96 protein-coding genes and 3 pseudogenes (1 of these 99 cut by a window edge) are annotated in these 114421 nt (G+C 72.9%); 52 read left to right on the top strand and 47 right to left on the bottom strand.

Features of this window, described 5'->3' with window-relative positions; translation table 11 throughout:
* The coding region (locus ACZ7EG_RS12055) for a hypothetical protein (RefSeq protein ID WP_471075926.1) at window positions 1-196 on the bottom strand (196 nt) is incomplete at its 3' end.
* 158 nt (window positions 197-354) lie between these two features.
* On the opposite strand from ACZ7EG_RS12055, the gene ACZ7EG_RS12060 reads away from it, so the two are divergent.
* The 4 genes from ACZ7EG_RS12060 (at window position 355) to ACZ7EG_RS12075 (ending at window position 5908) form a co-directional block, all read left to right on the top strand.
* Window positions 355-1416 carry a serine/threonine-protein kinase gene (locus ACZ7EG_RS12060; protein WP_471075929.1) on the top strand — a complete coding sequence of 354 codons (1062 nt, stop codon included), beginning with the start codon at window positions 355-357 and terminating at the stop codon, window positions 1414-1416.
* A gap of 106 nt (window positions 1417-1522) precedes the next feature.
* Window positions 1523-1876: an effector-associated constant component EACC1 gene (locus ACZ7EG_RS12065; protein WP_471075932.1), complete on the top strand. Its 354-nt coding sequence runs from the start codon at window positions 1523-1525 to the stop codon at window positions 1874-1876.
* Window positions 1877-1880: 4 nt separating this feature from the next.
* Window positions 1881-4409 carry a vWA domain-containing protein gene (locus tag ACZ7EG_RS12070; RefSeq protein ID WP_471075935.1) on the top strand — a complete coding sequence of 843 codons (2529 nt, stop codon included), beginning with the start codon at window positions 1881-1883 and terminating at the stop codon, window positions 4407-4409.
* A 68-nt stretch (window positions 4410-4477) separates the two neighbouring features.
* On the top strand, window positions 4478-5908 hold the full coding sequence (locus tag ACZ7EG_RS12075; RefSeq protein WP_471075940.1) for an extracellular solute-binding protein: 1431 nt from the start codon (window positions 4478-4480) through the stop codon (window positions 5906-5908).
* A gap of 31 nt (window positions 5909-5939) precedes the next feature.
* Here ACZ7EG_RS12075 and ACZ7EG_RS12080 read toward each other — a convergent pair whose 3' ends face one another.
* Window positions 5940-6131, bottom strand: coding sequence for a hypothetical protein (locus ACZ7EG_RS12080; protein ID WP_471075943.1), 192 nt, complete (start codon window positions 6129-6131; stop codon window positions 5940-5942).
* A gap of 128 nt (window positions 6132-6259) precedes the next feature.
* On the opposite strand from ACZ7EG_RS12080, the gene ACZ7EG_RS12085 reads away from it, so the two are divergent.
* From ACZ7EG_RS12085 to ACZ7EG_RS12095, 3 genes are all read left to right on the top strand, one after another.
* Entirely contained in the window at window positions 6260-7603 is a 1344-nt protein-coding gene (locus tag ACZ7EG_RS12085; RefSeq protein WP_471075946.1) for a helix-turn-helix domain-containing protein, read from the top strand.
* A gap of 73 nt (window positions 7604-7676) precedes the next feature.
* The gene (locus ACZ7EG_RS12090) at window positions 7677-7988 is read left to right on the top strand and encodes a hypothetical protein (RefSeq protein ID WP_471075949.1); all 312 of its coding nucleotides are present in this window, start codon (window positions 7677-7679) and stop codon (window positions 7986-7988) included.
* A 343-nt stretch (window positions 7989-8331) separates the two neighbouring features.
* Window positions 8332-9123, top strand: a complete 792-nt coding sequence (locus ACZ7EG_RS12095) for a GAF and ANTAR domain-containing protein (RefSeq protein WP_471075952.1) — start codon at window positions 8332-8334, stop codon at window positions 9121-9123.
* 18 nt (window positions 9124-9141) lie between these two features.
* Here the strand turns inward: ACZ7EG_RS12095 and ACZ7EG_RS12100 are convergent, their stop codons facing one another.
* A complete protein-coding gene (locus ACZ7EG_RS12100; RefSeq protein WP_471075955.1) occupies window positions 9142-9948 on the bottom strand; it encodes a hypothetical protein in 807 nt (268 codons plus the stop codon).
* A gap of 497 nt (window positions 9949-10445) precedes the next feature.
* On the opposite strand from ACZ7EG_RS12100, the pseudogene thrS reads away from it, so the two are divergent.
* Window positions 10446-11732 (top strand): annotated as a pseudogene (gene thrS, locus ACZ7EG_RS12105) (threonine--tRNA ligase); the annotation flags it as partial.
* 7 nt (window positions 11733-11739) lie between these two features.
* On the opposite strand, the gene ACZ7EG_RS12110 reads toward thrS, so the two are convergent.
* The gene (locus tag ACZ7EG_RS12110) at window positions 11740-12285 is read right to left on the bottom strand and encodes a pyridoxamine 5'-phosphate oxidase family protein (protein WP_471075958.1); all 546 of its coding nucleotides are present in this window, start codon (window positions 12283-12285) and stop codon (window positions 11740-11742) included.
* Window positions 12286-12706: 421 nt separating this feature from the next.
* On the opposite strand from ACZ7EG_RS12110, the gene ACZ7EG_RS12115 reads away from it, so the two are divergent.
* Window positions 12707-13681 (top strand): nucleoside hydrolase, encoded by a 975-nt coding sequence (locus tag ACZ7EG_RS12115; protein WP_471075961.1) that lies wholly within the window; start codon window positions 12707-12709, stop codon window positions 13679-13681.
* A 63-nt stretch (window positions 13682-13744) separates the two neighbouring features.
* On the opposite strand, the gene ACZ7EG_RS12120 is transcribed toward ACZ7EG_RS12115, so the two are convergent.
* Window positions 13745-14680, bottom strand: a complete 936-nt coding sequence (locus ACZ7EG_RS12120; protein ID WP_471075964.1) for an LAETG motif-containing sortase-dependent surface protein — start codon at window positions 14678-14680, stop codon at window positions 13745-13747.
* A gap of 295 nt (window positions 14681-14975) precedes the next feature.
* Between ACZ7EG_RS12120 and ACZ7EG_RS12125 the strand changes: the two genes are divergently transcribed.
* Entirely contained in the window at window positions 14976-16658 is a 1683-nt protein-coding gene (locus ACZ7EG_RS12125; RefSeq protein WP_471075967.1) for a glycoside hydrolase family 13 protein, read from the top strand.
* Window positions 16659-17199: 541 nt separating this feature from the next.
* Here ACZ7EG_RS12125 and ACZ7EG_RS12130 read toward each other — a convergent pair.
* Window positions 17200-17643: a hypothetical protein gene (locus tag ACZ7EG_RS12130; protein WP_471075970.1), complete on the bottom strand. Its 444-nt coding sequence runs from the start codon at window positions 17641-17643 to the stop codon at window positions 17200-17202.
* Window positions 17644-17729: 86 nt separating this feature from the next.
* On the bottom strand, window positions 17730-18104 hold the full coding sequence (locus ACZ7EG_RS12135) for a DUF6479 family protein (RefSeq protein ID WP_471075972.1): 375 nt from the start codon (window positions 18102-18104) through the stop codon (window positions 17730-17732).
* A 277-nt stretch (window positions 18105-18381) separates the two neighbouring features.
* Here ACZ7EG_RS12135 and ACZ7EG_RS12140 point away from each other — a divergent pair, with 277 nt between their 5' ends.
* The gene (locus ACZ7EG_RS12140; RefSeq protein WP_471075975.1) at window positions 18382-18813 is read left to right on the top strand and encodes a DUF5994 family protein; all 432 of its coding nucleotides are present in this window, start codon (window positions 18382-18384) and stop codon (window positions 18811-18813) included.
* Between the two features lie 16 nt (window positions 18814-18829).
* Here ACZ7EG_RS12140 and ACZ7EG_RS12145 read toward each other — a convergent pair whose 3' ends face one another.
* Window positions 18830-19192 carry a DUF1304 domain-containing protein gene (locus tag ACZ7EG_RS12145; RefSeq protein ID WP_471075977.1) on the bottom strand — a complete coding sequence of 121 codons (363 nt, stop codon included), beginning with the start codon at window positions 19190-19192 and terminating at the stop codon, window positions 18830-18832.
* A 317-nt stretch (window positions 19193-19509) separates the two neighbouring features.
* On the opposite strand from ACZ7EG_RS12145, the gene ACZ7EG_RS12150 reads away from it, so the two are divergent.
* The 5 genes and pseudogenes from ACZ7EG_RS12150 (at window position 19510) to ACZ7EG_RS12170 (ending at window position 23701) form a co-directional block, all read left to right on the top strand.
* A complete protein-coding gene (locus tag ACZ7EG_RS12150; RefSeq protein ID WP_471075980.1) occupies window positions 19510-21441 on the top strand; it encodes a glycine-rich domain-containing protein in 1932 nt (643 codons plus the stop codon).
* Between the two features lie 152 nt (window positions 21442-21593).
* A complete protein-coding gene (locus ACZ7EG_RS12155) occupies window positions 21594-22145 on the top strand; it encodes a tellurite resistance TerB family protein (protein WP_471075982.1) in 552 nt (183 codons plus the stop codon).
* A gap of 254 nt (window positions 22146-22399) precedes the next feature.
* Window positions 22400-22657 (top strand): annotated as a pseudogene (locus ACZ7EG_RS12160) (hypothetical protein); the annotation flags it as partial.
* Window positions 22654-23016 carry a DUF952 domain-containing protein gene (locus ACZ7EG_RS12165; RefSeq protein ID WP_471075985.1) on the top strand — a complete coding sequence of 121 codons (363 nt, stop codon included), beginning with the start codon at window positions 22654-22656 and terminating at the stop codon, window positions 23014-23016. The pseudogene ACZ7EG_RS12160 and the gene ACZ7EG_RS12165, both read left to right, overlap by 4 nt.
* 4 nt (window positions 23017-23020) lie before the next feature.
* A complete protein-coding gene (locus ACZ7EG_RS12170) occupies window positions 23021-23701 on the top strand; it encodes a DUF4328 domain-containing protein (protein WP_471075988.1) in 681 nt (226 codons plus the stop codon).
* Window positions 23702-23752: 51 nt separating this feature from the next.
* Here the strand turns inward: ACZ7EG_RS12170 and ACZ7EG_RS12175 are convergent, their stop codons facing one another.
* Window positions 23753-24604, bottom strand: a complete 852-nt coding sequence (locus tag ACZ7EG_RS12175; RefSeq protein WP_471075991.1) for a putative RNA methyltransferase — start codon at window positions 24602-24604, stop codon at window positions 23753-23755.
* A gap of 427 nt (window positions 24605-25031) precedes the next feature.
* Here ACZ7EG_RS12175 and ACZ7EG_RS12180 point away from each other — a divergent pair, with 427 nt between their 5' ends.
* Entirely contained in the window at window positions 25032-26012 is a 981-nt protein-coding gene (locus ACZ7EG_RS12180; RefSeq protein WP_471077056.1) for a cytochrome c oxidase assembly protein, read from the top strand.
* Window positions 26013-26067: 55 nt separating this feature from the next.
* Here ACZ7EG_RS12180 and ACZ7EG_RS12185 read toward each other — a convergent pair whose 3' ends face one another.
* Genes ACZ7EG_RS12185 through ACZ7EG_RS12200 form a run of 4 tightly spaced genes read right to left on the bottom strand, consistent with a single transcriptional unit; the run spans window position 26068 to window position 28055 of the window.
* Window positions 26068-26595, bottom strand: a complete 528-nt coding sequence (locus ACZ7EG_RS12185) for a hypothetical protein (RefSeq protein ID WP_471075994.1) — start codon at window positions 26593-26595, stop codon at window positions 26068-26070.
* Window positions 26579-27070: an RNA polymerase sigma factor gene (locus ACZ7EG_RS12190; protein WP_031113208.1), complete on the bottom strand. Its 492-nt coding sequence runs from the start codon at window positions 27068-27070 to the stop codon at window positions 26579-26581. Before ACZ7EG_RS12190 ends, ACZ7EG_RS12185 begins: the two co-directional genes overlap by 17 nt.
* On the bottom strand, window positions 27067-27681 hold the full coding sequence (locus ACZ7EG_RS12195) for a class F sortase (protein WP_471075998.1): 615 nt from the start codon (window positions 27679-27681) through the stop codon (window positions 27067-27069). Before ACZ7EG_RS12195 ends, ACZ7EG_RS12190 begins: the two co-directional genes overlap by 4 nt.
* Entirely contained in the window at window positions 27678-28055 is a 378-nt protein-coding gene (locus ACZ7EG_RS12200) for a sortase-dependent protein (RefSeq protein ID WP_471076001.1), read from the bottom strand. The genes ACZ7EG_RS12195 and ACZ7EG_RS12200 overlap by 4 nt, the downstream gene beginning before the upstream one ends.
* A gap of 205 nt (window positions 28056-28260) precedes the next feature.
* Here ACZ7EG_RS12200 and ACZ7EG_RS12205 point away from each other — a divergent pair, with 205 nt between their 5' ends.
* The 4 genes from ACZ7EG_RS12205 to ACZ7EG_RS12220 all read left to right on the top strand — a co-directional run bounded on the left by ACZ7EG_RS12205 (window position 28261) and on the right by ACZ7EG_RS12220 (window position 33496).
* Window positions 28261-29436, top strand: a complete 1176-nt coding sequence (locus ACZ7EG_RS12205; protein WP_471076004.1) for an NAD(P)/FAD-dependent oxidoreductase — start codon at window positions 28261-28263, stop codon at window positions 29434-29436.
* Between the two features lie 109 nt (window positions 29437-29545).
* Window positions 29546-30883: a hypothetical protein gene (locus tag ACZ7EG_RS12210; RefSeq protein WP_471076007.1), complete on the top strand. Its 1338-nt coding sequence runs from the start codon at window positions 29546-29548 to the stop codon at window positions 30881-30883.
* 97 nt (window positions 30884-30980) lie between these two features.
* Window positions 30981-32228: an AAA family ATPase gene (locus ACZ7EG_RS12215; protein ID WP_471076010.1), complete on the top strand. Its 1248-nt coding sequence runs from the start codon at window positions 30981-30983 to the stop codon at window positions 32226-32228.
* Window positions 32225-33496, top strand: coding sequence for a vWA domain-containing protein (locus tag ACZ7EG_RS12220; protein WP_471076013.1), 1272 nt, complete (start codon window positions 32225-32227; stop codon window positions 33494-33496). Before ACZ7EG_RS12215 ends, ACZ7EG_RS12220 begins: the two co-directional genes overlap by 4 nt.
* 8 nt (window positions 33497-33504) lie before the next feature.
* Here the strand turns inward: ACZ7EG_RS12220 and ACZ7EG_RS12225 are convergent, their stop codons facing one another.
* Window positions 33505-33708, bottom strand: a complete 204-nt coding sequence (locus ACZ7EG_RS12225) for a glycoside hydrolase family 97 C-terminal domain-containing protein (protein WP_471077060.1) — start codon at window positions 33706-33708, stop codon at window positions 33505-33507.
* Between the two features lie 72 nt (window positions 33709-33780).
* Window positions 33781-34362: a hypothetical protein gene (locus tag ACZ7EG_RS12230; RefSeq protein ID WP_471076016.1), complete on the bottom strand. Its 582-nt coding sequence runs from the start codon at window positions 34360-34362 to the stop codon at window positions 33781-33783.
* 119 nt (window positions 34363-34481) lie between these two features.
* Between ACZ7EG_RS12230 and ACZ7EG_RS12235 the strand changes: the two genes are divergently transcribed.
* On the top strand, window positions 34482-35825 hold the full coding sequence (locus tag ACZ7EG_RS12235) for a BTAD domain-containing putative transcriptional regulator (protein ID WP_471076019.1): 1344 nt from the start codon (window positions 34482-34484) through the stop codon (window positions 35823-35825).
* Window positions 35826-35882: 57 nt separating this feature from the next.
* Here the strand turns inward: ACZ7EG_RS12235 and pip are convergent, their stop codons facing one another.
* Genes pip through ACZ7EG_RS12250 form a run of 3 tightly spaced genes read right to left on the bottom strand, consistent with a single transcriptional unit; the run spans window position 35883 to window position 38468 of the window.
* The gene (gene pip, locus ACZ7EG_RS12240; protein ID WP_471076022.1) at window positions 35883-36845 is read right to left on the bottom strand and encodes a prolyl aminopeptidase; all 963 of its coding nucleotides are present in this window, start codon (window positions 36843-36845) and stop codon (window positions 35883-35885) included.
* Window positions 36846-36888: 43 nt separating this feature from the next.
* Window positions 36889-37521, bottom strand: coding sequence for an ankyrin repeat domain-containing protein (locus ACZ7EG_RS12245; RefSeq protein WP_471076025.1), 633 nt, complete (start codon window positions 37519-37521; stop codon window positions 36889-36891).
* 2 nt (window positions 37522-37523) lie between these two features.
* On the bottom strand, window positions 37524-38468 hold the full coding sequence (locus tag ACZ7EG_RS12250; RefSeq protein WP_467053595.1) for a LysR family transcriptional regulator: 945 nt from the start codon (window positions 38466-38468) through the stop codon (window positions 37524-37526).
* A gap of 105 nt (window positions 38469-38573) precedes the next feature.
* Between ACZ7EG_RS12250 and ACZ7EG_RS12255 the strand changes: the two genes are divergently transcribed.
* The gene (locus tag ACZ7EG_RS12255; protein WP_471076028.1) at window positions 38574-38936 is read left to right on the top strand and encodes a YybH family protein; all 363 of its coding nucleotides are present in this window, start codon (window positions 38574-38576) and stop codon (window positions 38934-38936) included.
* 6 nt (window positions 38937-38942) lie between these two features.
* On the opposite strand, the gene ACZ7EG_RS12260 is transcribed toward ACZ7EG_RS12255, so the two are convergent.
* On the bottom strand, window positions 38943-39329 hold the full coding sequence (locus ACZ7EG_RS12260) for a DUF6896 domain-containing protein (RefSeq protein ID WP_471076031.1): 387 nt from the start codon (window positions 39327-39329) through the stop codon (window positions 38943-38945).
* Window positions 39330-39388: 59 nt separating this feature from the next.
* Window positions 39389-40375 carry a LacI family DNA-binding transcriptional regulator gene (locus ACZ7EG_RS12265; protein ID WP_471077063.1) on the bottom strand — a complete coding sequence of 329 codons (987 nt, stop codon included), beginning with the start codon at window positions 40373-40375 and terminating at the stop codon, window positions 39389-39391.
* A 311-nt stretch (window positions 40376-40686) separates the two neighbouring features.
* On the opposite strand from ACZ7EG_RS12265, the gene ACZ7EG_RS12270 reads away from it, so the two are divergent.
* The 12 genes from ACZ7EG_RS12270 (at window position 40687) to ACZ7EG_RS12325 (ending at window position 63414) form a co-directional block, all read left to right on the top strand.
* Complete coding sequence (locus ACZ7EG_RS12270) at window positions 40687-42741, top strand: RICIN domain-containing protein (protein WP_471076034.1); 2055 nt, start codon at window positions 40687-40689, stop codon at window positions 42739-42741.
* A 185-nt stretch (window positions 42742-42926) separates the two neighbouring features.
* On the top strand, window positions 42927-43751 hold the full coding sequence (locus ACZ7EG_RS12275; protein ID WP_471076037.1) for an IclR family transcriptional regulator: 825 nt from the start codon (window positions 42927-42929) through the stop codon (window positions 43749-43751).
* 450 nt (window positions 43752-44201) lie between these two features.
* Window positions 44202-45746, top strand: coding sequence for an acyl-CoA carboxylase subunit beta (locus tag ACZ7EG_RS12280; RefSeq protein WP_471076040.1), 1545 nt, complete (start codon window positions 44202-44204; stop codon window positions 45744-45746).
* A gap of 50 nt (window positions 45747-45796) precedes the next feature.
* Window positions 45797-47065 (top strand): wax ester/triacylglycerol synthase domain-containing protein, encoded by a 1269-nt coding sequence (locus ACZ7EG_RS12285; protein WP_471076043.1) that lies wholly within the window; start codon window positions 45797-45799, stop codon window positions 47063-47065.
* A gap of 53 nt (window positions 47066-47118) precedes the next feature.
* Window positions 47119-48585, top strand: coding sequence for an MFS transporter (locus ACZ7EG_RS12290; RefSeq protein ID WP_471076046.1), 1467 nt, complete (start codon window positions 47119-47121; stop codon window positions 48583-48585).
* Between the two features lie 63 nt (window positions 48586-48648).
* On the top strand, window positions 48649-50040 hold the full coding sequence (locus tag ACZ7EG_RS12295; protein ID WP_471076049.1) for an NAD(P)/FAD-dependent oxidoreductase: 1392 nt from the start codon (window positions 48649-48651) through the stop codon (window positions 50038-50040).
* A 56-nt stretch (window positions 50041-50096) separates the two neighbouring features.
* Window positions 50097-51638 (top strand): acyltransferase domain-containing protein, encoded by a 1542-nt coding sequence (locus tag ACZ7EG_RS12300; protein WP_471076052.1) that lies wholly within the window; start codon window positions 50097-50099, stop codon window positions 51636-51638.
* Between the two features lie 50 nt (window positions 51639-51688).
* Window positions 51689-57883: an SDR family oxidoreductase gene (locus ACZ7EG_RS12305; protein ID WP_471076055.1), complete on the top strand. Its 6195-nt coding sequence runs from the start codon at window positions 51689-51691 to the stop codon at window positions 57881-57883.
* 27 nt (window positions 57884-57910) lie between these two features.
* Window positions 57911-60352: a KR domain-containing protein gene (locus ACZ7EG_RS12310; RefSeq protein ID WP_471076058.1), complete on the top strand. Its 2442-nt coding sequence runs from the start codon at window positions 57911-57913 to the stop codon at window positions 60350-60352.
* Between the two features lie 47 nt (window positions 60353-60399).
* On the top strand, window positions 60400-60819 hold the full coding sequence (locus tag ACZ7EG_RS12315) for an ester cyclase (RefSeq protein WP_361878880.1): 420 nt from the start codon (window positions 60400-60402) through the stop codon (window positions 60817-60819).
* Window positions 60820-60961: 142 nt separating this feature from the next.
* Window positions 60962-61924 carry an SDR family NAD(P)-dependent oxidoreductase gene (locus ACZ7EG_RS12320; protein WP_471076062.1) on the top strand — a complete coding sequence of 321 codons (963 nt, stop codon included), beginning with the start codon at window positions 60962-60964 and terminating at the stop codon, window positions 61922-61924.
* Window positions 61924-63414 (top strand): cytochrome P450, encoded by a 1491-nt coding sequence (locus ACZ7EG_RS12325; RefSeq protein ID WP_471076065.1) that lies wholly within the window; start codon window positions 61924-61926, stop codon window positions 63412-63414. Before ACZ7EG_RS12320 ends, ACZ7EG_RS12325 begins: the two co-directional genes overlap by 1 nt.
* 45 nt (window positions 63415-63459) lie before the next feature.
* Here the strand turns inward: ACZ7EG_RS12325 and ACZ7EG_RS12330 are convergent, their stop codons facing one another.
* Together ACZ7EG_RS12330 and ACZ7EG_RS12335 are read right to left on the bottom strand one after the other, a co-directional pair.
* Entirely contained in the window at window positions 63460-64908 is a 1449-nt protein-coding gene (locus tag ACZ7EG_RS12330) for a DEAD/DEAH box helicase (RefSeq protein ID WP_471076068.1), read from the bottom strand.
* A 152-nt stretch (window positions 64909-65060) separates the two neighbouring features.
* Complete coding sequence (locus ACZ7EG_RS12335) at window positions 65061-65264, bottom strand: cold-shock protein (RefSeq protein WP_003991681.1); 204 nt, start codon at window positions 65262-65264, stop codon at window positions 65061-65063.
* 346 nt (window positions 65265-65610) lie between these two features.
* Here ACZ7EG_RS12335 and ACZ7EG_RS12340 point away from each other — a divergent pair, with 346 nt between their 5' ends.
* The 3 genes from ACZ7EG_RS12340 (at window position 65611) to ACZ7EG_RS12350 (ending at window position 69834) form a co-directional block, all read left to right on the top strand.
* Complete coding sequence (locus ACZ7EG_RS12340) at window positions 65611-67818, top strand: MMPL family transporter (RefSeq protein ID WP_471076071.1); 2208 nt, start codon at window positions 65611-65613, stop codon at window positions 67816-67818.
* Window positions 67819-67924: 106 nt separating this feature from the next.
* A complete protein-coding gene (locus tag ACZ7EG_RS12345; protein ID WP_471076074.1) occupies window positions 67925-69160 on the top strand; it encodes a sensor histidine kinase in 1236 nt (411 codons plus the stop codon).
* Entirely contained in the window at window positions 69157-69834 is a 678-nt protein-coding gene (locus tag ACZ7EG_RS12350; RefSeq protein ID WP_471076077.1) for a response regulator transcription factor, read from the top strand. Before ACZ7EG_RS12345 ends, ACZ7EG_RS12350 begins: the two co-directional genes overlap by 4 nt.
* A gap of 18 nt (window positions 69835-69852) precedes the next feature.
* On the opposite strand, the gene ACZ7EG_RS12355 is transcribed toward ACZ7EG_RS12350, so the two are convergent.
* The 6 genes and pseudogenes from ACZ7EG_RS12355 to fxsT form a co-directional block, all read right to left on the bottom strand.
* Window positions 69853-71037 carry a serine hydrolase domain-containing protein gene (locus ACZ7EG_RS12355; protein ID WP_471076080.1) on the bottom strand — a complete coding sequence of 395 codons (1185 nt, stop codon included), beginning with the start codon at window positions 71035-71037 and terminating at the stop codon, window positions 69853-69855.
* Between the two features lie 96 nt (window positions 71038-71133).
* Window positions 71134-71844: a response regulator gene (locus ACZ7EG_RS12360; protein WP_471076083.1), complete on the bottom strand. Its 711-nt coding sequence runs from the start codon at window positions 71842-71844 to the stop codon at window positions 71134-71136.
* On the bottom strand, window positions 71841-73016 hold the full coding sequence (locus ACZ7EG_RS12365; RefSeq protein ID WP_471076086.1) for a sensor histidine kinase: 1176 nt from the start codon (window positions 73014-73016) through the stop codon (window positions 71841-71843). The genes ACZ7EG_RS12360 and ACZ7EG_RS12365 overlap by 4 nt, the downstream gene beginning before the upstream one ends.
* A 55-nt stretch (window positions 73017-73071) precedes the next feature.
* On the bottom strand, window positions 73072-73392 hold the full coding sequence (locus ACZ7EG_RS12370; RefSeq protein WP_471076089.1) for a GYD domain-containing protein: 321 nt from the start codon (window positions 73390-73392) through the stop codon (window positions 73072-73074).
* Between the two features lie 83 nt (window positions 73393-73475).
* Window positions 73476-73622 (bottom strand): annotated as a pseudogene (locus ACZ7EG_RS12375) (DNA-binding response regulator); the annotation flags it as partial.
* Window positions 73623-76691, bottom strand: coding sequence for an FxSxx-COOH system tetratricopeptide repeat protein (gene fxsT, locus ACZ7EG_RS12380; protein WP_471076092.1), 3069 nt, complete (start codon window positions 76689-76691; stop codon window positions 73623-73625). It abuts the pseudogene before it with no gap.
* Window positions 76692-76822: 131 nt separating this feature from the next.
* Here fxsT and ACZ7EG_RS12385 point away from each other — a divergent pair, with 131 nt between their 5' ends.
* The 8 genes from ACZ7EG_RS12385 (at window position 76823) to ACZ7EG_RS12420 (ending at window position 83393) form a co-directional block, all read left to right on the top strand.
* On the top strand, window positions 76823-77101 hold the full coding sequence (locus tag ACZ7EG_RS12385; RefSeq protein WP_471076095.1) for a hypothetical protein: 279 nt from the start codon (window positions 76823-76825) through the stop codon (window positions 77099-77101).
* A gap of 10 nt (window positions 77102-77111) precedes the next feature.
* Complete coding sequence (locus tag ACZ7EG_RS12390) at window positions 77112-78023, top strand: LysR family transcriptional regulator (protein ID WP_471076098.1); 912 nt, start codon at window positions 77112-77114, stop codon at window positions 78021-78023.
* Window positions 78024-78187: 164 nt separating this feature from the next.
* Window positions 78188-79357, top strand: coding sequence for a CaiB/BaiF CoA transferase family protein (locus ACZ7EG_RS12395; protein ID WP_471076101.1), 1170 nt, complete (start codon window positions 78188-78190; stop codon window positions 79355-79357).
* A gap of 19 nt (window positions 79358-79376) precedes the next feature.
* The gene (locus ACZ7EG_RS12400) at window positions 79377-80153 is read left to right on the top strand and encodes a crotonase/enoyl-CoA hydratase family protein (RefSeq protein WP_471076104.1); all 777 of its coding nucleotides are present in this window, start codon (window positions 79377-79379) and stop codon (window positions 80151-80153) included.
* 7 nt (window positions 80154-80160) lie between these two features.
* The gene (locus tag ACZ7EG_RS12405; RefSeq protein ID WP_471076107.1) at window positions 80161-80907 is read left to right on the top strand and encodes an acetoacetate decarboxylase; all 747 of its coding nucleotides are present in this window, start codon (window positions 80161-80163) and stop codon (window positions 80905-80907) included.
* Complete coding sequence (locus tag ACZ7EG_RS12410) at window positions 80904-81890, top strand: 3-hydroxyacyl-CoA dehydrogenase NAD-binding domain-containing protein (protein ID WP_471076110.1); 987 nt, start codon at window positions 80904-80906, stop codon at window positions 81888-81890. The genes ACZ7EG_RS12405 and ACZ7EG_RS12410 overlap by 4 nt, the downstream gene beginning before the upstream one ends.
* A gap of 1 nt (window position 81891) precedes the next feature.
* Complete coding sequence (locus ACZ7EG_RS12415) at window positions 81892-83094, top strand: acyl-CoA dehydrogenase family protein (RefSeq protein ID WP_471076113.1); 1203 nt, start codon at window positions 81892-81894, stop codon at window positions 83092-83094.
* Window positions 83095-83204: 110 nt separating this feature from the next.
* A complete protein-coding gene (locus ACZ7EG_RS12420; RefSeq protein WP_391204070.1) occupies window positions 83205-83393 on the top strand; it encodes a hypothetical protein in 189 nt (62 codons plus the stop codon).
* Between the two features lie 174 nt (window positions 83394-83567).
* Here the strand turns inward: ACZ7EG_RS12420 and ACZ7EG_RS12425 are convergent, their stop codons facing one another.
* Entirely contained in the window at window positions 83568-83843 is a 276-nt protein-coding gene (locus ACZ7EG_RS12425) for a hypothetical protein (RefSeq protein ID WP_471076116.1), read from the bottom strand.
* A complete protein-coding gene (locus ACZ7EG_RS12430) occupies window positions 83840-84727 on the bottom strand; it encodes a phytanoyl-CoA dioxygenase family protein (RefSeq protein WP_471076119.1) in 888 nt (295 codons plus the stop codon). The genes ACZ7EG_RS12425 and ACZ7EG_RS12430 overlap by 4 nt, the downstream gene beginning before the upstream one ends.
* A gap of 70 nt (window positions 84728-84797) precedes the next feature.
* Between ACZ7EG_RS12430 and ACZ7EG_RS12435 the strand changes: the two genes are divergently transcribed.
* A complete protein-coding gene (locus ACZ7EG_RS12435; RefSeq protein WP_471076122.1) occupies window positions 84798-85583 on the top strand; it encodes a helix-turn-helix domain-containing protein in 786 nt (261 codons plus the stop codon).
* Between the two features lie 440 nt (window positions 85584-86023).
* Window positions 86024-86578 (top strand): CGNR zinc finger domain-containing protein, encoded by a 555-nt coding sequence (locus ACZ7EG_RS12440; protein WP_471076125.1) that lies wholly within the window; start codon window positions 86024-86026, stop codon window positions 86576-86578.
* Window positions 86579-86635: 57 nt separating this feature from the next.
* Here the strand turns inward: ACZ7EG_RS12440 and ACZ7EG_RS12445 are convergent, their stop codons facing one another.
* From ACZ7EG_RS12445 to ACZ7EG_RS12475, 7 genes are all read right to left on the bottom strand, one after another.
* On the bottom strand, window positions 86636-86923 hold the full coding sequence (locus tag ACZ7EG_RS12445; protein ID WP_471076128.1) for a DUF4190 domain-containing protein: 288 nt from the start codon (window positions 86921-86923) through the stop codon (window positions 86636-86638).
* A 122-nt stretch (window positions 86924-87045) separates the two neighbouring features.
* On the bottom strand, window positions 87046-87642 hold the full coding sequence (locus ACZ7EG_RS12450) for a TetR/AcrR family transcriptional regulator (protein WP_471076131.1): 597 nt from the start codon (window positions 87640-87642) through the stop codon (window positions 87046-87048).
* A 19-nt stretch (window positions 87643-87661) separates the two neighbouring features.
* Entirely contained in the window at window positions 87662-89722 is a 2061-nt protein-coding gene (locus tag ACZ7EG_RS12455; protein ID WP_471076134.1) for a discoidin domain-containing protein, read from the bottom strand.
* 249 nt (window positions 89723-89971) lie between these two features.
* Entirely contained in the window at window positions 89972-90322 is a 351-nt protein-coding gene (locus tag ACZ7EG_RS12460) for a helix-turn-helix domain-containing protein (protein WP_471076137.1), read from the bottom strand.
* 477 nt (window positions 90323-90799) lie between these two features.
* Window positions 90800-91033 (bottom strand): CBS domain-containing protein, encoded by a 234-nt coding sequence (locus ACZ7EG_RS12465; protein ID WP_471076140.1) that lies wholly within the window; start codon window positions 91031-91033, stop codon window positions 90800-90802.
* A 77-nt stretch (window positions 91034-91110) separates the two neighbouring features.
* A complete protein-coding gene (locus ACZ7EG_RS12470) occupies window positions 91111-92601 on the bottom strand; it encodes a DEAD/DEAH box helicase (RefSeq protein WP_471076143.1) in 1491 nt (496 codons plus the stop codon).
* Between the two features lie 185 nt (window positions 92602-92786).
* Window positions 92787-92990, bottom strand: a complete 204-nt coding sequence (locus tag ACZ7EG_RS12475) for a cold-shock protein (protein WP_070024256.1) — start codon at window positions 92988-92990, stop codon at window positions 92787-92789.
* A gap of 590 nt (window positions 92991-93580) precedes the next feature.
* Here ACZ7EG_RS12475 and ACZ7EG_RS12480 point away from each other — a divergent pair.
* Together ACZ7EG_RS12480 and ACZ7EG_RS12485 are read left to right on the top strand one after the other, a co-directional pair.
* Window positions 93581-94273 (top strand): DUF4232 domain-containing protein, encoded by a 693-nt coding sequence (locus ACZ7EG_RS12480; protein WP_471076146.1) that lies wholly within the window; start codon window positions 93581-93583, stop codon window positions 94271-94273.
* A gap of 314 nt (window positions 94274-94587) precedes the next feature.
* Entirely contained in the window at window positions 94588-95970 is a 1383-nt protein-coding gene (locus ACZ7EG_RS12485; RefSeq protein ID WP_471076149.1) for a phosphatase PAP2 family protein, read from the top strand.
* 39 nt (window positions 95971-96009) lie between these two features.
* Here ACZ7EG_RS12485 and ACZ7EG_RS12490 read toward each other — a convergent pair whose 3' ends face one another.
* Complete coding sequence (locus tag ACZ7EG_RS12490; protein ID WP_471076152.1) at window positions 96010-98073, bottom strand: alpha-L-fucosidase; 2064 nt, start codon at window positions 98071-98073, stop codon at window positions 96010-96012.
* Window positions 98074-98635: 562 nt separating this feature from the next.
* Here ACZ7EG_RS12490 and ACZ7EG_RS12495 point away from each other — a divergent pair.
* Window positions 98636-98896 (top strand): hypothetical protein, encoded by a 261-nt coding sequence (locus tag ACZ7EG_RS12495; RefSeq protein ID WP_471076155.1) that lies wholly within the window; start codon window positions 98636-98638, stop codon window positions 98894-98896.
* A gap of 79 nt (window positions 98897-98975) precedes the next feature.
* Here the strand turns inward: ACZ7EG_RS12495 and ACZ7EG_RS12500 are convergent, their stop codons facing one another.
* Window positions 98976-99977: a DMT family transporter gene (locus tag ACZ7EG_RS12500; protein ID WP_471076158.1), complete on the bottom strand. Its 1002-nt coding sequence runs from the start codon at window positions 99975-99977 to the stop codon at window positions 98976-98978.
* Between the two features lie 140 nt (window positions 99978-100117).
* Here ACZ7EG_RS12500 and ACZ7EG_RS12505 point away from each other — a divergent pair, with 140 nt between their 5' ends.
* Entirely contained in the window at window positions 100118-101038 is a 921-nt protein-coding gene (locus ACZ7EG_RS12505; RefSeq protein ID WP_471076161.1) for a LysR family transcriptional regulator, read from the top strand.
* A gap of 156 nt (window positions 101039-101194) precedes the next feature.
* On the opposite strand, the gene ACZ7EG_RS12510 is transcribed toward ACZ7EG_RS12505, so the two are convergent.
* The 8 genes in view from ACZ7EG_RS12510 to ACZ7EG_RS12545 are tightly spaced (at most 57 nt apart) and all read right to left on the bottom strand, a layout consistent with a single transcriptional unit that may run on beyond the window.
* Window positions 101195-103891 carry a non-ribosomal peptide synthetase gene (locus ACZ7EG_RS12510; RefSeq protein ID WP_471076164.1) on the bottom strand — a complete coding sequence of 899 codons (2697 nt, stop codon included), beginning with the start codon at window positions 103889-103891 and terminating at the stop codon, window positions 101195-101197.
* A gap of 57 nt (window positions 103892-103948) precedes the next feature.
* Entirely contained in the window at window positions 103949-104773 is an 825-nt protein-coding gene (locus tag ACZ7EG_RS12515; RefSeq protein WP_471076167.1) for an SDR family oxidoreductase, read from the bottom strand.
* A complete protein-coding gene (locus tag ACZ7EG_RS12520) occupies window positions 104764-105501 on the bottom strand; it encodes a thioesterase II family protein (protein WP_471076170.1) in 738 nt (245 codons plus the stop codon). Before ACZ7EG_RS12520 ends, ACZ7EG_RS12515 begins: the two co-directional genes overlap by 10 nt.
* 1 nt (window position 105502) lies before the next feature.
* Complete coding sequence (locus ACZ7EG_RS12525) at window positions 105503-106786, bottom strand: cytochrome P450 family protein (RefSeq protein ID WP_471076173.1); 1284 nt, start codon at window positions 106784-106786, stop codon at window positions 105503-105505.
* Window positions 106786-108171, bottom strand: a complete 1386-nt coding sequence (locus ACZ7EG_RS12530) for an MFS transporter (RefSeq protein ID WP_471076176.1) — start codon at window positions 108169-108171, stop codon at window positions 106786-106788. Before ACZ7EG_RS12530 ends, ACZ7EG_RS12525 begins: the two co-directional genes overlap by 1 nt.
* Complete coding sequence (locus ACZ7EG_RS12535) at window positions 108168-111941, bottom strand: type I polyketide synthase (protein WP_471076179.1); 3774 nt, start codon at window positions 111939-111941, stop codon at window positions 108168-108170. The genes ACZ7EG_RS12530 and ACZ7EG_RS12535 overlap by 4 nt, the downstream gene beginning before the upstream one ends.
* Before the next feature lies 1 nt (window position 111942).
* Entirely contained in the window at window positions 111943-113121 is a 1179-nt protein-coding gene (locus tag ACZ7EG_RS12540; protein WP_471076182.1) for a cytochrome P450, read from the bottom strand.
* A protein-coding gene (locus tag ACZ7EG_RS12545) for an amino acid adenylation domain-containing protein (RefSeq protein ID WP_471076185.1) crosses the window boundary here: on the bottom strand, window positions 113121-114421 show its 3' portion. Its footprint extends 2263 nt past the window's final position; the window shows 1301 of its 3564 coding nt (coding positions 2264-3564); the start codon falls outside the window, past its right edge; it ends in the stop codon at window positions 113121-113123. Before ACZ7EG_RS12545 ends, ACZ7EG_RS12540 begins: the two co-directional genes overlap by 1 nt.

Consider the following 114421-nt stretch of genomic DNA (forward strand, 5'->3'; position numbering starts at 1 on the left):
GTGTGGCCGGTGTTTCGCCGGGGTCGTGGGTCGCCGCCATCGCCGGGGGCACGACCCGCTCGTGACGGCCGGGCCGGGACGGCACCGGGGCGTTCTGCCCGCTCGCCGCGAGGTGGCCCGGGCCGTCGTCGCCGCCCCGGACACCGTCGGACCGGCCCGCCTGGCCGCCTTCGTGCGGGACGGCACCCTGCGGCACGGCGGTGGGCGCCTCGCCGACGACGCGACCGTGTTCGCCGTCCGCAGGAGAGCCGGGGCAGAAGCCCCCGAAGGCGGACGTTTGCGGTCCTGGGACCCACCTTTGCAGCCGCAGCGGCTACCGTGCTGACGTACGTGATCGACACAGGGGGTGGGGCGATGCCCGGAACCGTGCTGCTGCTGGCGGCCTCGCCGGTGGGCAAGGGGCGCCTGGTGGACGCCGCCTCCGTGCTCCCCGTCCTCGCCGCCGTGGCGCCCGCCGTGCTGTCCGGCACCGACACCGCGAACGTCGTCGAACTCGCCGACCCGCTGGAGCCGCAGGCCGTCCTCACCCGGCTGCGCGCCGCGGCCGCGGCCCCCGGCCCGCTCACCGTGTACGTGACCGGCCAGCTCCAGCTCGACCGCCGCCAGCGCCTGCCGCACCTCGCGCTGGCCCGCACCACCGCCTCCACCGCCCGCTACACGGCCTTCCCCTGGCACTGGTTCCGGGAGGAACTGCGGCTCAGGCCCGCCGGCGCCACGACCCTCCTGCTCGACCTGCACGCGGACGCCGAGACCTGGGAGCTGCTGCGGAGCACCCCGCTGGACTCGGGGCGGGGCAACGCCGTCCACGGTCGTATCGCGCCGCCGCCGTCCAGACGGAGCGTCGCCCAGCCGTCGTACATGAAGGCCGTCGCGACGATCCTGCGCAGCGGGTTCCGGCCGCCGGTCGAGCAGTTGCACCAGCAGGCCCTGACCCGGATCGCGCCGGAGAGCGCGGGCACGGACCTGGTGCTGAGCACGCCCGGCCCGGCGGGCGGGGACCCGCACGCCGCCATCACCGCCGCCGTCCAGTCCGGCCGGCACGTCGACGCCGACGCGCTCGCCGCCCGGCACGAACAGGCCGCCGTCATCGCGCACGGACCCGCGTCCGAGGAGGCCCTTCACTGGGCCGAAGTACGGGCCGATCTCGCGATGTTCGCCGGGGACGCGGCCCGCAGCTGCCGCACCTGGCTGATGATCGCCACCGCCCGCCTGAACGCCGGGCAGGCGCCGGACGCCCCCGCCGTCGAGGCCGCCGTGGACCGGGCGCACCACCAGTGGGGCCAGGTCCGCGACCCCGCCCCCGCCCGCGAACTGGGCGCCGCACTCGCCGCCTTGCGCGGACGGGTGCCCGGGCGGCGCGAGGGGGCGCTGGACCATGTGCAGCGGCAGCTGAGGCAGTTGCAGACCCAGGGCTGAGCGGTGTGCGCCGTGTGCGCCTGGCGTGAAGGGGGCGTGCAATCGCTTGCACCGGTCACGTCACGGGTCTGCCGCCGGGGCCTGACCAGATGTCATGATGTCGGGCATGACAGAGGGGGACGAAGTGGCTGTCTTAGGCGTGCGCGTCCGGCTGGGCGCCGGCGCGACGGTGGATGACGTCAGAGCTCTGAAGACGTGGCTGGAGCGCGACGAACCGCTGGAGGAACTGGTCTCCGGCCGGCACCTGCGGATCGAGGCGCAGCCCGCCGCGGACGGCACCCCGGGGCGGCTCGGGCCCGATCTCGAACTCGTGCTGAAACTCCTCGGTGACGTCGTCACGCTCGCGGCACTCACCGATTACACCGCACGCGCGGTCAAGACCTGGACGAACAACCGCCGCAGGCTGCAGGGCGGCGATCCCGATCCGCAGATCCGCTCACTGGACCCCGACGGGGAGTAGGGCGGTGAGCCGCTTCGACCCGCGCCGCAAGGTGAACCGGGCGCTGCTGGCGGGTGTGTCCGAGTACGACCACACGGCACCGGACCCCCAGGGCGTGAACGGTCAGCTGCCGGCCGTGCGGCACAACCGGAGGGCACTGGAGGACGCGCTGCGCCGGGGCGGGGTGTTCGGCGCGGGCGAGGTGCGGACCCTGGCCTCGCCGGCCCCGGACGACTTCACGATGGAGCTGCGCCGCGCCTGCCGTGAGGCCAAAGGGCTGCTGCTGCTCTACTTCGCCGGGCACGCCGTCACCTCCACCTCCGGCAACGAACTGCACCTCCAGATGCGCACCGCGCGGGTGCTCACGGGCCACGGGCTGCCCGGCTCGGTGAGTTTCAGCGAGGTGCTGGGCGAGCTCGCCGAGAGCCATGCCGAGCAGGTGGTGGTGATCCTCGACTGCTGCTACGCGGGCAACGCCGCGGGGATCTGGCACCGCTTCGACGATCCGAAACGCAAGAAGCACAAGATCCTGCTGCTGATGAGCGTGCAGCCCAACCGCTGCATCCTGGGCGGGGACGCCGACGCGGCGACCCCGTTCACCCGCGAACTCGCCCGCGTCCTCGACGAGGGCGGCGAAGTGTGGCTCTCCCGGCTGTACGCGGCGGTGAAGGACCGGATGGCCGCGGCGAAGTACAAGGCGGAGGACGACGACCCGCAGCGGCCGCAGGCGCTGGCTCCCCCCTGGGACCCGGAAGCGGACGTGCTGCTGGCGGCCGGCCCCGTGGTGCGCCCGCCCGTACCTCCCGACGACGACCGGGGCCTTTGGCTCCGTCATCTGCTCGCCCGCGTCCGCAAGGCCGTCGCCCGGTCCGGCCGCACCGCGCTCGCGGCTCTGCTCGCCCTGCTCGCCACCGGCGCCGGCGGCTACGGCATCCTGGCCCTGACCGGCGAATCCGGCCCCTGCGGACCGGCCCTGGAGCTGCGTGTCCTGACGGACCCCGATCTGGAACCGGCGATGCGGGCGGCCGCCGACGCCTACGTCACCTCGGACGCCAACACCACCGGCGAGGGGTGCCGGCGCACCGGCGTCACCGTCAACAGCGCGGGTGCCGCCGCCGTCGTGACCGCGCTGGGCGAGCGCACCGACGCCTGGCAGCAGCCCCGCGAGGACGACAACCCGCAGCGCGACATCGGCCCGCAGCCGGACGTGTGGATCCCCGCCACCCGTGCCGACGTCGACCGGGTCAACAAGGCCGCGGCGCAGGAGGACCGCGTCTTCGCCCGGCTGGAGCCGGAGTCCGAGCCGATCGCGTACTCGCCCGTCGTGCTGGCCGTACCGAAGGCACGCGCCGCCGGCCTCGCACCCACCGGGCAGTCGCTGTCCGAGCTGCTCGACGCCCTCGAGAAGACCGACGCGACGAACGAACTGCACCGTGCGGACCCGGAGTTCACCGACTCGGCGCTGCTGGCGACCATGGGCCTGTACGGCGACGACACCGACGCCGACGCACGCGGTGCCGAGCTGGACCTCGCCCGGGCCGGGCGGCCGGAACCCTCGGCCGGGCGGTTGCTGTGCGCGCTGCCCGGGGACGACGCCGTGGACCGCCGCGGCACGGCGCTGGTCCCGGAGTTCCTGCTGAAGAGCGGCATCGGCTGCCACCCGGTCACCCGCGCCCTGCGCGTCCCCGTCTACCCCGACGACGTGCCCGGTCTGGAACCCGCGTTCGTGCGGGTGCGCTGGGAGGACGGCGACCGGGACGCCGAGGCGCGGGACGACGCGGTGGACCGCTTCCGCACCTGGCTGACCGGCAAGGACGGCCGGACGGTGCTCGGCGAGTACGGTTTCAGGTCGGCGACCGGCGAGCGCGGCCTGCTCGACGCGAAGGAGCCCCCCGAGGGCTTCACCGAGTCGGTCCGTCCGGCCGAGGCCGCCGACCCCTCGGAGATGGCGCAGGCCCTGGAGCGCTACGGCAACGCGCACGGACCGGGCCGGGTGCTGTTCCTCCTCGACAGCTCCGGCTCGATGGCGGGCCGGTGGGACGGCTCCAGCGGCGGACCGGGCATCCTGAAGCAGACGCTGCCCGGGCTCGGCGGGGAGGACGAGTACGGGGTGTGGGCGGTGCACGGCACCGGCGAGCGGACGCACACCGAGCTGCTGGAGTTCGGCACGCACGAGCGCCCCGACGCCGAACAGGCCCTGGACGCCGCCGAGGTGCGGGACGCGGAGGCCGATCCACGCGGCGCCCTGCTGGACGCCCTGGCGTTCCTGCGGGGGCGCGGCAGCGGGGACGAGCGGCCGCAGCTGATCGTGTATCTCACCGACGGCGAGGACGACGGCCGCCTGAGCGGCAAGGCCCTCAAGGCCGTCCTCGACCGGGCCCGCGGCGCGGGCGTCCCGGTGGACATGGTGTCGCTGAGCAGCTCCGGCTGCGACCGGGACCGCCCCGCCACGCGCATCGCCGAGGCAGGCCGGGGCCGCTGCCTGGACGCCGGGGACGACCTCGTGCCGGCCCTGCACGACGAGGTCGCCCGCATCGGAACGGGGGAGGAATGATGGCCCGCCGCCTGACTGCCGCCGGACGTCTGACGGCCGCCGCACCGCTGACGGCCACTGCACGTCTGATGGCTTCTGCGCGTCTGATGGCCACCGCACGTCTGGCGGCTGCCGCACTGTCGCTGTTGTCTTTGCTCGCACTCACCGCCTGCACCGGCAAGGAGACGGGGGAGCAGCCGCAGGGTGCCGCCGACCCGCCCCGGATCGTGGTGGCCAGCGGCCAGGACGTCACCGGCAAGAACGGCATCCGACAGCAGCTCATCGACGCCTGGAACGCCAAGGAGGGCGAACACGGCTACCGGGCCCGCCTGGTGGAACTCCCCGGCTCCGCCGACCAGCAGCGCAGCCAGCTGCTCGGCGCGCTGCAGTCCGGCGGTGCCGAGTACGACGTGGTGAACCTGGACGTGACCTGGATCCCGGAGTTCGCCGCCGCCGGACTGATCCGCACGCTGAGCGGCGCGGCCGTGAAGGCGCCGGGCGACATCATCCCGTCCGTGGACAGCACGTCGTTCTGGGACGGCGAGCGGTACGCGGTGCCCTTCAACAGCGACGTGGGTCTGCTGTACTACCGCAAGGACCACCTGCGCAGCCTCGGCGCCTCCCGGGCCCGACTGGGCGGCGGCGTCACCTGGGACGACCTGCGGGATCTCATCGACACCGTCAACGACCGGCCGAAGCCGAAGGGGTACAAGGACGGCTGGACCACACAGCTGGCCGCCTACGAGGGCCGTACGGTCAACGCGATCGAGGCGTTCGCCTCGGCCGTCACGGACTTCGCGCTGACCGACGAGGACGGCCGGTACGCCGCCGACGAGGCCCAGTTGACGGCCGGAGTGACCGAACTGCGGGAGCGCACGGCGTCGCCGTACCTGCTCGGGGAGGCCTCCACGTCCCGCGAGGCCGAGTCGCTGAGCGCGTTCGCGGAGGGCCGCACTACCTTCCTGCGGCACTGGCCGTACGTCTACCCGACGCTGTACGAGACGTTCAAGGGCGACCTCGGTGTGACCCGGCTGCCCGGCAAGGCCGTGCTCGGGGGCCAGAACCTGGCCGTCACCTCGTCCACGTCCGAGCAGCGGGCCGCCAAGGCCGCCGAGCTGATCGCGTTCCTGACCGACCCCGACAGTGAACGCTGCCTGCTGCGTGCCGGGTTCGCCGCGACCCGTACCTCCGCCTACCAGGACCCCGGCAGCACCCCGGAGTGCCGGCACGCCGCCGCGTACTCCGGGAGCGCCTCCGCGTCCCCCACCGGCGAGAGTGCCGAACTCAAGGCACCCGACCGGCTCGTCGACGGTGTCAGCTACTCCCGGGACATCCTGCTGCCCGCCCTGAGCGAGGCCGTGCAGCGCCCGCGCACGCCCCTGTACGGCGCCGTGACGCAGACCCTCATCACCGAGCTGGACGCCCTCTACGGCCCCCGGCCGGCGGGTGCGGCACGGCCGGGTGACGCGCAGATCGCGAAAAGTCTCGACGAGGCGTTGAGCAAGGTCTTACCCGGTTGAATTCCTGTGCGTCGCCTCGGACTTCGGGCCGTCACCCAGTCAGGTGGCTGCTCAGGCCGTGCCCCGGCGCGTCAGCGGGAGCCGACGACGGCCTGGGCGCCGGCTGGGGTGTCTCCGCCCGGGCCGGGCCCGCGTTCGCCGCGAGCAGGAGGGTCGCCACCGCGACGAGGGCGGCGGTGAAGCCTCGGGCGTACCGCTCGGCGGTGCGTGTGCGTTCGAGCACGGCGACCTCGCAACAGGGGCGGCGACTACGGCGGCAACGTGTTAAGCAGGTTCGACAATCCGGCTTAACACTCCGTTTAACCTAGGGGCAGTTCCGGTCGAACGGCAAGAGTCCTAGGGGGAGTTGGCGTGGGGGAGCGTGACGATCCGGGGACCATCGGGCGGCGGGTGCAGCGGTTGCGTGTGGAACGCGGACTGACGCAACGGCAGTTGGCGGAGCCCGTGTACACACCGGCCTACATCTCCACCCTCGAGTCGGGCCGGGTGCGGCCCTCCGACGACGCGCTGCGGCATCTCGCGGAGCGGCTCGGCGTCGCCTTCGACGAGCTCGCCGGCGGGCGCTCGGCCCGGCTCGTCACCGGGCTGCGGCTGCGGCTGACCGAGGCCCAGCGCACCGTGGCCGACGGCGAGGCCGAGGCGGCCGCCGAGCAGTACGCCGAGCTGCTCGCCGAGGCGGAGACGCACGGCCTGACGGCCGAGCGGTCCGCCGCCCTGCTCGGACTCGGCGAGTGCGCTCTGGAGACCGGCGAACTCGTCGCCGGCCGGCAGTACTTCGAGCGGGCCGAGGAGTGCCTGGCCGGCGCACCCCTGCCCGCCCGGGTCCCGGCCCTGCGCGGCCGGGCCGTGGCGCACTACCTCGCCGGTGAACTCCGGTACGCCGTCCACCTGCTGGAGACCACGCTCGACGAACTCAACCGCGGCGGCCTGCACGACCCGGACGCCCTGCTGCTGCTCTACGCCAGCGCCATCGGCCCGTACATGGACATGGGTGCGCACGCCCGCGCCGCCCAGGCCGCCGAGCTGGCCCTCGCCCTCGCCCCGCAGTCCGGCGACCCCGCCCTGGTCGCCCGCATGCACCGCTCCGTCGCCCGCACCCTGGTCGCCGAGGGCCGCCTCGCCGAGGCCGACGCCTCGCTGGCCAAGGCCGCCGAGCTGTACCGGGCCCTGCAGATCCGCACCGAACTCGCCAACTGCCACTGGATGCGCGGCTACGTCTACGCCCAGGACGGCCGACTGGAACGCGCCGAGGAGGAGCTGCGGCAGGCCCTCGGCATGCTGTCGGCCCAGCGCGCCGCCCTCTACAGCAGCCAGGTCACCGTCGAGCTGGCCGACGTGCTCCACCGGCGCGGCCGGTCCGACGAGGCGGCGGCCCTGCTCTACGACGTCCTCGGGCACCTGTCCCCCGAGCGCGGCGCCGTCCACTCCGCCGCCGCCCACCGGCTGCTCGGCATCATCGCCGAGGACGCCCGCCGCACCGAGGACGCCGAGGAGCACTACGTCCGCGCCCTGAGCCTGCTGGAGCGGGCAGGCGCCGCCGGTGACCTGGCCGACCTGTGCCGGCTGCTGGGCGACCTGCTGCGCAGGACCGGGCGCGTGGAGGCCGCCCTGGACGCCTACCGGACGGGCCTCGGCCACCGCACCGCGCCCGGCACCACCACCCTCGGGCCCGCGCCCGCACAGCCTCCTCTATGAGGGCACCGTGTCCATCGCACAGCCGTGCGGGTTAGCTTCCCTCCCCGGATGTGAACGACCGGGGTGGGCGCGTGTGGAGAACCGACGGACGGTGGCCGACGGCATACGGCTGGGCCTGCGGGCCCTGGTGTACGCCGTCCTCGGAGGTGCCGCGCTGCTCACTGTCGTGACGGTGGCCTCGGTGCTCTCCTGCTGCGCCGCCGGCGCCACCGCCGCCAAGGCCGAGGTGCGCGGCGCGCCGGCCCCGCCGGTCGACACCTGGGTGACGGTCACCGGCACGTGGCACCCCGAGGGCGAGCTCGGATCGGCCGCCTGGCCGCCGGTCGTCGACGCCGGCTCCGTACGGCGGGTGCCGTGGCGGGACGGCCCGTACGAGAAGCGCTGAGGGGCCACGCCGGCTCCGTACGGCGGGTGCCGCGGCGGGACGGCCCGTACGAGAAGCGCTGAGGGGCCACGCCGGCTCCGTACGGCGGGTGCCGCGGCGGGACGGCCCGTACGAGAAGCGCCGAGGGGCCACGCCGGCGTCTTCGCGCGGGTGTTTTGCCCCACCCGCAACGGGTAGTCGGGGCACGGTTCCGAGGGGTCACGGGCCCGGTGCGCGGCGGGCACCGGGCGGAGTCGGCCGACCGGTCGCACGGCGGCCTCGCGGGCGGTCGCGCGGCAGGGCCCCTGCCGTGGCCCGCTCTGGAAACCGTCGACGGTGCAAGCCGCGGTGAGCGAAGGAGGCGGTGGCCGTGCGGCCCAGGGACGATCCCCAAGACGGTCGCGACGGCCGGCGGGGGCCCGGCCGCTCCGGGGGCGGTGGCCCGGACCCGGACGGAGTCCGGACCGCCGACGCGATCGCCAGGGGCGTGCGGGGCGCCGAGCCCGGAGAGGTGCCGGGGCGGCTGTGCGAGGTGGCGGTGGAACTGTTGCCGGTGATCGGCGCGAGCGTGTCACTGCGCAGCGAGGGCATGCCCGTACAGCTGAGCGCGAGCAGCGCGCAGGCCGCGCACCTGGCGCAGATCCAGGCGACGCTGGGCGACGGCCCCTGTCAGAGCGCGGTGGCGGACGGCGTGCCCGTCCTCGCCTGCGATCTGACCACGGGCCGGGACGCCGGACGCTGGCCGGTCTTCGCCCAGCAGGCGACGGAGGCCGGGGTACGGGCGGTGTACGCGGTGCCGCTGGGCAGCGGCGCGGTGTGCGTGGGCACGCTCGACCTGTACCGCGAGCGCCCGGGCGGGCTCACCGACCGCCAGCTGCACATCGCCCGGGTCGTGGCCGGTGTCATGACCGTGGCCCTGATGGCACTGCCGCACGGCGACGAGCCCGGGACGCCGGACGGGGAGGACTGGCTGAGCGGACTGGCCACCGACCACGACGAGGTCTACCAGGCCGTCGGCATGATCATGGCGCAGCTCGGCGTGGGTGCGGACGACGCACTCGCACGGCTGCGGGCGGACGCCTTCGCGCACGGGCGTACGGCCCTGGACGTGGCGCGAGAGGTGATCGCCCACCGCACGCGATTCGACCGGCACTGAACGCGAGGGAGCGCGGCGTCAGATCTGTGCCCTGCCCTGCTTCCTGATCTCGGTCAGGCGCTGCGTCCCGAGCTGCGCGGTCTGCTGGGTGACCTCCGCGTACACCTCGTCCAGGCCGGCGTTGGTGAGGGTGATCGCCTCCTCGCCGACGCGGACGGCGGCGAGGTCCATGGTGAGGTACGTGAGCTCCCCCTCCTCCGTCTCGCCGGCCAGCATGACCCGAAGGCCCTGCCGGGCGTCCCCCACCGGCGGCAGCGGCAGGTTGCGGACCTCCACGCCCTGGACGCCGCCGCGGGTGGTCGCGGCCGTGAACTCGCCGCACCTGCCGGGCAGCGACCTCATCCAGTCCAGCGTGCGGTCCACGTCCGCCGGCGGATGGGCGGCGACCCGGTAGCGCAGCTGGGCGTCGGTGTCGCCGTCGTCGAGCGCGGACGTCGCCTGCGGGCCCTTCGGGGTGCCGAAGGGCTCCTCCGTGTAGAGGACGTCCAGCAGCCGCTGGCAGTCCTGGTCCTCCGTGGTCGCCTTGAGCAGCCCGTCCCGCCAGGTCCGCGCGCCCCGGGACGGCGTCCACGGCTCCCCCAGATCGGCCTCGGTGACCAGCGCCGCCCGGGCCTGCGCCTCGGTGAGGCCGGCTCCGGAACCGGACGGCTGCTCGAGGGCGGGGGACGCGCCGGAGACGGAGGGGGACGCGCCGGAGGCGGACGGGGAGGCGGAGAACCACCGGGGCCGCGGCTCGTCGTCGACGGAGCAGCCGTTGGTGGCCAGCAGGGCGGTCACGGACACCGCGGAGGCGAGGAGGGCACGGGTGGCCGCGGGGTGAGTCATCGGGGTGCCTCCTGCGGGGGCTCGAGGAGGCGCCTCGGGGCCGGCCGCTCTCCAAGATCGGGTGCGTGCTCCTACGGCACCACCGCGCCAGTCCCGCCACCAGCGATACGGGCCGTCCGGGTGAGCGGACCGGGGCACTGGCGGGTCCTGCGGATCGCTTGGGGCACTGGCGGGTCCTGCGGATCGCCTGGGACACCGACGGCCCCTGCGGATCGCCTGGGACACCGACGGCCCCTGCGGATCGCTTGGGGCGCGGCGGGTCCTGCGGATCGCTTGGGACACCCGCGGTCCCCGTACGCCACCAGGGACGCCGACGCACTCCGTGCCCCCGGGGCGGCCCGCCGTGGGCTGCGGGCCGACCCGTCCGAAAACCCGTCGCCCCGCCCCCGGCGCCCCTGTTACGGTCACGCCCATGCAGCGCGCCCAGTCGTATCCGTCCGCCACGACGACGCCGGAGAGTGTCCCGGCGCGCTGACAGCTGACCCAGATGTCCGAAGCCCCGGGGCGAGTGCCCCGGGGCTTCGCCGCGTGGTGCCCGCCTCCCCGCCGCGAGGAGTCACACCATGCACGACCACCGCCGACTCGGCCGTGAACTGGACCTGTTCGACACCGACCCGCTGATGGGCGCGGGGCTGCCGTACTGGCTGCCCGACGGCGCGATCGTGCGGCACACCCTTGAGGAGTACATCCGCGACGCGGAACGCCGGGCCGGATACCGGCACGTGTACTCGCCCGTCCTCGGCAAACGCGAGCTGTACGAGATCTCCGGGCACTGGGACCACTACGGCGACGACATGTTCCCGCCGATGGACGTGGGCGCCGAGCAGGTCCTGCTGCGCCCCAGCCTCTGCCCCCACCACGCCCTGATCTACCGATCCCGCTCCCACAGCTACCGCGAACTACCTCTGCGCATGGCGGAGTTGGGCGGCATGTACCGCTCGGAGCTGTCCGGTGTCCTCGGCGGCCTGACCCGGGTGCGGGCCATCACCCTCAACGACGCGCACATCTTCTGCACCCTGGAGCAGGCCGTCGAGGAGGCCCGGGCCGCGCTGGAGCTGATCGGCCGCGCCTACGCCGACCTGGGCATCCGGGCGGCCCGGTACCGGCTGTCCCTGCCCGGTGAGGGCGGCAAGTACGTGGCCGACCCGGAGCTGTGGCGGCGTGCCACCGCCCTGCTGAGGGAGGTTCTGGACGGCTCCGGCATCCCGTACGAGGCGGCCGAGGGCGAGGCGGCCTTCTACGGACCCAAGATCGACGTGCAGATCACCGACCCGGCGGGCCGGGAGGCCACCCTGTCCACCGTGCAGATCGACTTCCACCAGCCCGAACGCTTCGACCTGCACTACATCGGCCCCGACGGGGCGAAGCACCGCCCGGTCATGGTGCACCGCAGCATCATCGGCAGCGTGGAGCGCGCGGTCGCCCACCTCGTGGAGGAGCACGGCGGGGCCTTCCCGCCGTGGCTGGCGCCGGAGCAACTGGCCGTCCTGCCGGTCGGTCAGGAGCAGTTCGAGGCCGCGGACGGTCTGGCCGCGCGGGCCAGGGAGCTCGGTCTGCGCGCCGAGGTCGCCGGCCCCGAGCAGGGCACCCTGGCCGCCCGGATCCGCGCGGCCCGGCTGGTGCCGTACCAGGCGGTGATCGGCGGGCGGGAGGCCGCCGCCGGCCTCGTGGCAGCGCGCCTGCGCGACGGCCGCCGGCTCGACGCCCTTCCCGCCGCCGAGTTGCTGCGGCGGATCGGCGAACGGGTCGCGGCCCGCGGTGCCGAGCTGTGGGACCAGCCGTAGGACGAGCTCAGAACGTCCACCGTGTGTGGCTGTAGACCCCGTTGTCGCGGCCGAAGCCGTAGGCCGTGTCCGGGGCCACCGCGAACACCACCGCGTCGCCGCGGCGGAACGCGTCCCCGATGCCGTGGAAGGTGCCCTCGGGGGAGGTGATGTGCGGCCCGTACTTCGTCTCGTACGCCGTGATCACCTCCTCCAGCAGCGCACGGTCGCCGACCGGCTCGGCCGTGCCCTCGACCACGAGGTCGAGCCCGTCGGTGAGGGAGTTCGCCCCGGTCGTCAGCGCGCAGTGCGCGTCGTGCGCGAGGTTCTTCGCCTTCTGCTCCTCGCGGCCGGTGGAGAAGTACAGCACCCCCTCGTGCCAGGCGGCGATGCACGGCGTGACGTGCAGCCGGCCGTCGGGCCGCACCGTGGACACCCAGAAGATCTCGGCGGCCTCCAGACGCGCCTGCGCCTCGGCCCATTCGGTGGCGGTGACCTCCGAGGCACCCGGGCGTGGATTGAGTGCGGAGCTGTAGCGGGCGTCGAGTTCGGTCGTCGGTCGCTGTGCGGGCATGGCGGGACTCCTTCGTCGTCTCCTGCCCGTAACGACCGGCCGACGGGTCCGGAATCATCGCCGCGTCCGTTCGTGTGGCCGTACGAGGTGGGTCAGTCCGCCGTCCAGCCCCGGAGCTTGTGGGGGTTGAGCACGGCCCGGACGCGCTGGCCGGGCCGCCCTCACGGGCCGGGCCGCCCTCACGGGCCGGGCCGCCCTCACGGGCCGGGCGGCCCTCGACCGCCACGACTGGGGCGTCAGCGGGGCCCGCGGCATGGGGTCGGCCGGAAGGTGATGCTGGAGTTCGATGTCACGGCGTACGCCGGTCCTGACACGGGCACTGCGGCAGCCCGGAGCGGGCCGCCGTCCAGGTCGTAAGGTCGCTGCCACGGGGCTGGTGCCGCGGCGCCGGCCCGCGAAGCCACTGGAAGGAGTCCCCGCCGTGACGGACGGTCAGCGCATCCCGGTGATCATCGACTGCGACACCGGCGTCGACGACGCCCTCGCCCTGCTGTTCGCCGTACGGCACCCCGCGCTCGACGTGCGGGCGATCACCTGCGTGGCCGGGAACACGGGCGTGGACGGTGTCGTGCGCAACACCCTGACCGTGCTGGAGCAGGCCGGCGCCCCCGACATCCCCGTCGCCCGGGGCGCCGAACGGCCGCTGATCGAGGCTCCCCGCTCGGCTCAGCACGTGCACGGGCACGACGGCATGGGCGACCTGGGCCTGCCGGAACCGGCCCGCAGGCCCGCCGACGTCGACGCGGTGACGCTGCTGCGGCGCGAGATCCTCGCCTCCCCGCGCCCGGTCACCCTCATCCCCACGGCCCCCCTCACCAACATCGCGCTGCTGCTGCGCACGCATCCGGAGGTGGTCCGCAACATCGAGCGGATCGTCTTCATGGGCGGCGCGGCGGCCGTCGGCAACGCCACCCCCGTCGCGGAGTTCAACGTCTGGCACGACCCGGAAGCGGCCGCGATCCTGCTCACCGCCGGGGTGCCGATCACGATGTACGGGCTGGACGTGTTCACGCGGGTCGTGGTGCCGGCGGCGGATGTGCGGAGGCTGCGCGAGAGCGACGAGCCCGGGGCACGGCTGGCCGGACAGCTCCTCGCCCATCGCCCGGCCCATCCGGACAGCCGCCCCGACGACCCCTCGGAGACGGCCGGCGGTCTCGGTGACGCGGGTGCGGTGTGCGCGGTCGCCGACCCGGAGGGCCTGACGACCCGCCGCCTCCCGGTGGACGTGTCCCTCGCGCCCGGACCGACGCGCGGCATGACGATCGTGGACCTCCGGCCCCGCCCGGGCGAGTCGGAGCTCCACGAGGGCACGCGCGAACAGCCGCTGGTCGACGTCGGGTTGGACGTGGACGTGGAGCGCTGGGTGAAGCTGTACCTGGCGACCGTCGAGGCATGAGAACGCCCGGGGTGCCGTCGCCGCCGGACGACGGCACCCCGGGCGTCCGCGGGGTCTGCCGTGCTACGCGCCGCGCTTGGCCGCGCGGCGGCGGGTCACGACGACGAGGGCCGCGCCGCCCGCCAGCAGGGCCGCCGCACCGAGGGCGATCGGGCCGGTGCTGCCGTCGGCGCCGGTCTCGGCGAGGTCGCCGCCACCGCCGTTCGGCTTGGGCGCGACGGGCGTCGACTCGGAGGCGCTCGGGGTGGGCGTGTCCGTGTCGGAGGACGGCGGCGTCGAGGGTTCGGCCGGCTCGGACGGGGACGCCGGAGGCGTGGTCTCCTCGGCCGGCTCGGACGGGCTCGCGGGCGGCGTGGAGGCGGGCGGCTCCTCCTCCGCCGGCGGCGGGGTGATGCACTCCTTGGTGCCGCCGTTCCAGGCCGCGATCAGCTTGTCCTTGATGACCGGGCGGTCCGGGCCCTTGGGCAGCTCGCCGTGTTCGAAGCCGTCCTTCGCGTCCAGCTCGCCGTCGAACTTCACCGCACCCCGGTAGAGGTCGATCTGCCCGAAGCAGTCCTTGTCCGGGATGGCGATGTCGAGCGAGTCGGTGCCGCCCTGCTTGACCGTCACCGAGTCGAAATCGACGAACACCTGCTCACCGGAGGTCGCGAACGTCGCGCCGTGGGCGAGGTAGGAGGCGAGGGAGGCCGTGCAGGTGGCCGCGTCGCCGGCGGCGCGGACCTTGATGTGGACCTTGCCGTCCTCGGTCGGCTTCAGGTTCTGGTCGTCGACCTTGACCGAGTCGTAGAAGTTCGTGCCGTCGAGCGAGAACTGGCAGCGATCGGTCCCGGTCTCCGTGCCCGCGCCCGTGCCGGGCTTGTAGCTGCCGCCGGACGACCAGCCGTCGCCGCCGGACGTACCCTGCGCGAACGCGGTGGTGGCGGAGGCGGCGCAGAGGGCGAGGGCCGCGGCGCCCGTCCCCAGCAGGCGGCGCGCGGTGACACGTCTCGCTATGGACATGCGTATCCCATTTCTTGGCGTGTGCAGAACCCGGGTGACGGCATGCGGGCAGCGCGCGGCGCACGGCTGCCGGGGCCGCACCGGAGGGTGAGTGGTCTGAGAAACACTGGGCTCATTGGTCACATGCGCCTCAGTGAAGCCCATCGTGGCGGCGCTGCAGCACGCTGTCAACCTGCGGTGACGCAAAGGAAGTTGCACTGCCATCACACTTTCGTCACAGCAGGAATGGATCGCTCCGATCGGCGCGATGGTTCTTTTTTCCGGCATTCTGGACAGGTTCAATGCTGTCGCCCGTATGCCCGGAGAAGGAGACCCCGTGACCGATCGCTCGACCCTCGACCTGTCGTCCCGGGACCCCGACTGGTGGCGCCAGGCCGTCGTCTACCAGATCTACCCCCGCAGCTTCGCCGACGCCGACGGCGACGGACTCGGTGATCTGCGCGGCATCACCCGCCGCCTCGGCCACCTCGCCGCCCTGGGCGTGGACGCCCTGTGGCTGAGCCCCTTCTACCCGTCCGAGCTCGCCGACGGCGGCTACGACGTCGAAGACCCCCGGGGCGTCGACCCGCGCCTGGGCACCCTCGACGACTTCGACGCCCTGGTTGCCGAGGCCCACCGCCTCGGCCTGAAGGTCATCGTCGACATCGTGCCCAACCACTCCTCGCACCGGCACACGTGGTTCCAGGAGGCCCTGGACGCCGGGCCCGGCTCGGCCGCCCGCGACCGTTACGTCTTCCGGGACGGCCGCGGCGAGCACGGCGAACTCCCGCCCACCGACTGGCAGTCCGTCTTCGGCGGCAGCGCGTGGAAGCGGGTGCCGGACGGGCAGTGGTACCTGCACCTGTTCGCCCCCGAGCAGCCCGACCTCAACTGGGAGAACCAGGAGGTCCGCGCCGACTACCGCACCACCCTGCGCTTCTGGTCGGACCGCGGGGTCGACGGATTCCGCGTCGACGTCGCCCACGCCCTCGTCAAGGACCTGAGCGAGCCGCTGCGCGACCTCGGCCGGGCGGAACTGAACCGCGCGGAGGCCCTCACCGCGATGCCGCCCGGCACGCACCCCTTCTACGACCGCGACGACGTGCACGAGATCTACCGCGACTGGCGCAAGATCCTCGACGCCTACCGCCCGCCCCGCATGGCCGTCGCCGAAGCGTGGGTGCCCGGCGCCCGGCGTGCGCTGTACGCCCGGCCGGACGAGCTGGGCCAGGCCTTCAACTTCGAGTACCTGCAAGCCGGATGGGACGCGCAGGAGCTGAGGCAGGTCATCACCGACTCGCTCGCCACCGCCCGGGCGGTGGGCGCCTCGGCCACCTGGGTGCTGTCCAACCACGACGTCGTACGCCACGCCTCCCGTCTGACCCTGCCGCCCGGCACCGACCTCAACGCCTGGCTCCTGGCCGGCGGACATGCCCCGGCCGTCGACGAGGCGGCCGGGCTGCGCCGGGCCCGGGCGGCCACCCTGCTGATGCTGGCGCTGCCCGGCTCGGCGTACGTCTACCAGGGTGAGGAACTGGGCCTGCCCGAGGTCGCCGACCTGCCCACCGAGGTGCTCCAGGACCCGATCTGGGAGCAGACGGGCCACGTCCGCAAGGGCCGCGACGGGTGCCGGGTGCCGCTGCCGTGGACGACGACCGGACCGTCGTACGGCTTCGGGCCCGGCGGTGCCTGGCTGCCGCAGCCGCCCGGCTTCGCCGCCTACGCCGTCGAGGCCCAGGACGGGGTCGAGGGCTCCACCCTGGAGCTCTACCGCAGGGCTCTGAGGCTGCGCCGCAAACTCCTCGACGGTGAGGAGCTGACCTGGGCGGACGACGCCCCGCAGGGCGTGCTCCGGTTCGACCGCTGCGTGGGGTGGCGCTGCGTCACGAACCTCTCCGACGCGGCGGTCGAGCTGCCGGCGGGTGAGGTGCTGCTGAGCAGCGCACCCCTGGAGGACGGCCGGGTCGGGCCGGACACGACGGTGTGGCTCGGGCGGTGAGTGCTCGGCGGTGGTGCGGTGGTGCGGCGGTGCCGTAGTGCCCCGTGCCCAGTGCCCCGTGCCCCGTGCCCCGTGCCCCGTGCCGTAGGGCATCGTTCGTCTGCGGCGTCGTCGTGGCTGGTCGCGCAGTTCCCCGCGCCCCTTGAGGGGCGCGGGGAGCTCGTGTGGCATTCAAGAGCGCGGGGGACTGGCGTGGCACTGGAGGGCGCGAGGGAACTCGCGTGGCCTGGCGGCTCCCGACGGCACCTGGGCGTGCACCCCGGGTCCGGCCCTCCCCGCGGGTGCCAACCGGCTGCAGGCGGTCGCCGCTCAACGGGGGTGAGTGCGATAAGCGAGCAGATGGACATCGTGGTCGCCCCGGGCGACACGGGTCAGTAGCGGCTGCCCGGACGACACGGGTCAGTAGCGGCCGCCCGGGCGAGGTGGGGCAGTAGCGGCGCCCCGGGCGACACGGGTCAGTAGCGGGCCGCCGGGGCGAGGTGGGGCAGTAGCGGCGCCCCGGGCGAGGTGGGTCAGTAGCGGGCCGCCCGGGCGAGGTGGGTCAGTAGCGGACTGCCCGGGCGACCTCGGTGCGGATCTCACCGGACAGGTCGTGGGTGCTGCGTGCGGTGGCCGTGGCGGAGTGGCCGGCCTGCACGTGGTCCACCGTGACGATGACCGTGTCGACCAGCTGCCCCCCGGCGTCCCGGAAGTCGACCTGGACGGCGAAGGACCGCGTCGCGTCGTCGGTGTTGCGGGCCGTGACCTCCGTACGGACCCGGCCGTCGGAGCCGGTGACGGGCCGGCCGGCCTGCACGTCGGCCTTGACGTCGATGCCGTCGTGGATGTCGTCGAGCCGCCGCTGGGCCTCGGCCGTGGCGGACTCCACACCCCCGGAGGCCTCCGAGGCGATCGACCTCACGGCGGACTCCGCCTTGCTCGCGGTGTCCGAGGGGCTGTAGTCGCCGCCGCAGCCGGTGACCGCGGCGGACAGGCACAGCGCCAAGGCGGCCCCACCCGTCGCCCAGCGCCTGCGGTGGCGGGCCCACGCGCCGCCTCCCGGGGGCCCGCCGGCTCCAGGGCCTCGCGGCGTCATGTGCGTCCGAGCCCGCCGCCGCCGAACGATCCGCTGGATCCGGGCGACCAGCGGCGCCGTTTCTGGTCCTTGCCGGTCTTGGTGCTCGCACGGTGGAGCTCATGGGGCATGATCCGCTGGCCGTCGCGTGCCACGACCGGCACGTCGTCGGGCTCCCGCATCTCCCGGGTCTCGCGGACCGGCCCGCCCTCCGGGACGTGGGGCTGCTCCTCCGGAGCGGGGTGATGGGTGTCCTTGTCCATGACCTGCATCCCGACCCGCACGGCCCAGATCAGCGCGCAGGCCACGATCAGCCCGCCGACGAAGGCGATGGTCACGGCGACCGCGTGATCTGACGACGCCGCCAGTTCTGCATACGTAGCCGTATTCATGCCCCAAGTATCACTGACGGAATACGATAAAGCGCCCGGAATGTCCTACCGCTCCGCATGCCTGCACCCCGGCCGCGGCGGTGACGGCCCGAGGGATGCCGCGCGCCTTCCGGCACCGTCCGAAGGGGCCGCCGCGGCGGTGGCCTGCCGTGCCGCGGTACGGGCGCGCCCGGCCCCCGCACCGCCCCACGGGGTACGGTGGAGGAACGGAGGGTATGCCGCAACCAGTGGCCGCACCGGTCTCCCGGCCGCCCCCGGACCGCAGCAGGAGCCCCCGATGAACTCCTCCTCCTTTTCCTCCGCCTCCTCCTCGTCGCCGTCACCGCATCCCGCACCGCGAGAAGCGCGGCTGCGCATCGCCGAGCCGACGCGCTACGGCCGTACGGCACGGCGGATCGACGGCGCGTGGTGGCCCCGGTCGGACGACCTGGCCGAGGAGCTGCCCGGACTGCTGGGTGTGCTGCCGCGCGCCTGGGGGCGCATCAGCAGCGTCCTGGTCCACGGGGACACCTGGCCGGACTGCCCGGCACAGATCGTCGTCGCCGGGCAGACGGTGCACGTCGGTCACAACGACGCGCCCTCCGCACCGCACACCGTCTGCCTGCTCGCGCCCGGCCGGGGCCGCTACGACCTGCTGGTGGTGCCGCCCGCGACGGCGGATGCGGAGGCCGGCCGGCTCATGGAGGGGGCCGTCACCCAGGGCGCGTGACGCCCTGCCTCGCCGCTCAGTGCGCCGACAGCACCAGCGCCAGGGCGGCCAGCGCCGGAACGGTCTGCACGAAGAGGATCTTCCGGCTGGAGGTCGCGGCGCCGTAGAGCCCGGCGACCGCCACGCACACCAGGAAGAACACCGAGACCTGGAAGCCCACCGGGTCGGACGCCACCGCGCCCCACACCAGACCGGCGGCGAGGAAGCCGTTGTAGAGACCCTGGTTGGCCGCCAGGGCTTTCGTCCCGGTGGCGAACTCGGCACTGGTACCGAAGGCCGCCCGGGCCCTCGGTGTGGTCCACAGGAACATTTCCAGCACCAGGATGTAGACGTGGAGCGCGGCGAGGGCCAGCACCGCGAGCGTGGCGACGGTCGACATGCACTCATCATCACAGGCCCGCCCGGTCCGTCCTTCCTTCGGGCCCTCCCAGGAGGCGGCGCGGGGCCACGGGTGGCAGATTGCGACGAGAGGCCGGGTCCGGCCGTCGCGTCCCCGCGTGTGCCGCTCGGGAGCCGGACCCGGTCTTCCCCATGACGCGTACGCGCCCGCACCGCCGCCTCGTGTCCGGAATCAGCCATTCTCGGTTGACCAGCGGCCTCCGGTTTGATCAGCTGTCCCACCAGTCGTGTTCGATTCTGATCGAGCAGTTCATGGCTCCCGGGGGGGAGCTTGTGACGTGTGGGGGAGTTTCCTTGATGCATCACGGTCCCGCCGTGCCGCGCCGCGCCGGATTACGGCTCGGCGCCGCGGCCCTGACCTTCGCGGCGCTGGCCGCCGCCACCGCCCTGGCGGGCGCGCCGGCCGCGACGGCCGCGGGCGGCCCGGCGCCCGCCGGGAAGGCGTGCACGCCGACGGAGGGCTTCTCCGGCTGCCGCCTGTTCGTCCCGACGGACGCCAAGCAGGACTTCAAGGTGCCGTCCGGGGTGACGGGCCTGGACGTACGGGCCTGGGGAGAGGGCGGCGCCGGCAACTCCACGGCCCGCGGCGGTGCGGGCGGTTTCGTCGCCGGCACCGTGAAGGTCACCCCCGGAGAGGTGCTGAGCCTCGCCGTCGGCGGACCGGGCTTCGGTGACGCCCTCGGCGGCAAGGCCGGCAGCAGGAACGCCGAGCGGGGCGGCAACAGCAGCGCCATCCGCACGAGCGGCGGCTCGGCGCTGGTCGTCGCCGGCGGCGGTGGCGGCGCGGGCGGCGACATCCCCTATGGCCAGGCCGGTGCCGCCGGAGGCGAGAACGGCCAGGACGGCACCGAGAAGGACCGCGGCGGCAAGGGTGCCACCGGCGCGAAGGGCGGTGCGGGCACCGGCAACGGCGCCGCGGGCGCCGACCACGCCAAGGGCGGTGCCGGCGGCGCCGGCGGTGCGGGCCGTTACGGCGGTGGCGGCGGCGGTGCCGGATACGCCGGCGGCGGTGGCGGCACCGGGGCCGAGACCGGCTCGTCCACGGGCGACGACCCGGCCACGGGCAGTGGTGGCGGCGGCTCCGGCTACGCCGAGCCGGCCCGGGTGGACGACGCCCGCCTCGTCGTCGGCGACACGTACACGGCGCCGGAGAAGAAGGACCCGTTCTGGGCCTCCTCCGACAACCCGATCGATTCGGGCGTGGCCGAGGGCGGCGTCAACGCGCCCGGCGGCCCCGGCCGGATCGTCCTGCAGTGGCGGCAGTCCCCCGCCACGGACCGGCTGATCCAGGTGTCCGGCACCGACGCCACGACCAACCCGGGCACCGACGTCGAGCCGCTGGCCGTGGTGGCCCGGGACAAGGACGGCAAGCCGGTCGCCGACACCTCGGTGACCTTCAGCGTCGAGGACCCGGACGGTCTGAAGCCGTTCTTCCACCTCACCGGCGGTCGCCACGGCGACGAGAGCGCCGTGGCGACCGACGTCCAGGGCCGTGCGCAGACGCCGTGGATCGGCCTGGGCAGCCGCAAGGAGGGCTCGTTCACCGTCCGGGCGAAGACCCTGGGCGCGTCGACGGCCTTCACCGTGCGGGTCAAGGAGTCCCCGTACACCGTGAGCCGCGCCGGCGGTAACGAGCAGAAGGCCGAGCAGGGGCAGGACTTCGCCGACGCGCTGCTCGCCCGGGTGGTGAAGTCGGGCGCGACGGTACCGGCCGGCACCGAGGTGGAGTTCCGCGTCGAGGACACCGGCGAGGACGCTCCCCGCTTCGAGGGCGAGGACCGGGTGGTCCGCGTGAAGACCGACGACTCGGGTGTCGCGACCGCCCCGGCCCTGACCGCCGGTGAGGGCACGGGCACGTACACCGTGGCCGCGTCGGTGGGTGACGCCATGACCCAGTTCGCGGTCGAGGTCGTCCCCGGTGACGGCTCACCGGAGCCCGGCCCCGGCGACGAGTCCGGCTCCCCGTCCGCGAGCCCCACGACCGACCCGAGCCCCTCTGCCGAGCCGAGCCCGTCGAGCAGCACCGCCACGTCCGGCACGACCGGAGGCGACGGCACCTCGACCACGGGCGGCGGCACGTCCACCGCCCTCGAAGGCGGCAGCCTCGCCTCCACCGGCGCGGGCGGCATGGGCCTCCTCCTCGCGGCGGCCGCGGCCCTGGCCGCGGTGGGCTTCGCGGCCTTCCGCCTCGCCCCGCGCCTGAAGCCGCGCACCCGCGACGGCGCCTGACACCGCGTCCCCCGACGGCCCGCACCCGGTCACCGGGTGCGGGCCGTCGTCCTTCGGTTTGCGGAACCTTTACCCGTGGGCCGGGCGTTGGACGGGTGTGCGCGCATGAGCAGGTGCACCAGGTGATGCCGACTAGTACCGAGGTGACGTCAATGGCAGTGTGGGACCGGCTCAAGGACCAGGCCAAGGCCCTCCAGCAGGGTCAGGGGGCGCGGGGCGCGACGACCGGTGGACACAGCGGCGGGACGAGATCCGGCGGTGGCGGCAAGGCCCAGCTCGTCGGCCTGCTGAAGACGCAGCTCGGTTCGCTGAAGAACGAGCTGAAGAGCGGCGCTTACCGGGACGCGAGCATGGCGATGTGCGCCCTGGTCGCAGCGGCCGACGGGCACGTGGACCCGGCCGAGCGCCAGCAGGTCGAGTCCATGATCCTCAGCAACGACGTGCTGCAGAACTTCCCGCCGGAGCAGCTCCGCCAGCGGTTCAACAAGCACGTGGACCAGCTGACCGCCAACTTCCAGCTCGGGAAGTCGGAGGCGATGCAGGAGATCGCCAAGGCCGCCAAGAAGCCCACCGAGGCCAGGGCCGTGATCCAGACGGGCATCGTCATCGCCGGTTCCGACGGCGACTTCTCGCAGGCCGAGCAGATGGTCCTGCGCGAGGCGTGCGCGGCGCTGGGGGTGTCCCCGGCCGAGTTCCAGCTCTGATCAGCGAGCGGGGGCGTGGCTCCTGTCGGCCGTGACGGGAGCACGCCCCTGTCTGGCCGCCGTCGTGAGGGGAGCACGTCTCTGCCCGCCGTCGTGGCGGGGGCACGGCCCTGCCCGCCGTCGTGAGGGGAGCACGTCCCTGTCTGCCCGCCGTCGTGGCGGGAGCACGTCCCTGCCCGCCGTCGTGAGGGGAGCACGTCCCTGCCCACCGCCGTGAGGGGAGCGCGCCCCTGTCCACCGCCGTGACGGGAGGCAAGACCGGAACGGGCGACCACGGCAGGGCCGACGCCGTCGCGATCGTCCAGCCGCCCAGCCCCGCTCCGCCCCGCCCTGCCCGCCCAGCCCGTTCCGCCCGCCCCGCGGCGCTCGTCCTGGCCGTCATGACCGACCGGCCCGGATACCGCGCCGAGCCTTCGGGCGCCCTGATCGCCGAGGCGGCCCGGCGGACCGTCGCCGCCCTGGGGCTCCCGGGGCTCCCGGGGCTGCCGTCGCCGTCTATAACGGGGCCATGATCTATCACGTCGTCCCACGCACTGTCTGGACCGCCGCCACCGGCGGGACGTACGCGCCGGCCTCCCTCGCCGAGGAGGGCTTCGTGCACTGCTCCCCGGACGAGGCGACCACGCTGGCCGTCGTCAACGCCTTCTACCGGGACGCGCCAGGACCCCTGCTGGTGCTCGCCCTCGACGAGACGCGGCTCACCGCCGAGGTCGAGTGGGAGGCGGCGGCCCCCGCCCCGCCGCCCGGCGTCTCCGGTGACGTCCTGTTCCCGCACGTCTTCGGCCCCCTCGACCGGGACGCCGTCGACCACGTCCTGGAGGTGCGGTTCGACGAGGCGGGCCGGGCCACGGAGTTGCGTACGGCAGGATGACGGGGTGATCGAACGAAAGTCCACCCCCGCCGACCCTCCGCCCAGCCTGCGCCCCGTCCGGGGAGCGGCCCGCTGCGCCGTCGCGGCCCTCGCTCTGGCCGGAGTCGCCTGGACGGTCCAGGCGGTGTGGCACATCCGGCTCGCCGTCGCGGGGGAGCCGGCGTCCGGGCCGCCCGACCAGGGCGGCGGGGTGCACCGTCCGCTGAACGCCCTGGAGGACTCCTACCACCTGGTCGCCAACGTGGGCAGCGCCGTCACGGTCGTCTGCGCGATCATGTTCCTGTTCTGGCTGGACCAGGTGCGGGACAACGCCAAGGCCCTCTCGGGCGACGCCCCGCGCTACAGCGGCCTCTGGCTCTGGCTGGGCTGGATCGTGCCCGTCGTGAACCTGTGGATACCCCGGGGCGTCGTCGCGGACGTCCACCGCTCGGTCTTCCCCGAGCGGCCGCTGCCCGCCGTCGTGAACTGGTGGTGGGGCCTGTGGCTGGCCGGTCTGGCCGGCGGCGTGGGGATCATCTACGCCGACGACACGGACGAGGTCATCGCCCGTGCCTACAGCGAGGTCCTGCCGCTGCTCGCCGCCGACCTGGTGATCGTGGCCGCGGCCGTGGCCGCCGCCCTCATGGTGCACACGCTCACGACGGCCCAGCAGCGGCGCACGGACGAACCGGCCCCGGCGGCATAGGGCTCGGCCCCGGCGGAACGGCGCCCGGCCCCGGCCGCCCAGGACGGGGCCCTACCGCGGTTCCCGGCGCGGCCGGTACACCGACGCGACGAACGAGGCGGTCACCCGCACCGGCACCGCCATCTCCGCCACCCGGCCGCGCAGTTCCGCCGCGTCGACGTGACGCGCGGCCGGACTCATGGCCACCAGGGCGGCGACCTCCCCGGCCGTGAGGCTCATGGCGTACTCCAGCGGCTCGGCGCGCTCGCGCCGGAAGTGCGCCCCCAGGGTCCGGCACAGGCGGTCCTCCTTCAGCGGGTCGACGGCCGGCAGCCCCGTGGACGCGCGCAGTTCGCGCAGATGCCGGGCGGTGGGGGTGACGACGAGCAGCGCGCCGTCCGGGCCGAGGACGCGGTGGAACTCGGGCCCGTTGCGGGGCGCGAAGACGTTGAGGACGAGGTCGGCGCAGCCGGTGCGCACGGGCCAGGGCCGCCACACGTCCCAGCCGGCGGCCTCCGCCCGGGCATGCGCGCGGGCCGCCGCGCGCAGGGCGGCCACGGAGCTGTCCAGTCCCAGCCCCAGGGCTTCGGGGAGGGCGTCCAGGACGGCCGCGAGGTAGTGGCCGGTGCCCGCCCCGGCGTCCAGGACGGTGGCGTCCGGCGGGGCCAGTTCCGTGGCGAGTTCCGCGAGGGCGCGGGCGAGCGGGTCGTAGTGCCCGGCGCCGAGGAACGCGGCGCGGCTGCGGACCATGTCGGGGGAGTCGGCGCTCGGTGCCCGCCGGTGGCCGGTCAGGAGGCTGACGTAGCCGTGGCGGGCGATGTCGAAGGTGTGGCGGCCGGCGCACCGCAGGGCGCCGTCGGTGCGACGCAGGGCGGCCGGGCACAGGGGGCAGGTCAGGACGGACAGGAGTCGGTCGGAAGGCAAGGGTGCTCCTCGGAACGCGGCGCACCGCGGTGGGGCGGTGATGCGCGCGCGGGCGGCGGACGGTGAGGCGTCGGCGCCCGTCGGCCGGCTCGCCGTGAACCGGCAGCCGGGGGGCGGGTACGCCGAGGACGGCGACGTGAGCGACTCACGTCGCCGTCCTCACCGCGGCGTCAGAGGAAGCAGTGAGGCAGGGCGTTGCATGCCAGTGCCATACGGCCAGGCTACCGGGCGCCGCCGAACGTCACGACGAGCCGCCCGTCCGAGGCGAACGACCAGCGCGGGGCACCGGCGCAGGAGGAGCAGCGGGGGCCGTTCGAGCCGGCCGCCCGCACAGGCATGAACAGCTCCGGGTGCTGTCCGGCGCCCGCCCGCCCACCCTGCCGCCGCCTCCCGTGACTTCGGCGGCTATCGTCCGCTCGTGAGCGAACTGTCGGCTGTGTACCTGCCGGAACCGACCGCCGGACGGCTGCTGGGATCGTGGCAGTGGGACGTCCCCGCCCTGCTGCTCGTCGCCGTGCTGGGCGGGCTCTACGGCTGGGGTGTGGTCCGGGTGCGCCGGCAGGGCGGGTCCTGGCCGCCTGCCCGCCTCGCCGCCTTCGTGCTGCTTGGGCTCGGCGCGATCGTCGTGACCACGATGTCCGGCCTGGCCGTCTACGACCGTGAACTGTTCTGGCCGGCCGCCGCGCAGAACGTCGGGCTCGACCTGCTCGCGCCGCTGGGTCTCGCCCTGGGCGACCCGCTGCGGCTCGCGGTGGAGGCGCTGCCGGAGAGCGGCGCGGCCCGGGTACGGCGGGCGCTGACCGGTCGGATCGTCAGACTGCTGACGTTCCCCCTCGTCAGCACGGTCCTGGTGCTGGCCACCGAACTGACCGTCTACTTCACGCCGTACTTCGCCACCGCGCTGCGCGTGGGCTGGCTGCACGAGCTGATGTACCTCCATCTGCTGGCGGCCGGCTGCCTGTTCGTGCTGCCGGTGCTCACCCGCGAGCAGGCCCTGCCCGCCTGGTGCACCCACCCGGTCCGGGCGGCCCTGGTCTTCCTGGACGGGATCGTCGACGCGCTCCCGGGGCTGGTGGTCATGACGCACGGCACCCTGATCGCGGGCGCCTGGTACCTGCACCACGCGCCGCCCGGCTCCGACGTCCACCACGACCAGCGGCTCGGCGGCGGCGCCATGCTGGGCATCGCCGAACTGGTCGCGGTCCCCTTCCTGCTGACGGTCCTCGCGCAGTGGGCGCGGACCGAGCGCGACGGGACGGCCGCGATGGACCGGCGTCTCGACGCCGAACTCGCCCCCGCCGCCCCGGTCGCCGCCGCGGACGGGACCGCCGAATTGGTCCGGCCCTGGTGGGAGACCGAGCAGGGCGAGGTGGCGGAGCGGGTGCGGAGGCAGCGGCCGGGTGACTGACCCGGGGCCCTCCGGCGCCGGTCGGCGGTGTCCGTCCGCCCCCCTCCGGCGCCGGTCAGCGGCTGCCGTCCGCCGCCCTCCGGTCCATGCTCGGGCGGGCCTTGGACGGGACGGGCTCCACCGAGGTGGGTGTGGCCGACGGGGCGCGGGACACGGCCTCCCGGCCGGTCGCCTCGTCGGTGACGGGGGTGCCCGGGGCGGATGTGCGGGGGGTGCCGGTGCCGGGCCGGGGCGTGCCCGGGGCCGACGGGCGGGACTCGGACGGGGACGGCTCGGGGGTGGGGGGCGTCGAGGGAGTGGGCGGCTCCGTCCTGGAGGCGGGCGGGGCCATCGGGACCGTCGGAGTCGTGGGGCGCTCGGGTGCCGTGTGGCGCAGGGGGACGGCGATGAGGACGGCCGCCACGCAGCACAGGCCCGCCCCGGCCGCGGTGCGCAGCAGGCGGCGGCGGGTCGCCCGGCGGCGGATCGTCTCGTACTGGCCGGGGGGTGCGCCCAGGTAGTCGGGCGAGGAGGGGCGCAGGATCACGGCGAGGGGGTCGTCGGGGCCGGACTGCGGGCCGTCGTCGTCAAGGCGTGTGGTCAAGGCTTCTCCTCAGGTGGACGCGGAGCAGTTCCCGGGCCGCGTGCAGGTCGGCCTTGACGGTTCCTTCCTTGCGCCCGGTCAGCGCGGACACCTCCCGGATCGGCATGTCAGCGTAGTAGTGGAGGAGGATCGGGACGCGCAGTCGCTCCGGCAGCGACTGCACGAGCAGCCGCACCGACGGGTCGGCCTGTTCGGGGTGGGGGCGCACGGCGGCCTCCGAGGTGACGCGGTGCATGGCCCGGCGCTCGCGCTCCAGCTTGCGCCAGTGGTCCCGGACCAGGTTGGCCGCGGTGACGTAGAGGAAGCCGCGTGGTTCCTCCACGGACGTCCAGCGGGCCCAGAGCCGGGTGAACGCCTCCGAGGCGATCTCGTGGGCCGTCCCGTCGTCGTCGACGAGCCGGCGGCACCAGCCGGCGAGGCGCGGGTAGAGGGCGGCGAACAGCTCGGACGCTGCCTTCTCGCGGGACCGTTTCAACGCTCTCCAGAGGTGGGGGACTTCGTACCGCTCAGGGCCGCGAACACGATCACGTTGTCCGCGTAGCCGTCGCCGGTCCGTGCTCCGCCGCACGTGATCAGCCGCAGCTCCGGGCGGTCCACGTTCCCGTAGACGTCGTCGGCCGGGAAGTCGGTTTTCGGGACGGTCCGCACCGCCGTGACGGCGAACTCCGCCGCGGTGCCGTTCTCCAGGCGCGCCACGATCCGGTCGCCCCGGTGCAGCCGGGCGAGCCGGCGGAAGACGCCGTCGCCGTACGGGCCGACCGTGACATGGCCGAGGATCACCGACGGGCCCTTCGCGCCGGGCGTCGGCGAGTGCCGGTACCAGCCCGCCCGGTCGTGGGCCGTGACCGGCGGCACCTGCACCGTGCCGTCGGCCGCCAGGCCCAGCCGGATGACCGGGGTGTCGACGCCGATGGCCGGGATCAGCAGCCGGACCGGGACCGAACGGGCCAGGGGGCGGGCCCTCTTCGCCGGGACCGGCCGGGCGGTGTCCGCCGGCCGGGGCGCGCCGCTCCCCTGGCTTGTGCACGCCGTCAGCAGGGACGCCAGCGCCCCGGCCGTGAACGCGCGCCTGGAGAACGGGCTCATGCGCCGGTCGCCCGGCGGCGGCGCACGACGAAGACCGTGCCGCCGCCCAGGGCGAGCACCGCGGCGGCGCCCGCGCCGATCGCCGTACCGCCGGTCCCGTAGGCGCCGGTCGCCGCCAAACCGGTGTCGGGCGCTCCGCTCGGCCGCACGGAGACCTGTCCGTCGGCCGGTGCCCGGGTCGGCTCCGCGGTGGGCGTCTTGCGGGCCGGCTCGGGTGCCCGGGTCGGCTCCGCGCTCTCCGCCGGCCGGGTGGAGGGCGCGGCGTCCGAGGGGACCGGGCTCGGGGTCGCCGGCCCGTCCGCGAACGCGGGACCGGTGCCCATCAGGACGGCGGTGCCCGCGAGGGCCAGGACGCTCAGGACAGTTCGGCGCATGGAATCGCACTCCTTCGTCGGTCCGCCCGACGGTCGGCGGGCTGGGTGACAGTTCGTGCGGAGAGACGAGGCGGCACCGGGGCGGGTTGTAAAGAGATGGCAAAGTCGCCGGAGGGTGGACGGACACCGCCCGGTCCTCGACGCCGGGGGCCGCGGCGGCGCACGATGGCGTTCCGACGTGCAGAACCCCGGAAGGGATGGCCCGTTGACCTCCTCCCCCGTCTTCCCCACCGTCCCCCGCACCGCCGACGTCGTGATCATCGGCGGTGGCGTGATGGGCACCGCCGTCGCCTTCCACCTGGCCGAGGCCGGAGTGCGGAACATCGTCGTCGTGGAACGCGGCGAGCTGGGCCGGGGGAGCTCCGGCAAACCGATCGGCGGCGTACGGGCCCACTTCTCCGACCCGCTCAACATCGAACTGGGCAGCAGGAGCCTGCGCGCCTTCCGCGACTTCCCCGAACGCCCCGGCGCCGACATCCGGCTCGACACCGTCGGCTACCTCTTCCTGCTCACCACCGAACAGCAGGCCGCGGACTTCGAGGACGGCGTCCGGCTGCAGAACTCCCTCGGCGTCCCCAGCCGCATGATCACCCCCGGGGAGGCCCGCCGCCTGTGCCCCTACGTCAGCACCGACGGACTGGTCGCCGCCGCCCACTCGCCCGCCGACGGGCACGCCCGGCCCGCACTCGTCGTCCAGGGCTACGCGCGGGCGGCGGCCCGGGCCGGGACCGTCCTCGCCACCCACACCACCGTCACCGGATTCGACACCGCCGGCGACCGGATCACGGCCGTCCGCACCGACCGCGGACGCATCGACTGCGCCACCGTCGTCTGCGCCGCCGGCGCCTGGTCGGCCCACATCGGCGACCTGGCCGGCGTCCCGCTCCCCGTGCGGCCCGTGCGCCGTCAACTGGCCTTCACCACCCCCCTCGCATCACCCGCCCCGCGCATCCCCTTCACCATCGACTTCTCCTCCTCGGCCTACTTCCACAACAGCGACGACGGCCTGCTGTTCGGCCTCGCCGACCCCGCCCAGCCCGACGGCTTCGACACCACCTGGACCCCCGAGTGGCTGGAGCTGTTCCGCGACGTCGTACGCCACCGCGCCCCCGCCCTCGCCGGCATGGCCACGGCGGGCGGCTGGGCCGGGCTCTACGAAGTCACCCCCGACCACAACGCGCTCATCGGCCGCTCCACCGAGGTCGTCAACTTCCTCTACGCCACCGGCTTCTCGGGCCACGGCTTCCTCCAGGCCCCGGCGGTCGGCGAGATCGTCCGCGACCTCTGCCTGGAGCGCACACCCCGCGTCGACGTCGGCCCGCTGGCCGCCGACCGCTTCCGCACCGGCGCCGGGACCCGGCCCGAGTCGCACATCGTGTGAGGCGCGAAATATTCGGCTGCGCACGGGAGTCGGCGCCGTTAGCATCCGACGCGATGACGACTCACAGCCTGAACAGATTGGGGGACCCGTCCGCGCAAGGTGAGTGCTGATGCCCACCGACCTCGCGAACGGGGAATCCCCGCTTTCCTTCTGGCCGCGCGTGCGCGAGTTCGCCGTGCCGCCCTCCATGATCGAGACCGCGACCGCGCGCCGCCGTGCCGGTGACTGGGCCGGTGCCTGCGCCGCCGCGAACATCGACGTCGACCTCCAACCCCGCTTGGTGGCAAGGCGATACGGCCGGGACGTCGCCGCCCGGCTGCGGTCCGACCTCCGCCACCTCGCCCCCGACCTGCTGCGCTGGCACATGCCGAGGATCGCCCCCGACGGGCTGCTGCGGCCGGGCCTGACCATCGCCCTCGCCCGGTACGGCACCCCGGGCGCCGGAGCGCCGCACCTCGTGGTGCGGACGCCGCCGGCCTGGGCGGACGCCGGGCAGCGGATCAGCCTCGCCCTGTGGGACGCGTCCCGCACGCGGGAGACCGGCCGGGGCCATCCGCACCCCCGCCCCAGCAGGCGCTTCCGGTTCGACCTGCATCCCCACCTGTGGGACGCGCGCCGGGCCGGTGAGCTGCGGGCGCGCTCCGGTGACGGCGGCCCGGCCCCCGATCCCGGCGGGTTGCTGCCGCCCGGGCACCGGTGTGCCGTGGACCGGTGGGCGGCCGAGGCGGAGCTCCTGCTGCGGGCCGAGGGGCGGCCGCGCGGCCGGGTCTGCGTACGGCTCGGGGCCCGGAACCGGATGGTCCTGGACGTGCCGGGCGACGGCCGTGGCGCCGCCCTGTCGTACGCGCCCTCCCGCGGCCCCTCCCTCCCCGTGCTGCCCGACGCGGCGACCTGGGTGCTGCCCGACCTGGAACTGCTCCGGGCCGGGGCGATCGACGCCGGACGCCTGCATCCGCTGGTCGCCTCGGCGTTGGGGGCCGAGCGTCCCGGCACCGCCGGGACGCCGGAACGGGCGGACGACCCGCGGGTGGTGGAGTGCCGTGGCGCCCGGCACCGGATCGGCCTGGTCGACGGCGTCCTGGCCGCCCTCGACCACGATCCGGCCGAGGTCCGCCGGGAGGAACTGCTCGCCGCCTTCGGCGGGCCGCCGCTGCCCTGCCTGCGGGCCGTCGACGAGGCACACCGCCGGCCCGACTGCCTCCCCGGCGTCCGCGAACGCCTCCAGCACGGCGACGTCGCCGGTGCGCTCGCCGCCGTGGAGACCCTGCTGGGTCCCGAGGCGGTGCTGCGTGACGGCCCGCTGCGGGACGCGCTGGAGACGGCGGCGCGGCGCCGCATCGCCCACGGGCTGTACCGGGCGGGCCTGGAAGGACCCGCGCCCGGCAGCCTGCGCCCCTGGGACCGCCGCCGCTCCCGCGGCGACGGCCCGCACCCACGCCACATGTGACCCGACCCGACCCGACCGGGCCGGCTCCCCGCTTCTTCCTTCTTCTTCCTTCTTCGTCCCACCGAGACGGCTCACCACCGGCAACAGGTGATCACCCATGCGCACACACATCTCGCCCCTGCCCGACACCGCCACCCAGCTCGACGTGGCCGGAGACCTGCTGGCCCTGCTGCGGGACACCACCACCGAACCGCGCCCCGACATCCAACTGGAGGCCCTCACCCTGGCCGTGGCCGCCGACCTGCCCGTGCTGCTGTGGGGCGAGCCCGGCATCGGCAAGACCGCCGCCCTGACCCAGCTCGCCACCGCCCTGGACCTGCCGCTGACCACGGTGATCGCGAGCGTGCACGAGCCGTCCGACTTCTCCGGGCTGCCCATCGTCGGCGACGACCCCGCCGAGCAGGGCGTGCCGATGGCCCCGCCGGACTGGGCCGTACGCCTGGTGCGGGCCGGGCGGGGACTGCTGTTCCTCGACGAACTGTCCACCGCGCCGCCCGCCGTGCAGGCCGCCCTGCTCCGGCTCGTGCTGGAGCGGCGGATCGGGGCGCTGCGGCTGCCGCCGGGTGTGCGGATCGTGGCCGCCGCCAACCCGCGCTCCTCGGCCGCCGACGGCTGGGAGCTGAGCCCGCCACTCGCCAACCGGTTCGTCCACCTGCAGTGGACGCACGACACCGACGTCGTCGTGCGCGGCCTCGGCGGGGTCTGGCCCCGGGCGACCCTGCCCCGGCTCGACCCGCGGAAGTTGCCGGAGGCCGTGGACTTCGCCCGCCGTGCCGTGTGCGGGCTGCTCGGCGCACGTCCCGCGCTCGCGCACCGGCTGCCCAGCGGCGAGGTGCGCCGGGGCGGGCCCTGGCCGTCCCCGCGCAGCTGGGAGATGACGCTGCACCTGATCGCCTTCGCGACCGCGGCCGGCTCCTCCCGTGACGTCCTCTCCCTGCTGGTGCGGGGCACGGTCGGGGACGGGCCCGGTCTCGAACTGCTGGCGAGCCTGGACCGGATGGACCTCCCGGACCCCGAGACGCTGCTGGCCGACCCGACCGGTGCGGTGCTGCCCGCGCGGGGGGACCTGCGGCAGGCCGCGCTGGACGGGGTCGTGGTCGCGGTCCGCAACCGTCCCGAGCGGGCCCGCTGGGACGCGGCCTGGACGCTCCTGGTCAACGCCCTGGAGACCGGCCCCCCGGACGTGGTGGTCGTCCCCGCGACCACCCTCGCCGCCCTGCGCCGCGACGACTGGGACGTCCCCGCGTCGATCGAGCGCCTGGCGGGAGTGGTGTCGTTGTCCCGGCGCGCGGACCGGACCACGGCGGCGGTCGCCGCGGCGGCAGCTGCGAAGGCGGGCCGATGACGACGAACGCCCCCGACACCACCGCCGCCCCCGGGACCGCCCCCAAACCCCTCGACCGGGACAAGCTCTTCACTGCCCGGCTGCACGCCGCCCGCGTCCGTCCCTACCTCGCGACGGCCCTCTTCGCCCTGCATGTCGTCGAGTCGCGGCGCGTGCCGACGATGGGCGTCGACCGGTACTGGCGCTGCTACGTCTCGCCGGGGTTCGTGGACCGCACGCCCGTCGAGGAACTGGCGGGCGTGTGGGTGCACGAGGTGTCGCACCTCCTGCGCGACCACCACGGACGCAGCGACAGGGTCGCGAAGGAGCGGGGCCTGCACGGCCCGGCGGAGCGCCTGCGGATGAACATCGCCGCCGACTTCGAGATCAACGACGACGTCTACGGCGACGGCCTGGCCCGCCCGGCGGGAGTCGTGGAACCGGGTGATCTCGGTCTGCGCGAGGGCGAGCTGATGGAGGAGTACCTGCGGCAGTTCAGCCTGGGCCCGCGTGCGCAGGACCTGGCCTGGCTGGACTGCGGCAGCGGCGCCGACGGCCTGGACCGGGAGTGGGAACTGGGCCCGGACGGCGCGCACGGCCTCAGCGAGCGGGAGCGGGACGCGGTCCGCTTCCGGGTCGCGCAGGGCATCACGGGCCGCCCCGGGCACGCCCCGCAGGGCTGGCGGCGCTGGGCCGAGGAGGCCTTCCACCCGCCCCAGCCCTGGCGGGAGCTGCTGGGCGCGGCGGTCCGCTCGGCGGCGTCCGGGCCCGGCGCGGGCGAGGACTACACCTACGGCCGGCCGGCCCGGCGCTCCACCGCGCTGCCCGGCACGGTCCTGCCGAGCCTGCGCCGCCGCCCTCCCCGCGTGTCCGTCGTCATCGACACCTCCGGCTCGGTCAGCGACGCCGAACTGGGCAGCGCGCTCCTGGAGGTCGCCGCGATCGCCCGGGCCGTGGGCGGACGCCGCGACCTGGTCAGCGTCGTCCCCTGCGACGCCTCGGCCGGGGTCGCCCGCCGCCTGTGCCGCGCCGAGGGCATCGCGCTCACGGGCGGCGGCGGCACGGACCTGCGCGCCGGTTTCACCCGAGCCCTGCGCACCCGCCCGGCTCCCGACGTCATCGTCGCCCTCACCGACGGCCAGACCCCCTGGCCGGGCACGAGACCCCCCTGCCGCACGGTGGTGGGCCTGTTCCCCCGCCACTACGAGAACCACGCCTTCGACGAGTCCGACCCGGAGTACGTCCCGGACTCACCCCCGGAGTGGGCCAGGGTGGTGGAGATCGGCTGACCGATCCGTCAGCTCGGCCTCGGCACGACCGCCTGGCCGCCCGCCGGGGCCATCGCCACGTCGAGGGTGTCGTCGCGGGTGACGGTCCGGGTGCCGACCACGACCGGGGTCCGGTACGGGTTCGCGGCCGGGGTGCCGTCGGCGTAGACCGTCGCCGTGTACGTGCCGCCGCCGAGGAAGGACAGCGGCAGCGACAGGGTCCTGGACGTGATCTCCCCAGTACCCGGCGGTAGTTGCGGTGTTGTTCACGCGCGGAGCAACCGCACGGCCGGTCGTGGCACCGGTCAGTCGATGCGGGCGCACAGGTCGTCGGTCGTCCCGTGGACGAGGCGCACGTCCTTGAACCCGTCGGCGGCGATGTCCATCGTGAAGACGCCGTCGACGACGTACAGACCGCGCGGCAGACTGCCCCGGCCCTCCCCGACGCCGACCAGCACCGGCCCCCGCACCGCCCAGAACTGCGAGCCGTCGCGCCGGTGTTCGACGACGGCCGAGCCGCTCACGTCGGCGTCGTGGGAAGCGCCGGTCGCGGTGTTCGTGACGCGTACGACGAGATCGCCCCGGTACGCCACCCGCCGTACCGAACCGTCGGGGTGGGTGCTCAGCACCCGCTGCTCCACCTCGTCGACGACGGGCTCGCCGTGGACGGGGAAGTCGCACCGCATGCCGGCGCCGACGTCCCACGGTGCGGAGGGCGCGGGCTCCCAGCCGGGCGCGGTCGGCTGAGCCGCGGCGGAGGCGGGCTGTGTGCGGGGCGTGTTCGCGGTGGAGACGGGCTGCGTGCCGGGCGTGTTCGCGGCGGAGGCGGGCTGCGTGCCGAGGAGCGCGGCCGCAAGTGCCAAGGGGGCGAGCAGGGTTGGGCGCATGGTTCTCCCTGGGAGGAAGGGCGGAAGAAAGGTGCGCCGAAGTCTCCCCACCGCTTCTGACCAAAGCCTCACCACGCCAGGCCGGGGCCACGGCCGCACGGCTACGCTGCCGGGCAGCCATGGATTTCCAGCTGCTCGGTCCGTTCACCGCCCGTCACGAGGGGCGGCCCGTGCTGCCCGGCAACCGCCGCCAGGAGCGGTGTCTGCTGGCGGTCCTGCTGCTGCACGCGGGCCACGCCGTCCCGACCGGCCGCCTCATCGACCTCCTGTGGGACGACGACCCGCCGGCCTCGGCCCGCGCCACCGTCCACACCTACGTCGGCCGGCTCCGGGCCGCGCTCCGGCCCTACGGGGTGTCCGTCGAGACCCGGCACGACGGCTACGCCGTGGAACGGGGCCCGCACCGGATCGACGCGCAGGAGTTCACCGGGCTCGTCGGGCAGGCGGCCGACGCGCGTGACCCGGTGGAGCGGATCGGCCACTACGACCGTGCCCTCGCGCTCTGGCGCGGCCCGCTGCTCGCGGACGTCGCCGACGACCGGCTGCGGGCACGCCTGGGCGGCCGGCTCGCCGAACTGCGGCTGTCCGCGGTGGAACAACGGGCCCGGGCCCAGCTCGACATGGGCCTGCACGAGCGGGTCCTGGCGGACCTGACACCGCTGCTCCAGGAGCACCCGACCCGCGAACGGCTGGTCGCCGCCCAGATGACCGCCCTGCACCGCACGGGCCGCCGGGCCGAAGCGCTCCGGTTGTACGGCCGCACGCGCGCGGTCCTCACGGACGAGCTCGGGATCGAGCCGGGACGTGAACTGCACGCCCTGCACGAGCGGATGCTGAGCGGCGACCCCCGGCTGGACCGGCCGCCCGGGCCCGTCTACGCGGTACGGGTCGACGACCAGTGGCTGCCCTGGACCACGAGCGGGCACCCGGCGCTGGAGTTCTGCAACACCTACGCCGGGTGGGGCGGGGACCGGCTGCCCGGGTCGGAGTGGCTGCCCGGCTACGCCACGCTCGCCGTGTGGGCCGGGCACGTCGACCTGATCGAGGAGCGGCAGACCGGCCGGCTGCGGGAACAGGCCCTGCACCGGCCGGACGAGGCCGCCGCCGCTCTCGACGAGGCCAGGCGGTTCCGTACGGACCTGTACGCCTGCCTGACCGACCCGCAGGACGGCCGGGCCTTCAAGGCGGTCGCCGGGGTGGTGGAGGAGGCCGCGAGGGGCTCGGTTCTCACCCGGGGAGAGGACGGCCTGGCCCGCTGGCGGCCGTCCCCCTCGGCAGGCCTGCGGCTGCCGCTCCACGCGGTGGCCCGACCGGCGGGCGAACTGCTCACCGACCCCCGCCGCTTCACCGTCCGCAGCTGCCCCGGCCGCGACTGCGGCTGGCTGTTCCTCGACGAGAGCGGGCGGCGGAGGTGGTGCAGCTTGGGGACGTGCGGGGCGGGAAGGGCCGTGGGTGGCGGCTGACGGGGACGGCAACCGGCCCCGACGCGCCCGTGCCCTTTGGCCCGTCACGTTCGTCCGTCACGCCCCCCGGAACCGGTCCGTGGCCGCCAGCACCGCCGCCGTCGTGGAGGTCCCCGACAGCCCGTGCCCCTCGTCGCCGATCAGCACGAGCTCCGCGTCCGGCCACACCTGGGCCAGCCGCCACGCGATGTCCACGGGCGAGCTGATGTCCATCCGGCCGTGGATCATCACGCCCGGGATGCCGGCCAGCCTCCCGGCGTCGCGCAGCAGCGCCCCGTCGTCCAGGAAGGCGGCGTGCCGCCAGTAGTGCGTGACGAGGCGGGCGAAGCGCATCCGGAAGAGCGGGTCGTCGTAGCGGGGGTCGGGCCGGTGCCCGGGCTGGGTGGAGACGTGCACGTCCTCCCACCGGCACCACTCCCGCGCGGCCCGTTCCCGTACGGCCGGATCGGGGTCGGCGAGCATCCGGGCATAGGCGTCCACCAGGCTCCCGTCGCGCTCGGACTCCGGTACCGCGTCCCGGAAGCGGGCCCACTCCCCGGGAAAGATCCGCCCCATGTCCCGGGTGACCCACTCCACCTCGCGCCGCGTGGTGGTGGTGACGCTGAACAGGACCAGCTCGGACACGGAACCGGGGTGCTGCTCGGCGTAGGCCAGCGCGAGGGTCACGCCCCAGGAGCCGCCGAGGACCAGCCACTCCTCGATGCCGAGGTGCCGTCGCAACCGCTCCGCGTCGGCGATGAGATGCTGCGTGGTGTTGGCGGCGAGCGAGGTCCGCGGATCGGCGGCGTCGGGCGTACTCCGCCCGCATCCGCGCTGGTCGAGGAGCACGATGCGGTACGCCGCCGGGTCGAACAGCCGGCGCCAGAACGGCCCCGCTCCGGACCCCGGACCGCCGTGCAGCACGAGGGCGGGCCTACCCGCGGGATTGCCACAGACCTCCCAGTACACGCGGTTGCCGTCGCCGACGTCGAGCAGGCCGTGCGCGTACGGCTCGATACCGGCGGGATGGAGCTCGGGCATGCGAGAGGTCCTCTCCGAAGCGGCGACGGGGGCGGGTGCGCGCCTACTTGATCGCGGTCCAGCCCGTCGGGGTCACCTTGTAGTGGTCCCCGTCGTCGGCGTCCATCCGCGAACTCGCGTGCACATGCACCCAGTCCCGCTCCAGGTGGTACCGGAAGCCGCCCATCATGCCGACCACCGTGAAGACGACTTTCACGGCGGGCCCCTCGGTGAGGGGCGCGAGTGGTGGCAGCAGGTGTTCGATCTCCTCGAAGCACCGGCCGGTCGACTCCCGCATCAGGGTGTGGACTTGGTGCTCCAGGGCGTCCGGCGGGGACGGCAGGGGCCGCACCGTGACCGGTTCGAGGAGGTCCAGCAGGTGGGTGTGCCCCTGCTCCCTCGCGATGTCGACGGGGCGGCGGCCGTCCCGGGTGCGCTGGGTACGCCAGGCGCCGTGTGCGATCAGCCGGGACACCACGGCGAAGTCCGCGCCGTGCCAGGCCGCCTGGTGCAGCGGGGAGAAGCCGCTGCGGTTCCCCGGCCGGGGCAGGTTGACCCACTCCGGCCGGTCTCCCAGCACCTCGAAGAGACGGCTCCAGGCGGCGTCCCGGGCCAGGTCGGAGAACTCGTCCCGCTGGTCCAGGTACCACTGGTTGAAGCGATCGCGGTCGGTGAGGCCGTCCCACTGCAGCAGCATGATCACCCGGTCACGCCAACGGAATCCGGCAGCGGTCCGTCGGACTGCCCCACGGTCACGGCTCGGCCCCCGCGCACGCCGAACTCCTCCTCGCAGCGCGCCAGAAGCTCCCGCACCGCAGGACTCCGCCCGCCCCGCCAGACCAGCGCGAGCAGCGCCGGTGTGGCGAGGTCGTCGATGGTGCGGACGACGAGCCGGTCCCGGTGTGCCGCGGCCATCGACTCGCTGAGGACGGCGACGCCCAGTCCGCGGGCCGCGAGGTCCGCGATGGCGTCCGCGGCGCTGGCCTGCAGCGCGATCCCGGGCCGGAGGTCCTGCGCGGCGCAGGCCCCGTCGAAGACGGTCCGCAGACCGGTGCCCGGGGGCATGCACACGATCGGATGGGCGGCGACGTCCCGCAGCGCGATCCGCCGCCGCGACGCCAGCGGGTGCCCCTCCGGCACCACCACGACGAGCCGCTCGCTGATGATCGTCAGCGTCTCCAGCCCCTCCGGGGCGGCGGCCGTGCCGACGAGGGCCACATCGACGGTGCCGAGGCGCACCGACTCCACGAGCCGGTCGGAGTTGTCCTCCAGCAGGGAGACCTCCACCCCCGGATGGGCCCGGTGGAAGGCGGAGAGGGCGTCGAACAGGGGCGTGACGGTGCAGCCGATGACCATGCCCACCACCAGCCGGCCCCGGATCAGCCCGGTCACCTCACCCACCGCCTGCCCGACCGCCCCCGCCGCGGCGAGCGCCGCCCGGGCGTGGTCGAGCGCCGCCCTGCCGGCCGCGGTGAGGGTCGCGGTGCGCGCCGACCGGTCGAAGAGCTCGGCCCCGAGCTCCCGCTCCAACTGGCGGATCTGGGCGCTGACTCCGGACTGGCTGATGTGCACCCGCTCGGCGGCCCGCGTGAAGTTCCGTTCCTCGGCGACCGCGACGAAGTACTCCAGCTGCCTCAGTTCCATGACTGTCGATTCTAGCTTCGATCAGATCCATCTGTTGGACTTCTGATGGCTGCCCGACGACGCTGGAGGCACCGCACCGAGACATCCCGACGCCAGGAGGACCCCGTGCCGGAGTACGAGAAGGCCATGCGCCCCGAGGACATCACCCGTCTGTTCGTCGAGCGCTCCAACGCCGGTGACGCGGCCGGGGTCGCCGCGCTCTACGAGGAGGACGCGGTCCTGGCCTACCCGCCCGGCCGCCGCACGGTGGGCCGCGAAGCGATCCGCGCCCTCTGGGAGAGGGTCCTGGCCGACCGCCCCCACTTCGAGCCGGAACACCCCCTGCCGACCCTGATCCACGGCGACATCGCCCTCACCTCCACCCCGCCGAAGGACGGGACGGGGGCGCGGGCGCAGGTGGTGCGGAGGCAGGCGGACGGGAGCTGGTTGCGGATACTGGATCAGCCGGAGTTCCTGCCGGCCTCCTGACCGGCGTCAGCGGTGGCCCGGAGGCCGGGACACGGTGAACCAGCCCGGCCTCACCTCCGTCAGCAGGTCGGGCAGCCCCTCGACCGCCGTCCGCAGGGCGTCCGCCGGGGGGACGGCGGACGCAGGCAGGCTCCGGGCGTACCGGCCCAGGCGCCAGAGGTCGAAGATCTCCGTCCCGTCGGCGGTGAAGTCCACGTCGATGTCGGCTCCGTCCGGGCTCGTCAGCCGGCATCCCGCGCCGTGGACCGCGTAGGCGTACCCACCCGCCTCGCCCTGGCGGCTGATCTCACCCGACCGAGCCAGTGCGAGCAGGTCCGCCGGCCGCTCCACTGACGGCACGGCACGCCTGAGCGCGACGTCGGCGGCACCGAGCGCGCGGACGAAACCGAGCACGGTCTCCCGTGCGGATGTGCCCTGGTCGTCAGGATCGTCTCCCCGCCCCGCCGGGCCCTTCACACCGCCCGCCGAGCCGTACTCGCCCGCCGCACCAGCCGCGTGGGCACCAGCGTCGTCCCGTGCTCCGCCCCGTCCTGGCGCATCTTGCTGAGCACCCCCTCCACACACAGCCGCCCGACCTCGGCGAAGTCCTGGTGGATCGTGGTCAGGGGCGGCAGGAAGGACGCGGACTCGGGGATGTCGTCGAAGCCGATGACGCTGACGTCGTCGGGGACGCGGCGGCCGCGTTCGTGCAGGGCGCGGAGCAGGCCGAGGGCCATCTGGTCGTTGGCCGTGAACACCGCCGTGCAGTCCGTCTCGTCGGCCAGGATGAGGCCCGCCCGGTAGCCGGATTCGGCCGACCAGTCGCCGCGCACCAGGGGCGGCGTCACCCGGCCCGCGGCTCTCAGGGTGTCGCGCCAGGCGTTGGCGCGGCGCTGGGCGGCGAAGGAGCCCTCCGGGCCGGCCAGGTGCCACACCGTGTCGTGGCCGAGGTCCAGCAGGTGCCGTACGGCGTCACGGGCGCCGCCCGCCTGGTCGGTGTCGACGACGGTGTAGCGGTCGCCGGCGTCGGAATCGGCCACCACGACCTGCACACCGGGCGGCAGGGAGACCGTCGCCGCGTCGAGCAGGTGGATCTCCATGATGACGATGACGGCGTCCACGGCGAGTTCGCCCAGCCGGGAGAAGGCGCCGTTCACCTCGTCCTGGGTGGGGACGGCCACGGGCAGCAGGGTCACGGCGTAGCCGTGCTCGGCGGCGGAGGTGGCGATGGCCTCCAGGGTGCGGATGTTGCCCATGGTGGAGAGCGAGAAGGTGATCACGCCGAGCGTGCGGAACTCGCCCCGGCGCAGCGCCCGGGCCGCGCTGTTGGGCCGGTAGCCGAGCTCCCGCATGGCGGCCAGGACCTGCGCGCGGGTGTCCTCGGTGACCCCCGGGAAGCCGTTCGAGACGCGGGAGACGGTCTGGGAGGAGACCCCGGCGAGCTGGGCGACGTCGGCCATGGAGGCGCCCTGGCGGGGGCGGGCCGCACGCCTTCTCGTGCGGCTCGTGCCGCCCGGCTGGCTCTCGCCGTTCACCGTGCCCACCTGCCCCTCGGTTCCCTCGCAGCGCACCGGGCGCGGATTTCGGTCCGGAACGAGTCCTTGACCCCTGAGATTCGGACAGTGTAGACATCCCGCCAGTGGATGTTTACGTAAACATTGCCTAGTCGAAACCGTACGAGAAGGCGCCGAACCCGCACCGGTCGCACCACGTAGGCCCCGATCTCTGCGCCCGCCGGGACGTGGCACGCAGAAGAGCTGGAGTACTCGAGATGGCACACCGCACCCGCAAGAGAAGGCTCCTCGGGGCCATCGGCGTCACCGCCGTGGCGACCGGAACCCTCCTGGCCACGACGACCCTGCCCGCCGCGCACGCCGAGCCGGCCCAGGCCGCGGTCGCCGGCGTCACCGTCCGGCCCGACCCGTCCTACTCGGGCGAGAGGTTCGAGGGCTGGGGCACCAGCCTGGTCTGGTTCGCCAACGCCACCGGCGACTACCCGCCCGCGGTCCGCGAGAAGCTCTACAAGCTGCTCTTCGGCGACGAGGGCCTCGCCCTGAACATCGCCCGCTACAACATCGGCGGCGGCAACGCCCCCGACGTCAAGGACTACCTGCGGGCCGGCGGCGCGGTCGAGGGCTGGTGGAAGGCCCCGGCGGGCACCACCCGCGAGGACGTCGACTGGTGGGACGCGGACGACCCGGCCGACTGGAACAAGAACGCGGACAAGACGCAGCGCTGGTGGGTCGACCGCATCAAGAAGGACATCACCCACTGGGAGACCTTCAGCAACTCCCCGCCCTGGTTCATGACCGAGAGCGGTTACGTCTCCGGCAACTTCGACGCCGGCAAGGACCAGCTGAAGCCCGAGTCGGTCGACGACTTCGCCGAGTACCTGGTGGGGGCGACCGAGCGGCTGGAGAGGGCGCACGGCATCAAGGTCGACACCCTCGACCCCTTCAACGAGCCGAACACCAACTACTGGGGCACCAAGCTCGGCCCCGACGGCGAGCCGGTCGGCGGCCGCCAGGAGGGCGCCCACATCGGCCCCGAGCTCCAGCAGAAGGTGATCCGCGCCCTGGCGCCGGTCCTGAAGAAGTCCCGGTCCGACGCGGAGATATCCGCGATGGACGAGACCAACCCGGGCACGTTCGCGACGAACTGGAACTCCTACCCCCAGGAGGTCCGCGACCTCGTCGCCCAGATGAACGTCCACACCTACGGCACCGGCCAGCGCACCACCGTCCGCGACCTGGCCAAGGCAGCCGACAAGCCGCTGTGGATGAGCGAGGTCGAGGGCGACTGGGGCGACGGCCAGAGCTTCACGGACATGCGCCCCGGCCTGGGCCTGGCCCAGCGCATGGTGGACGACCTGCGTGAACTGGAGCCCAAGGCCTGGGTGTTCTGGCAGCCCGTCGAGGACTACGACAACATGAAGCCGGGCGGCGAGTCCGCCAAGGGCGGCAACTGGGGCGAGATCCAGCTCCCCTTCAGCTGCACCTCGAAGGACACCCTGAAGTCCTGCCCGATCTACACCAACACCAAGTTCGACACGGCCCGCAACTTCACGCACTACATCAAGCCCGGCGACCGGCTGATCAAGACCGACGACACGTCCAGCACCGCGGCGGTCTCCCGCAAGGGCGACGCGGCGACCGTCGTCCACGTCAACAGCACGACCGAGGCGCGTGACGTCACCCTCGACCTCTCCAAGTTCGGCCGGGTCTCCTCCCGTGCCACGGTCACCCCGGTGGTGACCAGCGCCGACGGCAAGCTGGAGAAGCGGAAGGCCGTGCGCGTCAGCGGCAAGCAGGCCACCCTCACGGTGCCAGCCCAGTCCGTGACGTCCTTCCTCGTCAAGGGCGTCTCCGGGGTCGCGAAGGACGCCGCCGAGCTGCGCAAGGGCCACACCTACCGCCTCACCGGTGTCCAGAGCGGCAAGGACCTCACGATCGCCGGCAACGGCACGGGGCTGGTCATCAAGGGCGCGAACGCGACCGACCCGAGCGGTCAGCAGTGGCGGGTCGAGCAGGTCCGCGGCTCGGACAACCGCAAGCGGTACGTCCTGACGGAGACGGCTTCCGACAAGCGCCTGGCCGTCCGTGACGGCGCCCTGGTCGCCGAGCCGGACGAGGGCCACCGCGACCGGGCCGCCGAGTGGATCATGTCCACGACCGGCGACGGCACCTGGACCCTGGTCAACGCCGCCACCGGCCAACTCCCGGACGTCTCGGGCCAGTCCACCAGTGACGGTGCCTCCGTGGGCTTGTGGCAGCCCAACTCCGGTTCCAATCAGCGCTGGAAGGTGACGGACGTGACGAGCGGCTGACGCCTCCTCACACCGCTCGCCGAGACGCCCCCGTGCGCCGTCGCCCCTGTGCGACGGCGCACGGGGGCGTCGTCCTGCTCCTCCGTCCGCCCCGTGACCGTCATACCGGGCAACTACCGTGGTGTGCATGGGACAGGCCGTCACACCGGGGGTGGGCGGCGCCGACCTGAACGGGGAGCAAGGGTATGAGCAAGCGCGGCACTCTCGGCGGCAGTGCGCACGCCGACCGGGTCTTCCGGGTCCTGCGGGCCTTCACCGAGGTCGAAGGGCAGATGCACGGGCCCGGCGAGCTGGCCGAGGCGACGGGTCTGGACGACTCGACGGTGCACCGGATCCTCCAGTCCGGTGTGTACGACGGAATCTTCGCCCGGGAGGGGCACGGTCTGTACCGGCTGGGGGCGGGGGCCGCGCGGCTCGGGCTGAAATCCCTCGCCCACGCGCCCAACTCGCGTGTCACACACGCCGTTCTGGAGGATCTGCACACGGCGACCGACGGAGGACTGGCGTTCCTCTTCGCCCTGGCGCCCTTCGGCGGTGCCGGGAAGCAGTGCCTGGACATGGCCGTCGGCTCGTCGGACCTGTCCGAGGTCGGCATCCCGCACCGGGCGCTGATGGAGGTCTGCCGGTCACTGCGGACGGGCGCGGCGGGGCGGGCCATCCTCGCGTTCCTTCCGAAGGTGATCCAGGACGGTGTGCTGGCCGAGTCCGTTCCCGACGGAGCGGGGCCGGGAGCGTTCCGCGACGACGCGCGCCTGCTCGCCTCGCTCGAATCGGTCCGGAAGGACGGCATCGCGCTCGACGTCGAGGAGTGGGCGGAGGGCTGGGTCGGCTGCGCGGCGCCCGTCCGGTGGGACGGCCTGATCATGGGCTCCGTGGCCGTGCTGAAGCCCGGTCACGACATCTCGGCCTGCTCGGTGTCCGCGGTCCGGGCGGTGCGGCGGGCCGCGGAGTGCTTCACACCGGCCGACGACCACGGGCCGTGGTCCGAGGAGGCCCCGGGCTCGTACTGAGCGGCCCGACCCGCAAGGGAGCGTGCGAAACCCCCAAGACCCCCGGCCGTTCCCGGCCGGGGGTCTTTCATGCATGCGGCAGCAGCATTTATCCGGGGCCTTCCCTGTGAATTCTGGGTGTCCGGTTACGTAGAGGTGTCCGCGACGGGAGGTTGTATTCACTGAATCTCCCGCTTCTCGCGAGGCGGGATTCCCGCATATCCCGCCCTGCGGGAGAGTCCCGCATTCGCTTGACATGGGGTGGAGCGGCCCCCGAATAATCGAGAGGGAAAGGAGAAAGCCCGGGAGAAAGCTTCCGGGAGCTTCCCGGAGAGGTTCCAGGAGAGCCGCCTCCAAGAGACGGAGAAAGACTCAGATATGACGGTCCGATCCGACGCTCCGGTCGAGAGCCCCGCTCCGGCATCAGACTTACCGCCCCCCACCACCGACCCGGCCGCCCCCGCGTCCGGCATGCACGACAGCATCGCCCTCCTGCACGCCACCCGGCGCGACGCGGAGCACGGACCCGGTGACCGGGCCACCGAACAGCAGCACGCGCGCGGCAAACTGACCGCGCGGGAACGCCTGGACCTGCTCTTCGACGCGGACTCCTTCCACGAGGTGGGGCGGCTGCGCCGGCACCGGGCCACCGGCTTCGGACTGGAGCACCGCAGGCCCCACACCGACGGCGTCGTCACCGGCTGGGGGACCGTGCACGGCCGGACCGTCTTCGCCTACGCCCATGACTTCCGGATCTTCGGCGGATCACTGGGCGAGGCGCACGCGGCCAAGATCCACAAAGTCATGGACATGGCCCTTTCGGCCGGAGCCCCGCTGGTCTCCCTCAACGACGGCGCGGGGGCCCGTATCCAGGAAGGCGTCTCGGCGCTCGCCGGATACGGAGGCATATTCCAGCGCAACACCAAAGCGTCCGGTGTGATCCCGCAGATCGCCGTGATGCTCGGCCCGTGCGCGGGCGGAGCCGCCTATTCTCCGGCTCTCAACGACTTCGTCTTCATGGTGCGCGGCACGTCCCAGATGTTCATCACGGGCCCCGACGTCGTGCAGTCGGTGACCGGTGAGGAAATATCGCACGAGGGGCTGGGCGGCGCCGACGTCCACGGAGCCGTCTCCGGAGTCGCCGGTTTCGTCCACGACGACGAGGCCGAGTGCCTCGAGGAAGTCCGCCACCTGCTCTCCCTGCTGCCGCCCAACAACCGCGAACTGCCGCCCTCCTACGACTGCGCCGACCCGGCCGGGCGCACCAACGACTCGCTCGCCGACCTGGTGCCTGCCGACGGCAACCGCCCCTACGACATGCGCGCGGTCATCGAGGAGCTCGTCGACGAGGGGGACTGGCTGGAGACGCACGAGGGCTGGGGCACCAGCGTGCTGTGCGGACTGGCCCGGCTGGACGGGCAGACCGTCGGCGTCGTCGCCAGCCAGCCGACCAGCTTCGCCGGCGTGCTGGACATCCACGCGTCCGAGAAGGCCGCCCGCTTCATCTCCGTCTGTGACGCCTTCAGCATCCCCCTGGTGACCCTGGTCGACGTGCCCGGTTTCCTCCCGGGGGTCGACCAGGAGCACGGCGGCATCATCCGGCACGGCGCCAAGCTGCTGTACGCGTACTGCAACGCCACGGTCCCCAGGGTCTCGGTGGTGCTGCGCAAGGCCTACGGCGGCGCCTACATCGTCATGGACTCCCAGTCCATCGGCGCCGACGCCACCTACGCCTGGCCCACCAACGAGATCGCGGTGATGGGCGCGGAGGGCGCCGCGGGTGTCGTCTTCCGGCGGGAGATCGCCGCCTCCGACGACCCCGAGGCGACCCGCGAGCGGCTGGTCAAGGAGTACCGGGCCGAGCTGATGCATCCCTACCACGCCGCGGAGCGGGGCCTCGTCGACGACGTCATCGACCCGGCGGAGACCCGCGCCACGCTGATCGAGGCACTGCGCGCGCTGCGGTCCAAACACGCCGACCTGCCGTCCCGCAAGCACGGCAACCCGCCCACGTGACGGGCCTGACGGCAACGACGACCGCCGCGACCGGCAGGGGAGCCGAGCGCATGAACCACCGACTCAACCCGATCGACGAGGTCTTCCTCTCCATGGGCTCCACGGGAGACCAAGTCGGCCTGGCACACGGCCAGTTCCTGCGGTTCCAGGGCGGGACGCCGCCGCTGTCCGACGTACGCGACCACCTCACGGAGCGGCTGCCCGCGCTCCCGGGACTGACGCACCGCATGACACCGGTCCGGGGGCGGCGGCCCCGGCGGGTACCGGTCCCGGGCTTCGACCCGGCGGCGCACCTGCGGGAGAAGGAGTTCCCGACGGGGACACCGCTCGACACCGTCCTCACCGCCCTGGCCCGTGAGCCGCTGCCGGAGAACGCGCCCCTGTGGTCGATGCACCTCGTCCACGGATACGCAGAAGGGGAGTTCGCCGTCTGCTACCGGGTCCACCACAGCGCCGAGGACGGCATGGGCGCCTCGCACGTGGTCTCCGCGCTGTTCGGCGACCCCTGCCTGGAGGGCGGCCGACGCGACAGCGCGGGTCCGCGGCCCCTCATCAGCGGCTCCGCCCGCGAGCTCGCCCGGGGCACGGTCAGCGTGGGCACGGGTCTCGTCCGCGCCCTGCTGCCCGCCCAGCCGTGGCCGAGGGCGCCCCGGCCCCGCCCCGAGCGCCTCGGGGTCACCGCCGCCGACGCGACCTGGAACGAACTGCGGCGACTGAGCCGCCGGTTCGGCGCCACCCTCAACGACGCGTTCCTCATGACGTTGTGGAAGGCACTCGACGCCTGGGCCGCCGGCGGTGACGAGGACGTACGGTCGCGGTTCCGCACGGCACCGGTCCCGGTGCGCATGCCGCTGAGCACGCGCCGGCCGGGCGAGGACGCCCTCCTCGGCAACCACCTCACCACCGCGGTCGTCGCCCTGCCCGCCCGGGGCACCCCGCCCGACGTGGCGTTCGGCCAACTCGCCGGGCGCACCCGGCGGATGCGCGCCCACGGCCTGCGACCGGCCAGCCGGGCCCTCGTCGGCATCCTGCCCGCGCCACTGACCCGGTGGACGGTCCGGCGGCTGCTCAGCCCCCGCGCCTCACCGCTGTACGCCTCCAACTTCAGCCTGCCCACGGCGCTGTCCTTCAACGGCGCCCCCGTCATCGACGCGACCCCGCTCGGCGTCCTGCTGCCGGGCAACGCCCTGTCCGTGACCCTGCTCTCCTACGGGCAGCGGGTCCGCATCGGCTTCCTCTACGACCGCGCGCTCCCCGAAGCGGAGCGACTGGCCGGCCTCTGGCGCGAGGCGCTGGACACCCTGTCCGCCCCCGCCTAGCCCGGGCCACCGCGCGCCCCCCTGCCCACCGCACGCCCAACGAAGGAACTCTCGTGTTCGGTTGGTCCCCTTCCCGTGGAAACGCCCTGTCGACGCTGGTGGTGAGTGCCCTCGCGGTGTTCATGGCCGCGTTGGACAACCTCGTCGTGATCACCGCACTGCCCGCCATCCAGAAGTCCCTGGACACCGATCTGCAGGAACTGGAATGGACGGTGAACGCCTACACCCTGGCCTTCGCCGTGTTCCTGATGGGCGGCTCGGCCGCGGGGGACCGCTTCGGACGCCGACGCATGTTCCTCATCGGGCTCACCGTGTTCACGGCCGCCTCGGCGGGGTGCGCGCTGGCAGGCTCGCCCGGGGAACTGATCGCCGCCCGGGCCGTGCAGGGCTTCGGCGCGGCCATCGTCATGCCGCTGACCCTGACCCTGCTGACCGAGGCGGTGTCGGAGCGGCGACGCGGGATCGCCCTCGGTGTGTGGGGCGCGCTCAGCGGACTGGCCGTGGCGCTGGGCCCGCTGGTCGGCGGGGCCGTCGTGGAGAAGATCTCCTGGGAGTGGATCTTCTGGGTCAACGTGCCGATCGGAGTCGCCGTCCTGCTGCTCGGCCTGTGGCAGCTCGCCGAGAGCAAGCAGTCCGGCGCACGCCTCGACCTGCCCGGCACCGTCCTGGTGAGCCTCGGCATGCTCGGCGTGGTCTTCGCCCTGGTGAGCACCACCGACGACGGCTGGACCAGCGGCAAGGTGCTCGGCTCCCTCCTCGCCGGGATCGTGCTGCTCGTCGCGTTCGTCCTGTGGGAACTGCGCGCCCCGGCCCCGATGCTGCCGATGCGGCTGTTCGCCAACCGGGCGTTCAGCGCGGTCAACGTCACCAGCATGCTGATGTTCGCGGCCATGTTCGGACTGGTCTTCCTGCTCACCCAGTTCATGCAGAACATCCAGGGCTTCTCGCCCCTGGAAGCGGGCGTGCGGATGCTCGCGTGGACGGCGATGCCCGTGCTGGTCGCGCCCCTGGCGTCCTTCCTCACCGCCTGGATCGGCAACCGGCTCGTGGTGGCGCTGGGGCTGCTGGCCGAGGCCGTCGCGCTGGGCTGGCTCGCCTCGGTCACGGAGGTCCACACCGCGTACGCGGACCAGGTGCCCGGTCTGGTGCTCGGCGGCATCGGACTCGGACTGTTCTTCGCGCCCACCGCCGAGATGGCGATGAACGTCGTCGAGCCGCGCGAACAGGGCATCGCCTCCGGCGCCAACAACACCTTCCGCGAGCTCGGCGGCGTCCTCGGCGTCGCGGTGCTCACCTCGATCTTCACCTCGTACGGCGGCTACGTCACCCCGCAGCAGTTCGTCGACGGGCTGGTCCCCGCCGCCTGGGCCGGTGCGGGGTTCGCGGCGCTCGGCGTGCTGGCCATGCTCACCGCGCCGCGCCGCTCCAAGGAGCCGCGGCCGGCCGAGGCGGCCCCGGCGCCCGCCGGCCGCGAGCACGACGCGAGCGAGGCGCCCGAGCTGCAGAGGAGCAGGAGCTAGCGGCGACGCGGGACGACGGGACGACGAAGACGCACGGACGAATCGGTACCTGGGGGACCTGACATGTATGACGTCATCGTGGTGGGAGCGCGGATCAGCGGTGCCGCCACCGCCATGCTCCTGTCGAAGGCCGGACACAAGGTCCTGCTCCTCGACCGCGCCGTCTTCCCCGGCGGGAAGGCCGCCGCGACCAACCTGGTGCACCCGCCCGGCATCCTCCGCCTCAAACGCTGGGGCCTGCTGGAGCGCCTGCGGGCCACGGGCTGCCCGCCGATCCGCGAGTACGGTCTGCAGAGCGGCCGGGCCCGGCTGATGGCCCCGCTGCCCGCGGTCGACGGCGTCGACGAGGCGTACTCCCCGGAGCGGGCCGCCCTGGACCGGATCCTGCTGGACGCCGCCATCGAGTCCGGCGCCGAGTTCCGCGAGGGCTTCTCCGTCCAGGGCCTGTGCACGGACGAGGCCGGCACGGTGACCGGCATCCGCGGACGCACCGACGACGGCACGCCCGTCACCGAGCACGCCCGGCTCGTGGTGGGCGGCGACGGCTCCAACTCCACCGTCGCCCGCCTGACGGGCGCCGAGAAGTACGGCACCCGGCCCGTCCTCAACAAGAGCCACTGGGCCTACTGGGAGGGCCTGCCGCACGACGGCCGGGTCCGCACCCACCGGCACGCCCGGAAGCACACCTTCACCTGGCCCACCCACGACGGCCTGACCATCGTGGGAGTCGCCCTGCCCACCCGCGACTTCAAGGCCGGCAGTGAGGAGGAACGCGACCGGACGGTCGTCGACGCCTTCGAGGCCGTCGACCCCGAGTGGGCCGCGGCCCTGCGCGACACCGAGCGCACCGGCCGCTGGATGACCGGCTCCGTGCCGAACTTCCTGCGCCGCTCCCACGGCCCCGGCTGGGCGCTGGTCGGCGACGCCGGCTACACCCGCGACCCCATCACGGCCGCCGGCATCAGCGACAGCCTGCGCAGCGCCGAACTGCTGGCGGAAGCCGTCGACACCGCGTGGTCGACGTCCGGCGGCGCCGGTCTGCCTCAGGCGCTCGCCCGGTACGGACGGCAACGGGACGACCTGGTCCGGGGCCACTACGAGTACACCTGCGACCACGCCGCCATCGCCGACCACAGCCCCGAGGAGGTCGAATTCATCGAGGCGATGAGCCGCAGCGCCACACACGGCCGGGACATGGTCGGCGTCTTCGCCACGATCGTGGACCCCGCGCGGTTCTACTCCGCCGCCAACATGCACGCCCTGCTGGACCACGTGGAGTCCGGCCCCGACACGAGCTGGAAACTGCGCATGGTGCGCTGGCTGGTGCGCGGAGCACCACGGCACATCCCCCCGGCCCGCCGCACCGGTGACCGGCTGATCGCCGCGAACCTGGGCTCCATGGGCCAGTACCTGCTGGACAGTCCCCGGCGACCGGCCGCGCACACGGCTCCCTAGCGGTCCACCGACCGCGCACCCACCCTCGACCCACTCGCGACAAGGGAAAGATCAGCATGCCCGAAAACACTTCCACCGCCCCGCACACCGCGTTCGTCCTGCCCGGCCAGGGCGGCTTCGACGGCGTCGCCCTGCGGCGGGCCAAGGACACCCACCCGCAGGTCCAGCGCGTCTTCGAACGGCTCGACGCCACCACCGAGGCGCTGTTCTCGCAGCGGATCAGCGAGGCGGTGTTCGGCCCGGAACAGGCGGACCTGCGCGACCTGCTCGCCAAGGACTCCTGGATGTCCCAGGTGGCCATCTACGGCGCCGGCCTGGCCGCCCACGAGATCCTCACCGACCACGGCGTCCGCCCGGACGTGCTCGCCGGACACAGCCTCGGCGAGATCACCGCCCTCGTCGCCGCCGGGGCCTTCTCCCCGGAGGACGGCGTGCGGATCGTCGCGCAGCGGGTCGCGGTCATCGAACGCCACGACGGGGCCGACGGACGCATGGTGGCCCTGTCGGCCGGCGCCGACCGGGTGCGGATGCTGCTGGGGCTCATCGACGAGCCGATGCTGGCGGTCGCCACCGAGAACCACGACGAACAGACCGTGGTCAGCGGGCCCGACGCCGTACTGGACCAGGTGACGGCCGTCGCCGCGCAGCTCGGCATCGGCGCGATCGAGATCGACGCGCCCTTCCCCTTCCACACCCCGGCCCTCGCCCCCGCGGCCCCCGAGTTCGAGGCGTACGTCCGCACCCTGGAGCAGCACCCGCTGCGCCGGCGCGTGTACTCGCCGATCCTGCAGCGCTACTACGAGCCCGACGAGCCGCTCGCCGGCCGCCTCGCGGACCATTTCGTCCAGCCGGTCCGGTTCGCGGCGGCGGTGCGTCGGCTGCACGGGGACGGCGTCTCCACGTTCGTCGAGGCGGGCGGACGCCCCGCGCTGTCCAAGCTGGTGACCCGGCTGACGCGCGGCTCGGACGTCCGCTCCCTGCCCACCCTCGCGCTGGACGACGGCGGCCGGCTGGCCCTGGACGCCACGCTGCGGGAACTGCGCGAGGCGGGCCTCGCCGACGCCGGCCCGGACCGGCCCGGACTCGCCGAACTCCTGGCGCCGTCCGTCCCCTCCGACCTCTTCGAGGCGTACTGGGAGGCACACGGCCCCGAAGTGCGGGAGCGGATCCGGACGGACCTCGACGCGTTCGCGGCCTCCGGGAGGCAGGAGCGTAAGCCGGACCGGGCAGCCGCGCAGGAGCGGACGCCGGAGCGGGCAGCCGCGCCGGAGCCCGCCCCGCGGGAGGCCCCGGCAGGCGTCGACGCGCCCGCGAACGCCGCCCTCGACCGGGACGAGGTCTTCACCGAGCTGCGGACGCTCTACGCCCAGGCGCTGGAGTACCCGGAGGAGGTCTTCGAGGCCGGAGTACAGCTGGAGGCGGAACTGGGCGTCGACTCGGTCAAGCAGGTGGAGCTGCTGTCCCGGGTGTCCCAGCGCTACGGCCTGCCGCCGCGCGAGGCCGACTTCCGCCTGGACCCCTACAACACGCTCGACGCCATCGCCGACTTCGTGATCGCGGAGCTGGCCCGGCTTCCGGAGCCCCAGCCGGTCGGCTGACCCGGGGCCGCACACCGCCCGTCCGCTTCTTCGAGAAGGACACGCATTCCATGAACGACCTCACCGGCAAGGTGGCGCTGGTAACCGGCGGGTCGAGGGGGATAGGAAAGGCCATCGCGCGGGATCTCGCCGCGCGCGGGGCCGACATCGTCCTCAACTACTTCCACTCCCACGACCAGGCCAAGCAGACCCGCGACGAACTCGTCGCGGAGGGCGCCCGGGTCGACCTCGTGCGGGCCTCGGTGGCCCGGCAGGAGCAGGTCGACCGGATGTTCCAGGAGATCGACGAGCTGCACGGACGGCTCGACATCCTCGTCAACAACGCGGCGAACGGCGCTCTGCTGCCGCCCGACGAGGTCACCGAATCGCACCTGGACAAGGCGATCGAGACCAACTACAAGGGCGGACTGCGCTGCTCCCGGGCCGCCGCGCCGCTGATGGCGCGCAACGGCGGCGGCGCCATCGTCACCGTCTCCGCCCTCGGCGGCTCCCAGATGGTGATGGCCAACTACTCGGCGTGCGCGCCCGCGAAGGCCGCGGCCGAGGCCGCCGCACGGTATCTCGCGGTGGAGCTCGCGCCGCTGGGCATCCGGGTCAACATCGCGTCCGCCGCGATGCTGAGCAGCGAGGTGGCGGACAAGTTCCCCGACGCCGGACCGATGCAGGACGTCATCGAACGGGCCACTCCCTGGGGGCGGCTCGGCCGGCCGGAGGAGTTCGCCGCGCTCGTCTCCTTCCTCGCCTCCGACGACGCCCGGTGGATCACCGGCCAGGTCGTCCTGGCCGACGGCGGCCTCACCCTGGGCGCGGCCCTGCTGTCCCCTCCGGGGGAGGCGGCGGCCAGGAGCGCCGGGGTCTCTCAGCAGCCGGCGCCCGACCACCGGGCACAGCCCGAGTCCGATCGGCAGCCCGGGCCCGAGTCCCGGCCCGGGTCCGGGTCCGGGTCCCGATCCGGGTCGGAGTCCGAGTCCCGGCCCGGGTCCGGGTCCGGGTCCCGATCCGGGGCGGAGTCCGGGTCCCGATCCGGATCGGAGTCCGAGTGCCGGCCCGGGTCCGGGTCCGGGTCCCGGCCTGAGCCCGCCCCCGTCGCCGCCGGGTCGCCCGGTGAGGAGGCCGCCGAGTTCGGTGACGACGCCATCGCCGTCGTCGGGATGGGCATGGCCGTCGCCGGGGCGAACAGCCCCGACGAGTTCTGGAAGCTGCGGACGACCGGGGACGAGCTCTTCGTGAAGGTCCCCCCGGACCGGTGGCAGCACGACAGCTTCCACTCGGCCGACCTGGCCGCCGAGGACAAGGCGTACGCCGAACAGTGCGTGTTCATCACGGACTTCGAGGCCACCGACGGCGCCCTGGACGGCATGCCGGGCGGCCCCGACGAGCAGGAACTCACCACCCGGTGGCTGCGCCACAGTCTGGTGCAGGCACTGGACGGCGTCCGCCGCCAGGACACCGACCGCTGCTCCTTCGTGATCGGCTACACCCCGGACGGCAGCCAGCACCTCGAAGAGGCGGGCGTCCTGCAGAGCGCGACCCGGCTGACCCACGGCATCGTCGACGACCTCGGCCTCCCCGAGGACCGGCGGGACACGCTCCGCGACGGCATCGACCGGACCCTCTCCGAGCGGTACTGGCGCGGCGCCGGCTCCCCCTCGCGTTTCCTGCCCCACCGGGTCGGCGAGGTGGCCATGGACGGCGTCCTGCCCCCGTCCACCGAACTCCACATGGTCGACACCGCCTGCTCCTCGTCGCTGTACGCGATCGACATCGCGGCCAAGGGCCTGCTCATGGGCAAGCAGGACATCGCCGTGTGCGGCGGGGCGTTCGCGCTGGCGCCGCGCGGCACGGTGCTGTTCTCCAAGCTCCAGGGCCTGTCCAAGCGGGGCACCGTGCACGCCCTCGACGAGAGCGCCGACGGCGTGATCTTCGCCGACGGCGCCGCCCTGGTCGTCCTCAAGCGGCTCAGCAAGGCCCGGCAGGACGGCGACCAGGTGCTCGGGGTGCTGCGGGCCTTCGGCTCGTCCTCCGACGGCAAGGGCAAGGCGATCTACGCCCCGAACGCCCGGGGGCAGTCCCTCGCGGTGCGGCGGGCGCTGGAGGGCGGCGAGGTCGACAGCGCCGACGTGCGGTGGATCAACGCGCACGCGACCGGTACGCCCGCCGGTGACCTGGAGGAGTTCACCACGCTGCGGGAGCACTTCGGTACGTCCGCCCCGACGGCCGTCACCTCCAACAAGTCGCTGCTGGGTCACACCGGCTGGGCCGCGGGCGTCGTCTCGCTCATCGAGAGCCTGAAGGGCCTGGAGCAGGACACCATCCCGGGGCAGTACCGCCTGGACACCCCCCGCGTCGACTTCCGGCTGGACGAGACGGGTCTGGAGGTCACCCGGGAGTCCCGGCCCTGGACGGCCGACGGGGACCGGCCCCGGCTGGCGGCCGTGTCCGGGTTCGGCTTCGGCGGCACCAACGCCCACCTCATCGTCTCCGAGAACCGCCCCGCCGCCGAGGCGGAGACGGCCCACACCCCCACGACCAAGGCACCGGCGGCCGACAGCCGGGTGGTCCTCGTCGGCTGGTCGGCGCATCTCCCGGGCCTGGACGGGCCGGCGGACGTGACGCGCTGGCTGGAGGGCGGTGACGGGCCGCTCGACAGCTTCGGGGCGGACTACCCGGTACCGCCGTTCAACCGGGTCCGGCTGCCTCCGAAGACGATCCGCGCGCTGGACCGGTGCCAGCTGATGGTCCTGGAGTGCGCGCACGAACTGCGCGACCGGATGCCGGACTTCTGGAGCGAACAGGCGCCCAAGACCGGGGTCTTCGTGGGGCACATGGGACCGACCAGGGCGGCGATGCAGTACGCGAACCGCTGCTACCTGGACGACGTCGGGGAGGCGCTCGCCGCGTCGCCCCTGGCCGGATCGGCAGAGGTGCCCGAGGTGCTGGACCGCCTGCGGGAGCAGGTGCGTTCGATGATCCCGGAGTCCAACGAGGACTCCTTCCCCGGCCAGATGCCCAACATCATCTCGGCCCGGGTGGCGAACTACTTCGACCTCAACGGCTCCAACATGACCGTGGACTCGGGCTTCGCCTCCGCCCTGTCCTCCCTCACCCTGGCCGGTCGCTACCTGCGCACCGGGGAGCTGGACTTCGCCCTGGCCGGCGGCATCAACGGCAACAGCCTCCCCGAGTACCGCTCCCTCATCGGCGACCTGCTGCCCGACCCGGGGACGGAACTCGCCGAGGGCGCGGTCCTGTTCGCTCTGACCACCGAGGAACGGGCCCGGAGTGCCGGTCTGCCCGTCCTCGCCTACCTGGACGAGACAGTGGACGAGAACGCGGACGACACGGTGAACGAGAACGCGGGCGCGGGCGCGGACGGGGCTGCGGACGGGACGCCCCTGCGGGATCCCGTCCGGTGCGGCGCCGACGCCCCGGAGAACGCCCGCTACCTGGGAGCCTCCGGCGGCCTGGCCGTCCTGCGGGCCCTGCACGGCCCCGCGGGCCGGGTGACGGTGTCCGGCACCGGCGACACCGGCACGGCGGGAGCGGGCCTCAGGCTGACGATCCCGGGCGCCCCGAACGAGACCCCGCGCGACACCCCGCCCACCCAGCGCGAAGCCCCGCACGACACCTCGCCCGCCCTCCTGCGTGCCCCCTTCCGTTCCACCACCCGCACCGAAGCCGGGGAGCCACTGCGCGTCCGGCGGTGCGTGCCGGTGCTGGAGGAGACTCCTGCCCGCCCGGTGCGCGAGCGGGTGCCGTTCCTGCCCGACGGGGCGGTCGTCGTCACCGACGCTCCCGATCTGGTGGCCCGGGCGGCCCGTCCGGACGCCACCGTCACCGTGCTGTCCACCACGCCCTTCGACACCCCGCGCCCCGGCTGGCACCACCTGCCGGAGGTCACGCCCGAGACGGTCCGCGAGGCCCTGTCCCGGGCCGACGGTCCGATCACCCGGCTGCGGGTGCTCGGCGACCTCGGCCGGTCCACGCCGCCGGAAGAGGCCCTCGCCTCGGGCGGCACACCGTCCCTGCTCGCCCTGCACGACGCCGCGTACCTCGCCGTCCAGTACGCCTACGACGACCTGGCACGGCCCGGTTCGGACCTGACGATGCTGCTGCTCGGCGCCGTGCCGGACGGCACCCCGCATCCCTTCTCGGGCCTGTTCACGGGCCTGTTGAAGAGCGCGGGCCTGGAACTGGCCGAGGGCGGCAGCCTCGCGTTCCTCACCTCCGGCCAGGACGTGGCGGCGGCGGTCCGCGCGGTGGAGGAGGAGAGCCGTGCCGGGCGGGACTTCCCGGTGGTCGTGGAGACGGACGGGGTGCGTCGTACCGTCCGGCTGCGCGAGGAGCCCGTCGACCTGGCCGAGGCGACGCCCGCCGCACTGGACCGGGACTCCGTGATCGTCGTGGCCGGCGGCACCCGGGGCATCACCGCCGAGGTCGCCAAGTCCCTCGCCAGGGAGTTCGGCCCGCGCATCCACGTGCTCGGCAGCAACGACCTCGACGCCTACCCGCCGTCCGTCTTCGAGGGCGGCGACGAGGAGTTCGCGGCCGGCCGGGCGGCGTTCATCTCCGCCGAACTCGCCAAGGGCGGGGGCCGCAACGTCGCGAGCATCACCAAGGACTTCGACCGGATGCTCAACGCCCGCGAGTCGCGCCGCAACCTGCGCGAGATGGCGGAGCACAGCGGCCCGGGCCGCGTCACCTACCGCGCCTGCGACATGCGCGACGGCGCCGAGGTCGAGAAGGCCCTCGGCGAGATCGTCCGGGAGAGCGGACGGATCGACCTGCTCGTCAACGCCGCCGGGCTGCAGCGCTCGGCACTCATCAAGGACAAGGACTTCGCGGAGTTCACCGCCATCCGGGACCTGAAGGTGGCGTCGTACCTGAACCTGAAGTACGCGCTGCGCGACGCCCCGCCGCGCCTGTGGTGCAACTTCGGCTCGCTGCTGGGCTTCTTCGGGCAGCTCGGCGAGGCGGACTACGCCGCGGCCAACGACTTCCTCGGCACGGCCGCCGGTTACGCGACGGCCACCTCGGACCATCCGGAGGTCACCATCGGGTGGACGCTGTGGGCGGGTGTCGGCATGGGCGCCGGCGAGCTGACGAAGGCGTACTACGAACGGGCCGGCTCCTACAGCAGCATGCCGGTGCCCGAGGGCGTCCACCACTTCGTGCAGGAGCTGCACGCCCCCGTCCGACGCCCCTCCGTCGTGCATCTGGGCGACGCGGAGGAGGCCACGGTGGAGAAGTTCTACCCCGGCTACCTCGCCCACCGGCCGGCGGACCCGCCCGCACCCGGGTTCTTCCTGCGCCGCGAAGTCTCCTCGAACGGCCGCTCGGCGGTCTTCGAGTGCCCCTTCGACCTGCGGACCGACGGCTATCTGGAACACCACACCGTGCGCGGCGAGCCCACCCTGCCGGGCACGTTCGTGACCGAGCTGGCGGCCCAGGCGGCCCGCCGTCTGGTGCCGGGGCGGCACGTCGTCGCCTTCGAGGACCTGACGTTCGAGCACTTTCTGCGCGTGTACCGCGACGTCCCCACGGCGCCGAAGCGCATCACCGCCGAGATCGTCGAGGACGAGGACCAAGGCGGGGACGAGCGCGGGATCACCGTCGTCCGGGTGCGGGTCTGCGAGGACGTCGTGTCGCCCAGCGGCGTCGTACTCGTCCGGGACAGGCCGCACTTCACGGCCCGCGTGCTCCTGGCGGACACGTATCCGCACGCCCCGCGCTGGGACGCCTGGGACCCCGCGGACGACACCCCGATCCCCGACCCGTACCACCAGGAGGGCTCCCCGGTGCGGTTGAGCGGACCGTTCGTCTCGACGAGCGGCACCGCCGTCCACCCCCGCGGCAAGCGGGCCCGCTACGACCTCGACCTGCCCTCGGACGACCCGGTCTGGCAGGGGTTCACCGTCCCGTGCGTCCTGCTGGACGGACTGGCCCGGGTCGGAGTGCTGGACCTGGTGGACGACCGGCTGATCCCGGTCGCCGCACCGCTGTCGATCCGCCGCGTCGACCTCTACGAGGAGGCCAACGACCTCACCCTGTCGTCCGGCCGCGACCGCATCGACCTGTACGCCACACCCCCCGGGTTCGGTCTGGCCGACGACCGGGCCGAGAACCGGTTCGTGGCGGCCCGCCCCGACGGCCGCATGGTCCTCCAGATGAAGGACCTCCGCGCGGCCCTGATCGGCTACGTCGACGCCCGCACGGGCGAGGCAGTGCCCGTCGACGGTGCCTGACCGGCACGCCAGGAAGGAGCACACTCCATGCCGACGTCCCCACCCGCCCCCGCCGGGGCGGCGACCGACGACCCCTCGGTGCAGCCCACGACCCGGATGGTGTGGCGGCCGGCCGCACTGCCGCCGCTCACCGGGGTGGCGCCCGGGCTGTCCGGGATGCGGGTCCTCGTACTCGCCCACGACGACGACAGCGCCGGGCGGGTCGAGCGCGAGCTGACCGCACACGGCGCACGGGTACGCCGGTGCACCCCCGCCACGGCCGCACCGGGCCCCGGCGACGGCCCCGTGGACGCCATCGTCGACCTCACCGTGGGCGGCGCCCCGCTCGAGCACGGCACGACACACCTCGCGGACGCCTGGCGCGAGCCCCTGCTGCGCACCATGGCCGCCCTGCGCGGTCAGTACGCGGACTGGTCCGCCGAGACCTCCGCGCGACGGCTGTACTACCTCGCCGTCACCTACCTCGGCGGCGGAATGGGGCACCACCCCGACGACGACCTGGGCCAGCCGCTGGGCGGCATCTGGGCGGGCCTGGCCAAGACGCTGCACCGGGAGTTCCCCAACTGCAACGCCCGGGTCGTCGACATCGCGCTGTCCGCCGTCCCGGACCTGCCCGGCATCGTCGCGAGCGAGCTGGGCCGGCCGGGCGAGATCGAGGTCGGCCACCGCGAGGGCCGGCGTCTGACCCTGTCCCCCGCCGCCCGGCCCGTCGGCCCGCCCGCCCTGGACCTGGGCGTCGACGACTGCGTCCTGATCTCGGGCGGCGGCCGGGGCATCGGCTGGGAACTGGCCCGGACACTCGCCGAACGGCACGGCGCCCGGGTCCTGGTGACCGGCCGGGAGCCGTTCCCCTCCGAGGGCGAGCCCTGGTTCGGCGCGGACGAGACGGAGCTGAAGGAGTACGAGAAGGGGCTGTGGTCGGGCAGCGGCCGGGGCCGCCCGCTGCCCGAGATCCGCCGTGACATCGCCCGCACCCGCCGCCTGTGGGAACTGGCGGGCAACATCACCGCGGCGCACAAGCGCGGCCTGCGCGTCGAGTACGTGCAGTGCGACTTCACCGACCCCGAGCAGGTGCGGGCCCTGCTGCGGCGGGAGGGCGAGGCGCTCACCGGCGTCGTGCACAACGCGGGCGTGGACCACGCGGCCCGGCTGCCCAAGAAGTCCGACGACGACATCCTGCGCACGGTGGGGACGAAGATCGGCAGTTTCGTCCATCTCTTCGGTGAACTCGCGGGCAACCGGCTCAAGTTCTTCTGCAACGTGGGCTCGCTGACCGGGCGGCTGGGCGGCATGGTCGGGCAGCTTGAGTACGCCGCCGCCAACGAGGGCCTGGCCCGGCTGGGCCGGTGGGCCGAGCGCCGGGCGGACTTCCCGGTGATGACGCTCGCCTGGCCCACGTGGGACCGCATCGGCCTCATCGCCAACTTCGCCGCGACCCGGCGCTACATGGCCCCCCTCGGCGTCGCCGACGGTCTCGCCAAGTGGCAGGACGAGCTGCTGGCCGGCTCGGCCGGCGAGATCACCTTCGTGGGACCGCTCGGCGACGCCGTCGACCCCGGCCAGGCCACCGGCTACCCGGTCGTCCCCGACCTCCCCGGGCATCCCGAGGTCTACCCGAAGATCCACCACCTCGGGGAGGTGACCTCCTACGAGCCGCACACCCGGCTGGTGTCCCGGGTCCGCTTCGACCGGGACACCGCGCCGGTCCTCACGGACTTCCTGGTGGACGGCGTGGAAGCGGTCCCCGTGAGCCTGCTGCTGGAGAACGCGCTGCGCGGCGCGGAGTGGATCGTGCCCCCGGACTTCCCGGAGCTGACGGCCGACTGCCTGGAGGACGTCGTCGTCCCCCTGGACCTGCTGAAGCTGGACGGCCCGGCGACGGTCCTGGAACGCGAGGTCCGCGGCAGGTACGACGGACGTTCCTGGACCGTCGACGTCCGCTTCCGGCGGCCGGGAGACCCCGGCGGCCGGGACGGCGAGCGGGAGGGCGGGCCGGGCGACGAGGCCAGGGCCCGGATCGTGTACACGCCGGGAGACACCCGCCCGCCCGCCCCTCCCCGCAGCGGCGTCACCCCGGTGACGACCTGGCGCTCGGGGCCCGCGCGGCTGCGCTGGCGGTCGTCGGTGGTGCCCCGGGCGCGCTGGACCCGGGCCGGGCGCGGCGGCTGGGAGGGCGAGGCACGCCCCTGCCCGCCCGGCGACCTGTGGGCGACGCCCGCCGCCCCGCGCACCGCCCTCGCGGTGTCTGCGCTGGAGAACGTGGTGCGGCTGTGCACACAGCAGGGACCGGGGCTCTCGGTCGCGGTCGACCCGCTGACCCTCGGCCGCGTCACCCTGCACACCGCCGAGGACGGCGACTCCCGCATCGAAGGAGACCCCGTGCTCGGCACCTGGAAGGTGACCAGCGCGTCGTCCGGCGCCCGCGTCATGACGCTGACCGGATGCGAGGGCCCGGTCGCGGCCGGCTGAGAACACCGGAAAAAACCCCGATTGTTCAGAGAAAGGGAGCAGGAAAAATGTCGGACACCCTGAAGAACAAGGCCGTTCTGGAGCGCTACTACGAGGAGTGCCTCAACAAGGGAAACCTCGACGTCATCTACGAGGGAGCGGCTCCCGACCACATCAGCCACGGAACCGCCCCGAACAGCGAGGAGGGCGTGGAGCACCTGAAGGAATGGGTGCGGATCCAGCGCGCGTCCTTTCCCGACCTGCACGTCACGGTGGACGACTGGATCCTGGAGGGCGACAAGGTCGTGAGCCGGTTCACCGCGCGGGGAACCCACACCGGCGAGCCGTACGAGGGGATTCCGGCGCAGGGGCGCGATTTCGCCGTACCCGGAATCGTCATCGACGAGTTCCGGGACGGGGTGATCGTGGAGAGCTGGTTCTCGCTCGACGCGTTCGACCTCGCGAAGCAGCTCGGCGCCTTCGGCTGAGCCCGCCACGGCACCGGCACCCCTGCCCGGGGCGCCGGTGCCGGCCCGGGGGTCACGCGGTGCGGTCCGCGCGGGCGATCGCGTCCGTGACGGGCTCGGCGTGGGCCTCGGCGTTGCCGGAAAGCCCTGCCCGACACGGGAGATGAGGGAGACCTTGACCACTGATCCGAACCCGGTACTGATCACGGGTTGTTCATCCGGAATAGGCCGCGCCTGTGCGCTCAGGATGCACCGTGCGGGAATGCTCGTGTACGCCACCGCGCGCAGGCCCGAGACGCTCGCCCCGCTGGCCGCCGAGGGCATCCGCACCCTGCGTCTCGACGTCACCGACGAGGAGAGCATGCGCGCGGCCGTCGACACCGTCGAAGCCGCCCACGGGCCGGTCGGCACGCTGGTGAACAGCGCGGGGTTCGCCGCCTCCGGTGTCGTGGAGGAGATCGGACTGCCCGAGATGCGGAGGCAGTTCGAGACCAACGTGTTCGGACTGGCCCGCCTGAGCCAGCTGGTCCTGCCCGGCATGCGGGCCGCGGGGCGGGGCACCATCGTCAACCTCTCCTCGATCTTCGGCCGTTACGCGGTCCCCGGCGGCGGCTTCTACCAGGCGTCCAAACACGCCGTCGAGGCGCTCAGCGACGCGCTCCGGCTGGAGACCTCCGGCTTCGGCGTCAAGGTCGTCCTCATCGAGCCCGGCCCGGTGCGCACCACCAACTTCGGCGCGACGTACGTGGACAACCTCCCGTCCGCCGGCGAGGTCTACGACGACTTCCGGCGGCGCACCGCCGACTACTTCGAGGCGATCTACACCGGCAGCCGCCGCACCCTCGCGGGCACCTTCACCGTCGAGGCCGACGACGTGGCCCGCGTCGTGACCCGGGCGGCCCTCGCCCGGCGCCCCCGGGCCCGCTACCCGGTCGGCTTCCTCGCCCGGAGCACCATCGCGCTGCGCCGCCTGGCCCCGGACGTGGTCTTCGACCACCTCTTCGTACGGCGCGCGTTCCCCGTGCCGCGCGGCAGCGCCGGCCGGACCGCCCCGGCCCGCGCGGTGTCCGCGCTCCGGCGGACGGCGCCGGTGACCCGCACCGCCTCCCCAGGTAAGGACTTGTGATGAACACCCTCACCGCCACTGCCACTTCCCCTGCCACCGCCCCCGGCCCGAAGGGCGCCCCCCTCGTGGGCAGCCTCGGCCCCTGGCGCCGCAACACCGCCGAGTTCCTGCTCGGCCTCCAGCGCGACTACGGCGAACTGGTCCGGATGCGGCTCGGGCCGATGACGGTCCACCAGGCCACCAGCCCCGAGGCGGTCCGCAGGGTGCTGGTGGAGAACAACGCCAACTACGTGCGCGGGCCGCTGTACGAGCAGTTCGGCGTGGTCATGGGCAAGGGCCTGCTCACCACGGACGGCGAGTTCTGGCGCGGTCACCGCCGGGCCGTGCAACCGGTGTTCCTGAAGAACGCCGTGACCGACATCGTCCCGAACATCGTCTCGGCCACCCAGGAGATGCTGGACGAGTGGGAGGCCCGGGCCGCGCGTGACGAGCCGGTGGACCTGATGGCCGAGATGCTGCGGCTCACCCTGGTCACCCTCAGCCGCTCGCTGTTCGCCTACGACATCAAGCCCGCCTCCCACGTGCTGAAGCGGATCGTGGACGACGTGGTGGAGGTGATGTTCCGGCGGGGCACCGCCTCCGAGATGCTGCCCTCCTGGCTGCCCACCGCCCGCAACCGCAAGATCGCCCACATCCACCAGGTCTTCGACGAGGTCGTCGCGAACGTCCGGGAGAACTACGCGCGCACCGGCGAGGGCCCGCTGATCGCCCTGATGGAACAGGCCGAGGACCCGGCCACCGGCCGGCCGTGGACCGACCGGCAGCTGCGCGACGAACTGCTCACCATCTACCTGGCGGGCCACGAGACCACGGCCGTGTCGCTGTGCTGGACACTGCTGTCGATCGCCAACCACCCGCATGTGCAGGAGGAGCTGGACGGGGAGATCGACGGGGTGCTGGGCGGCGGCACCCCCGATGCCGACAGCGCGGCCGGGCTGACGTACACCCGGATGGTCGTGGACGAGAGCCTGCGGATGTACCCGCCGATCTGGATCTTCCCGCGGGCCGCCGTCGGCCCCGACACCCTCGACGGCTACGACATCGAGGCCGGTTCGTCGATCCTGCTCTCGCCGCTCGCCTCCCACCACAACCCGCGCCACTGGGACAACCCGGTGGCCTTCGACCCGTACCGGTTCACCCCGCAGGCCGTGCGGGAGCGGCCCCGCATGGCGTACTTCCCGTTCGGCGCCGGGCCCCGGCAGTGCGTCGGCAACTCCATGGCGCTGCTCGAACTGCGGATCATCGTGGCGATGATCAATCAGCGTTTCCAGCTCAACCTCGTGCCGGGCGACGCGTTGCGCTACGGCTCTCCCGTCATCTCCCTGCGCCCGCTGCGGGACGTCATGGTGCGCCTGCGCCCCCGCGAGAGGAAGCCGGGGAGCGTGACGCCCGCGGCGTCGGCCGCGGGGGCACCCCGCGCGGCGTCGGCCGCGGCAACAGCCCCTGCGGCCGAGAGCCCGGCGTGCCCGTACGGCGCGGGAGGTGCGTAGACCCGGACGGGCACCGAGGCCTCCGGCACGACCCGCGTCGGCGGTTCAGCGGCGGCGGCCCCGGGACGGCCTGCTCCGCCGTCCGTTCGGCGCGGAACCCGTGCGCGCGGCGGGCTTCTCGGTGGCCGGCGGGGCGAGGACCACGGGCACGCCCGAGGGCTCCTGCGCCCCGGTGATGCGGCTCAGTTCGACCTCGTCCGAGCGGACCCGGGTGATCTGCGGGGTGATCCCGGCGTCGGCCATCAGTCGGGTCATCTCGCGCCGCTGGTGCGGCAGGACCAGGGTGACGACGGTGCCGGACTCGCCGGCGCGGGCCGTACGGCCGCCGCGGTGCAGGTAGTCCTTGTGGTCGCCGGGCGGGTCCACGTTGACGACCAGGTCGAGGTTGTCGACGTGGATGCCGCGGGCGGCGACATTGGTCGCCACCAGGACCGAGACCTGCCCGTCCTTGAACCGGGCCAGGGTCCTGGTCCGCTGGGACTGGGACTTCCCGCCGTGCAGCGCCATCGCGCGCACGCCCACGGCCAGCAGCTTCTTGGCCAGCCGGTCGGCGGCGTGCTTGGTGTCCAGGAACATGATCACGCGCCCGTCGCGGGCGGCGATCCGGGTCGTGGTGGCGTGCTTGTCGTCGTCCTCCACGTGGAGCAGGTGGTGCTCCATGGTGGTGACGGCGCCCGCGGACGGGTCGACGGAGTGCACCACCGGGTCGTGCAGGTACGTGCGGACCAGCCGGTCGACGTTGCGGTCCAGGGTGGCGGAGAACAGCATCCGCTGCCCGCCCGGGCGCACCTGGTCGAGCAGGGCGGTCACCTGCGGCATGAAGCCCATGTCGGTCATCTGGTCGGCCTCGTCGAGGACGGTGATGTCGACGTGGTCCAGCCGGCAGTCACCTCGGTCTATGAGGTCCTTGAGGCGACCGGGCGTGGCGACGACGACCTCGGCGCCGGAGCGCAGCGCGTTCGCCTGCCGGCCGATCGGCATGCCGCCGACCACCGTGGCGAGCCGCAGCCGCAGCGCGCGGGCGAAGGGGGTGAGGGCGTCGGTGACCTGCTGGGCCAGCTCGCGGGTCGGCACGAGGACCAGGGCGAGCGGCTGCCGGGCCTCGGCCCGCCGCCCGTCGACGCGGGCCAGCAGGGCGAGCCCGAAGGCGAGCGTCTTGCCCGAGCCGGTGCGCCCGCGGCCCAGGACGTCCCGGCCGGCCAGGGAGTTCGGCAGGGTCGCCGCCTGGATGGGGAACGGCGCGGTCAGCCCCTCGGCGCGCAGCGCGGCGAGCAGCCGCTCGGGCAGGTCGAGGTCGTCGAACGCCTCGACGGCCGGAAGGGCCGGGGTGATGGTGGCGGGCGGTGCGAACTCCCCGCCGGGGGCGGGGCGGCGCCCGCCGCGGCCGCCGCCGGACGGGCGGGAGGCGGTGCCTGCGCCGCCCGACTTACGGGAGCGGAACCCGTTGCCGCGGGAGTGGGGGGAGCCGTTGCTCCTGCGAGCCGTGCGGTCCATGGGAGAACCTTCCTCGAAGCGGCACGCGTCGAGGAATGCGCGACGGCACCGCAGTGCCGCAGGATTCGCAAGAGTTGAGCCGGATTGGAACAAAACGAGCCGAGGCCCGCACCGCGAGGGTGCGGGCCCCGGTCAGGGCATGCGCGTACGCGTCAGGCGGGAACGATGTTCTCGGCCTGCGGGCCCTTCTGGCCCTGCGTGACGTCGAAGGTGACCTTCTGGCCTTCCTGGAGCTCACGGAAGCCAGAGGTGGCGATGTTCGAGTAGTGGGCGAAGACGTCCGGGCCGCCACCCTCCTGCTCGATGAAGCCGAAGCCCTTTTCCGAGTTGAACCACTTCACGGTGCCGGTAGCCATATGAATCTCCCTTGAGGGCAGTACTCAGGGCCCGCACCTTGCGGGCCCGTAGTCGCCGAAATGATCACCCTAAGGAGATCCGAGAATCCTCGGAAACAAAAAAGAGTGCTCGTCGACAAACGGTCGAAAGAGCACTCGAAGTCTCTGGGAACCAAAACTGCAACGCCAGCCAAGGTAGCACAGGCCGCGTCGGAAAGCTCGGGAATCTCGTACCGGAGGTGGACCCGGCCCCCCTGCGTACTGCGTTCCGAGTACCGGAGAGTGTCGGCAGGCGCACGACGACGGGACGGTCCCCTCCCGGAGAGGCTCGGCAGACGTCCGACACCAGATGTGGAGACCTCCTGCCGTGGCAACTTTCCTGTATCGAGTGGGCCGTCTGGCCTTCCGGCGGCGCTGGTACGTCGCCCTGGTCTGGGCGGCCGTCCTGGCAGCCGTGGGGCTGGGCTCCCTCAAGGCCCCGGGGGCCGCCGACGAGGAGTTCTCGATGCCCGGCATCGAGTCCCAGAAGGCGTTCGACCTGATGGAGCAGCGCTTCCCCGGGGCCACGGCCGACAGCGCGACGGCCAGGGTCGTCTTCATCGCGCCGAGCGGCGAGAAGGTCACGGCCGCCGGGAACAAGGAGGCCGTCGAGAAGACCGTGGCCGAGCTCGGTGACGGCCCGCAGGCGGCGAGCGCCGTCGACCCGTTCCGCGCGAAGACGATCAGCCGGGACGGCAGGACGGCCTTCGCCACGGTCACCTACGAGGTCGAGGCCGGCGACCTCACCGACGCCGGCCGCGGCCACCTGGAGCGGACCCTCGACCAGGCCCGGGACTCCGGCCTGACCGTCGAGGCGGGCGGCACCGCGCTGGCCGCCGAGGGCGGCCCGGGCGGCATGGCCGAGGTGATCGGCGTCGCGATCGCCGCCGTGGTGCTCCTGGTCACCTTCGGCTCCCTGGCCGCCGCGGGGCTGCCCCTGCTGACGGCCGTGGTCGGGGTCGGCATCAGCATGGCCGCGATCCTCGCCCTGTCCAGCGCCCTGGGCCTGTCCACGACCACCGGCACCCTGGCGATGATGCTGGGCCTCGCCGTGGGCATCGACTACGCCCTGTTCGTCGTCTCCCGCTACCGGGAGGAACGCGCCAAGGGCCGCACGCCGCAGGAGGCGACGGCGCTGGCCGTCGGCACGGCCGGTTCCGCGGTCGTGTTCGCCGGGCTCACCGTCGTGATCGCACTGGCCGGGCTCGCCGTGGTCGGCATCCCGATGCTCACGAAGATGGGGCTGGCCGCGGCGGGCGCGGTCGTCGTGGCCGTACTGATCGCCCTCACCCTCGTCCCCGCGCTCCTCGGTTTCTGGCCGAACGCCGTACTCACCCGGCGGGCCCGCAAGAGCGGCCGGATCGAGCCGAGCACCGAAGCGGGCGCCGGCACCCGCTGGGCGCGGTTCGTGCTGCGCCGTCCCCTGCCCGTCCTGCTCCTCGGCGTCGTCGGCCTGGGCGCCCTCGCCCTGCCCGCCGCCGACCTCCAGCTCGGCATGCCCGGGGACGAGGCCAAGCCGGTCTCCACCACCGAGCGCCGGGCCTACGACGCGCTCGCCGAAGGCTTCGGGCCGGGCTCCAACGGGCCGCTGACCATCGTGGTGGACGCCAAGGGCACCGCCGACCCGAAGGCCGCCGCCGGCACGATCGCCGAGGAGATCGGCGGCACCCGGGGCGTCGTGTCCGTCTCCCCGGCCCGCTTCAACGCCGCCGGCGACACCGCGGTCTTCTCGGCCGTCCCCGCCACCGCGCCGACCGACGAGAAGACCAAGGACCTGGTCACCACCATCCGGGACGAACGCCCCGGCATCGAGTCCGGCACCGGCGCCACCTACGAGGTCACCGGCACCACCGCGATGAACATCGACATCGCCGAGAAGGTCCAGGCCGCGCTGATCCCGTACCTGGTCGTCGTGGTCGGCCTGGCGATCGTGCTGCTGCTGGTGGTCTTCCGGTCCCTGCTCGTCCCGCTCAAGGCGGCCCTCGGCTTCCTGCTGTCGGTGCTGGCCTCCCTCGGCGCGGTCGTGGTGGTCTTCCAGCAGGGCCACGGTGCCGAGATCCTCGGCGTGGAGCAGACCGGCCCGATCATGAGCCTGATGCCGATCTTCCTGGTGGGCATCGTCTTCGGCCTCGCGATGGACTACGAGGTGTTCCTCGTCTCCCGGATGCGGGAGGCCCACGTCCACGGCGAGTCGCCCGCCCAGGCGATCACGTCCGGCTTCCGGCACAGCGCCCGGGTGGTCGTGGCCGCCGCCCTGATCATGATCGCGGTGTTCGCCGGGTTCATCGGCGAGAGCGACTCCATGATCAAGATGATCGGCTTCGGACTGGCCTCCGCCGTCCTCTTCGACGCCTTCGTCGTACGGATGGCGATCGTGCCCGCCGTCCTCGCCCTGCTCGGCGACAAGGCCTGGTGGCTGCCCAAGTGGCTGGACCGGGCGCTGCCCCGGGTCGACGTGGAGGGCGAGGCCCTCAGCCGGCCGGAGCCGGAACCGGCCGCGGACCCCGCCCGCGACCTGGAGCCGGCCCGCATCTGAGGCGCCGCACCCCGGGCCGCCCGTGGCGAAGGACACGGGCGGCCCCTCGCGCGTCCCCGCCGGACGTCGACCACGATGGTCCCAGCCCCACCGACCGGAGAGCCCGATGAGCATCCCCTTGGAGCGCCGCTACGCGGACCGCCTGGAGGAATTCGCCGAACAGCACCCCTTCCTCGTCGACCTGGCGATGGTCCTGGGGCTGATGGGCTGCGCGACCTTCGGCACGTCCCTCTCCCTGCCCGGCGCCGACCCGCCCGCCCAGGACAAGGCGGGCGTCGTCCTCATGGGCGTGGCCTGTCTCGTCCTGCTCAAGCACCGGGCCTACCCGCGCACCGCCGTCACGATCACGACGGGCTGCACCGTGACGGTGGTCGCGATGGGCTATCTGCTCACGCCCCTGCTGCTGGCACCGATCATGGCGGCGCTGTACTGGCTCGCCACCCTCACCGACCGCAGGACCACCCGCGTTTACGGCGTCGGCACCATGGCGGCGGTGATCGTCGCGGCCGTGTTCACCGACTCCATGGACCATCTGTCGCTGCTGCTGAGGACGATCGGCCCCTTCTTCTGGCTGATGCTGCCCCTGGCCGCCGGCAACATGACGCGGCTGCGGCGCGCCTACCTCCAGGCCGTGCAGGCCCGGGCGGAGCACGCCGAGCGCACCCGGGAGGAGGAGGCCCGGCTGCGGGTCACCGAGGAACGGATGCGCATCGCCCGGGAGCTGCACGACGTCGTGGCCCACCACATGGCCCTGGCCAACGCCCAGGCCGGCACCGCCGCGCACCTCGCCCTCACCCGCCCCGAGGAGTCCCGGAAGATCCTCGACGACCTGACCGGCACGACGTCCTCCGCGCTGCGGGAGCTGAAGGCCGCCCTGGGCCTGCTCCGCCAGGACGGCGAGGGCCCCGGTTCCGGGTCGCTGGACCCGTCCCCGGGTCTGTCCCGCCTGCCCGAGCTGGTCTCGGCGTGCGAGTCGGCGGGCCTTGAGGTCACCGTCACCACCGAGGGGGAACCGCAGCCGCTGTCACCCGGCGTCGACCTGACCGCGTACCGGATCGTGCAGGAAGCCCTGACCAACGTCACCAAGCACGCCACGGCCGATGCCGCCCACGTGCTCCTCGCCTACACCGGCTCCCGTCTGCTGATCACCGTCACCAACGACGGCCCCAGCGAGCCGGCGGTCGCCCGGGGCCGCGGCTTCGGCGTGATGGGAATGCGCGAGCGCGCCCTCTCCATCGGCGGCGAACTGTGCGCGGGCCCCCGCCCCCAGGGCGGCTTCGAGGTCACCACCGCGCTGCCCCTGCAACCCTCCCTCCACCTCGCCGAAGGAACCACCGCATGAGCATCAGGGTGCTGCTCGCCGACGACCAGGCCCTGCTGCGGGCCACCTTCCGCATCCTCATCGACTCCTGCGCGGACATGGAGGTGGTCGCCGAGGCCTCCGACGGTGCCGAGGCGGTCGACCTGACCCGAAAGCTGCGCCCGGACATCGTCCTCATGGACATCCGTATGCCCGGCACCGACGGCCTCACCGCCACCTCCGAGCTGTGCGCCGACCCGGAGCTGTCCGCCACCCGTGTCCTGATCCTCACCACGTTCGAGACCGAGGACTACGTCGCCCAGGCCCTGCGCGCCGGAGCCAGCGGCTTCCTCGGCAAGGACGTCACCGCCGACACCCTGCTGGACGGCCTGCGCACGGTGGCCTCCGGCGAGGCCCTCCTGTCGCCCGTCGCCACCCGCTCCCTCATCACCCGGTTCCTCATGGCCCCCGCCCCCGGCACCCACCTGGCACCACCGGAGCGTCTCGCCGACCTCACGGTCCGCGAGCGCGAGGTGATGGCCCTGGCCGCGGAGGGCAGGTCCAACACGGAGATCGCCGAGGACCTCACCGTCAGCCCGCTGACCGTGCGCACGCACATTCACCGTGCCATGACCAAGCTGCACGCCCGGGACCGCGCACAGCTGGTCGTCATCGCCTACCAGACGGGGCTCGTGCGGGCGACGCCACCGGTGTGAGCCCCTCGGCGGCCGCGCCTACGGCCTGCCGTAGGCCGCGACCATGATCTTCTCGGCGGTCCTGTTCATGTCCTGGCCCTTGGCGTCGGTGGAGTTGACGCTGTAGACGAGGGTGCGCGAGCCGTTGCGGGTGGAGGCGATGGCGGCGTTGTACCCCCAGCGCCCGCCCGTCTTGCCCCAGACCTCGCGCCCGCCCAGCACCTTCATGGACAGTCCGACGGAGTAGGCGGCCGGCTTCCCGGTCCTGAAGTCGGTCACCTCGGGCAGCGTGAACATCTCCTCCAGCAGCGGCCCCCGCACGATCCGCCCCCGGAACAGGGCGCGGGTGAACGTCTCCAGGTCCGCGGTGGTCGAGATGATGTTCCCGGCCGCCCACGCGTCCGTCGCCCCCCACACGGTGACGTCCCGGAGCCCGGTCGTGCCGTCGTCGAGACGCATGGTCTGGTAGCCGCGGTTGTGCGGCCCGTCGATGCGCGGGTTCGTCCCCGGGAAGGAGGTGTCCCGCAGTCCCAGCGGCCCGAGCACCCGCCGGGCGACCTGACGCTCGTAGGAGTCGTGGGTGACGCGTTCGATGAGCAGGCCGGCGACGGTGTAGCCGATGTTGAGGTAGTGCTGCCGCTCGCCCGGCGCGAACTCGGGCCTCTTCGACATCGCCGAGCGGACCATGTCCCGGGGGTCGTACACCCGGAAGCGGTTGGCGTACGCCTCCTCGACGGTGGTGCCGGGGAAGTCGGGGGCGGGGATGCCGTGGGTGTGGTCGAGGAGCTGCCGGACGGTGACGCCCGCGTACGACGCCGGGATCAGGTCCGGCAGGTACGAGCGGGCGCTGCGGTCCAGGTCCAGGCGTCCCTCCTCGGCCAGTTGCAGGGCGACCGCGGCGGTGAAGACCTTGGTGACGGACCCGGCGCGGAACCGGGCGGCGGGATCGGCGGGCCGGCCGCTCCGCAGATCGTGGACGCCCGAACTGCCGTGCCAGGTGCCCTTCTTGCCGCCGACCCGCACGAGGGCGGCGGTGGCGTCGGCGCCGGGGAGGCCTGCGATGGCGGCTTCGAGGGCGGCGTTCGGGGACTGCCCGGTGGTGGACGGCGCGGCCGGGGCGGAGGCGGCAGCCGGGTCGGACGCGGCGGCCGGGAGCACGGACGGCCCCGCGGCGATGCCCGCGACGAGCAGGGCGGCGGTCAGCAGACCGGTACGGGTCTTCATGGCGAACTCCGGTGAGAAGGAGGGACGTTGGGTGACGTCCTCATCCTCCGGAGCTGCGCCGCCGGGCGGATCGCCCTCGCCGGTGGTCCTGCGGCGTCACTTCCTCGCCGACGCGGGGGAGGGTCCGGCCCGGCCCGCTCCCCCGGGCGGGGGACCCCCGGCGGCGACGAGGCCGGTCTCGTAGGCGCAGATCACGGCCTGGATCCGGTCCCTGAGGCCCAGCTTCGCGAGCACGTTGCCCACATGCGTCTTGACGGTGTGGTCGCTGACCACCAGCTCGGCGGCGATCTCGGCGTTCGACAGGCCCCGTGCGAGCAGCAGCAGCGTCTCGCGCTCCCGGGCGGTCAGGACGTCCAGCCGGGGATCGGGTCTGCGGTTCCGGGCGGCGGGGCGGGTGTACTGCTCCACCAGACGCCGGGCGACGGAGGGGGCGAGCAGCGAGTCGCCCCGGGCGACGACCCGCACGGCGTGCACGAGGTCGTCGCGGCGGACGTCCTTGAGCAGGAAGCCGCTCGCGCCCGCGTGCAGGGCGTCGTACACGTACTCGTCGGAGTCGAAGGTCGTCAGCATCACCGTCCGGCAGTCGCCCGCGGCGCTGATCGCCCGGCAGGCCTCGATGCCGTCCACGCGGGGCATCCGGATGTCGAGCAGCGCCACATCGGGCGCGTGCCGCCGCACCGCCTCGACGGCCTCGCCGCCGTCCCCCGCCTCGGCGACGACCTCGATGTCCGGCTGCGCGTCCAGGATCATCGCGAAGCCGCTGCGCACGAGTTCCTGGTCGTCGGCGACGATGACACGGATCGTCATCGCCCCGCCTCCGCCGCGTGCGGCACGGGAATCCGCACCCGCACCTCGAACCCCCGCCCGTCCGCGCCGGGCCCCGCGGCCGCACTGCCCCCGTGCGCCGCCGCCCGCTCCCGCATTCCGGCCAGCCCGTGCCCGCCCCGACGGGACATCCCTCGCGGCCCCTTTCCGTCATCGATCACGACGACCCCCAACTCGCCCTCTCCATAAGTCAATTCAACATGCACCGTCCGCGCGTCCGCATGCTTGAGGGTATTGGTCAGGGCCTCCTGGACCACCCGGAAGACGGTGGCCCCGACGCCCTCCGGAACGGGCCGGACGTCGCCGAGGGCCCGGTACGTCACGTCGAGCCCGCTCCCGCGCACCCGGCCGAGGAGACCGGGCAGGGCGGCGAGTCCGGGCTGCGGCTCGCGCGGGGCGGCGGAACCGGGCCCGTCGGCGCCGTCCCGCAGCACGCCCAGCATGTCCCGCAACTGGGTCATGGCGTCCCGCCCGGTCGCGGAGATGGCGTCGAAGGCGGCCACGGCCCGCTCGGGCGCTGCACGCACCGCCACCGGTCCCGCCTCGGCCTGCACGATCATCAGGCTCACGGCGTGGGAGAGGATGTCGTGCATCTCCCGTGCGATCCGGGCCCGTTCGCGTGCCGCGGCCTGCTCGGCCTCGACGCGGTGGGCCCGCTGCCGGGCGTCGGTGAGCCGCCCGAACACGTAGGCGGCGGCGAACACGAAGAGGGAGAAGGTCAGTTCACGCGCCGACCGGGTGTTGAGCCACACCCCCACCGGCACGGCGACCAGCAGGACGAGCCCGGTGAGGATCCGTTTGCGCGCCGAGGACAGCGCGGCGATCGTGTAGACGACGACGAGTCCGGTGTACGGCAACGGCTGCCCGGGCCCGTCCAGGGTGAACCGGTACAGGGCGCCCGTGGCCAGCACCGCGAACAGCACGGCGACGGGTGCGCGCCGCCGCCAGACCAGGGGTACGACGGTGAGGGTGCTCAGCCCGTAGGCGCCCCAGGTCGCCGGTGGCGCCCCGGCCGCCCGCGGCACGAGGAACGGCATGGTCATCGCGCCCTGGACCAGGAGCGCGAGGCCGATGTCGACGACCAGGGGCCTGGCCGCCGCCAGCGCCCGGCCGCGCTCCCACCACACCCGTACGTCCCCGCGTGTTTCCCCCACGCGACCTCACGGTAACGGGCGGGCCGGGCCGAGGGGCCGGATCACCGCTCCCGCATCACGCTCCCGCGGCCCGGAAGGTGACCTCACGGCGGACGGCCTCGTCGATCTCCTCGACGGTGAGCAGCGGCGTCGCCCGGGTGCGGACGGTCCCGCTGGCCTTGACGGTGAGGCTGACGGCGGCCATGGAGACACTGTCGGGGAAGTCGACGATCATCACGACATCGTCCTCCCCGAAGGCGAAGTACATCGCCTCGACCCTTCCCCCGAGCCCGGTGACGACCTGCTCCACGGCGGCCCGGCGCCCACTCGCCCCCTCCTTGAGCAGACCCCTGGTGCCGTCCCTGGTGTAGCTGGCCTGAATGAGGAACTTCGGCATGACCGCTTCCCGCCCGTCGCTTGTCGGATGTGCGGCATGCCTTCCCGGCGCGTCGGCGGTCGCCCCGCACGCAGGGCTCACATTCACCCGTTGGCAGCTGTCGGGAGGCCTTCTCGCACCGGCCCTGTCTCAGGCCCGCGGATAGCCACGGCGGCGTCCGTGACGACCAGGCGGCGGGCTGTCGCCGCGTTGGAGCGGCCTTCCGCCATGAGAGCGAGGACCTCGCGTTCCTAGGGAGTGATCTCCTGCCGCACACGCTGCGCCCGCTCAAGGTCGGGGTGCCCCGCCGCATACCGGGCCACGTAGAGGGATACGGCCCTGTCGATGTCAGCCACCGCGCCCTCCTGGTCACCCGCCGCACTCCGGGTCAGGGAGCGCTCGACCACCGCGTCGGCCACGTACGGGTGCTCACTGCCCATACACCCCTCGAACATGGCGACGGCCCGGTTCAGCACCGACATCGATTCCTCGTAGCGGCCCTGGTCGCACAGCAGCGCACCCAGTTTCGTAAGGCTGCCCGCCACATCCGGGTGGTCCTGGAACTCCTCCTCCCGCACCGCGACAACCCGCCGCAGCAGTCCATACGCCTCCTCCAGGCGCCCCGAGCGCCGCAGGACCTCGGCGAGATGACCGTCGACATCGATCACGTCACGGTGGTTCTCCCCGTAGTCGGCCCCGTAGTCCGCGATGAGCAGGGTGCGCGCCGTGCGCAGTTCCTGCTCCGCCGTGTCGAGGTCGTCCAGTTCCCGGCTGATGATGCCGAGATGCTTGTGACACGTGGCCATGTCGATGGCCGGGGTGTCCGGCAGGGCCGAACGGACCTCGAGCGCCTCGCGGTAGGCACCGGCGGCCTCCTGGAGACGGCCGCGCCTCCACAGGGCGTCTCCGTACGTCACCCATGCCTCCGCTACCAAAGGAGGCCGTACGCCGTCGGACTGCCGCAAGTTCTCCAGCACCTCACGGGCGACCTGCTCGGCCTCCTCGAATGCGGTCAACTCTCGCAGGATCCGGCTCAGATGGAGGCGCAGTCGGCCCACGAAATGATCCTGGTCGCCGAGTTCGCCGACCGCCGCCGCGATGGCCTGCTCGGTCACGCGGCGCGCTTCCCCCAGCTCTGCCTGGTGGTAGTAGACACGGCCGAGTGCGGCGAGCACCGCGGCCCTCGCCAGCCGGTCGGGTTGCACTCGTGACGACTCCACCTCCAGAGCCTGTTCCAGCAGTCCCCGCGCCGGACGGTGTTCGCCCCGCAGATGCAGATAGCGTCCCGCACGCAGCAGCAGTGACCCCAATACGGCGGGGCAGCGCTCCCGTAACAGCGGGTAGTGCGCCGCCCGCGCCTCGGTGAGCTCCAGAACGTGCGGCATGAGGCGTCGGCACGTCACCCAGGACGCCGGACTCAAAGGCTCCACGGGGAATGCCGAGTTCACCAACGTCAGCGCCGAACAGGCCGCCCAGCGCCGTTCCTCGGGACCGGCCATCCGGCTGAGCACATACTCCTGAGCCAGGCGGTGGATGGTGATGCGGTCCTCCGTGGCGTCGACCAGCGACAGCCTGACCAGTACCGCCAGCACTCGGTCGTACTCGGCACGCGTGGCAGGCAGCCCTCCTCGTTCCCCGCCGAGGACGCCGATGTGCTCGGGGACCAGGTCTCTCGGGATGTCGTCCGGCGCCAGAAAGGAGAAGACGGAGAGCAACGCCCGAACATGCGGGTTCTCGTCGTTGGCTGAGTCGAAACTGACATTCCAGGAAGTGGCCATGGCCGAGGCATACCAATCCGTGTCGGCTGCTGCTGACATGTGGCGCGGTCCCTCACCCAGCAGGGCTCGGTATCCGGCCAGGGACGCACGGCGCTCCTCCACATAGGCGCCGACGTACTCCAGGGCGAAGGGAAGACCGCCGAGGCGGGCGGTGACGTCCCGCGCGGCCTCGCGGTCGGACTCCCGCGTGCGTTTGAGGAGGAAGGCCTCCCCGTCGTCCAGGTCGAAGGCTTTCAGCGGGACCCGGTTCACGCCCAGGGAGCCCCAGTTGGGGTTGCGCGAGGTGATCAGCACGTCGCCGTTCGACGCGCGGGGCCAGATCGTGGAGATGTCCGGGGGCTGCTCGACGTTGTCGTAGACAAGGAGCCAGCGGCTCCGCTCGCGCAGAGCGGTCCAGAGCCGGGTGAGCATCACCGCCAGATCCGGGACCTCCTCCGCGCCCAGAGTCCGTGCAAGTTCGGCGAGCTGGCCGCTCAATGACACCTGCCGCTCGGCATTGACCCACCACACCACGTCGTAGTGGCTGGCGAAGCGATGTCCGAACTCCAGCGCTGTCTGGGTCTTGCCGACTCCCGGCAGACCCACCAGGCCGCCGGCGTCGGGGCGGGGCCCGCCGTCGTCCGAGAGCAAGCACTGCGCCAACGTGGCCAAAGCAGCGTCACGGTCGGTGAAGTGCGGGTTGCGCGGTGGGATGTTGGTGATGGCCGCGCCCCATGCGGGGTAGCCGAGCCCAGCGGCGAGGAGTGCCACGTCTGTCACCGCGCCCCTGGGTGTGAGTCCCAACCGGTGGAGGCGCGTCACCAGAGCGGACGCAGCCACATCCGGTTCCCGGGACGACAGGTCCAGACAGGCTTCGTGAGGCAGCGTCTCGAGCGGATTCACCTCCCCCTGCCGCGCGTCGCCCCAGAGATCGAGTGATCCATAGCGGATCCAGCCGATCGGCTCGCCCGCCTCATGAGCGGCGATCAGCTGGTGCAGCCATCCGGCGTAATGGGCCAGGTTCTGCGGCGGGACCTCGGGGAGCAGGACCAGGGCGCTGTCGGCACCGTCCAGGAGCTGCGTAACGGCCTGCTCCGGGCCGCCGTCCTGGGGCGGCAGCCCGCCCCGCCGCAGGACTGTGAACCCGGCGCGGACCAGTACCGTCGCGGTCCAGTCCGCCCAGGTCCGCTCCCCTGGCAGGTAGCAGAGGGCTATGGTCTGCTGTTCCGACGGCATGTCCTGAGCCCCGCGCGGACCGCTGACACGACGCGGATCCGCCAGGCCGCGGTCGGTCACGGCAGCCGTACCGAGGTAGGTGATGCCGGCCGTCAGGCCCGTGGCGACGACCTGGGACAGGGACGGGCTTCCGGCGAATCCCTCGCCGACGCTGGCGTAAGAGACGACGGCGCCACCGAGCGCGATGACTGAGGGCATCGCGAATCGGGCCACCCACGTACGCGCGGCCGCACCGGGTCCACAGGCCACGGCATCACCCTCGGGCCCCGCCAAGGAGGCGGACGCGGGATCGAGGTCGTCCGGCCCGGGCTCGGGGAGGACGGACATCAGGTCGGCCGACCTTCTGGGGAGCCGGTGACGGCAGAGCGCATCCTCACCCCTCACGTAAGTCAACTTTGGTCAATCTTAGGAGATTTAGCCATTGATCGCTGTGTTTGCACGGACAAGGGGATGACCTGATGGGGCGGTTCGAGAAGCTGCTTCGGGTGGTGCGGGAACGAAACGGCGAAGCCATCCAGCGCCTGCGAATCGGAGTGCCGTCCACGATCCATGACTGGGCGCCCGCCACCGGGCGAATGCAGGTCGTCATCGACGCCGACACCCGCCTGGTGGCCTCCGCCCGGCCCGCACCCGTCAACAATGCAGACGCACACCTCTGGCGCCGGTCCGACCTGCCCGCCGTCGCGGACGGCACGACCATGATCGCGGACGGCGCTCACCTGGGCACGACGCTTTAGGCTTGATCCCGTGGAGCTCCTGCACCTGCGCTATTTCCTCGCCGTCGCCCAAGAGCTGAACTTCTCCACCGCGGCCCGCAAACTGCACATGGCGGCCTCCCCGTTGAGCCGGCGGATCAAGGACCTCGAGAACGAGGTCGGGCACCGGCTGTTCGACCGGGACACCCATCACGTACGGCTCACCGCGGCCGGCAACGCGCTGCTGCCGATCGCCCGCGGGGTGCTGGAACAGGTCGACTCCATCCGGTGGCGGCTGGACGAGACGGCCCGGCCGCAGCGCACCACCCTGCTGCTCGGCGTGCCCACCGGCGTCCATCCCGACCTGCGGGAGCGGATGGACGCCCTGGCCGAGCGGGTCGGCGACCGGTTCGAGATCAAACGCTGGCCCGGCGGCACGGACCGGCTCGTCGACGCCGTGTGCGACGGCCGGCTGGCGCTGACCCTGGCCCGGCTCCCGGCCGGTGGCGATCCGGCGCTGGAGCAGATGCCCGTGATGTCGGAGCGGCTCGGCGCGGTCGTGCCCCGGGACCGGTTCGCGGGGCGCGAGTCCGTCGCCCTCGCGGAACTGGCGGAACTCGCCTACGCGGGCTCCCCTACGGCGGTGACCAACGCCTACTTCCGCGGGCTCGACCAGCAGCTCGCCGAACTCGGCATCAAGAAGCGCATCGAACTGGGCAGCGCCACATTCGAGGGAATCTCCGAAATAGTCTCCAGCGGTCTGGCGTTCTCCATTTCCATGCTGGACCCCAGAAGCCCGGTGCAGAATTACCGTCTCGACAATGTCGCCGTTCTTCCCTTCTCCGATTTCCACCCTCGTCTGGAGACCGGGCTGATCTGGCGCAAGGACCGGGCGAACGGCGGTGACCTGCAAGAAGTTGTGGCGGCGGCCCGAGAGGTCTTCGCCGAGCCGCTCCACTCATAACCACACGCATAATCACCGTAAAATCTCCACGAAAAGCGGTATGACCACTGCGGTCATACCGCTTTTCGTTATTCGGTCACACCATTCGTTTCCATTCGGCGACTCTCCGAGCTAACTTAGTTTCCAGATACACACACATGGCGAGCGAAGGAGTGAAGAAACCGATGAAGGACATCACCGACACCGTCGCCGGCCCGCTGCAAGGCGTCCGCGTGATCGACCTCTCGACCGTGGTGATGGGCCCCTACGCCGCCCAGATCCTCGGCGACCTGGGCGCCGACGTGATCAAGATCGAGTCGCCGGCCGACACCGTCCGCGTGGGCCACTACAAGACCACCCCGGGCATGACCCCGTTGAACCTCAACGTCAACCGCAACAAGCGCAGCGTCGCCCTCAACCTCAAGGACGACACCGACCGCGAGCGCGCACTGCGGCTGATCGACACCGCGGACGTACTGATCACCAACATGCGCCCCGGCGCCCTGCACCGGCTCGGTCTGTCCTACGACGACATCGCCGCCCGCAACCCCGGCCTCGTCTACGCCCACGCCCAGGGCTTCCGCAGCGACTCGGACCGGGCCGGAAACGCCGCGTACGACGAGACCGTGCAGGCCGCCTCCGGCCTGGTCGACATCGCCGACCGGGCCCTCGGCGAGCCCGTCTACCTGCCGACCATCATCGGTGACAAGGTCTCCTCGCTGACCATCGCCTACAGCGTGCTGGCCGCCCTGCTGCACCGGAACAACACCGGCCAGGGCCAGCTCATCGAGATCCCGATGACCGACACCCTGATCGCGTTCAACCTGGTCGAGCACCTCGCGGGACACACCCACGTGCCCGAGACCGGCCCCACCGGCTTCGCACTGTCGATGCTGAAGGGCCACAAGGCCGTGCGCACCAAGGACGGTCTGGCGTGTGTCATGCCGTACAACCCGCACAACTACCGGGACTTCTTCGCCGCCGCCGGACGCCCGGACCTCGCCGAGGACCCGCGGGTGAACGGCGACGCCATCGACAGCGCCGACCACGAGGATCTGGCCGAGCTGCTGGCGGCCTGCGCCCCGGCGCTGACCACCGATGAGTGGGCCGAGGTGTGCGCCAAGCACAGCATCCCGATGGCCCCGGTGCTGGAACTCGACCGTGCCCACGACGACCCCTACGTCCGTGACGGCCACCTGCTCGACAGCGTCGAGCACCCGACCGAGGGCACGGTCCGCACCATCGGCATCCCGCTGCGCTTCTCCGCCACCCCCGGCTCGATCCGCCGCCTCGCACCGGTCGCGGGCCAGGACACCGAGGACGTCCTCGCCGAACTCGACGCCGCCACCCACTGATCGCCACAGGAGGACAGTCATGAGCACCCCCACACCTCCCGTCGTGCGCACCGAGCGCATCGGCTCCACCCTGCTGATCACCCTGGACCGTCCCGAGGCCCGCAACGCCGTGAACGCGGCGACCGCCACCGCGCTGGCCGCCGCACTCGACGAGCTGGAGGCCGACCCCGCCCTGCGGGTCGGCGTCCTGACCGGCGAGGGCGGCACGTTCAGCGCCGGCATGGACCTCAAGGCCGCCCTGCGCGGCGAGTCGCCCGAGGTCGAGGGCCGCGGATTCGGCGGCCTGACCGAGTCCCGGCCGGACAAGCCCCTCATCGCCGCCGTGGAGGGCTTCGCCATGGGCGGCGGTTTCGAACTGGCCCTGGCCTGCGACCTGATCGTGGCCGCCGAGGACGCCCGGTTCGGTCTGCCCGAGGTCAAGCGCGGCCTGATCGCCGCGGGCGGCGGCGTGATCCGGCTGCCGCAGCGCATCCCGCACCACCTCGCGATGGAGTTCCTGCTGACCGGCGAGCCCGTCGGCGGCCGCCGGGCCGGCGAACTGGGCCTGGCCAACCGGGTCACCGCGAAGGGGCAGGCCGTCGCCGAGGCGCTCCGGCTGGCCGAACGGGTCGCGCAGAACGCCCCGCTCGCCCTCGCGGCCGTCAAGCGCGTCGTGCGCGCCGCCGACGGAGCGTCCGACGAGGAGGCCTTCGCCTTCCAGCGCACGCGGATGAAGACCCTGATGGCCTCGGACGACGTGCGCGAGGGCATGACCGCCTTCGCCGAGCGCCGCCCCGCGCAGTGGACCGGGCGGTGAGCCGGACATGAAGGCCGCAGACGTACGACAGCACGTCACCACCCCGCTCGCCGGCCCGGCGTACGCGCCGACGGTCCCGCGGTTCACCGACCGCGAGTACTTCAACGTCGTCTACCGCACCGACCCCGACGCGCTGCGGGCCGTCGTCCCCGAACCCCTGCGGATCGACGAGCCGCTGGTCCGGTTCGAGGTCATGAAGATGGGCGACGTCAGCGGATACGGCCCCTACACCGAGGCCGGACAGGCGATCCCCGTCAGCTTCGAGGGCGAGCAGGGCGAGTACCTGCACGCGATGCACCTGGACAACTTCCCGGCGACCGCCTCCGGCCGCGAGGTCTCCGCCTACCCGAAGGTCATCGGCTCCCCGTCGCTGTACGTCGACTCCGGCGCGCTCGTCGGCACCCTCGACCACGGCAGCCTGCGGGTCGCCACCGCGACCATGGGCTACAAGCACCACGAGCTGGACCGGGCCGAGGCCGAGGCACAGATCACCGTGCCGACCTTCATGCTCAAGACGATCCCCGGCTACGACGGGCTGCCGCGCGTGCAGGAACTCGTCCGCACCCGCATCACCGACATCACCGTCAAGGGCGCCTGGACCGGCCCCGCCCGGCTCCAGCTGTTCCAGCACGTGCTCGCCCCGCTGGCCGACCTGCCGGTGCTGGAGGTCGTCTCCGCGAGCCACATCCTCACCGACCTGACGCTGGCAGGCGTCGAGCCGGTCCACGACTACCTGAAGGGAGCCGCGTCATGACCCGCGCCTTCCGCACCGCCGCGGTGATCGGCGCCGGGACCATCGGACTGTCCTGGGCGACGCTCTTCGCCGCGCACGGCCTGACCGTCCGGGTGACCGACCCGCGCCCCGACCTCGCCGAGGCCGTGGACGAGGCCCTGGCCACCTACGCCCCGCATCTGGCCGCCCGCGGCCTGGACGTCACCGGCCTCGCCGGCCGGGTGCACATCGCCGCCGACGTCACCGAGGCCGTCCGGGACGCCGACGTCGTCCAGGAGAACGGCCCCGAGCGGGCCGAGTTCAAGCAGGACCTGTTCGCCACCCTGGCCCGTGAGGCACCCGCACACGCCCTGCTGCTCAGCTCCTCCTCGGCGATCCCGTCGACCGCGTTCACCGGGGAGCTGTCCGACGAGGACGCCGCACGGGTGCTGATCGGCCACCCCTTCAACCCGCCGCACCTGGTGCCGCTCGTCGAGGTCGTCCCCGGCGAACGCACCGGCGAGGACTCCGTGCTGGACGCGGTGGACTTCTACACCTCGGTCGGCCGCACCCCGGTCGTCGAGCGCAAGGAGATCCCCGGCTTCGTCGGCAACCGCCTGCAGAACGCCCTCAGCCGCGAGGCCGTGTACCTCGTCCAGGAGGGTGTGGTGACCCCCGAGGACCTCGACAAGGTCGTGATCAACTCGCTGGGCCTGCGCTGGGCCACGGTCGGGCCGTTCCTCGGCGCGCACCTGGGCGGCGGACCCGGCGGCTACCGGCACCTGGTCGAGCACATCGGCACGTCGATGCGGCAGACGGGCGCCGGGCTCGGCACCTCGTCGCAGAACGAGGAACAGAACGAGGAACAGAACGAGGGACAGAACGAGGAACAACAGGAACGGCTCATCGAAGCCGTGGAAAAGGCCTACGGCTCCTCCACGTACTCGGAACTCACCGGGACGCGCGACCGCAGGCAACTCGCTGTCCTGGCAGCCCTGGACAGCGCGGACAAGGAGGAGAACTGAGATGACCCCCACCATGGAACCGCTCGAGGACCAGCCGACCGCCGACTTCTACGCCTACGAGTCGCTGCTGCCGGACGACGAGCGGGGGCTCCTCCTCAAGGCCCGCGCCCTCATGCGCGACCAGGTCAAGCCGCTGGTCAACGAGAACTGGGCCAAGGGCGAGTTCCCGACGGAGCTCATCGGCCTGTTCCGCGGGAGCGGCCTCGCCGGCCTGCCCTACGAGGGCTACGGCGATCACCGTCCCGCCGTCAGCAACCTGCTCAGCGGCACGATGGCCATGGAGATGGCCCGCACCGACGCCTCGGTGTCCACCTTCTTCGGCGTCCACAACGGCCTCGCGATGTACTCCATCGAGTCCGGCGGCGACCAGGAGCAGCGCGACCGCTGGCTGCCGGAGATGGCCGCCATGGACAAGATCGGCGCGTTCGCCATGACCGAGCCGCTCGGCGGCTCCGACGTCGCGGGCGGCATGCGCACCACCGCCCGGCGCGAGGGCGACACCTGGGTCCTGAACGGCGCCAAGAAGTGGATCGGCAACGCCACCTTCGCCGACTACGTCGTGGTGTGGGCGCGGGACGTCGACGACAACCACGTCAAGGGCTTCGTCGTCGAGAAGGGCACGCCCGGCTTCGACCCCGTGAAGATCGAGAACAAGATCGCGTTCAGGATCGTGGAGAACGCCGAGATCACCCTGACCGACGTCCGGGTGCCGGAGGCGAACCGCCTGCAGAACATCAACTCCTTCCGCGACGTCGCCGAGATCCTGCGCGCCACCCGCGCGGGAGTGGCCTGGCAGGCGCTCGGTGTCATGGTCGGCGCCTACGAACTGGCCCTGGACTACGCCCGCGAGCGCCGCCAGTTCGGCCGCCCGATCGGCGGCTTCCAGCTGGTGCAGGACCTGCTGGTCAAGAGCCTCGGCAACGTCACCGCGTCCTGGGGCATGCTGGTGCAACTGGCCCGGCTGCAGGACGCCGGTGTCTTCCGCGACGAACACTCCTCCCTGGCCAAGGCGTTCGTCACCTCCCGGATGCGGGAGGTCGTGGCCTGGAGCCGTGAGATCTTCGGCGGCAACGGCATCCTGCTGGACCACGACATCGCCCGCTTCTTCGCCGACGCCGAGGCGATCTACTCCTTCGAGGGCACTCGGGAGATGAACACCCTGATCGTCGGCAAGTCGATCACCGGCCGGAGCGCCTTCGTCTGAGCCCGGCACACGCCAGGACGAACCAATCCCGGGTCTTCACCCGGGGTTTCGTCCTGCCCGGCCGCAATATCGCCTGGCCCGCGGACCCCGGGTCGCATACGGTCGGCGCGATGAGCAGGAGACGCTATGTGGCCAGGGGTGTACCCGGCGGCTACCGCATCTGGGACAACCGGGGGCGCCGCTGGTGGGGCGACCTCTACGAGTTGTGCCCCGACGACCTGCTGACCGAGCTCAACGGCCGGGCCGACCGGACGCGGATCACCGCGCTGATGAAGCGCTACCGGGCGCAGAAGCGGTAACAGCACCTCCTGGGTCGTGTCCGCAAAGTCCCGCCTGCCCCGCGACGCCTGGCACGCTCCCCCAAGCTCTTCGAGCAGAGGGCACCCTCACTCGCCGCACCGGGCGAACCCCCAAGTACGCCCGGTACGAGGGGCTCCGCCCGGCACGCCGAGAGCATGCTCCGGCGGTCGGCCTCACTGACGCACGAGCTTCTCGAAGAAGAACTCGTGCTTGAGGAACGACGTCGCGTGCTCCGCCCCCGGATACGGCGGCACGAGCGGGGCCGCCTGAAAGAGCCGCCAACCGTCCTCCAGCGCGCCGACGCCCGTCTCGTACGGGGGCTCGTCGCTGTCGCCGGTCGTGGGACGGGTCGAGCCCGTGCCGTCGTAGCGGGCCCAGCCGACGACCCGGGAGTCGAGAGCGGAGTTGTCGAGGTAGAGGACGAGGACCTGCTGCCGGGTGGTGGTCATGCGGTGCTCCTCTGTGCGGCGGGCGCGGTGGGCGCGGTCGACGCGGCGGGCGCGGTGGGCGCGGCGGGTGCGGTCGACGCGGCGGGCCGGTTGGCGATGCGGGTGGCCCAGTGCTCGATGTCGAAGCCGGGGTCGGCGGACAGGGAGCGCCACAGCAGGACCCGGTTGTGGATCTCCAGCCGGCCGGTGGCCTGCTCGTACCAGGGGAAGAAGCGCCCCAGCTCCTCCCGCACGGCCGGGGAGTCGAGATCCCGTGTGTCCCACAGCCGCACCTGCGGCACGGTCGGGTTGAAGCGGATCTTGTACATGTGCCGGACGGTGTCGCTGTCGTTGCGCCGCCCGCCGTGCCAGATGCCGTGGTGCAGCAGGAGCACGGTCCCGGCCGGGCAGGTCAGCCGGGTCTGGCCGCGCAGGTTCTGGTAGCGGCCGGTGTCGGACTCGTTGATGCGGCGCAGATGGCTGCCCGGGACGACGAGGGTGCCGCCCATGTCGGCGGTCACCTCCTGCGGGTAGTACATGAGTTGCACGTCGAACGCGTCGGGCCGCACGTCGATGAGGGCGTCGGCGTGCAACGGCTGCGCACTGCCCTCGCGGGGCATGCGGGTGTGGACGAAGTGGTGGTCGATGTCCGGATCCGGCCCCACCAGGCTCTCCAACGCGCCCGCCACCACGGGCAGTCGGAGGAGCCGACGGGTGAACGAACCCTCGCCGAACGCCGCCGGCACCGGAGTGCCGTACGGCACGGCGGGCAGCGTCCCGGCGGCGAAGAGCCCGAGGGCCTCCTCGTTCATCTCCCGGGGCACGACGCTGTCCAGGCGCAGGAAACCGTGGGCCGTGAACCGCGCCACCTCGACGGAGGTCAGCAGCTGTTTGGTGGTTGACATGACGCAACCGTAGAAGCGTGAGGGCTCGCCGTCGTGGGCTGTAATCGGCAATCACTGGTAATTTTCCACCATGCCGACCTTCGTGGAACTGCCCCTCGATCTGCCGCCCGACCTCGTGCACGCGGGTGTGGGCGTGCACGGCTCGGCCGGCCCGCACGAGGTCTTCCGCCTCCCGCACCTGTGGCAGCTCCACCTCTACGGCTACTCCGGCACCCTGGTGTTCGACGACGCCCGGCACCCGATCCGCCCCGGCCACGTCAGCCTCGTACCACCCGGCACGGAGGTGCACTTCCACTACGACGCCCCGCGCTGCGAGCACCTGTACGCCCACTTCCGGCTGCCGGGCGACGGGGAGCGGTACCGGCTCCCGGCGATGCAGGACGCCGGCGCCGAAGCGACGGTGCTGAGCGCCCTGCTGCGCCAGACGATCGCGGCGAGCCCCCAGTCCCCGGCCCGGGCCTCCGCCGAACTGTGGACGGTGCTGTGGCGCACGACCGGCCTGGCCGAGGCCGCCGCACCGCCCTCCGAGGCCCGGCACCCGGCGCTGCGGGCGGCCATGGCCCATATCGAGGAGCACCTGGCCGACCCGTTGAGCGTTCCCGGGATCGCCCGGGCGGCGGGGGTGTCGCACACGCACCTGACCCGGCTGTTCCGCGAGGACACCGGGCACACGGTCGTCGGCTACGTCCGGCGCCGCCGCATGGAGCGCGCCCGTCACCTGCTCATCGCGTCGACGCTGGCGATCCCGGCCGTCGCGGCGACGGTCGGCATCCCCGACCTCCAGGCCTTCAACAAGACCTGCCGCAGGGAACTCGGCGCGTCACCGCGGGCCGTGCGGCGGGCCGCCGGGGCGTGAGGGGCAGCGGCCCGTCACCGGGTGCTCACCTGGGCAGGCCCATCGCGTCAGCGGCCACATCTCCCGATGCACCCACACCCGCCCGCCCGCACCGGTGCCCCGCCCCGGCGACGAGGACCGCGCTGCCGCCGTCGCGGCCCTCTCCGTCGGCCCTCACGACGGCGGTGCAGCCGATTGCCATGACTGCTCTCCTGTTCGGCACCGGTTCAAGCGGTGACGAGAGGGTTGCAGGTGACCTCAAGAGACGTCAGCAAGCGGCCGAATGACTGTCGATGCCTTGTTCGTCACCCCTTTGATAGGTGATCACCTGCGTGTCACAGTCGTCGACCCGCCAGCCCGTACACGTCACACCACGGAGGTCCAGGTGGCCGGCAGGCGTGGTTTCGGCGAGGCTCTCTCTGAGGCTTGCTGCACGGTGGGTCACCGGTCAGTATGGTGACGTGAATCTCGACCATGTCTTCCTCTGCGGGAACCCGGCGCTCGACTTCGCCGCCACGCTCCGAGCGCGCCGTTCGGCGCGCTTCGAGATGTTCGTGACGCCGGACCGCCTGACCGCGTGGTACGTGGAGTCCGGCCTGGTCGACGCGGTCTCGCCCGGCCAGGAGGCCGACGTCGAGCGGGCGAGGGCCGTACGGGAAGCGGTGTACCGGCTGGTCACCGCCCGTCGGCTCGGGGAGGAGTACGACAGGGCGGCGCTGACCGTGGTGAACAACGCGGCCCGTACGCCGCCCGCCGTGCCCCAGCTCACCCCGACGGGACGCTGGACGCAGGCGACGCCGGACGAGGCCCTCTCCATGGTGGCGCGGCACGCCGTCGAGCTCCTGAGCGGCCCGGACGTGCCCCTGCTCAAGGAGTGCGGAAACCCGGAGTGCACGCGGACCTACATCGACCGCTCGCGGGGCATGCGGCGGCAGTGGTGCGGGATGGACTCCTGCGGCAACAAGATCAAGGCAGCCGCGTACCGCGCCCGCAAGAAGACCACTGCGGCCCACTGACCCGGCAGCCCGGCGCCGACCGGTCCGCCGCACGCCCCACGTCGGTCCGGACGGCCGTCAGCCGCCCACGTACCAGCTGAAGCCGCCGTTGCTGCTGGCGATGGCCAGGAGGACGAGCCACAGGACCACGTCGACGATGCCGAGGATGATGCCGGCCTTCGCCATGCCGGCGCCGTTCTTGACCGACGCCTGGCGGCGGGCGACCGCACCGAAGACGATGGCCAGCGGGCCGAGGACGATGTTCAGGAAGAACAGGCCGATGATGCCGCAGCACAGGCTCGCGATCGCCAGGCCGTTGGTGCGCGAACCGGAGGACGCGGCAGAGGAACCGCTGTAACTCGCCATGGAACACTCCCAGTTGTCGATGGCGCGGACCGAACGGGCCGCACTCTCCTCACTTTCGACTTGTTTTGTTCGAATGCCCCTCTGTGGCGTTCCCATGACAACCAATCGGGCGGCGGCTCCGGTCAGTTCTCCCGCACCAGTCCGGCGACGTGCGCGGTGACCGTGTCGAGGATGCCCGTCCAGGCCGAGTCGTCGCCCAGCACGAGGTAGTTGAGCGTCAGCCCGTCGGTCATGGCGGCCAGGTAGCGGGCCAGGACCGGTACGGGCACGCTCAGGCGCAGCCCCATGGCCTGCCGCAGCTGGTCGATGAGTTCGGTGTACGCCTCGGCGTACAGCTCGTACTGACGGCGTGCCAGGTGTTCGAAACCGGGCTGGCGCAGGGCGTACTGCGTGAGCTCGTAGGTGAGCATGTGCTCGTCGGGGTGGGCGCGGACGTGGTCCCAGTACGCCTGGAAACCGGCCCGGACGGTCTCCTCCAGGGTGGCCCTGGGCCGTATGGCCTCCTTCACCACCGTCACGTAGTGGCCGGTGATGGTGGTGATGACGGACTCGATGAGCTGCTGCTTGGAGTCGAAGCAGTAGTGGAAGACGCTCAGCGAGACGCCCGCTTCGGCGGCGATGGACCGGGTCGTCGTCCTGGGGACGCCGTCCCGGGCCATCGCCCTGATCGCCGCTTCGGTGAGCTGTCGCCGCCGCTCGGCGGACGGCAACCGTGCCATGGAACCCCTCTCGTGGCCGTCAGCCGCCGTGGACGCCGACCTCGCGGAGGGAGTAGCCCCAGCCGGTGCCGCGCTCCAGGCCGTGGACGCGGACATAGCGGGCGGGGGTGCCGGCGAAGCGCGCGGTGTCCAGACCGCCGTCACCCGCGGTCGTGGACCAGGCGGTCCGCCAGGTCGTGCCGTCGGTGGACAGCTCGATCCGGTACGACTTCGCGTACGCCCGCTCCCAGTCGAGGGCGACCCGCCCGACGGTCCGCGCCGAGCCGAGGTCGACCTGGTACCACTGGTCGTCGCTCCAGTCGCTGGCCCAGCGGGTGCCGCGGTCGCCGTCGACGGCCCGGTGGGGCTGGTAGCTCGTGAACAGGCTCCATTCCGAGGAGCTGGCCGACGCGGCGGAGCCGGCCGCGAGGTCGACCGAGGCCTTGTGGTTCTCGGAGGCCGCCCAGGTGTCGAGGTAGGACTCGGCGCCCCGGAACAGGTCGTCGACGGTGTCCTGGCCGCCGATCCGGCGGATGTCCTCGATCCAGTCCGGGACGAGGCCGTAGTGGGCGGCGCCGTCGGTGTTCAGGTCCCAGGTGCGCTCACCGGTGGTCTGCCGGTCGATGACCGAGCCGCCGTCGACGCTCTTGAACGGGTACGTGACCTTGTTCGGCGCGTCCGCCCCGCGCGGTCCCGGCCAGCCGCCGACGCCGTTCATGTCGGTGCCGTAGCCGTAGCCCACGCCGTACTTGTCCCGCAGGGCCTCGGTGCGCTTCGCTTCCGCGACGAAGCCCTCGGAGCCGTGCATGTACTGGGCGATGAAGCCGCCCAGGCCGTAGACCCGCTCGGTCCAGTCCATGTCCATCCAGCTGTGCGAGGAGAGCACGCCGGCGTAGGACTCGGACTCGAAGATGTCGAGCACCCGGCCGGTGGCCTTGACGCTCATGTGGTCGATCTCCAGCATCATGCCGCGCTTCATCATGCCGCGCACGGCGTACTCGCCGAGATCGGTGAGCCCCCGCACGTTGCACTGCGCGTCGGCGCTGTACGAGGGGACCTCCTCGCCCGCCGGCAGCTTCTTCTCGGCCGCGAGCGCCGCCGCGTTGCCGATGGGGTTGTCGTGCTGCGGGCCGGTGCACTTCTCCGTCTTCCAGTACGTGCCGGTCGACAGGAACTGCCCGACGTTGATGGCCGTCCCGAGCGAGCCCGAGTCGAACCGCACCCCGCACAGGGCGTTGTCGAACTTGTGGCACAGGAACATGCTGCGCACGCCCAGCGCGTGCAGTTCGTCCAGGCCCTTGTCGATGTCCGCCCTGCTGCACTGTGCGATGTCCAGGACCTGCTTGCAGCCGAAGGGCTCGGAGGTCTCGACGCCCATGATCACGGCCAGCTTGCCCTGCTCGATGACCTCGCGGGCCTGCGCGCTGTCGGTGACGACCCGGAACCAGCCCTTGCCGGGCCCGCCGTACATCCGGTCGACGAAGGCCTGCATGTCGTACGTCAGCTTGGCCTGCAGTCGGATGGACGTCATCTCGTCGCAGGAGCGGTCCTTGAAGAAGTACACCGAGCAGATCACGCCGTTGGTGACGAGGTCGTTGACCAGCACCCGCTGGCCGCCGCGCCAGGCCCGCTCGACCCAGGCGTAGTAGTTCTGCTGGTGGGTCAGCGAGTCGTGCCGCGGCCAGTCCTTGAAGGTGGGCCAGCCGTTCGGGTCGTGCTTGCCGTCGCCGCCGTTGGTGATGAAGTCGAAGATCGCGAGCGAGCCGTCGGGGTAGTGCTCGGGGCAGTCCTTGAGCGCGTCGGCGACGCCCTGCTCGGAGAAGGCCTTTCCGCAGATCAGACGGCCGCCGAAGGCCTCGTTGGCGAAGATGTGGTCGTGCGCGTCGACGAAGCCGCGCACCTCGCCCCTGGCGTTCGTGCCGGTGAAGGGCTCACCCGTGACGTTGATCCGGGAGTCCGGCGCGGGTCGTGCGGTGGGCTCCCACCAGTCGTTGCCGGCCGCCGCACTCGGTGTGGGCCCGAGCGCGATCGACAGCACGAGCAGGAGGAGCGACACCACGGTGACGTTCTTGCTGCGGTACGGGCGTCCGGAACCGGTCACAGCCCACGTCCCTCGGTCGGCGGATCAGCGAGACCGTCTTGTCATGACCTCGCAAAGCGTGCGACGAGAATCGCCACTCCCGCTTGACGAGTCAAGGGTCCGGGACGGATGACCTGATGAGGGGGGCGGGTTCACCCGGGTGGGATCCCGGGCCGGACGGGCTCCCGCATCGGGCGGCTCCACAACAAACCCCAGGTCGTCGACCTGGGGTGCAGGGTGCGGGTGGGTCCCGCCGGGGGCTTCGGGCGATCAGCTCGGACCGGTGCCGGAACCGCCGGACGCCTGCTGTGCCGCACGGCGGTACTCGGCGTTGATGCGCTGGGCCTCCTCGAGCTGGTCCTCGAGGATGACGATGCGGCAGGCGGCCTCGATCGGCGTACCCCGGTCGACGAGCTCACGGGCGCGCGCGGCGATCCGCAGCTGATAGCGGGAGTACCGCCGGTGCCCGCCCTCCGAGCGCAGCGGAGTGATGAGACGGGCCTCACCGATGGCCCGGAGGAAGCCCGGGGTGGTGCCGAGCATCTCGGCGGCCCTGCCCATGGTGTAGGCGGGGTAGTCGTCGTCGTCCAGCCGGTCGCTGAGCGGGGTATCTGCTGCCATGTCACCTCGTAGTACAACGCGTCGAGGGGCCCTGGTGCCGTACGGCACCAGGGCCCCGAAGGAAATTCAACACCATCTGTCGGCCCTCATGCGGTGCCGACCTTCTGTTTCCGCTACCCGGCCCGGCTGCGGGAGGGGTGCGGGGATCGCGGCTGCGTGACCGGGGACCACCATCCAATCCGGGGTCTTGCGGTACCCGGACCGAGAGTTCCCGGGCCGGGCGATCCTGATGGCGTCTGCTCCTCCGTCCTTCCTTGCGTCTGGCTTGACTGTGTCAACGAGAAAAAGAGTAACCGTGGCGAGCGCCAATGTCTACTCTCACAAAGATAGATTTTGGCGCGCAGGTGGCGGAGGAATCCTGGGCCCCCGGCTGGTGGGCGGAGGGGACGGCGGGCCGGTGACATGACAGTGAGGGCCCTGCCGACGCGCGTCGGCAGGGCCCTCACTGGTTCCTGGTGGCGGTCACCCGCCGGCGAGTCACCTCTCCGGGACGTCCCGGAGCCGGACCCGGTCCGTGTAGGTGGGGGCGTCCCGGAGGACCCGGAGCCGGGCCAGGGTGACCAGACCCGTGCTCTGGTCGTCCCCGTCGCACAGGACGAGGTGGTCGACCCGGGCGCCGGCCATGAGGGACAGCGCCACCTCGACCGTCATGTCGTCACGGATCCGTGGCGCGTGGGCGGCGGCGTGGTGCTGCGTCTGAACCGGCGTCATGGGTGTCTCCTGCCGAGAGGTGCCGGGAGGTGCCGAGGGGTGCCGAGGAGGCAGTCGGGTGCGGCGGGCGCGGGGCCCTACGCGGCCGAACCGGAGCCGGTCCGCCGCTGTGCCCTCGGGCGGGCCACCTCGCCGGCGGGCCGGGCCTGGCCGGTGGGACGCCGGCCCCGGCGGCCCCGGGACGGGGCGGACGCGCCGCGGGGGCGTTCCGCGCGCGGGGCGGCGATGACGACCGGGACACCGGAGGGGGCCTGTGCGCCGGTGATGCGGCTCAGCTCCGCCTCGCCGGACCGCACCTGGGCGATCTGCGGGGTGATGCCCGCCGACGACATCAGCCGGCTCATGCCGCGACGCTGGCCCGGGGTCACCAGCGTGACCACGCTGCCCGACTCGCCGGCGCGGGCCGTACGGCCGCCGCGGTGCAGGTAGTCCTTGTGGTCACTGGGCGGGTCCACGTTGACGACCAGGTCGAGGTTGTCGACGTGGATGCCGCGGGCGGCGACGTTGGTCGCCACCAGCACCGTCACGTCGCCGCGCTTGAACTGGGCGAGGGTCCTGGTCCGCTGGGGCTGGGACTTGCCGCCGTGCAGGGCCGCGGCGCGCACGCCGCTGCTCAGCAGGTGTGTGGTCAGCCGGTCCACCGCGTGCTTGGTGTCGAGGAACATGATCACCCGGCCGTCCCGCGCCGCGATCTCGGTGGTCGTCCGGTGCTTGTCGGTGTCGTGCACGTGCAGGACGTGGTGCTCCATGGTGGTGACGGCGCCCGCGGACGGGTCGACGGAGTGCACCACCGGGTCGTGCAGGTACGTGCGGACCAGCCGGTCGACGTTGCGGTCCAGGGTGGCGGAGAACAGCATCCGCTGCCCGCCCGGGCGCACCTGGTCGAGCAGGGCGGTCACCTGCGGCATGAAGCCCATGTCCGCCATCTGGTCGGCCTCGTCGAGGACGGTGATGCCGACCTCGTCCAGCCGGCAGTCGCCCCGGTCGATGAGGTCCTTCAGCCGTCCGGGGGTCGCGACGACCACCTCGGCCCCGGAGCGCAGCGCGCCTGCCTGCCTGCCGAGGGACATCCCGCCGACGACGGTGGCCAGGCGCAGACTCACGGAGCGGGCGTACGGAGTGAGCGCGTCGGTGACCTGCTGGGCGAGCTCACGGGTGGGCACGAGGACGAGCGCGAGCGGCTGCCGCGGCTCGGCGCGCCGCCCCGCCGTACGGGCGAGCACGGCGAGACCGAAGGCCAGGGTCTTGCCCGAGCCGGTGCGGCCACGGCCGAGCACGTCACGACCGGCCAGGGAGTTCGGCAGGGTCGCGCCCTGGATGGGGAACGGCGCGGTCACGCCTTCGTGGCCGAGCGTGGCCAACAGCCGCGCGGGCATGGCGAGATCGGCGAACGACTCGACGGGGGGCAGCGGGGGAGTGACGGTCTTCGGCAGGGCGAACTCGCCCTGCGGAGCCCGGCGGCTTCCGGAGCTCTGGGAGCGGCGCGGACCACCGGACCGGCGGTTGCCGCCCTCGCCTGCGCCTCCGGAGAAACGGTCACGGGTACGGGATGTGTGGGCACGCTTCATGCGGGACCTTCCTTGATGGGCGCGTAGCAAGGAAATCCCGCAGCAGTGGAGCGGCGCAGGGAGAATCTCGAGACGAGCCGAAGTCGATGCGGCCGGATGGGACCGGCAGGAAAAAAAACAGCGAGCTGGGGCCCGCACCCCTTCAGGTGCGGGCCCCAGCTGCGAAATATGCGCGAGCGCCGGTGTCAGGCGGGCACGATGTTCTCGGCCGTCGGGCCCTTCTGGCCCTGCGCGATGTCGAACGACACCTTCTGGCCTTCCAGCAGCTCGCGGAAGCCGGAGGTGGCGATGTTCGAGTAGTGGGCGAAGACGTCGGCGCCGCCGCCGTCCTGCTCGATGAAGCCGAAGCCCTTTTCCGCGTTGAACCACTTCACGGTGCCAGTAGCCATTTTGTTTCTCCTTCGGAGGCGGTTTCGGGAATCCACCCTTTGCGGATTCCGTGTCGCCGTGCTGATTACCCCGTAGGAAATGAACCTTCTGGCAACCACACCTGCAACTGAGATCGACAGTAGCACGGTCGGTTCGGGCCTGTGACGTGGGAAATTTCTGGTCCGGTCGGTGGTTCGAGGAATATTCGGTGGGCCCCGCTTCTCTTTCTCATTTTGTGAGCACAGATATTGCCTGCCGGGGGCGCGGTCCTTCCTGCCGTGTCTTCGGGTGCCGGCGCTGTGACCTCCATCGACGGGGGATGGGCCACCGCCTCCGCCGCCGGCGGGCCGCGCGGCGGCGAACGCGCCGGATCCCCGTTCCGGCGACATAGGTCACATCCCTCATGTGGGGGTGCCGGCCGTGGTGCCCGGTGCTGGTGGCGATGTCCCTCGCCCTCGGCAACTGCGTGGTCATGTCACCGATCGGTGACAGCGTCGTCCGGGAACGAAGACGCCGGAACCCCTCGGCGCCCGAGCCCCTCTCAGGGTCAGGAAGCACCGCGAGACCGCACCGACCACGCTTCCAACACACCGCAGAACAAGGGGATTTCATGTCCGGCAACCGTCGCAAGGCCTTCCTCGTCTCCGCAGCCCTCGTGAGCGGAGCCCTGCTGATGACCGCGTGCCAGGACACGTCCCCGGACACCGGCACCGCGCAGGAGTCCTCGTCCTCCACCCCGTCCGGCGACGCCGCCGCCCCCTCCGGTTCGCCGGCCGCGGGCAGCGGCCAGGACACCGGTACGACCTCCGGTGCGACGGGCAAGGGCTCCGGTGCGAAGGGCAAGGGAACCGCGGACGGTGCCGGCTCCGGCGCCGACACCGGCAACGGCGAGCGCGAGCCCGTCGGGCAGAGCTGCGGCGCCAACGACCTCTCCTGGAACGCCAGGTCCAAGACCCAGGCCGGCGGCTACATCCTGATCTCCGCGAAGGCGAAGCCGGGCATCACCTGTGTCCTGCCCGCCGCGCTGCCGACCGTGGCGTTCGGTTCCGACGGCACTCAGGCGGGCCCCGCGGAGCAGGCCGTGGGCGAGCAGATCACGTTGAGCGGGAACACCACCGCCTACGCCGGGGTCAACCCCAAGAGCACCGACAGCGACGGCGGCAAGGAACTGGACAGCATCATCGTCGGCGTCGGTGACGACGACTCCGACCCGGTCTCCCTGAAGGTCGGCACCATCACGGTCGACGAGCCGGTCGTCACCAACTGGCACACCTCCGCGACGGACGCGGTCCCCTTCAGCTGAACGGGTGATCGCCCGGCCGCCCCGCAGCCGGCCCCGGCCGCTCCACAGCCGGCCCCGGCCGCCCCACAGCCGGCCCCGGGCGGCCGCGGCACTGGTCCGGGCCGCGGTGCGGGTGAGTTCGTCAGGGGGCGCAGCGGCGCGGGCGGGCGTTGTCGGCCGGCGGACCGGCCGATCCACTGGACTCCGCTAGCATGTTCGAACTCGCGGTGGTCCCCCCATCGCTCTCCATCCACCCAGCCATTCGGATGAATCGGCCACAAAGATTGATAGCCAGGGCATCGCGGGTGTTTTCGCGAATAAGCGGAATAAGCGGCATGACGTCGTGGGGTGCGTGGCGCCATCGACGCGCGGTGCTGTGGGGCGCCGCAGCCGTGGTGGCTCTCGCGTTCCTCGCCGTGCTGGAGATCGCCGCCCGCCGCTACGGCGAGCCCGGGCCGGTCACCACCCAGGTGAAGGCACTGGTCTTTGCACCCAAGCCGGGGCCGCTGTACGGCGGTCTGGCGTTGATGATGGTGGTGCTCACCTGGCGGCAACGGTTCATCGCGGCCGGCGCCGCGCTCGGCATCGACGCCGTCCTGCTGCTGGTGCGCCGTGCGGCCGGCGCCGAGACGGTCGAGGGCCACTCCCTGGGCACGGGTGCGCTGTGGGTGATGCTGGGCTTCGCGGTGGTCGCCGTCACGCGCCGCACCGGCGGTGAACGCGTCCTGCTGCTGAAGGGCGTCGGGCTGGGCCTGTTGCTGGTGGCCGCCCGCAAGACCGGCGACACCTGGCTGTTCATCACGGCGAAGACCCGCCCGACGGTGCTCGACCAGTACGTGGCGATGGCCGATCACGCGCTGGGCAACCCGTCCTGGGCGGCAGGCCGTCTCGTCGAGGCCACCGCCCCGTTCAGCACCCATCTTCTCCAGCTGGTCTACGGCCAGCTCGCGGTGGCCGCCGTCGTCGTCGCCCTCTACCAGCTGCGCCACGTGACGGCCGAGCGCCGCTTCCCGAGCCATCACCTGGTGCGCACCTTCCTGGTGATCGGCCTCCTCGGGCCGGGCATCTACATGCTCTTCCCCGTGGTCGGACCGGTCTTTGCCTACGGCCCGGGCGCCTCCGGCACCGGCGGTGTGGAGTGGGCGACGGCCAACCTGTGGCCGCACACGTCACTGCCGGTCAGCACCCCGGCCCCCATGACGTACGACGGCATCACACCCCGCAACTGCATGCCCAGCCTGCACACGGCATGGGCCGTGGCGATCTTCGTGCACACCCGTCGGGCCCCGCGGCTGCTGCGGTTCGCGGGCACGTTCTGGCTGATCGTCACGCTCGCCGCGACGCTGGGATTCGGCTACCACTACGGCGTGGATCTGGTCGCCGGCGTGGTGTTCGCCCTGACCATCGAGGCGGCGCTGCGCTCACAGGAGCGCGGCTGGGACCGGCCGGGCATCCAGCTGGTCGCCTACGGCACGGCGGTCTTCGCCGCCCTCCTGGTGTCGTACCGCTACCTGCCGATGGAGATGGCCACCCTTCCCGAGGTGGCCGGGCCCCTCCTCGTCCTGGCGATGACCTCGGTGATCTACGGCTACGTCCGGGTCACCCGCAGGTGGGCGACCCGGACGACGGTCGTATCCGTCCCGAGCCCCACCGAGGCGCCGGCCGCCCCCGAGGCCCCGGAAGCGGACACCGCGCGGAGGGACGCCGTCGCGGGGTGACCCCCGGATCCGGTGTGGCCGGCGGGCCCGCCTCGGTGGTCAGGAGGTGGGCTGGAAGGTCCACAGCAGGTTGGTGCTGTTCACCCACGTCCACTGCTTGGTCACGGATCCGGAGGGGACCTGTCCGCCGCCGTCCAGGACAAGTCCGGTGGTGCGGTTGGCGATCGAGTACCGGCCGTTGCCGCGGTCGGTGATCTGCCACTGCTGGTTGGGACTGCCGTTCCAGGCCGCTTGGCGGGCGGCGGCGCCGTCGCCGGTCGAGCCCCAGCCGTCGGCGACCATGCCGCCCGCGCGGTTGACCAGCCTGTAGTAGCCGGTGCCGAGATCGACGGCCTGCCACTGGAGGTTCGGGCTGTCGACGGGCGTCCACTGCTTGAGGTTCGAGCCACTGGCGACGTTGCCGCCACTGTCCAGGGCCAGCCCGTCCGTGACGTTGATCAGCCGGAAGTACGAGGCCGGATTGAACGTGACCTTCAGCGAGACGATGGCGTCGTTGTTGCCGGTCTCCCGCAGGTCGGGATTGTCCGCGGTGAACGTCCAGGCCGTGCCGGTGAAGTTGTCGCCGGAGTAGCCCGTCACCCGGTAGCCCCGGGGCACCCTCAGCGAGGAGATGGTCGCGGATCCCACGCCCGCGGCCGACAGCTGGGAGGAGGTGTAGCCGCCCAGCTTCAGGTTGGCGCTCGCCGAGGAGTAACCCACGTCCTGGAACACCGTCACGTGGGCTCCGCCGGCGGACTCGGGGACGCCGCTGACCTCGACGCAGACCACGGAGTCAGCGGCGTCCGGGGCGGTGGCCGGCAGGGTGACGCTGATCTGGCCGCCGCTGACCGTGTAAGTGAGCGAGGCCGAGGGGTTGTTCATCAGGTAGACCCGGCTGATGGTGTTGGTGATCGCCGGGATCTGCAGCACGCCGCCCGTGGGCCAGGTGAAGACGTGGGCGAACAGCTTGCCGGCCTTCTTGGTGGCCCTCCCCCAGGAGGGCTCGGTGGCGAAGGGGCTCGCCGTGGCTCCGTGCACGCTGTCGCCGTACGTGGCCATCCAGGAGGCCAGGCCGCGCAGGATGGTCACGGATCCGGCGGTGACCGAGCCGTCGCCCTTGGGCCCTATGTTCAGCAGGAAGTTGCCGTCCCGCGAGACGCAGGTGACGAGCTCCTGAACGAAGTCCTTGACGGGCCGGTAGGAGTTCTCCCGGCCCGCGTTGTAGCCCCAGGCGCCGTTCATGGTGTCGCACCGCTCCCACTGGCGGTCCAGCGGCGCGTCGGGGAGACCGAACTCCGCGACGGTGTAGTCGCCCAGACCGAGGTCCCGCTTGACCCGTTCGTTGACGACGAGCCCGGGCTTGCGGGCGATCAGCCAGTTGTAGAGGTCGACACCGTCCGACCGGAGCCACCAGTCCTGGAGGGTGGGGCCGGCGGGTTCGCCGAACCAGTCGCCGTCGAACCACAGGAGCGCCGGGTCGTAGCGGTCCAGCAGCTCCTGCAGTTGGGCTTTCATGTCCGCGATGTAACCCGCGCGGGCGGCCGTCGAGGCCATCGCGGTGAGACCGCCGCCCCGGATGGTCTGGGAGGGGTGGTTCCAGTCCAGGATCGAGTAGTAGAGCCCGAACTTGACGCCCCGCGCCTCGCACTCGGTCTTGAGCGCCGCCAGCAGATCACCCTGGACACCGGCGTAATCGCGCAGGTTGTACGCCTTGGTGCCGGTGGAGTCGGTGAAGCCGGGGACGTTGGAGTCCCACATGGCGAAGCCCTCGTGGTGCTTGGCGGTGATCACCAGGTACTTCATGCCGGCGTCCGCCGCCAGTTGGGCGATGGTCGCCGCGTTGAACGCCGTGGGGTTGAAGCGCGCGGACACCTGGGTCTGGTAGTCGGCCTTGGACCAGCTCTCGCTGGAGAACGCCCATTCACCGTGGCCGAGGTAGGAGTAGGACCCGAAGTGGATGAACATCCCGAACCGAGCCTGGTACCACCAGTCCAGCTTGGAGGGGACGGAGTAGGCCTCGGCGGTGGCCGGCAACAGGGCCTGCGGCAGCCCGAAGGCCACGACGCCTCCGGCGAGCGCGGCGGCCTTGATCAGGGAACGTCTGCTCAGGGGTGCAGAGGACATGGTGCGGCTCCTGGATGGTGGGGGTGTGCTGGGCGGGGGCGACAAGGGGGCGCCAGGTCCGTGAACACTCCGGACGCGTTGCGTGGTGCATCTCAGTGCCGGTCAGCTACATCGGATGAATATATAGACGCTGCGCAACTGTGGCGTCCAGGGGTGAACCGGGAAATCGTCAACTATCCTGCTCAGTAAGCAATATGATCAAGACGACCCAGCCGCCACGCCGCAAGTCGCGCCTTGATCCTCCGAAATAGCTCGGATCTATTGGTCCCGGAGAGTCTGCGCGATGGGGTGGGGAGGGTGCGTGGCGTCGGCTGCGCGAGCAGGTGAGGACGAAGGCCGGATCGGCCATCGCGACTGAGCGCCGCCTGCTGTCCCGCCCGGCGCCTCGAGGGTGGCAAGCTGTGCCGGTGAGCGACTACCGCCTGTGACTCGCTGCGATCCCACAGCCCTTAAGCGAGGCCGATGCGCGGGTCTACTGGACCCTCAGGGGCCGACCCCTGCCCTCACCGAAGCGCTGGCCGGTGCGGCGTACCTTTACGTCGGCTCCTGGCAGGAGATGCACGTGGCCGAACACCCCCAGGCGGGGCGCAGCCCGGCGGTGCGGCTGTTCGACCGGCTGTTTCTGCGAGGCACCATCGACCGTTATCAGGCTCCCACGCTGGACCGGCGACTGCGGGACGAACTGAACGCCCTCTACCGGCCTCGCCCGGACGATCTGCCGTCCGAGTCCTTGGCCGCCCATGAGCTGGAGAACTTTCTGGCCGGACACATGTCCTGGTGCCTGCTCCCCGAGGAGACGCCTCCCGGCGCGTGGGGACACTGACCGGCTCCGCCGACAGGTAACCGGCCTCACCCCGGGGCCGGCGGGTGGCAGGACGGTGGACGCCGTCAGCCGCCGAAGGTCATCGTGCGCTCTCCGGGACGATGCTTCGGGCGACCCGCTTCTCGGCGGTCCCGGGCGTGCCTTCCACCCCCTCCCCGCCGGCCGGAGCCGCGGCAGCGACCGTCGCCCCCGTCCGCCGTGTCATCCCGACACCTGCGAGGACGACGGCCATGCCCAGCACCACCCGGACGCTCAGGTTCTCGCCCAGGACGACCGCGCCGAGGAGGACGGAGACCACCGGCAGCAGGTAGCCGACCACGGCCGCGTTGGTGGCCCCCTCGTCGTTGATGATCCGGTAGGTGAGGTGGAACGTGATCGCGGTGCACAGGACACCGAGGACGACGGCCGCGATCACGACCGTCGGTCCCGCGCTGACCGAATCCAGGCCACCGGCCGGCATGGCGAAGGCGGTCAGTCCGCTCGCGGCGACGAGCTGGGCGGCGGAGAGGGAGATGGTGGGGGTGCCCTTGCCGACCAGGGTGCGGCCCATGTAGGTGAACGCGACGGCGTAGCCGGCAGCCGCGCCGAGGATGGCGAGTGCGCCCCAGCCGGTGGCCCAGGTCGTCTGCCAGGGGGCGAAGATGAGAATCACGCCGGCGAAGCCGAGCAGAAGGCCCGTGAGGCGGGCCGGGCGGAGCCCGCGTTCAGTGCCGAGGGCGAGGCCGAGGGCGATCGACCAGAGCGGGGTCGTGGCGTTGAGGACTCCGGCGAGACCCGAATCGACGGTCTGCTGGCCCAGGCTGAACAGCGCGAACGGGAGCGCGTTGCAGAAGAAGGCCGCGACGACGATGTGGCGCCAGACGGCGACACCCCGCGGAAGGCGTCGTCCCGACGCGTAACAGGCGACGGTGAGGACGAGTGCGCCGAGGACGCAGCGGACGAACGTGACCTGGAGCGGGGAGAGTCCGCGCAGCGCGAGCTCGATCCACAGGAAGGTGGAGCCCCACAGCAGGGCGAGCACGATCACCCGCAGTGCCCCCCGAAGACTCCGTGTACGGCTGCTCACGATGGGTTCCTCCATTCGGTCCGACGGCTCGTTCGATCGCCGGTCCCTCGGACCCGCTTCCTCGAACCGTCCCGTGGACCCGCTCCTTTGAAGATGCCTCAGCCACGTATGCAGGACAAGCGAATGGTTCTACCCATACTGTTAAGCTGCGCTACATGCTCGATGTGAGGCGACTGCAGGTCCTGCGCGCGGTGGTCACCAGTGGCACGGTCACCGCCGCCGCGGCCCACCTGGGCTACACACCGTCCGCCGTCAGCCAGCAGATCGCCGTGCTGGAGAGACAGGCCGGTACGGCGCTGTTCGAACGGGTCGGTCGCAGTGTGCGGCCCACCGCCGCCGGTCTGCTGCTCACCGAGCACGCGGCCCTGATCAGCTCGGCGGTCGCCCAGGCGGAGACCGCCCTCGCCGATCTCCGCGCCGGCCGCACCGGCTGCTTGTCGGTCCGTTACTTCGCCACGTCGGGCTCCACGCTGGTGGCCCCCGCACTGGCCCGTCTCCGCGCCGAGCATCCCGGCGTCCGTGTCGACCTTCGACTCACCGACCCTGAGGACCCGTTGCAGGACGTGGCGCGGGGCCGGGCCGACCTGGCCGTGGTCGTCCAGACACCTGACCGCGTCGGCGACGGCTTCCGGTTCGTCCGCCTCCTCGACGACCCTTACGCTGCCGTACTGCCCCTCGGCCACGCCCTCGCCGACGAGGAGATCATCGACCTGAACGAGCTGTCCGGTGAGCAGTGGGTCGGCAGCGAGCCGCCCGGGCCGTGCCTGGAACCGGTGATCGACTCCTGTGCGGCGGCCGGCTTCAGCCCCGACTTCGTCATCCAGAGCGAGGACTACGCCACCGCCCAGGGCTTCGTCGCGGCCGGTCTCGGTGTCGGCCTGATGCCGATGCTGGGACTGCGCAACCGGCACCCCGGTGTCGTCGTACGCCCGGTCCGGGGCCCTGAACCGTACCGGGTGATCTCGGCGGCCGTACGGGAGACGGCCCTCGAACAGCCCGCTCTGCGCGGTCTGCTGGAGGCGCTGCGGTGCGCTGCCCGCGCCGCCGATCCTTCCGACGACCCCGGGGCGGACTGAGGGCCGGACAACACACAACCCCAGGCCGCTGACCTGGGGTTGCTCTCCCGAATGGAGCCGTGTTCAGGTGCCGGCCGCCGAGCCGCGCCACTGGAGCGCCTGATCGGAGCGCCTGATCGCCTCACTCCCCCGGCGCCGCCGTCTCCTCACGGCGGTTCACGCATGCCGGTCGGCCTCGGTCAGTGCCCGGATGGTGGGCGTGCGGAACAGGTCGCGCAGCGGGACGGCGGACATCCCGCGGCCGCGCAGTGCGGCGCTGATCCGCACGGCGAGCAGGGAGTTGCCCCCGAGTTCGAAGAAGTCGTCGTCGATCCCGACCGGGGTGCCGAGGATGTCGGACCAGATCTCCTGCAGGACCGCCGCCGCACCGTCCGTCCCCTCGGGCGCCGACGCCGCGGGGGCGGTCCGCACCGGTTCCGGGAGCCGCTGCGCGTCGAGCTTGCCGTTCGTGGTCAGCGGCAGGGCGTCGAGCGCCGTGACGGTCGCCGGGAGCATGTACGCGGGCAGAACGGTGGCGGCCCGCTTGCGGACCCCGGCCGTGTCCAGGTCCGCCGGGACGACGTACGCGTCGAGGCGGGCGGTGGCGGGGTCCGCCGGGTCGTCCCGGCGGACCACCACGGCCGCCGCGTGCACCTCGGGGTCCTCCAGGAGCACCGAACGGATCTCGTCGAGTTCGATCCGGAAGCCGCGGATCTTGACCTGGCTGTCGATGCGCCCGAGGTGTTCGAGGGTGCCGTCCGGCCGCAGCCGTCCCAGGTCGCCGCTGTGGTACTGGCGGCCCTCGGCGTACGGGTCGGGGCTGAAACGGGCGGTCGTGAGGTCGGGCTGTCCGAGGTAGCCGACGGCGACGCCCGCGCCTCCGACGCGGATCTCACCGGTGACACCGGGCGGGACGAGCCGGCCCCGCGCGTCCGTGACGTACAGGTGCCAGCCGGGCAGCGCGGGGCCGACGGACTTCGAGCCGGCCAGGGCCAGTTCACGGGTCAGGGTCTGGGCGGTGACGTGCACGGTCGTCTCGGTGATGCCGAACATGTTGACCATGCGGCACTCGTCCTCCGGATGCCGGTCGAACCAGCGCAGCAGCATGCGGGCGTCGAGCGGCTCGCCACCGAAGACGACCAGCCGTACCACGAGCGCCGCATGGTCGGTCTCCAGGAGCTGGGAGAAGGCGGAGGGCGTCTGGCTCAGGACGGTGACCCGCTCCCGGACCAGCAGATCCCGGAATTCCCCGGGTTCGCGGGAGACGAGGTAGGGCACGACCACGAGCCGTCCGCCGGTGAGCAGACAGCCCCATGTCTCCCAGACGGAGAAGTCGAACGCCCCGGAGTGGAAGAGGCTCCAGACGTCGTCCGGGCCGAGGCCGTATTCCCCGCGGGTGGCGTCGATGAGCGCGACGACGTTGCGGTGCGGTACGACGACGCCTTTGGGACGGCCGGTGGAGCCCGATGTGTAGATGACGTAGGCCGGGTCGTCCGGGCCGCCGCCCGTGGGGAGCTCTCCGGCCTGCCCGGCCGCCGCGGCAAGTTCGTCGGGGGTGACGGGGGTGCCGGCGTCGGCCGGGTACTCCGCCAGCCGGGTGACCACCAGGTCCAGGCCGGCGTCCCGCGCGGTGTGGGCGAGCCGGTCGGCGGGATATGCGGGGTCCGTGGGCACGTACGCCGCACCCGCCTTGAGGATCGCGAGCATGGTGACCACGAGCTCGGTGGTCCGCTCCAGGCAGATCCCGACCCGGTCGCCGGGCGCGATCCCCCGTGCGACCAGACCGCGTGCCACCTGTTCGGCCCGTTCGTCCAGCTCGCGGTAGGTGAGGACGCAGGTGCCGTCGCCGACCGCCGGGGCGTCCGGTGTCGCGGCGGTGACCCGTGCGAGAGCGTCGGTGATCCGCTCCGGTGTGCCGGGCGGTGTGCCGGCCGGCCGGCCGAGCAGCGCCACCCGCTCCCGCTCGGCCGCGTCGAGGAGTTCGATGTCGTCGACGGGCGTGTCCGGTGTCGCCTCCGCGAACTGTCCGAGGACGTGGGCCAGGTGGCGCAGGAAGGCCTCGACGATTCCGGCCGAGAAGTGGCTGTGCCGGTACGCGGCCCACAGCCGGGTCCCACCGGCGGGCTGGGGCAGCAGTGCCAGCGTCAGGGGGAAGGGCGGCGCGAGGCACGGCAGATGTTCCGTCGGGACGCCGGCGGGGAACGGCGAGTCGCAGGCGGCCGGTTCGACGAGACCGGCGAGCACCGGGCTGTCGGCCGGCGCCGGCTGTGCCGGTCGGAGGGCCGAGACCGGGGCATCCGCGGGAACCTCGATCCGCAGGGCACCGCGCCGGTCGGTGGCCACACGGACGTCACCGCTCGACCCGTGGCCCGCGTAGCGGTGGAGGGTGAGGGCGAGCGCCGCGAGGAAGCCGGTGGTGGCGGGACCGTCGGGCAGGTCGAGTGCCCGGGTGCCCCAGGAGGTGTCGCCCCGGCGGCCGCCGCCCCAGTCGGGGGCGGGAGCCGCGGAGGGCGGTGGGGCGGGCGCGGCGGACGGTACCGGCAGCGGTCCCGCCGCCCCGGAGACCAGCACGTCGATCAGCCGGCCGAGCCCGTCCCGGTCGAGCACCGCGCGGCGCGCGACGACCACCAGGTCGGCGACGTCGTCCCGGTGGCGCAACAACACACAACGGACCGAGTGCGTGGGCCGGTTCAGTTCCGCGGCCGCCAGCCGCCGTGCCACCGGTTGGCCGGAGCCGGCCGCTGTCTCTTCCACCCACAGTCGCCAGGGCCCCACCGCGGCAAGCCGGGCGGTCAGCTCCGCCGCGGCCACCGGGCCGCTCAGCCGGACCCGTACGGCATGGCACTGTTCCCCCACCATGTGTTCCCCCGTCATGGGGCGTCCTTCCTCTCTCACAACTCTCACAACGGGTCACCCTGTGCGGCCCGCCCGTCAGCGCGCGGTGAACCCGCCGTCCACGGTCAGTACGGAGCCGGTCACCTGCCGGGAGTCGTCCGAGACCAGATAGACCACGGCGGCGGCGACGTCCTCCGGCTCGATCAGCGCGTTCATCGGCTGCGCCTCGGTGAACGTCTGCTCGTGCTCGCCCACCTGCACGTCCAGCGCGCGGGCGATCTCGGCGAGCATCCGGCCCTCGGCGGTCGCGTCGTCCCGCACCGATCCGGGGCAGACGGCGTTGACCCGCACCTTGGTGGGCGCGTAGTCGAGGGCGGCGGCCTTGGTCAGGCCGATCAGGCCGTGCTTGGCGGCGACGTACCCGGCGAAGTGCCGGTAGCCGACGAGACCGGCCGTCGAGGAGACGTTGACGATGGAACCGGAGCGGCGGGCGCTCATCGCGCGGGCGACGGTACGCATCACCCGCCACGCCCCCGTCAGGTCGACGTCGATCATCAGCGCCCACTCGTCCTCGGCGATGTCATGCACCGGCTTGCCCGAGGGGGCCGCGATGCCCGCGTTGTTGACGACGGCGTCGATGCGGCCGAAGCGGTCCTCGGCGAGGGCCACGGCCGACTCCACGGAGGCCAGGTCGCGTACGTCGCAGGCCGCGGTGAGCACCGCGGCGCCGGCCTTGCGGCACAGCGTCGCGGTGTGCTCCAACTGCCCCTTCGTGCCCAGTGGATAGGGCACCCCGGCCAGGTCGCCGCACACGTCCAGCAGCGCGAGGGCGGCCCCCTCGGCGGCGCAGGCCAGCGCGGTGGCCCGGCCCAGGCCCCGGGCGGCGCCCGTGACCAGCACGGTCTTCCCGGTCAGACGCACTGTTCCTCCGCTGCCCGGTTCAGCTCCTCGGCGACGGTCCCGAGCAGTTGCGGTGCCGACCCGGTCAGGTACATGTGCCCGCCGGGCAGCTCCACGGCGCGGAAACCCGCGACTGTGGTGCGGGCCCACGCCTCGGCCTCCGCGCGGCTGACGAGGGTGTCGTCGGCACCGCGCAGACTGGTGACGGGCACCGGCAGGGCCCGGTCGTCCGCCGGCCGGTACGACTCGTGCATCTCCACGTCCGCGCGGAGCGTGGGCAGGATCAGCTCACGCAGCTCGGGGTCCTGGAGGGCCTCGTCGGTGTAGCCGGCGAACTCGTTGACGCGTTCCAGGAACGCGTCGTCGTCGAGTCCGGTGGCCTGGCGGGACCGTGGCTCGGCCGGGTGCGGCGAGCCGCTGGCGAACAGCCGCACGACCCGCACCTCGGGCATCCCGACGAGGCGACGTGTCAGCTCGTAGGCGAGGACGGCGCCCAGGCTGTGGCCGAACAGGGCGAGGCGGTGCGGGCGCGGGCCGTCATCGAGCGTGGCGAGCAGATCGGTGAGCAGCCCGTCGGCGGCGTCGCTCGCGTTCCGGTACGGCTCCTCGTCGATGAGCCGCTCCCGCCCCGGGAGCTGGAGCGGCAGGACGTCGAAGCCGTGCGGCTCGGCGACACGCTGCCACGGACGGTAGAAGGAGGCACCCGCGCCGGCGAAGGGCAGGCACACGAGCGAGATGCGGTCGGCCATGTCAGCGGTCCTGGGAGGTGTCGGCGGCCGGGCGGGTACCGGCCGCGAGGCGGGCGTCGTAGGTGACGGGCAGCTTCACCAGGCCGCGGCTGGTCGAGTTGTCGAAGAGCCAGTCGACCTCGTCGGCCGGGACGGCGAGGCGCAGGCCCGGCAGCCGGCGCAGCAGGGTGGTGAAGGCGATGTTGCCCTCGACCCGGGAGAGCGGGGCGCCGACGCAGAAGTGCGGGCCCTGGCCGAACGCGAGGTGCCGGTTGGCGGTGCGCGTGATGTCGAGCTCGTCCGGCCTCTCGAAGGCGTCGGGGTCCCGGTTGGCGGAGCCCATCAGCAGGTGGACGAAGCTCTCCTTGGGAATGGGGCAGCCGCCCAGCTCCATGTCCTCGGCGGCGACGCGCAGGGTTCCCCGGTAGACGGGGGACTCGAAGCGCAGGAACTCCTCGACGGCGGAATCGGCCAGCTCCGGCCGGGAGCGCAGGAGTTCGAGCTGGTCGGGGTGGGTGAGCAGCGCGTGGGTGCCGCTGCCTATGAGGTTGGCGGTGGTCTTGTGGCCCGCGATGATCAGCAGGACCAGGGTGGAGACCAGTTCGTCGTTGGTGAAGCGGTCCTCCTCGTCGGCGGCCCGCACCAGGATGCTGACCAGGTCGTCACCGAGGTGCGCGCGACGGTCGGCGAGCAGGTCGAGAAGGTAGCGCTCGATGTTCTCGCTGGCATCCTTGAGCTTCTCGTTGGACTCCGCGTCGGGATACGGTGCGCCGCTGAGCCAGTTGCCCCAGGTGTGCAGCTGCGGCCGGTCCTCGACCGGGACGCCGAGGAACTCGCAGATGACCCGCATCGGCAGCGCGAAGGCGAACTCCATCAGGTTCACCTCGCCCTGCTCGGGAAAGGCGTCGATGAGCTCATCGGTGATCTCCTGGACACGCGGGCGCAGCAGCTCCATCCGGCGCGGGACGAAGGCGCGGCTGACGAGCTTGCGCAGCCGGGTGTGCTCCGGCGGATCGGCGGTCAGCATGTTGCGCACCAGGACCGGGCTGGAGTCCTTGACGAGGTCGCGGAACCACGCGGGGGCGTTGTCGACCCGCTTGGACAGCCGCGGGTCGCTGAACGCCTTGAGCACGGTCGTGTAGTCGGCGACGACGTAACCCTCGCCGCCCACCGGATAGTTGATGGCGTGGACGGGGCAGCCGCCGGCGCGCAGCTTGGCATTGGCGGTGTGCAGGTCGTTGCCCTCGGGGGCGGTGAAGAACTCGGGGGGAAGCTGTTCCTGGGTGCGGGGCAGCTCGGTGGTCATCAGGATTCTCCTTCCTTGTGCGGGGCTGCGGGAGCCTCCTGGGAGTGGCCGCCCTCGGCGGGCGCGCCGGTGGCGGCGGTGTCCGTGTACGCCTCGGGGGGCGCGAGCCCGCGGATGCGCGGGCTGAGGGTGGGCAGGGCGGCGAGGCCGGAGATGACGGCCATGATGGTGAACACCCAGACCGGGCCGGCCTGGTCGAAGACGGTGCCGATGATGAACACACCGGCCGGGGCCGCGATCATCGACATGAACATCACCGCGCCGAGCACCCGGCCCTGCGCCTTGTCGGGGACCATCGCCGCGAGGTAGGCGAGGAACAGCGCGCTGGTGATCGGTCCGCGCAGGAACACACAGGCGACGATGATGCCGAGCGGGATGAGTCCGGAGACGTTGGCGAGGAGGACGGCGGCGACGGGGCCGATCCAAGCGGCGGCCAGGAAGAGTTTCGCCGGCGCGACCTTCTTGATGACGGGTCCCGCGATCAGTGAGCCGGCCAGGCCGCCGATGCCCGCGATGGACAGCAGGACGCCGGTGAACCCGGAGGAGGCGCCCCGGCTTTCGGCGGTGGCGATCAGGGCGAGGAACACGCCGGAGTGGGTGAACGCCATGTTCGAACCCATGATCCAGACGATCAGCAGGCGCAGGACCGGCTGCCGGGCGAGGATGCGGAAGCCCTCGGCCGTGTTGCGCTTCTCGCCCGGGGTGAACTGCTCCACCTTCATCGGCTTGCGGATGAACAGCAGCAGCACGGTGGAGACGAGGAAGCCGATCGCCGAGCTCAGGAACGGAAACGCGCGGGCCACGCCGAACAGGAAGCCGCCGACGGGCGGACCCCCCATGGTGGCGGCGAAGTACCGGATCTGGTTCTGGGCCGTGGCCTGGGTCAGCTGGGACGGCGGAACGAGCTGCTTGATGGCGGCGAGCCCCGTCGGGTTGGAGATGCCGAGGCAGGCGGCCGAGCCGACGGCGATGGCGAACACGAGGGCCGGCTGTGTCTGGTCGGCGAAGATCAGCACACTGAACAGGCCGAGCAGCGCGACCCGGACCAGGTTGCAGATGATCATCAGCAGCCGGCGGTCCATCCGGTCGGCGAGTGTGCCGCCGGGGATGGACAACAGGCTGGTGGTGACGAGCTGGGCCGAGCCGACGGCTCCCGCGTAGAAGGCCGAACCCGTTGTGGTGAGGATGAGCAGCGGGTACGCGACCTCCGCCGTCTCCTTCGCGAGCGCGGCGAACGCCTCACTGGTCCACAGTGCCTGGAAGTCGCGGTTGCGCAGCAGCGGCTTCTCGGCGTCCTCGGGCTTGTCGTTGCCCCCGGCGGCGTCGGCGTCCTGCGGCGCCGTGTCCTCGGACTCGGTGCCGGGAGGTGTCTGCGAGACGGTCAAGAGTCGTTCCTCTCCTTGTGCGGTGGCCCGGACCGGGTGTCCGGGCGGAGTGCCTCGCCGATGCGTGCGGCCAGGTCGTCGACGTACGGCGGTCCCAACATCGACCAGTGGTCGCCGCCCACCGCCGTCACGCGCAGGCCTGCCGGGTAGAGGCCCGCGAGGCGGCGGGCGAGCCGGTCGGCCGCCGCGGGGTCCGTCTCCGCCTTGAAGAGGACGGCCGGGCAGGTCACCGGGCGTGGCCGGTGGGCCAGTACGGCGGCCTGGCCCGCGAGGAACCGCCGTCGGGCCTCGGGACTGCGGCGGTGCACTCCGGCCAGGGGCCCGACGCGCAGCAGCGTGTCCAGACCGGCCTTCAGCCCGCCGAGCATGAAGCGGGGGGCCGCGGCGACCGGCAGTGGGTGGGTGTCGGGCACGTATCCGTCCAGCGAGACCAGCAGGTCGACCTCGTGCCCGCGCAGGGCGAGCAACCGGGCGGTCTCGTGCGCGACCACCGCGCCGAAGGACCATCCGCCGAGGGTGAACGGGCCGGTGGGCTGGGCCCGCAGCAGGTTCCTGACGTGCGTGGCGGCGAGGGACCCGACCGAGCGGCGCCCCTCCCGGTCGTCATGGGCCGACGCTTCCAGGGCCAGGACCGGCCGGTCGCCTTCGAGTACGAGCCGTGCGGCCAGGGCCCGGTAGGGCAGGGCGTTGCCGAGGGCGTCCGCGACGAGGAAGAAGGGCCGTCCGGAGCCCTCCCGCAGGGTGGCCACGCCCGGCAGGGGGGAGGCCGGGCCGGTCCGGTCGCCGAGGCCGCGCTCCACCAGCTCGACCAGTCCGCCGAAGGTCGCCTTCAGCATGAAGTCGGTGACGGACACGTCCGCTCCCACCCGCTCGCGGACGGCAGTGGTGAGCGCGAGGGCGAGCAGCGACTCGCCTCCGAGGCCGAAGAAGTCGTCCGGGTCGGCGGCGGTGGTGACGCCGAGGGTCCGGCACCACGCCTCTTCCAGGCGCGACCGCACGGACCGCTCCGTGCGGGAGGCCGGGGTCACGGCTGGGTCCCGGGGGGCCTGGATGACGGCCGCGTCGGGTCGTCCGGCGGCCGGTACCGGTTCCCCTCGCGGCGCCGCCGGTTCCGGATCCGGGTCCTCGCCCAGGAACGGGTGGGCGGGCAGCGAGCAGCGCGGCGGCCGGTCACCGGGATCGCCGTGCCGGCTGTCCAGGACGGTGTCGAGGGCACGGTCGACGCCCAGTTCCCAGAGGGCGCCGATCGCGTCGAGGAGTCCGGCCTCCTGGCCGTCCGGCCGGCCGGGGGCGAACCGGACGGTCCGGTGGGCGGGGTCCCAGCCGGGTGCGGCCCGCAGCGAGCCGGTCATCGACCCGCCGGGCCCCAGCTCCAGGTAGGTGGTGCAGCCGGAGCCGAGCAGCGTGGCCGTACAGGTGTCCAGGCGGACCGGCTCGCGCAGATGCGCCGCCCACTGCTCCGGGCTGACCGCGGCCTGCGGATCGGCCCACTGGCCGGTGGTGTTGGTGATGTACGGCAGCCGGGGCGGGCGGGCGGGCATCGACGACAGATGGTCCCGCACCGCCTCGGCTGCCGGGTTCATGGCCGGCGTGTGGAAGGCACGCCGGGTGTGGACCGGGGTGACGCGCAGCCCGTGGAGGGCGTCCCCCGCGACGAGGAGGTCCATCTCCGCCTCGCCGCCGGCGACAACGGCGGACCCGTTGCCGCGTACCGCGACGGTGACGCCGCAGTTCTCCGGCAGCAGGGCTTCGACGTCCTCGGGCGAGGCATGGACGACGATCATGCGGCCGGGGGAGGCGTCGCGCATCGCGCGGGCCCGCGCGTGGACGAGGCCGACCGCCTCGGGCAGGGACCACACGCCGGCGAGGGCCGCGGCGGTGTACTCGCCGATGCTGTTGCCGAGCATGGCGTGCGGGGTGACCCCCCAAGCCGCGAGCTGACGGCCGAAGGAGTAGCCGAGGGCGAACAGGCCGAGCTGCTGGTGGACGGTGTCGGAGAACCAGTCGGCCGTGCCCTCGTGCGCCTCGCCCGGGGTGACCACGGGCCCCAGGTCCACGCCGCAGTCGTCGGCCGCGGTCTTGCGGATCTCGTCGAACGCGGCCCGGAACTCCGGCAGCAGACGGTGCGCGGCTTCGCCCGCCGCCTCCTTGAGGACACCCTGGCCGGGGAAGAGGAAGGCGACCTTGCCCAACCGCCCGGGGGAGCCGAGCCGTTCGGCCGCGCCCTGCGCGGCGTGCAGCGCCTCGGCGGCGTGTTCGGTGTCCCGGACGACCACGGCCTGCCGGTGCCGGTGGAGGCGGCGCCCGGCCAGGGTCCGGGCGGCCGCGGCCGGATCGGGGCCGTCCACGCCGTCGCGGAAACGTTCCTCGAGTGCCGAGCCGAGCCGGGCGAGCGCCGCAGGTGTGTGCCCCGTCAGCGGCAGCACCTGCGGGCGGGCCGTACGCGCGGGCCGGGGGACGGCGGGTGCCTCGGTGAGGACGGCGTGCGCGTTGGTGCCGCCGACACCGAACGAGCTGACCGCGCCGGCCCGCTCCGCCCGGCCCTCGCGCGGCGCCCACGGCTCGAGCCCGGTGGCCACCCGGAACGGCGAGCCGTCCAGTTCGAGCAGCGGGTTGGGAGTCGTGTAGTGCGCCGTCGGGACGATCTCCCGGTGCTCCAGCATGAGAGCCGTCTTGATCAGACCCGTGACCCCCGCGGCCGCGCCGGTGTGACCGATGTTGCCCTTCACGGCGCCGAGCACACACCGGCCGCTCTCCCCGCCGGCCGGCCCGAACACCTCGGTCAGCGCCTGCACTTCGATGGGGTCGCCGAGCCGGGTGGCGGTCCCGTGCGCTTCCACGTGGCCCACCGCCGCGGCGGGAATCCCCGCGTCCTCCAGGGCGTCCCGGATCACCTCGCTCTGCCCGGCCGCGGAGGGTGCGGTGTACGCCATCTTGTCCGCGCCGTCGTTGTTGACGGCCGTTCCGGCGATGACGGCGGCGATCCTGTCGCCGTCGCGCACGGCGTCGGCGAGCCGCTTGAGCACGACGACACCGACGCCCTCGCTGGGCACGGTCCCGGCGGACCGTGCGTCGAACGGGCGGCAGTACCCGTCCGGTGCCAGGATCCCGCCCGGTTCGAAGAGGTAGCCCCACTCGCCGTGCGGCATCACCGTGACCCCGCCGGCGAGAGCGGCGTCGCACTCACCGCCGCGCAGTGCCCGCACCGCCAGGTGCACGGCCGTCAGGGAGGTCGAACAGGCCGTCTGCACGGTGATCGCGGGACCGCGCAGCCCCAGTTTGTACGCCACCCGGGTGGCGACGAAGTCCTTCTCCCGCCCGATGTACCGGGCCAGTTCGCCCAGCGCGGCATCGTCCCGGCCGGGCCCCGAGCGGTCGGCACCGGCGTACACGCCGATCCGTCCCCGGAACCGGGCGGGGTCGATGCCCGCGTCGTCGACCGCCGTGGCCGCGCACTCCAGGAAGACCCGCTGCTGGGGGTCCATCGCCGCCGCCTCCGCCCGGCTGTACCGGAAGAAGGACCAGTCGAAGCGGCGGGAGTCCTCGATGACGCCCATGGCCGGTACGAAGTTCTCCCGGCCCACGTAGGCGGGATCCACCCCGCGCCGGTGCAGCTCCTCACGGGTGGGGCGGCTGATGCCGTCCCGGCCCGCCCGGATCAGCGACCGGAACGCCCGGACATCGGGCGCGCCGGGCAGCCGGCAGGCCATGCCGACGACGGCGACGGCGTGCTCACCGGAGGGGGAGGAGGACACGGGAGGCAGGGGCATGTCAGGCTTCTCCGCCCAGGTCGACGTAGAGGTGGTCGAGACCGACGTAGCTGAGGTTGGGGCCCCACACGGCGGCCTCGTCGGACAGCCGGGCCCTCGGGAACCGCCGCGCGAGGCGCCGCAGCAGGACCGCCGCCTCCATACGGGCCAGCGGGGCGCCGACGCAGTAGTGCGGCCCGTAGCCGAAGACGAGATTCCGGTCGGTGCCCTCGTCGGTGGCCGTCTCCGCGGGGGCGGACGCGCCCGTGACCGGGCACACCGCGTCGGGCGCGGCCTCGTCGAGCGGCCCCTGTCCGGTGAGGCTCACCAGGACCAGGTCGCCCGTGCGCATCGTGGCTCCGGCGATCTCCTGGTCGTGGGCGACCACCCTCCCCAGATGCCGCAGCGGGGGCCGGCGTACCAGCACGGACTCCACCAGGTTCTCGACCACGCCGGGCCGGTCCGCCCGTACCGCCTCCCACAGCTCCCGGTCACCCAGCGCCGTGAGCACGGTGGAGCCGAGCAGCGAGGCGGTGGTCTCCAGGCCGCCGAAGAGGCACATCGCCCAGGTCGCGTTGGTGCGTGCCCTGTCCTGGGGCGTGTCGGTGGGGAAGTCCTCCAGGGCGCGCGCCCCGGCGAGCGCCTCGGTCATCTCCACCATGACCCGCTGAGCCGCCCTGGCGTGGTCGCGGCGGTACATGGCACCGATGAACAGCGACAGGGTCCGCGACCATTCGTGCAGCACCGGCGGTGGTACGTCGACGCCGACCACGTGCGCCATCACCTCGCCGGAGATGCCCTCGGCCACGGCCGGCATCACGTCGCAGGGACGTGTGGCCGCGAGCCGGGTCAGGCACTCCTCCGTGATCTCCTCGACGCGGGGCGTGAGGGACCGTACGTACGAGGCGGACAGCATCCGCTGGACGGGGCGCCGCAGCGCCGTGTGCTCGGGGGCGTCGGCCTGGACGAACCAGAGCCGCAGGAACTCGGTGAGCTCGCGGTACTCGGCGCGGGTCGCGTCCGCCATGTACAGCTGGAAGGAGCGCTCGAAGGTCCCCGAGGCGAATCCGGGGTGGTTGAGGACCTGCCGGGCCAGGCGGGGGTCGGCCACGACCCAGCACTCCAGTCCTTCGTCCCACTCCGGTGCCCGCACGCCGTCCGCCAGGGACAGCGGCGGGACCGGCGCCGCGGTACGGGCCATCAGACCGCGGCCTTCTCGACGAGCGCGCGCAGCCCGGCGGGCGTGGGGGACAGCAGGAAGTCCCGCAGCCGGACGGACACCCCCAGCTCCTGCTTGACCTGGCGCATGAGGCGGACCGCGCCGAGGGAGTTGCCACCGATCACGAAGAAGTCGGTGTCCTCGGTGATGCCCGTGACCGGTTCCGGCGCCTCGATGACGGCGGCGAACAGTTCGGCGATGCCTTCGAGACCGATACCGGCAGGCGCCCCGGTCGCGGTCTCGGCCACGGCCGCGGTCCCGGTCCCGGCCGCGGTCCCGGCCGCGGTCTCGGCCCCGGCCCCGGTCTCGGCCTTGGGCTCCGCCCCGGTGCCGGTCCCGGCCGCGGTCTCGGCCACGGCCTTCGGCTCCGCCCCGGTGACCGTCACGGCCGAGGTCTGCTTCGCCGGCCCCGCGAGCGCGGCCAGTGCGCGCCGGTCCACCTTGCCGTTGGCGGTGACGGGCAGCCGGTCCACCACGGCCCACAGCGCCGGGACCATGTAGGACGGCAGCCGCTCGGTGAGCAGGTCGCGCAGCCCGGCCGTGCCGACGGCCGCACCGGGGGCCGGGACGACGGCGGCGACGAGCCGCTTCTCGGCGCTGTCCCCCTCGCTGACGACGACCACGGCGTCCTGCACCCCGGGGTGCTCGGCGAGCACGTCGCTGATCGCACTCAGCTCGATCCGGTACCCGCGCAGCTTGACCTGGTCGTCGGCGCGGCCGAGGAAGCGCACACGGCCCCGGCTGTCGATACGCACCAGGTCACCCGTGCGGTACAGCCGCTCGGGCACGTCCGGTGACAGGTGCCCGAACACGCGGGCCGTCTCCCGCTCGTCGCCCAGGTAGCCGTCGGCGAGGCCCTCACCGCCGGTGTACAGCTCACCCACGGCACCGGGCGGAAGCAGCCGGCGGCGCCCGTCCAGCACGTACACGCGGGTGCCGGGGACGGGGCGGCCGATGGGCAGCGGCCCGTCCACGTCCTCCGCGCGTGCCACCGAGTGGGTGGTGGTGAAGGTGGTGTTCTCGGTGGGGCCGTAGCCGTTGGTGACGACCAGACCGGGGTGCCGGGCCAGGACCCGCGCGGTGTGCTCGTGCGGTACCACGTCTCCGCCGGTGAGGAGCTGGCGCAGACTGCCGAGCGAGTCCGAGGCGAACTCCTCGACGAGCCGGAAGAGCCCGGCGGTCAGCCACGCCACGGTGACCCCCCGCTCCCGCAGGAAGGCGCCCAGCTCGGTCGGCGACGCCAGTCCGGCCGGGTGCACCTCCAGGGTGGCGCCGGTCAGCA

This window comes from Streptomyces sp. NPDC037100, from assembly GCF_055606225.1.

Excerpts from the sequence above, each read along its gene's own strand:
- ACZ7EG_RS12230 (WP_471076016.1), bottom strand. The coding sequence starts at position 34,362 with ATGCGCCCAACCCTGCTCGCCCCCTTGGCACTTGCGGCCGCGCTCCTC.
- ACZ7EG_RS12465 (WP_471076140.1), bottom strand. The coding sequence starts at position 91,033 with ATGACGCCGGTTCAGACGCAGCACCACGCCGCCGCCCACGCGCCACGG.
- ACZ7EG_RS12320 (WP_471076062.1), top strand. The coding sequence starts at position 60,962 with ATGAGGGAGACCTTGACCACTGATCCGAACCCGGTACTGATCACGGGT.
- ACZ7EG_RS12470 (WP_471076143.1), bottom strand. The coding sequence starts at position 92,601 with ATGAAGCGTGCCCACACATCCCGTACCCGTGACCGTTTCTCCGGAGGC.
- ACZ7EG_RS12110 (WP_471075958.1), bottom strand. The coding sequence starts at position 12,285 with ATGCCCGCACAGCGACCGACGACCGAACTCGACGCCCGCTACAGCTCC.
- ACZ7EG_RS12430 (WP_471076119.1), bottom strand. The coding sequence starts at position 84,727 with ATGTCAACCACCAAACAGCTGCTGACCTCCGTCGAGGTGGCGCGGTTC.
- ACZ7EG_RS12135 (WP_471075972.1), bottom strand. The coding sequence starts at position 18,104 with ATGAATACGGCTACGTATGCAGAACTGGCGGCGTCGTCAGATCACGCG.
- ACZ7EG_RS12120 (WP_471075964.1), bottom strand. The coding sequence starts at position 14,680 with ATGTCCATAGCGAGACGTGTCACCGCGCGCCGCCTGCTGGGGACGGGC.
- ACZ7EG_RS12510 (WP_471076164.1), bottom strand. The coding sequence starts at position 103,891 with ATGACGGGGGAACACATGGTGGGGGAACAGTGCCATGCCGTACGGGTC.
- ACZ7EG_RS12270 (WP_471076034.1), top strand. The coding sequence starts at position 40,687 with ATGGCACACCGCACCCGCAAGAGAAGGCTCCTCGGGGCCATCGGCGTC.
- ACZ7EG_RS12395 (WP_471076101.1), top strand. The coding sequence starts at position 78,188 with ATGAAGGACATCACCGACACCGTCGCCGGCCCGCTGCAAGGCGTCCGC.
- ACZ7EG_RS12165 (WP_471075985.1), top strand. The coding sequence starts at position 22,654 with ATGATCTATCACGTCGTCCCACGCACTGTCTGGACCGCCGCCACCGGC.
- ACZ7EG_RS12140 (WP_471075975.1), top strand. The coding sequence starts at position 18,382 with ATGAACTCCTCCTCCTTTTCCTCCGCCTCCTCCTCGTCGCCGTCACCG.
- ACZ7EG_RS12295 (WP_471076049.1), top strand. The coding sequence starts at position 48,649 with ATGTATGACGTCATCGTGGTGGGAGCGCGGATCAGCGGTGCCGCCACC.
- fxsT (WP_471076092.1), bottom strand. The coding sequence starts at position 76,691 with ATGTCCGTCCTCCCCGAGCCCGGGCCGGACGACCTCGATCCCGCGTCC.
- ACZ7EG_RS12400 (WP_471076104.1), top strand. The coding sequence starts at position 79,377 with ATGAGCACCCCCACACCTCCCGTCGTGCGCACCGAGCGCATCGGCTCC.
- ACZ7EG_RS12280 (WP_471076040.1), top strand. The coding sequence starts at position 44,202 with ATGCACGACAGCATCGCCCTCCTGCACGCCACCCGGCGCGACGCGGAG.
- ACZ7EG_RS12520 (WP_471076170.1), bottom strand. The coding sequence starts at position 105,501 with ATGGCCGACCGCATCTCGCTCGTGTGCCTGCCCTTCGCCGGCGCGGGT.
- ACZ7EG_RS12420 (WP_391204070.1), top strand. The coding sequence starts at position 83,205 with ATGAGCAGGAGACGCTATGTGGCCAGGGGTGTACCCGGCGGCTACCGC.
- ACZ7EG_RS12065 (WP_471075932.1), top strand. The coding sequence starts at position 1,523 with ATGACAGAGGGGGACGAAGTGGCTGTCTTAGGCGTGCGCGTCCGGCTG.
- ACZ7EG_RS12210 (WP_471076007.1), top strand. The coding sequence starts at position 29,546 with ATGCCCACCGACCTCGCGAACGGGGAATCCCCGCTTTCCTTCTGGCCG.
- ACZ7EG_RS12300 (WP_471076052.1), top strand. The coding sequence starts at position 50,097 with ATGCCCGAAAACACTTCCACCGCCCCGCACACCGCGTTCGTCCTGCCC.
- ACZ7EG_RS12355 (WP_471076080.1), bottom strand. The coding sequence starts at position 71,037 with ATGAAGACCCGTACCGGTCTGCTGACCGCCGCCCTGCTCGTCGCGGGC.
- ACZ7EG_RS12150 (WP_471075980.1), top strand. The coding sequence starts at position 19,510 with ATGCATCACGGTCCCGCCGTGCCGCGCCGCGCCGGATTACGGCTCGGC.
- ACZ7EG_RS12060 (WP_471075929.1), top strand. The coding sequence starts at position 355 with ATGCCCGGAACCGTGCTGCTGCTGGCGGCCTCGCCGGTGGGCAAGGGG.
- ACZ7EG_RS12350 (WP_471076077.1), top strand. The coding sequence starts at position 69,157 with ATGAGCATCAGGGTGCTGCTCGCCGACGACCAGGCCCTGCTGCGGGCC.
- ACZ7EG_RS12425 (WP_471076116.1), bottom strand. The coding sequence starts at position 83,843 with ATGACCACCACCCGGCAGCAGGTCCTCGTCCTCTACCTCGACAACTCC.
- ACZ7EG_RS12100 (WP_471075955.1), bottom strand. The coding sequence starts at position 9,948 with ATGACTCACCCCGCGGCCACCCGTGCCCTCCTCGCCTCCGCGGTGTCC.
- ACZ7EG_RS12525 (WP_471076173.1), bottom strand. The coding sequence starts at position 106,786 with ATGACCACCGAGCTGCCCCGCACCCAGGAACAGCTTCCCCCCGAGTTC.
- ACZ7EG_RS12405 (WP_471076107.1), top strand. The coding sequence starts at position 80,161 with ATGAAGGCCGCAGACGTACGACAGCACGTCACCACCCCGCTCGCCGGC.
- ACZ7EG_RS12155 (WP_471075982.1), top strand. The coding sequence starts at position 21,594 with ATGGCAGTGTGGGACCGGCTCAAGGACCAGGCCAAGGCCCTCCAGCAG.
- pip (WP_471076022.1), bottom strand. The coding sequence starts at position 36,845 with ATGCCCGAGCTCCATCCCGCCGGTATCGAGCCGTACGCGCACGGCCTG.
- ACZ7EG_RS12305 (WP_471076055.1), top strand. The coding sequence starts at position 51,689 with ATGAACGACCTCACCGGCAAGGTGGCGCTGGTAACCGGCGGGTCGAGG.
- ACZ7EG_RS12490 (WP_471076152.1), bottom strand. The coding sequence starts at position 98,073 with ATGTCCTCTGCACCCCTGAGCAGACGTTCCCTGATCAAGGCCGCCGCG.
- ACZ7EG_RS12125 (WP_471075967.1), top strand. The coding sequence starts at position 14,976 with ATGCCCGGAGAAGGAGACCCCGTGACCGATCGCTCGACCCTCGACCTG.
- ACZ7EG_RS12385 (WP_471076095.1), top strand. The coding sequence starts at position 76,823 with ATGGGGCGGTTCGAGAAGCTGCTTCGGGTGGTGCGGGAACGAAACGGC.
- ACZ7EG_RS12410 (WP_471076110.1), top strand. The coding sequence starts at position 80,904 with ATGACCCGCGCCTTCCGCACCGCCGCGGTGATCGGCGCCGGGACCATC.
- ACZ7EG_RS12450 (WP_471076131.1), bottom strand. The coding sequence starts at position 87,642 with ATGGCACGGTTGCCGTCCGCCGAGCGGCGGCGACAGCTCACCGAAGCG.
- ACZ7EG_RS12370 (WP_471076089.1), bottom strand. The coding sequence starts at position 73,392 with ATGCCGAAGTTCCTCATTCAGGCCAGCTACACCAGGGACGGCACCAGG.
- ACZ7EG_RS12485 (WP_471076149.1), top strand. The coding sequence starts at position 94,588 with ATGACGTCGTGGGGTGCGTGGCGCCATCGACGCGCGGTGCTGTGGGGC.
- ACZ7EG_RS12145 (WP_471075977.1), bottom strand. The coding sequence starts at position 19,192 with ATGTCGACCGTCGCCACGCTCGCGGTGCTGGCCCTCGCCGCGCTCCAC.
- ACZ7EG_RS12460 (WP_471076137.1), bottom strand. The coding sequence starts at position 90,322 with ATGGCAGCAGATACCCCGCTCAGCGACCGGCTGGACGACGACGACTAC.
- ACZ7EG_RS12310 (WP_471076058.1), top strand. The coding sequence starts at position 57,911 with ATGCCGACGTCCCCACCCGCCCCCGCCGGGGCGGCGACCGACGACCCC.
- ACZ7EG_RS12480 (WP_471076146.1), top strand. The coding sequence starts at position 93,581 with ATGTCCGGCAACCGTCGCAAGGCCTTCCTCGTCTCCGCAGCCCTCGTG.
- ACZ7EG_RS12335 (WP_003991681.1), bottom strand. The coding sequence starts at position 65,264 with ATGGCTACCGGCACCGTGAAGTGGTTCAACTCGGAAAAGGGCTTCGGC.
- ACZ7EG_RS12220 (WP_471076013.1), top strand. The coding sequence starts at position 32,225 with ATGACGACGAACGCCCCCGACACCACCGCCGCCCCCGGGACCGCCCCC.
- ACZ7EG_RS12075 (WP_471075940.1), top strand. The coding sequence starts at position 4,478 with ATGGCTTCTGCGCGTCTGATGGCCACCGCACGTCTGGCGGCTGCCGCA.
- ACZ7EG_RS12475 (WP_070024256.1), bottom strand. The coding sequence starts at position 92,990 with ATGGCTACTGGCACCGTGAAGTGGTTCAACGCGGAAAAGGGCTTCGGC.
- ACZ7EG_RS12245 (WP_471076025.1), bottom strand. The coding sequence starts at position 37,521 with ATGCTGCTGCAGTGGGACGGCCTCACCGACCGCGATCGCTTCAACCAG.
- ACZ7EG_RS12540 (WP_471076182.1), bottom strand. The coding sequence starts at position 113,121 with ATGGCCCGTACCGCGGCGCCGGTCCCGCCGCTGTCCCTGGCGGACGGC.
- ACZ7EG_RS12435 (WP_471076122.1), top strand. The coding sequence starts at position 84,798 with ATGCCGACCTTCGTGGAACTGCCCCTCGATCTGCCGCCCGACCTCGTG.
- ACZ7EG_RS12345 (WP_471076074.1), top strand. The coding sequence starts at position 67,925 with ATGAGCATCCCCTTGGAGCGCCGCTACGCGGACCGCCTGGAGGAATTC.
- ACZ7EG_RS12505 (WP_471076161.1), top strand. The coding sequence starts at position 100,118 with ATGCTCGATGTGAGGCGACTGCAGGTCCTGCGCGCGGTGGTCACCAGT.
- ACZ7EG_RS12325 (WP_471076065.1), top strand. The coding sequence starts at position 61,924 with ATGAACACCCTCACCGCCACTGCCACTTCCCCTGCCACCGCCCCCGGC.
- ACZ7EG_RS12285 (WP_471076043.1), top strand. The coding sequence starts at position 45,797 with ATGAACCACCGACTCAACCCGATCGACGAGGTCTTCCTCTCCATGGGC.
- ACZ7EG_RS12235 (WP_471076019.1), top strand. The coding sequence starts at position 34,482 with ATGGATTTCCAGCTGCTCGGTCCGTTCACCGCCCGTCACGAGGGGCGG.
- ACZ7EG_RS12315 (WP_361878880.1), top strand. The coding sequence starts at position 60,400 with ATGTCGGACACCCTGAAGAACAAGGCCGTTCTGGAGCGCTACTACGAG.
- ACZ7EG_RS12275 (WP_471076037.1), top strand. The coding sequence starts at position 42,927 with ATGAGCAAGCGCGGCACTCTCGGCGGCAGTGCGCACGCCGACCGGGTC.
- ACZ7EG_RS12535 (WP_471076179.1), bottom strand. The coding sequence starts at position 111,941 with ATGCCCCTGCCTCCCGTGTCCTCCTCCCCCTCCGGTGAGCACGCCGTC.
- ACZ7EG_RS12445 (WP_471076128.1), bottom strand. The coding sequence starts at position 86,923 with ATGGCGAGTTACAGCGGTTCCTCTGCCGCGTCCTCCGGTTCGCGCACC.
- ACZ7EG_RS12250 (WP_467053595.1), bottom strand. The coding sequence starts at position 38,468 with ATGGAACTGAGGCAGCTGGAGTACTTCGTCGCGGTCGCCGAGGAACGG.
- ACZ7EG_RS12215 (WP_471076010.1), top strand. The coding sequence starts at position 30,981 with ATGCGCACACACATCTCGCCCCTGCCCGACACCGCCACCCAGCTCGAC.
- ACZ7EG_RS12360 (WP_471076083.1), bottom strand. The coding sequence starts at position 71,844 with ATGACGATCCGTGTCATCGTCGCCGACGACCAGGAACTCGTGCGCAGC.
- ACZ7EG_RS12195 (WP_471075998.1), bottom strand. The coding sequence starts at position 27,681 with ATGAGCCCGTTCTCCAGGCGCGCGTTCACGGCCGGGGCGCTGGCGTCC.
- ACZ7EG_RS12265 (WP_471077063.1), bottom strand. The coding sequence starts at position 40,375 with ATGGCCGACGTCGCCCAGCTCGCCGGGGTCTCCTCCCAGACCGTCTCC.
- ACZ7EG_RS12330 (WP_471076068.1), bottom strand. The coding sequence starts at position 64,908 with ATGGACCGCACGGCTCGCAGGAGCAACGGCTCCCCCCACTCCCGCGGC.
- ACZ7EG_RS12415 (WP_471076113.1), top strand. The coding sequence starts at position 81,892 with ATGACCCCCACCATGGAACCGCTCGAGGACCAGCCGACCGCCGACTTC.
- ACZ7EG_RS12500 (WP_471076158.1), bottom strand. The coding sequence starts at position 99,977 with ATGGAGGAACCCATCGTGAGCAGCCGTACACGGAGTCTTCGGGGGGCA.
- ACZ7EG_RS12200 (WP_471076001.1), bottom strand. The coding sequence starts at position 28,055 with ATGCGCCGAACTGTCCTGAGCGTCCTGGCCCTCGCGGGCACCGCCGTC.